The organism is Acinetobacter sp. YH12058 (assembly GCF_013419805.1).
Lineage (GTDB): Bacteria > Pseudomonadota > Gammaproteobacteria > Pseudomonadales > Moraxellaceae > Acinetobacter > Acinetobacter towneri.
Genome location: NZ_VOZL01000011.1, coordinates 1 through 87120, shown reverse-complemented (window position 1 = coordinate 87120; position 87120 = coordinate 1). Strand labels below are relative to the sequence as shown.

The window sequence follows — 87120 nt, the reverse complement described above, 5'->3', positions numbered from 1 at the left end:
TAAACATCGTTCGATTGCTGGTTTTTTAGCAGGCGTATTTTCTTCACTATGTGCGTATCAACTTTGCCAAAAGAATAAGCCTAAAATTCATGTGATTAAATCTTTGGCTTATCCGTAACTGGGGTTACTTAAACAACGCATGTCATGCTTCAAGTTTATTTAAACTGAATCGTTCCATTTGCATTGACTGTAATTTTAGATTCACCTGCTGCCATATCTTGATCAGCTACAGCCGTTTCTGCGACAGCAAATTTAGCCATACTCGCGCGCATAACAGGTTGCGGAAAATAAGAATTGGTGTTTAGGTTCAAATTAACCAAGTTATAGCCCGATTTATTCCAAGCCTGACTTAACATTTGCGCACGTTGTTGAAAGTTTTTAGACGCTTCGACCATCAACTCGTTTTCAACTTTTTTGCGTTGTGCATCCGACACGCTAAAATTAATTGATTGGGTCTGAAAGTTTTGTTGTAGCTCACTCACCAACTGGCTTGCGGCTTTAAAATCGGTGCTTTGCACACGTACTTCTGCACGACCACGCCATTCTTTTAACTTACGACTGTCATTGTCGTAAATTGGATAGGTGGTTTGTGAGCCCGTTTCAACTTTCACTTGTGGATACTTACGTGCAGTTGCAATGGCTTGGCTCATTAACTGGTTAATTTGTGATGCAAGTTCAGCAGGCTGTTTGTGACTTTTTTCAATATATAACACAGCGTGCATTTGATCATTTGAAACTTCGCGTGTAGCTTCGGCTTGAACATTGACGATATTGTAATTTAAAGATTCATTTTGTTGGGCAAAAGCAGTGCTTGCAGCACCAACAGCCAACAGGGTAGCAGCGAGAGAAAGTAAGCGCATATTTTGACCTATTATTCAGGGGATCAGGATTTATGAAAAGCGTTTGAATTGATTTAAATAGTAACTTTGCTTTGTGAGGATTTTTAGTTGAATTTGTGGTGGCTTTGTAAAATATGCGTTAAAAATTGCAGCAAAAAAGCATTTATAAAATTCAATAAAAATAATGATCTATACTATTTTGAAAATAAATGCTGCATGACTTGAGAGATTGTGCAAAAAAACGTATAAAGGAAGTGGAAAGAGTTAAATTTTCTTTCCTTTGTCACAATGTAAGATGATAATTCAATCGAATCATCTGCAAGATATGTTTTTTCGATGAAATTAGGCAATATTTGGGTTAAACCTGTTTATTTTCTAGAAAAATTAGGTATTATCCCGCTTCCTAGTCTTGAAGAACAAAACTCTATCTCGCTAGATCAAAAAAGCACCGAGTCAAAGGACCGCAAGTCACCAGACTTATTTCTTTCAACCCATATCAGAGATGGTAATTCGATATGAGCGTTACTTCTGTAAACCCTGCCAACCATTCCACAAACGAATACTACTTGACTCGCCAAAGTCAGATGGAATCGAATGTGCGTAGTTATCCTCGTAAATTACCGTTAGCGATAGCGAAAGCACTGGGTTGTTGGGTTACCGATGTTGAAGGTACTGAGTACCTAGATTGTTTGGCTGGGGCAGGAACCTTGGCATTGGGCCATAACCATCCTGCGGTGGTTCAAAGCATCCAAGACACTTTAGCGAGTGGTTTGCCATTACATACCCTAGATTTAACGACACCTTTGAAAGATGCTTTTACTGAAGCGTTACTTTCACACATGCCTGGTGGTCAAGAAGAATACTGCTTGCAGTTCTGTGGTCCTACAGGTGCAGATGGCACAGAAGCGGCAATCAAACTTGCAAAAACCTATACAGGTCGTAGCTCAGTCATCAGCTTCTCAGGTGGCTATCATGGTATGACTCATGGTTCATTGGCGATGACAGGTAACCTGTCTGCAAAAAATGCAGTAAATGGTTTAATGCCTGGTGTTCAATTTATGCCGTATCCGCATGAATACCGTTGCCCACTTGGCATTGGTGGCGAAGCGGGTGTAGATGCTTTAACGTATTATTTTGAAAACTTCATTGAAGATGTAGAAAGCGGTGTAACTAAGCCTGCAGCTGTGATTCTTGAAGCAATTCAAGGTGAAGGCGGTGTAGTGACTGCACCAATTAAATGGTTGAAAAAAATCCGCGAAGTGACTGAAAAGCACAACATCGTTTTAATTTTAGACGAAGTTCAAGCGGGCTTTGCACGTTCAGGCAAAATGTTTGCATTTGAACATGCAGGTATTGAGCCAGACGTGATTGTAATGTCTAAAGCTGTTGGTGGTGGTTTGCCATTGGCTGTACTTGCAATTAAACGTAAGTTTGACGCATGGCAGCCTGCAGGTCACACGGGTACTTTCCGTGGTAACCAATTGGCAATGGGTACTGGTCTTGTGGTGCTTAAAACCATTAAAGAACAAAACCTTGCACAAAATGCGCAAGAGCGTGGTGAGTTCTTACAAGCTGAATTGAAAAAATTAGCTGTTGAATTCCCATGTATTGGTAACGTGCGTGGTCGCGGTTTAATGATTGGTATCGAAATTGTAGATGAACGCCAAGAAAAAGACCGTTTAGGTGCTTATCCAGCAGACTCTCAATTGGCTGCTGCTGTTCAAGCTGCATGTTTTGACAACAAATTGTTGCTCGAGAAAGGTGGTCGTGGTGGTACGGTAATCCGTTTACTTTGTCCACTCATCATTACTCAAGAAGAGTGTGTAGAAGTCATCGCTCGCTTCAAGAAAGCAGTTGCTGAAGCGTTAGTCGCAGTTCGAGGCGCATAAGTTTATGGTAGATTTTGCAGAACATCGTAAAGCGTTACTCTGCAATGATGCTCAATCCATTGCTGACTACAGTGCAGCAATGGAACAAGCGACTCAAGCAGTCGCGGCATGGTTGCAAAATGACAAAATGTACACAGGCGGCAGCATTAAAGAATTGCGTGAAGCGATTTCTTTCCAGCCTGCAAAACAAGGTTTGGGTGTACAAAAGTCATTGGAACGCATGGTTGAGCTTTTCTTAAACAAAAGTTTAAAAGTTCATCATCCACATTCTTTGGCACATTTGCATTGTCCAACTATGGTGGCAAGCCAAATTGCAGAAGTTCTCATTAACGCAACCAACCAATCTATGGACTCTTGGGATCAAAGCCCTGCAGGTTCATTGATGGAAGTACAACTAATTGACTGGTTACGTCAAAAAGTTGGCTATGGTGCAGGTCAAGCGGGCGTGTTCACTTCAGGTGGTACGCAGTCTAACTTGATGGGTGTGTTATTGGCGCGTGATGCGTGTATTGCAAAGAACTGGAAAGATGAAAACGGTAATCCGTGGTCTGTTCAGCGCGATGGTATTCCAAGCGATGCAATGCGTAATGTGAAAGTCATTTGTTCTGAAAATGCACACTTCTCTGTGCAAAAGAACATGGCGATGATGGGTATGGGCTTCCAATCGGTTGTTACTGTACCTGTTAATGAAAATGCACAAATGGACGTGGTTGCACTTGAGCAAACCATGGCGCATTTAAAATCTGAAGGTAAGATCGTTGCGTGTGTGGTTGCGACTGCAGGTACAACCGATGCAGGCGCGATTGATCCGCTTAAAAAGATTCGTGACATCACTAATCAATATGGCGCGTGGATGCACATTGACGCAGCTTGGGGTGGTGCATTAATTCTTTCTAACAGTCATCGTGACATGCTTGATGGTATTGAGTTATCAGACTCTGTAACACTGGATTTCCATAAGCATTATTTCCAAACAATCTCGTGTGGTGCGTTTTTGCTAAAAGATGAAGCGAACTATCGTTTCATGCACTATGAAGCAGAATATTTGAACTCTGCTTATGATGAAGAACATGGCGTACCAAACTTGGTGTCTAAGTCATTGCAAACAACGCGTCGTTTTGATGCGTTGAAACTTTGGATGACGATTGAAGCATTAGGTGAAGAGCTTTACGGTTCTATGATTGATCATGGTGTGAAGCTAACCCGTGACGTTGCTGATTATATTAAAGCGACTCCAGGTTTAGAATTGTTGGTTGAACCACAATTTGCTTCAGTGTTGTTCCGTGTTGTGCCTGAAGGTTATCCTGCAGAGTTCTTGGATAGCTTGAACCAAAACGTGGCAGATGAATTATTTGCACGTGGTGAGGCCAATATTGGTGTAACTAAAGTCGGTAATGTTCAATCATTGAAGATGACGACTTTAAGTCCAGTGGCAACACTTGAAAACGTGAAAAACTTGTTAGGCCTAGTATTGGCAGAAGCAGATCGCATTAAAGATGCGATTGTCGCGGGTACTTATACGCCACCAATCGACTAATGCTTTCATTATTCAGATTGTTATGAAATACAACAAAAGAAGTCACTACGGTGGCTTTTTTTGTGTCTGATTAAAAATATTGCAGTGAAGTGTTGTACCGTTCTTGCTTGAATTTTGTGATGGATTGGGTGTTTTGGGCTCAAATAATGCACTGCGGATGTCATAAAAATTACGCAATTGGCGAATAAACCATCAATTTTGGTAGAAAAAACCATAAATAATTGATGACATTGGCATGAATTATTACAATTTGAAATTTAAATACTGAAAAAAAATAAGCACTCTAGTGTTTTATTAGTTATTGATTTTAAATCATTTAAAAATTATTTCAGATACGAAAAGCAAATATAACCAAAGCGTAACAAAGCTGTAACATGGTTGTCATATTATAAAACCACAATGCAGTTATCGAAATAAGTACAAAACTTAATAACAAGTGACGTACTCCGAACTTGCATACTATGAGAGAGAACAGAATGCGCTTTACTAACATCGCCATTGCTTTAGCCGTATCTGCAGCAGCTGTAACAACTGCTAACGCAGCTCGTGACACCATCCAAATCGCGGGTTCTTCAACCGTTCTACCATACGCAAGTATTGTAGCAGAAGAATTTGGTAATACTTTCCCACAATTCAAAACTCCAGTTGTTGGTTCAGGCGGTTCTTCAGGTGGTTTGAAGCAGTTCTGTACAGGTGTGGGTGATAACACAATCGACATCGCGAACTCATCTCGTAAAATTAAAGATTCAGAATTAGCTGCTTGTAAAAAAGCAGGCGTAAACCAAGTTTTAGAAATTAAAATTGGTTACGACGGTATCGTATTTGCTTCTAACGCAAACAAAGCGGCTTACAAATTAAAGCCTTACCATGTATATGCAGCAATTGCAGCTCAATTACCATCTAAAGGTAAAATGGTTGCTAACCCATATACACGTTGGAACCAAATTGACAAAACACTTCCAAACGAGCCTATTACACTTGTAATTCCAGCGTCTAACCACGGTACACGTGAAGTGTTCCAAGAGAAAATGGTTGATGCAGGCTGTGAAGCTTATGCTGCAATCAAAGCATTAGACAAAGATGCGCAAAAGAAAGCGTGTACTACTTTCCGTAAGGATGGTCGTGTAATCGAAATCGCGGGTGACTACACAGAAACACTGGCACGTTTGAAAACTTCTCCAAGCGCAGTAGGTGTATTCGGCTTAGGTTTCTATGACCAAAACCGTGACCGTTTACGTGTTGCAACTGTAAACAACGTAGCGCCATCTGAAAACACAATTTTAAATGGTTCTTACCCTGTATCACGTCCATTGTTCTTCTACGTGAAAGGTGAGCACCTTAAATCAATCAAAGGCTTACCAGAGTTTACTGAATACTTCTTGAGCAAGAAAGTATCTGGTAAAGGTTCTAAATTAGACAAAGCAGGTTTGATCTCTATGTCTGACAAAGAGCGTGCACAAGTTCTTGCTAACTTCAAAGCTGGTAAAGCGGTTAAGTAATTTGAGTTAAAGCAGCTGATGGCAGGGAACAACCTGCCATCGGCTTTTTGCTAAGAAATGTTTTTTCAAAAACACAAATTGAAAAAACAGTGGAGAATACATGAATCTGCTACTCATAGGTGTGTTATTGGCGATTATCGCCGTAGCCTATCAAATCGGGTTAAGCAAGAGCCGTAACCTAGCAGGTAAGGGAAATAACTCTGCAATGTTACATTCACGCCCAGGATATTATGGCGCGTTGGTAGCATTATGGTGTGGTATTCCTGCTTTTTTAATTTTGATTGTTTGGAACTTGGTTGAACCAAGTATTCTAGAGCAAGTGGTAATTAATAATGTGCCAGCGCACATTGCTGCAAGCCTAGACCCTGCAAGTACAAGTGTTTTGGTTGATCGCGTACAAGCCATTGCATCTGGTTTTGGTGTAAGTGATACACCTGCTGCATACGAAGTTGTAGCGGCAGAGCAATTAGCGAAAATTGAAACCATTGGTTCTTATGCCAAACTTGCGGTGGTGATCTGTGCGGCCTTATTTGGTTTGCTGTGGGCAAAGAAACGTGTTTCACAACAATTCCGCGCACGTAACCAAGTTGAAAAAATCATCAACATTTCTTTGGCATTATGTTCTGGTGTTGCGATTCTAACTACGGTTGGTATTGTGATGTCCATGTTCAGTGAAGCGATGCGATTCTTTAGTTTCGTTAGCCCACTGGATTTCTTCTTTGGTACAGTCTGGAACCCAGGTTTTAGTACATCGGGTAGTGCAGACGGCAGTTATGGTTTACTTCCATTACTGTGGGGTACATTGATGGTGAGTGGTATTGCTTTATTAGTTGCAGTACCTATTGGTTTAATGATCGCCATTTACCTTGCAGAATATGCATCGCCTAAATTCCGTGCTTGGGCAAAACCAACCATTGAAGTTTTAGCGGGTATTCCAACGATTGTATATGGTGTATTTGCCATGATGATCATTGGTCCGTTCTTAAAAACTGCAGGTGCCTTAATTGGACTCGATATTAATGCCACTAGTGCATTAACCGCTGGTTTAGTGATGGGCATCATGATTATTCCTTTTGTATCTTCATTGTCTGATGACATTATTACGCAAGTGCCGCGTGCGCTACGTGATGGTTCTTTAGGCTTGGGTGCAACCAAATCTGAAACCATTCGCCGTGTGGTTATGCCAGCTGCATTACCAGGGGTGATTGGTGCGTTCTTACTTGCTGCGTCACGTGCGATTGGTGAAACCATGATTGTGGTGTTAGCTGCAGGTAATAGTCCTTTACTACACGCAAACCCATTAGAGGCGGTATCTACGGTTACGATTACGATTGTCAACCAATTAACAGGTGATACAGATTTCGCAAGTCCGCAAGCATTGGTTGCTTTCGCACTTGGCTTGACCCTGTTCGTGATTACCTTAGGTTTGAACATTGTTGCACTATACATCGTGCGTAAATATCGTGAGCAATACGACTAATGAGTACTTCAAATACATCGTCTTTGGATCAGTTAGATCCACAAGCTGCTGCCGAATTACGTGAACAACGTAAAAAGACTATCGCCAGTTCATTGGGTAAGCGCCATCGTAAGGAAAAAACTTTCCGTATTATGGGGCTGTCGGCAGTTATCGCAGGTTTATTCTTTGTCGTGTTGCTTTTTGGCAGTATTTTGGCCAAAGGCTTGCCAGCATTTTGGCAAAGCAGCATGAGCCTTCCAATTTATTTCGATCCAGCAGTTGTGAATGTAGGTCCAAAACCGAAAGCAATTGCAGGCGAGTCACCAGCACAATACGAAGACCGTATGATTGCGTGGCAAACCGAAATGGGTATGGTCGATTGGGATGCTTTAATCGTGAATGGTATTGTGGCGAAAGACAAAGCGCTTGAAGCTAAGCGTGATGATCTTGGTTACTTATATACCAGTTCTGAAGCATACCGTATTCGTGACATGGTCTTGGCTGATCCTTCTTTAATTGGTCAAACCAAAGAAGTGAAAGTGCTTGCAGATGCGAACGTTGATGTATGGTTAGAAGGCAAGATTGACCGCAGCTTACCAGATGAGCAGCAACAATTAAGCCCTGAAGTACGTCAATTGGCAGATCAGCTCGAATCACAAGGTATTATTGAAAGTACTTTCAATACCAATATTTTTGTTAGCCCAGACTCACGTAGTTCTCCAGCGACTTCTGGTTTGGCAGGTGCATTCATGGGTTCATTATTCATGATGCTGATTGTGATCTTTATTTCGATTCCAATTGGTGTTGCATCAGCAATTTACTTAGAAGAATTTGCGCCAAAAAATGCGATTACTGATATTATTGAAGTGAACATCAATAACTTGGCCGCTGTACCTTCTATTGTATTTGGTTTGTTGGGTGCTGCGATCTTTATTGGTTGGATGCATTTACCATTGTCTGCACCATTGGTCGGTGGTTTGGTACTGAGTTTAATGACTTTACCAACCGTGATTATTACCACGCGTGCATCATTAAAAGCAGTGCCACCGTCTATTCGTCAAGCTGCTTTAGGTTTGGGTGCTTCTCGTTTACAAACAGTGTTCCACCACGTACTCCCACTTGCATTGCCGGGTATTTTAACGGGTGCAATTATTGGTGTCGCACAAGCTTTAGGTGAAACCGCACCATTGTTATTAATTGGTATGAGTGCTTTCGTTGCCAGTGTACCAGCAACTCCACTTGATCAATCTACTGCGTTACCTGTGCAAATTTTCTTATGGCAGGGTAATGAATTGCGTAACTTCTTCGAGGGACGTACCGCTGCAGCCATTATCGTACTACTTGCGCTAATGATTGGCTTAAACAGCCTTGCAATTTGGTTACGTAAGAAGTTTGAAGTACGCTGGTAATTGAGGGCAGAGAATATGAATGCTGTAGCAAGCACAGAAAAACAGAATTCCTTAGAACAGGATAAGCAAGTGAATCCACAACAAAGCCAATTTACATCTACCGATGTAGAACAGAAGCAATCATCGACTTCGTTTGTTTCACAATTTGATACGCAAACTTCAAGCAAAAAAGAAGCGAAATCTTCAAATGTAAAGTTAAGCACCAATGACGTGCATGTGTATTATGGTGAGTCTGAAGCCATCAAAGGTATTGATTTAAATATCTATGAAAATGAAGTGATTGCATTTATTGGTCCATCGGGTTGTGGTAAATCGACTTTCTTGCGTACTTTAAACCGTATGAACGACACGATTGATAGCTGTCGTGTGACGGGTAAAGTAATGTTGGATAACCAAGATATTTACGATCCGAACTTAGACGTGGTGTTATTGCGTGCACAAGTGGGCATGGTGTTCCAGAAACCAAACCCATTCCCAAAATCAATTTTTGAAAACGTAGCCTATGGCCCTAAACTGCATGGTTTAGCACGTGATAAGTACGATTTAGAAGAAATTGTAGAAAACAGCTTGCGTAAAGCAGGTTTGTGGGATGAAGTGAAAGATCGTTTGAATCAACCAGGCACAGGTCTTTCTGGTGGTCAGCAACAACGTCTTTGTATTGCGCGTACCATTGCGGTAAGTCCAGAAGTAATTTTGATGGATGAACCATGTTCGGCACTTGACCCAATTGCAACGGCAAAAGTAGAAGAGCTAATTTCTGAACTTTCTACTCAATATACGATTGCGATTGTAACGCACTCAATGCAACAGGCAGCGCGTGTATCTGACCGTACCGCATACTTCCATTTAGGTGATTTGATTGAAGTGAATGCAACTGAAAAAGTATTTACTCAGCCAGACCATCAATTAACAGAAGCATATATTACAGGTCGTTTTGGTTAATCTGCTTAAGTCCTGAAAGCTATTAAAACAGAATCTTAGGATTCTGTTTTTTTGTTATAGTATTGATTGTTTTGTACGCGCAGCGAAAATAAAAAATGCAGGTTCCTTCACAAGAAGAACGACAACAGGCAAAACCAGCACGCCAAGCCACGAAAAAAATAATCGATGCCTTGTTTGGATTTCAACATAGTGCAGAGACGATAGCAGCACTTTTGGTTTTGCTGAGTATTTTATTGGCAACGTTTTTTAACCATGATGGGTGGTTTCCAACTTCTCAAAGCCCCAATATGAGCAATTATCATCGTTGGTTGTATGATCAATTTGTGATAGTTTCAGGTGTGATAGTGCTTGTTGTTTATTTTAGGGTACAGCAGCAAGCAAGTGATCCCCATTTTCGGCAGGCTTGGCGAGACTATATTGATGCCAATGCTAAATTTAAGTTTTATCGCTATGTAAAAGCACAACAAAAAAATAAGTTACCGTTCTTGCACAGTGCAGTAGGTGAATTTCTTTGCGTAATGTGTTTCTGCGTAGGTTTAGTGTGTTTCTATTCAATGCTTACACCTTCAGATCATGAGCGTAGAGGTAGTTTTCTACTGTTTGGTTGGTGGCCGATCAACGCACTTATTATTGGGATTTGCTATCAGGGGCAAATTTGGTTTGCTGTACGTTTAATGGCTGTTCGGCAGATTTCTAAACGATATTTACGATTGATTCAAAAAGAAGCTGCTTTAAGATAGAAAAAGTATTGAAAAAGTCGAAATTGACCTAATGTAGTCCTAATAAACCGAATTAAATTGAGAACTCATTTTTATGTTATTTCATTTACCTAAACTACCTGCCGAAATTCGGATTAGTCATTTGAATGCGCGAATTAATGAACAACGAAAAAAAATTGCGCAAACCACGGCATCTAAACTCGAGCTATTACAACTTTCACAACAAATGGCACGTGAAGCGCGCGCCCGTAAAAAGAACAATCAAAAAATTTATGTGTTGGATTTTAAAGGTGATACTGCTGCGTCTGCTGTAGAGCAATTGCGTGAAGAAATCACCCTAATTTTGGCAACGGCCAAAGCTGGACGTGACCGTGTTGTGGTACGTTTGGAAAGTCCAGGCGGTATGGTGCATGGTTATGGGCTTGCAGCTGCACAATTGGTACGTTTGCGTGATGCAGGTTTCCATCTCACGATTTGCGTCGATAAAGTCGCAGCAAGTGGTGGCTATATGATGGCATGTATTGGTTCAGAAATTGTGTCAGCGCCATTTGCGATTTTGGGTTCTATTGGCGTAGTGGCACAAGTGCCTAACTTTAATCGCTTGCTCAAAGAAAAAAATATAGATTTTGAGATGTACACAGCAGGTCAATACAAACGCACTGTGACCATGTTTGGTGAAAATACCGAAGAAGGCAAGGCTAAGTTTGAAGAAGAATTGCAACAAACTCATGTACTATTTAAACACTTTGTCGAAAAATACCGTCCACAACTGAATGTTGAAAAAGTGGCAACAGGTGAGCATTGGTATGGTCAGGATGCACTGGATTTAAACTTGGTAGATAAGTTACAAACCTCAGATGAATACTTACTAAGTTTGTTGCCACAGCATGATATTTATGTGATTCAAACCCGTAAAAAGCCAACTTTGGGTGAAAAACTGGGTTTGCAAGCTGCACAAATGGCAGACAGTTTGATTCCTGCAGTGATGAATAAACTGGTTGATAGCCTAAGCAAAGCCAACAGCAGTTTGTTGCAAATCCGTGATCCTAAACTGTAATAGTGATGATCTAACTTCTAAAATTTATCTAAAAATTGCGCTCAATTGAGCGCAATTTTTTTATTCACTTTTATTCAAAAATATAGGGTCTTTGATTTAAGCATCTTAATTTTCAATTCAGCTTGATGTTATATCTTTGTGATAAGAACAAAACCACCTTGATAGATTGAATATGCAAACAAATAGTGTGCCCGCGAAGCAATCAACATCTACAGATTTAATGATTCGCTTTTTGCATGTGGTGATGCTGCTAAGTTTTACAGGGGCTTACTTAACAGGTGATGCGGAAGAATGGCATCAGTTACATATGGCTTTTGGCTATACGTTGGGGATTAGTTTAGCTTTACGAATCGTATGGCAGGTGTTGAGTATGTTGAACAGCACACAGCCGACAGGAATTTCTAAACGTTTAGGCATGATTCAACAATTTGTAAAACGCGATTGGAAACAGCCACAGCAGTTTTTTTCATTACCGTTTTTAAAGTCAGGCAGTTCCAGTGCGTTTCAATTCAGTATTTTGTTGATTTGGTTGGCATTGCCTTTAACTGTGTTGGTTGGATTTTTCACCGATTATACCCAAAGTCATACTTTAAAAGAGCTACATGAATTTGCAGCAAATTTATTCTTAGCTGCGGTATTGGTGCATTTAGCGAGCTTAACTTTAAGCAGCGTATTGTTTAAAAAATGGCTTGCCAAAACCATGTTTTGGGGGTCGGGTAAACCTGCAGTATTAACGGTGTTGATCTGGATGATTTCAGTCGCAAGTTTAGCTGGCTTCTGGTGGTGGTATTGGCAATAAATTTGGATTTAGTACGAAAGAGGCATCCTGTTAGGGTTTCTTGATCAAGTAGAAGCATCCCATCAGCATTGCTCCTATCGTTGCTAAAAGCATATCCATGTGTGCATCCCAAATATCACCTTGCTGACCATTATAATTTTCAGCATCTTCTGGCGATAAGCCAAGCGCAATGAGCCATTCCACCCATTCATAAATTAAACTGCTTGCCATGATAAATTGAATGACCAAAAGATATAAAACGATAGGTTTGTTTTTTGGAAACCAGACTTCAAACAAGCGCAATAAAACAGGATAGAGCAAAATACCATAAGCCAAATGCACAAAACGGTCATACATATTGCGTGACCAACCCATGCTCTGATCTAAATTGAAGCCAAAGCTGTGCAAAATCCAATCATTATAGGGCACATAAGAATACAGATAATGTGCTCCGACAATATGAATCAGTAAAAATATTAAATACAGCACAAAGCTAGAAAAACTCAGTCCTACTTTTTTAAACGCAATCAATAAAGCCGCGAGCATAAAAACTGTGCCTGCCTGATGCAGTAGATACGATTCAAATTCCAGTGGTTGAATACTGGCAGCAAGCATGGCGAGTATAACCAAGCCTAAAGCACAGTAATGTTGAATGCGGAATTGATTTTGCATGTGATGTTTAAGTTGGAAGATTTGTTTTATTCTAATAAAAATGCGAAGCCGAAGCTTCGCATTTTTGTATTGTGATGAATGCTTTTACAAATTAGATTTTAGCAATTAAATCTTGAATTTGTTTTGCTTGTTCAGCTGCATTACCTGTGTAAGTTGCAGGCGTCATTGTCGCTAAACGTGCGCGATCTGCTGCAGGAACGCCTTCCAACTCATTACCATTCACGAAATCTACCATCATGTCACGTGTCATAGCTTGACCACGTGTAAGAGCTTTTAATTTTTCGTATGGTTTTTCGATGTTATAACGACGCATCACAGTTTGAATTGGCTCAGCCAATACTTCTTGAGCATTGTCTAAATCTTCAAGAATACGTTGTGCGTTCAATTCAAGTTTGCCAATACCTTTAGAGCAAGCTTCAAATGCGATCAAGCTTTGTGCAAAACCAACACCCATATTACGCAATACAGTCGAGTCAGTTAAGTCACGTTGCCAGCGAGAAATTGGTAATTTTTCGCCTAAGTGAGCCAAGACTGCATTGGCGATACCCAAGTTACCTTCAGAGTTTTCAAAGTCAATTGGGTTTACTTTGTGCGGCATGGTTGAAGAACCAACTTCACCTTCTTTCAGTTTTTGCTTGAAGAAACCAAGTGAGATGTAGCCCCAAACGTCACGGTTGAAGTCGATTAGAATGGTGTTGAAACGACGTAGCGCATCAAACAATTCTGCCATATAGTCGTGTGGCTCAATTTGAGTCGTGTATGGGTTAAAGCTTAAACCTAAAGATTCTACAAATGCTTGAGAATGTGCAGGCCAGTTGATTTCTGGGTATGCAGAAAGGTGAGCGTTGTAGTTACCTACTGCACCATTGATTTTGCCCAAAAGCTCAACTTGCTTGAACTGTTTGATTTGACGTGCAAGACGATATGCCACGTTTGCCATTTCTTTACCCAAAGTTGTTGGGCTTGCAGTTTGACCGTGAGTACGTGACAACATTGGTTGATCTGCGTGTTTTTCTGCCAATGCAACAATCGAATCAATGATTTGCTGCATCGCTGCAACCAATACTTCACGACCATTTTTAAGCATTAAAGCATGTGACAAGTTGTTGATGTCTTCTGAAGTACAAGCAAAGTGAATGAACTCACCTGCATTTTTTAACTCATCAATGTTGGCAATTTTTTCTTTTAAGAAATATTCAACTGCTTTTACGTCATGGTTGGTGGTGCGTTCAATTTCTTTAATGCGGTTGGCATCATCTTCAGAGAAATCTGCAACAATTGCATCTAATGCAGCATTCGTTGCAGCACTGAAAGCAGGTACTTCGGTAATTTCAGGACGATTGGCAAGCGCTTGTAACCAACGCACTTCAACAGTCACACGAGCATGGATTAAACCAAACTCAGAGAGGAAAGGGCGGAGAGCATCACATTTGCTTGCATAGCGCCCATCTAATGGAGAAAGTGCGGTTAAAGCGTTCATATCGATTCCTTAAACTTTGGAATTAAACCTAAAACAAAAGCGTGTTCAGCATGGTTTAAACCACCTGATACTGTAAACGCGCCAGATCTTGAATATCACGTAATAATTTACGTTTGCTAAATACCATGCCCCATGAACTGCCACCAAGTTGACGCCAAAGGTGTGCCATTTGTAAGCCTGTAAAAAGCGAAGCTCGAATTCGGTTGGTATGTGCAGAATCCTTAAATGCTTCTGCATTGCCACGTACCATAATGCGCGGGTTAATTTGTCCCGCAGTATCGACATAGGTTTGGGCTAAATTGGCAATAATACTGGGATGCAAATAGTTATGATCAAAAAATGAAAGTTGTTTTAAGATTTTTTGCTGTGACTGCTCAATAATTTCGACGTATTTAGGATTGCTATACACTTTCTTTTCTAATTGTAAGAGTGCCATCGCATACGACATGGGTAGTTTGGTATTGGATAATTTAGGTAAACGCGATTTAGGGGCAGTATTAAAAGGTTGGTTGATGCTGCTTTCTAGTGTTTTTAAACCTAAAGATATATCGGCCAAATGATTAAAAAAATCTAAAGTTTGCGAACTGTGGTTGCTACTTGGACGGATATTTAAACTGGCTTTAATCAATTGCTCAAAATAAAAGTTACCGCTTTCACCAATACTTTGTCGACCTGTGAGTGCAGTCATGTGCGTGAGCTGGGTGGCTTGAAACACACCCGCTAACGCCAAGGCACGATTTTGGCGAACATTCAGAGTTGGTGACTGTTGAAACGGTAACTCTGTCATCCGAAACAATCCTTAAATAAAATCGGGTTTAGGTGCATTGGTATGGTGAATCACACCACCACCTAAACACACTTCGCCTGAATAGAATACGACACTTTGACCAGGAGTGACTGCACGTTGTGGCTCATCAAATTCCACACGTACACCGCCAGGCATGCTGTCATCATTGAAAATTACACAGTCCTGATCATCTTGGCGATAGCGAGTGCGACAAGTACAACGGAAGCCTGACGCTGGAATTTCTTGTTCACCTGCCACCCAATCAATTGCTTCGCTCCATAAAATAGTGCTTTGCATGAGTGGATGTTCATGACCTTGACCAATCACTAAACGATTGTTTTCAATATCTTTATGCAGGACAAACCATGCACCTTCAGCAACACCTTTTAAGCCGCCAATACCAATCCCGCCACGCTGACCGAGCGTATAGTACATTAAGCCGTGATGTTCACCAACCTCTTTGCCATCGTCTAAAACAATTTTTCCAGCTTGAGCAGGCAAATATTGTTTTAAGAAATCATTAAAGCGACGTTCACCAATAAAGCAAATCCCTGTCGAGTCTTTTTTCTTGGCAGTGACTAAATCTAGTTCTTCGGCAATTTTTCGGACTTGCGGCTTTTCAATTTCGCCCACAGGGAACAAGGTTTTATTGATTTCACGACCATGCACTGCATGTAAGAAATAGGTCTGATCTTTATTTTTATCTAAACCACGTAACAGTGGAGCGTAGGCTTCACCTTTGGAGTTGTACTGCGTTTCACCACGACGAGCGTAGTGGCCTGTAGCAATAAAATCTGCACCTAAATTCATGGCGTGATCTAAAAAAGCACGGAACTTAATTTCTTTATTACATAAAATATCTGGGTTTGGCGTGCGTCCTGCGGCATATTCGGCAAGAAAATGCTCAAAAACCCGATCCCAATATTCCATCGCAAAGTTGGCTGTATGCAACTTAATGCCTAGCTTGTCGCACACCGCTTGCGCATCGGCAAGATCTTCCATCGCGGTGCAATATTCAGTGCCGTCATCTTCTTCCCAGTTTTTCATGAAAAGCCCTTCAACCTGATAACCTTGTTGAAGTAGAAGTGCAGCAGAAACAGATGAATCTACACCACCTGACATACCGACGATGACACGTTGTTGCATAGGATTAGGCATCCAAACTAGAAATAAGGGGAGAATTTTGGTGCTCGTAAATGAGCGATAAAGGATAAGATTGACCACTGAGCGCATCTTGAACCGCTTTCAGTACCAACGGACTTCGGGCACGTGCTGATTCAGCCAGTTCGTCTGCAGACATCCATACTGTACCAATAATATCGGGATCGAGCTGGGCTTGCGCATCATGTTGCAGCGATTCGGCTAGAAAGCAGAAGCGATAATAGGTGCGGTCAGGAAACATAGGCGGAGTATAGCTATAAATACCGAGTAAGGCATTAATTTTCACCCGATGCCCAGTTTCTTCCATGGTTTCACGTATTGCTGCTTCAATTAAGCTTTCGCCAGCTTCAACATGCCCTGCAGGCTGATTAAACACGCTATGCGTCACACCTTCTGTATGTTCTTCAACAAACAGGAATTTTCCGTTTTTTTCGATAACGGTGGCGACAGTAACGTGAGCAGTCCAAGCGGTCATTGAAAAGCACCATGGGGTAAAACGCATATTCTACAAAATTTAGGGGGATGTGGCTATGTTGAAAGGGGATTTCTTTAAAACTGTAAATGTAGGTTTGTGTAGTTGTGGGAAGATGTGAGGGGTACTTTGTTCTTTGATTCATTTGGTGATGCTGGATGTGATCTCATTTGCGCTAGGTGTTGTTGCCAAAGTCAAAGCTATTGCACAAATAGAAAAAGAGGCAGATATTGACCGTAAAGCTTTGTATAAAACTCTAAGTCAAGATTCAGCCTCTCGATTTGATAAGATTAATCATGTCATTCATACACTGAGTTTAAAATTAACGGTGCAGAACGTGTAATCCCTCAAATTACAACAATCAAAAAGAACTTTGAGGGGTGGATTATTGATAATTCCCCGCCACTTTTACATAGTGCCGTGCAGAATAAGGCAAAAACTCTTTTTCCTTGTCGGTTAAAGGACGAACTTTTTGCACAGGGCTACCCACGTACAAATAGCCACTTTCCAAACGCTTACGCGGTGGCACTAAAGACCCTGCGCCAATCATTACATCATCTTCAATAATGACATCATCCAAAACAATTGTGTTGATGCCCAATAACACCCGATTGCCAATGGTGCAGCCGTGTAAGGTCACACCATGTCCAACTGTGACATCTTCGCCAATAATCAGCGGTGAACCTTCAGGTTTGTCGGCTTTTTTATGGCTAACATGCAGCATGGCATGATCTTGCACATTGGAATTTTGACCAATCCGAATATGGTTAACATCACCACGAATCACGGCAAATGGCCAAACCGATACATTTGCGGCCAAATGCACATCACCAATCACCACCGACAATTCATCTACATAACAGCTTGCGTCAATTTTTGGGGTTTGCTCTAAATAAGCACGCACATTTTTTTTCATGATGGACAAATCTTTAGCTTATAAATTTAGGATTGAGGACAGTATAAAATAAAAAAGCACACATGCGGGCATGTGTGCTTTGCGCTTTAGTCTAAGCTTATGAATCTTAGAATAAGTTGCTAAAGAATTGTTTGATATGGTCTAGCATACGTGCAAAGAAACCCGCTTCTTCCACTTCCTGCAACGCCACCAATGGTTTTTCAGCAATCACTTTACCATCTAAGGTTGCGACATATTTACCAATCACTTGACCTTTTTTCAAAGGAGCAGTCAATTTAGGTTGAACCACCAATTGAGTTTTAATTTGGTTGGCTTTGCCTTTTGGCATGGTCACGTTAAAGTTTTCTGGCAAACCAATTTGTGCTTCTTTGCTTTTACCGTACCATACTTTTGCTTTAGCTAAGACTTGGTTGGCAGGCTGTACACGTACAGTTTCGTAGTTTGCATAACCCCAAGCTAACAATTCACGAGTTTGAGTTGCACGAGCTTGCATGGTTGGCGCACCAAAAATCACCGAAATTAAACGCATTGGGCCACGTTTAGATGAAGTGGTTAAGCAGTAACCCGCTTCGTTGGTATGACCTGTTTTTAAACCATCCACGCTTGGGTCGGTATATAACAGGGCATTACGGTTGCCTTGTTTAATTCCATTAAAAGAAAACTCTTTTTCAGAATAAATTGGGTAGTATTTTGAGCTGTCATGGATGATGTGCTGCGCTAAAGTCGCCATATCTTTTGCGGTAGAAAAGTGACCTTCAGCAGGCATACCCGTAGAGTTCATAAACTGGGTATTGCTCATGCCAATACGTTTGGCTTCTTCATTCATCATGTGAACGAATGTGCCTTCATTACCTGCAATGTGCTCTGCCATGGCTTTAGATGCATCGTTGCCCGATTGCACGATAATTCCGCGTAGCATTTCAAGTACGGTTGCTGTGCCATTTAAAGGAACATACATACATGATTCTGTGCTGCTGCCACGACACCATGCAGACTCATTCATGCGGACTTGTTCATCTTCCGTGAGTTCGCCTTTTAATAACTTTTGTTCAATGATGAAACTAGTCATCATTTTGGTCATTGAGGCAGGGGCGAGTTTTTCGTTTTCATTTTTTGAAGCTAAAATTTGTCCCGTCTCATAATCCATCAAAACGTATGATTTGTTATTGAGTTCTGGTGGTGTAGCTAAGACAGTTGCTGCATAAGAAAAGCTTGGTAATAGTAATAATGCAGCAAGGGCGCTTTTTGGGGTCATTCTAAGAGGTTCCAATACTTGAGGTATGCACAAAAGAGCTAGCATTTTAGGGCAAAGCTCAGCCGACTTCTATGGGAGAAATCGGCTTATTGATAAAAGTATTGTAACCAAATTGTATTATCTGCTATATGCTGTCAATTCTTGGCAAATTGCTTGGTTTTTGGCTGTTCCAGCAGCTTTGGCATCGGCACGGGCTTCTTTTAAAATTGGCTGGAAGCTTTTTTGTTTGCTGAGTTTACTTAAGGCAGTAACAGCGTCTTTTTCTTTAGGCATATATTCTTGGGCAAGTTTTGTATAACCCTGATGAAATTGATCTTGTTCTTTGACTAGTGAAGGGCAAACTTCAGATAACACATAAATAGCGGCTAATTCTTGCTGAGTCACTTGTTGTAATGGCGTCACTTCAATATTTTCTTCTTGCGCAATTGCGGCTTGACTTAAACCCAAACTGAGCGCAACTGCGCCAAAAAAATGAACTGCACGTGAATTTTTTAAGCCAGAAAATTGCATATCAAGTACCTTAAATATTGTTTGAACTGAATCTACCGATTCATTTAAGTGCTTATAAGATGAATCATTTATTTGCGAATTGAAAGAGTGAAAATGTATTAAAGCTGTGTGATCTGAGCGCAAATCATGTATAAAAAGTGAAGATTAAAGTCTGAAATTTGAAAATCAGTGGCTTGATATAAAGCGTAAAATAATAGTGGAAAAATACCAGATATAAAAACTAAGCATAAAATTTAAGGCAAACTTTGAAAGTTTGCCTTAAAGGGTGAGTATGCAAAATTATTTACAGGCTCAAAATAGTATTTAAATCATGTGATTTAAAGTGCTAATTCTAAAGCTTCCTGACACACTACTTTTTGCTCTTCTTTGGCTGTATCTTTTGCTGCTTCACGCGCTTCAGCTAAAACGGATTGATATTCTGCGTCGGCTTGTAGTTTGGCAAGCGTCATGTTCGATTCTGAATAATCTTGTAGATAAGTTTGAATCAGTGCTTGAATATTGGCATCTAATTTTGCATTTTTTCCAATCAGTGCAGGGCACATTTCAGTCATGACTTGTGCCGCTGCAACATCTTCTTTCACAATCGTATTGGCTTCTGCTGCAGTCAAATCTTCTGCAATTACAGACTGCGTTAATACAGCAGCAAAACCTAGACCCAATAAACGACGAAATGACAAAGCTAAAATCATGAGAATCACATATATTTTTGGATGGATGTTAAGCGCTAAATATATATAATCTTTTGTATATTTCAATGAAATGTGCTGATCAGTCATTTTGTTGTCGTGTGCTTATTAAATGTGCTTAGGCATGAATCAGGCACAAACAAGTTTAAGATTGAACCGACGTTGCTATATTTTAGTATATAACCTTTATATTTGTTTTATCTGAGATTTTTCTGTGAATATTTTGATAGCCAATGATGATGGCGTGTTTGCACCTGGTATCCAAGCTTTGGCGAAAGCCTTAAAACCTTTGGGTCGCGTGGTGATTGTTGCACCCGAAAGTGAACGCAGTGGTTTTTCGAGTGCGCTGACTTTAGACCGACCATTACGTCCTGTGCAAATTGCTGAAGATGTCTGGGCAGTGAATGGTACACCTGCAGACTGTGTCTATTTGTCGATGAATGGATTGTTCGATTTCGAATTTGATTTGGTGGTCAGCGGCATTAACAGCGGTGCAAATCTAGGGGATGATGTACTGTACTCAGGCACAGTCGGTGCGGCATTTGAAGGACGTTTGATGAAACAGCCTGCGATTGCGGTATCACTTGCAGGGCATAATGTACGTGCTTATCAGCATCCGCAAGATTATATGCAGGCAGCGCAGTGGGTACATGACTTTATTGCTCAAGGTTTACCAAGTTTACCTGCACGACATATTTTTAATGTGAATATTCCAGATGTGCCAGTGTTGCAGGGCACAAAAATTACCTATCAAGGACAGCGTACCCAATCTAAGCCAATTACTAGTCAGGTCGATCCACGAGGGCGTCAAGTGTATTGGATTGGTTTGTCGGGCGAGGCAGTGGCTGCACCGAAAAAAGGCTTAACTGAAATTGAGTCTGATTTTTTTGCGGTAGCAAATGGCTATGTCAGCGTGACACCAATTCAGATGGATGCCACCAATTATGACGTTTTGCAATCATTGCACAGTCAATTTTCCCAAATTGGCTAACTAATGTTATAACTTTGTGAAAAAGTAGCTTGTAAGCCTCATTACAAGGACTTTTTTGCTACTCTTAGCGCAATAGAAAATATTTAGAATTTGTAGAGAGGAAAGAATGCCTGTGGTGTTTCAGTATCGTTTATTTAGCACACCAACAGCATTGTTGAAAACCTTAGTGTTATCAAGTGCTGTTGTGGCTACCGTCGTGTTGAGTGGTTGTGCCTCTAAACCTCAAGTGAATAATTCTGCACGTTATGCAACAGCGCCGAATTTTTATACTGTACGTTCAGGTGATACTTTAAGTGGTATCGCTGCACGTTATGGTTTGAGCTATCTCAGCATTGCAGAAATGAATGATATTGCACCGCCGTATCGTATTTATGTCGGGCAGTCGATTCGTTTGAAAGCGGGCAATGCACCACGTACAACAAGCACTCGCCCTGTAACGCAGGCTGCACCAATTCAACGTCAAACAGTCACTTTACCAACGACACCTGCACCGGTAACATCGACTACAACCACGACCACTAGCTCAACAACACCAAGTACACCGGTGCGTAGCAGCACATTGCGCTGGGTGAAACCATCTCAAGGTGCTGTGATTGCACAGTTTAATTTGGCAAGTAATATCAAAGGAATTCGTTACGGTGGCAATGTAGGTGACCCAATTTATGCCGCAGCAGATGGGCAGGTGGTTTATGCTGCAGATGGCTTAAAAGAATATGGAAACTTGATTTTAATCAAGCACATTGATGGTTATATCACCGCCTATGCACATAACAGTAAGATGAATGTGAGCAGTGGTCAAAACGTAACAGCGGGTCAAAAAATTGCAGAAATGGGCTCTTCGGGTGCTACACGTACCATGTTGGAGTTTCAGGTACGCCTAGATGGTAAGCCAATCAATCCGACTAATGTTTTACCAATAAATTAAATTTTGCAAATACAAAACATAAATTTCACCGTATAATACAATAGGTTGCTTTTATCGAAAGATAAGAGCACCTGTATAATTTCAGAGGGAATTTATGTTAGATCAACTTCGAGCAATGGGTGTATTTGCTTGTGTTGTTGAAAAAAGCTCGTTTAGCGGTGCAGCGCGTGATCTAGGGATCACCACAAGTGCCGTCAGTCAACAAATCCGTTCATTAGAACAAGAAATGGAAGTCACACTTCTGCATCGTTCTACTAGAAAACTGAGTTTGACTGAAGCAGGACAAGCTTTTTTCCACAGCTGTCAAGAAATGCTCGCCGCTGCTGAGCGCGGAAAAATCCGCATTAATGAATTAAGAGATGATTTGGTCGGTGATTTAAGAATTGCCACCACTCCAGAATTAGCCACGAACCATGTGATTCCCGCACTTTCTCATTGGCTGTCTGCCCATCGTGGCTTGTCTGTACATCTAGAAACCGACAATCAATACATTGACCTGATTGATGGTCGTATTGATATTGCGCTGCGTATGAGTCCAATAATTGAAGATCAAAACCAGCATGTGATTCCTATTGCACTTATTGACCAAGTTTTAGTCGCATCACCTAGTTATTTAAATCAAACCGCGCCCATTTCACGTCCTGAAGATTTAAAACATCACGAGTTAATTCCATTAACCATTATGAAGAATTTTCAGCAACTCAATTTTAAGCATATCAGCACTGCTGAAAATGTGGATGTAGAGTTGGGCTCGCGTCTATCGACCAATAATGTGTTGGTGTCTAAATCTTTGTGTATGCAAGGGCATGGGCTTGCGCGAATTTTGCATTTGGATATTCAAAAAGATTTGCTTAATGGCAGTTTGGTTGAAATTTTGCCTGAGTGGAAATTACCCGCATTTACCTTGTATGCAATCATTTCCAAACATGAGCAACAACCGATGAAAGTACATCGTTGTTTGGAAGCCTTAAAACAATATTTTTCTCAATTGCCGGGTGGGCGAGTGTTTCAAGAAGCATCTTAATTGAATGTTGATAATATACTGATCGACCATTTAGTTAGCAAAAAGCCGCAGTTCAAACTGCGGCTTTTTGTTAGGGATTTATTTAAGCCAAGAATTTTTTAATCATTGCTACAAGGCGTTCAATCAATTGATCTGCCTGGGCTTGAGTAATATTTAATGTTGGCAATAAACGCACTACAGAACCTGCAGTTACGTTAATAATCATTTTGTATTCATCGCGGGCAATATCGACCAACTCTGCACATGGTTTTGGTAATTCAATACCAATCATCAAGCCAAAACCACGCACGCTTACATTTTGGTCTGCGAGTTGTTGACGCAATTGTTCCACAATGTAGCCACCCATTTTTGCTGCATTTTCTACCAAGTTTTCTTTCTGGATGGTGTCAATAACAGTGTAAACCACGCGTGAACCTAACGCAGTACCACTGTAGGTTGAGCCATGATTACCAGCAGTAAGAACGCCCACACCACGACCTTGAGTCATGACTGCACCAATTGGGAAGCCATTGCCCAAACCTTTCGCTGTAGTCAATACATCAGGCACAATATTGGTGTGCTGATAAGCAAAGAATTTACCTGTACGACCATTTCCTGTTTGTACTTCATCCAGCATCATCAGCCAGTTGTGTTGATTACAAATACGGCGGATGTCTTCTAGGTAGCTAAAGCCTTGTGGTGCAGTATTCACACCGCCTTCACCCTGAATCGGCTCGACTAAAATAGCCACAATATCAGGATGCTGAATCGCAGCTTCTTCAATGGCTTCGACATCACCAAAAGGCACACGAATAAAGCCTTCAACCAAAGGTGCAAAACCTTCCTGAACTTTTTTATTGCCAGTTGCAGACAGGGTAGCCAAAGTACGACCGTGGAAAGAGTGATCTGCAACAATAATTTTAGGATTGGCTACGCCTTGCATATGACCGAATTTACGTGCAATTTTAATTGCACCTTCGTTAGACTCTGCGCCACTGTTTGAAAAAAACACTTCTTCCATGCCAGCAACTTGCGCCAATTTTTGTGCAGCAGCAGTCTGCCACGGCACTTCAAACAAGTTACTGGTGTGAATTAAGGTAGCCGCCTGATCTGCAATGGCTTCGGTAATTGCAGGGTGTGCGTGACCTAAACCACATACGGCAATGCCTGTAAGTGCATCTAAATATTCTGTGCCATCTTCAGTATAAAGATAAGAACCTCGACCGCGGACAAAGCTGATCGGCTGACGGCCAAATACAGGCATCAAATGTGATGGTTGATCAGTTTGCACAGGAGCAAGGGTAATGTTATTCATGACTAACTCTTATCTGTTAGGTTGGAGGGAAAAACTTATATAAGCAAAATCTACTGCAGATGAAAAGCCTAATTGTAAATAAAATTGGATTTATTGCTTTAGACGTACTGTTTTGCTCGGTTTTGGGTATAATGCCACACAGATGAGTTGAGGATTTACCAATGACTGAACAAGTACGCGATACCGAAGCGTTAATTCGTGAACAAATTGCTAAACATGCTGTTCTTCTTTACATGAAAGGCACACCACAATTTCCACAATGCGGTTTTTCTGCGCGCGCAGTAGAAGCACTCAGTCAAATTGGTCGTCCTTTTGCTTATGTGAATATTTTAGAAAATCAGGATATTCGTACCACTTTGCCAAAAATTGCCAACTGGCCAACTTTCCCACAATTGTGGATTAACGGTGAGTTGATTGGTGGTAGCGATATTATGTTGGATATGTTCCAGAAAGGTGAGTTAAAGCCTTTAGTTGAGCAATACAGCCCAGCACCTGAAGCTTAAAGTATTGGACTTGGGTCACACTAGACCAAAGTCATCCATACAAAAAAGTTGATATAAAAAAAGCGCCTTGGCGCTTTTTTTATATCTGGAATTCACTTGAATAGCTGATTTGAATCACTGCACTTAGTTTACCGCAGTACTTTCAGTTGCAAGTTCAGCAGTTTCAGCCGACTCAGCAGTGACTTCATCAGAAGTTGCCGCATCAGATGGTTCAGCCGATTTCTGTTTTTTCTTGGCTTTTTGCGCTTTTTCCTTTTTCTCTGGGTCTTTTTTGTCCTTTTCTTTCTTGGACTTTTTCTTTTTCTTTGGCTCTTCTTCAATTTCAGCACCATCTTCAATGGCTTGCCAATACTCAAGTTGTTCCATCACTGCAGCGTAAATTGAACCTTTACTGTAACGTCCTTTTTTAGTGAGTTTACCCACAGGACGCGCCATTAAAATTTCTAAGGCTTGGTCAATGGTATCAATGGCGTGAATGTGGAACTGACCTTGTTCTACCGCTTCAATCACATCTTTACGCAACATAAGGTGCTGCATATTTTGACGTGGAATAATCACGCCTTGCTTGCCAGTTAAACCTTGCAGTTTGCAGGCATCAAAGAAACCTTCAATTTTTGCATTCACGCCACCAATTGGCTGTACTTGACCAAGTTGGTTCATGGAGCCTGTAATGGCCCAAGATTGGTCAATAGGTAGTTGGCTGATTGCAGAAATCAAAGCAGAAAGCTCTGCCACTGTTGCACTGTCACCATCAACCTGACCATAACTTTGCTCAAAGGCAAGGGCAGCAGAAAAATGTAAAATTTGCTCACGGCCAAAATGTGCTTTGAGGAAACTGGCCATCAACAACACGCCTTTGGCATGTAAAGAACCGCCAAGTTCAACACTGCGTTCAATATCTAAAATATCGCCGCCGCCTTGATAGACTGAGGCGGTTAAGCGCGAAGGTAAGCCAAACTCGACATCGGCATAGTGAATGACCGACAGGGCATTAATTTGCCCCAAACGATGTCCGCGAGTTTCTATTAACTGCGTACCGCGTGATAAATCTTGCCAGTACAGTTCTCTTAAATAGCCTAAGCGATATTTGCGATGATCCAGTGCGGTATTGATATGCTGTTCGGAAACCGTTTTATCGCCCGCCTGTGCCGCATGGTGATGCGATTCACGAATTAAATCCCCCAAGGTGAGGGCATGTAAGGAGAGTGAGCTTTGATCTTCAGCTTGACGGCTTGAGTCAGTAAGTAAAGCTGCCAAAGCAGAACGGTCAAATGGTAATAATTTGTCAGATTGCACATAGTCGGCAATCAGCTGCATATATGCCTGCTCGTTTTCGTCATTACGTTGTAATGTATCGGTAAAGTCGGCACGGATTTTAAACACGCTGCCAAGTTCGGGTTCTAGCTCTAAAATTTCATAATAAATTTCAGGCTCTGCCAGTAAAATCACTTTAATATTTAGTGGAATGGCTTGTGGTTCAATTGAAATGCTGCCTGTTAAAGTTAGCATGTGTTCCAAAGATGAAAGTTTCAATTGCCCCGATTTTAAAGCGCGTTTCAGTCCTTGCCATGCATAAGGCTGTTCCAGTAACTGCTCTGCTTCGAGCATCAAAAAGCCGCCATTGGCTTTATGTAAGCTACCTGCACGAATTAAGGTGAAGTCAGTGGTAATGGTGCCGTTTTGCGTGAGTTGTTCTACATGCCCCAATAAATTGTAATGGGTTGGAAAATCTTCAAAAATAACAGGTACACCGCTGTTGGGTTTGTGCGTCACAATAATATTGGCTTGGTAGCGCGCAGGAATACGGCTAAAGGTGCCAGGACGGAAATCATCTTCTTCCTGTTCTAAAACAAACTCGACATTATTAATAATATCTTCGGCATAGTATTGTAAATATTCAGTCAAACCTTCGACACTAGGATATTTATTTTGAATAATATCAATGCGTGGCATTACCACTTGTTTGGCAATATCACGGTTCAGGTCTTGTACTTTGTCACGTGCGTCATCTTCTAAATCGCCTAAATGCAAACCCAAACGCTCCAGTTTTTTATTCATATAACGAATATTGGACGCAATTTCTGCACGGGTTTTGCTGTCCAAGGCGTTAATATCTTCCTTAGACATTTCCTGCATTTTGTCATTTTTCAGATGCACGGGTACAAAGCAATGTTCATCTTCCTGCGCAATCAGTTTTAAATCGAGTTCTTCACCTTCACTGGTCAGCTCAATTAAGGCTTGTTGCTGTTCATCACCCGCTTGCTGACGAATCATTTCAATGCGGTTGTGATAGGTTTCTGCGGTAAAGCGACGTTCGAGTTGCTTTAAAATAGTTTGCCAAGTTTGATGTAACAAACTTTGAAATTTAGGCGCTTGACCTGCAGGCAGTTGCAAGGCAATCGGTTGGCGCGGGTGTTTGAAATTATTGACATAAACCCAGTCATTCGGTGTGGGCATGCTCTTGGCATGTTGCTGCAGCAAACGCTTGACCATGGTACGTTTGCCCAATCCCGCCGTACCCACTGCAAAAATATTGTAGCCAGAATATGGCAGGGAAATACCTGCTTCCACCGAAGCGCGTGCCCGATCTTGTCCTAAAAAATTATTCAGCGGTTTAATGCGTCGGGTCGAAGCGGGAATGTTATCGTAATTTGGAATATGGGTTAGTTGTGTTGCTTTGAGTCGTGTATTTTCTAAAGTCGTTTGTATTTCGCTTTGTTCAAAGGCAGAGCTGAGAAGCGGTTGTTGTTCATCTTGCGCTGCTGTTGTTGTGTTGGTTGTCATTGATGGGGTGATTTGATCAAGTCTTTGGGTCACTGTAGAAATCCAAAACGAAATATTGCAGTTAGAAGTTTAAAGGTATACAGGTTTAAGCGGAAAATTCAAGCTAAGCCGTAATTTTTACTACAAAATGACAAGGCTGTTGTGGATAATTTCATAAATACTGTTGAAACAGAAGCTATTCCGCGATTGAATAACAACAATTTGACTTGATAGAAAATAATAATCGAATGACCACACAACAGACTGGGCAAACTTCAGCACAAAATACAGGGTGGAAAGCAGCATTTACGGCATTTTTAGACCGTCGTGCGCTGATTATGCTGTTTTTGGGCTTCTCTGCAGGTATTCCAATTTTACTGATTTTTTCCAGTCTATCTTTGTGGTTGGGCGAAGCAGGCATTGACAAAAGTGCGGTCACTTTCTTTAGTTGGGCTGCCTTGGGTTATTCCTTTAAATTTGTCTGGGCACCATTAATTGATGAATTACCCGTACCCTATTTAACCAAAAAACTAGGGCGACGTCGGGCATGGCTGCTCATTGCTCAATGTTTAATAGTCTATGCAATTGCAGTCATGGCATTTTCTGACCCAGCTTTGGGGCAGGCACATTTATATCAAATGGCATTGGGTGCAGTATTACTAGGCTTTTCTGCAGCCACGCAAGACATTGTGATTGATGCTTACCGTATCGAATTGGCTGAAACTCAAATGCAAACCGTGTTGGCATCGACTTATAACGCGGGCTATCGCATTGGGATGATTGTTGCAGGGGCAGGTGCTTTATTTTTGGCTGCATCTTTAGGTACTGCTAAAGGCAACTATATTTATAGTGCATGGAAAATTACTTATTTGGCGATGGCTGCGGTGATGCTGATTGGCATTATCACGACTTTGGTGATTCGTGAACCGCAAGTGAATCGGGTCAGCAAACATTATCAACGACGCGACTATTTTCGTCTGGTTACGGTGTTTTTTGTTGCGGTATTCAGTTTTGTATTGTGCTACGTCTTTTCGGGTAATTTTACCGAAGCCTTAAAACAACAATTCCAACTCAAAGATGCATTTTTATTATTTTCTATAGAAGCTTTACGTTTTATTGCATCGGGTGCGGCTGCTGTAGGCATGGGCACAATTTTGGTCAAATTGGGCGCAGTCAATAAACAGATGGCATTTGAAACATGGGTGCATCCTGTTGCAGATTTCTTTAAACGCTACGGCATGAAACTGGCACTGGTGTTATTACTCTTGATTGGTTTTTATCGAGTTTCAGACATTATTGCAGGTGTAATTTCCAATGTGTTCTATCAGGATTTGAACTTTAGCAAAGAACAAATTGCCGAAGCGGTTAAGGTTTATGGGGTCATTTTCAGTTTAGTGGGTGGCTTCTTGGGCGGTTTACTGGCACAGCGTATGAACATTATGAAATTAATGTTTGTTGGCGCGGTGTTGGCATCATCCACCAATCTTATTTTTATTGGTCTGGTGAAGTCAGGACAGCAACTGAGCGATGTGCAAGTTTCTGTGGGGCAGCAACAATATCAAACCCAGGCCGATGAAGTTGGATATTGGAAAGTGGCTGTGCCTAGTCAGGTTTTAGCAACACAGGATGAAATTCAGGTACGTGCGCAATACCAAACGGGCGATACGCCGTCACGTTTAGTGTCGATGCCGTATTTGCACCAAACTGAGATTGAAACTGCACAACTCCAGTTTTTACCACTGACTTCGGATAATCGTATTAGCGAAAATGAAGCCAGCAACAGTATTGTCGTACGTGGGCAATATGCAGGGCCTGCCTTAACCGAACAGCAAAAAATTGTACTGCAGCTAGATGGTCAAAATTTTGATGCAAAACTAGATGCACAAGGAATTTTTACGGCAGCGATTGCAGGGCAGCTTTTGGCAGACTCACCAAGTAAACAACTGCAAGCCGTATTATTGAATAGACAGCAAACAGTACAACAACACAGCCAAACCTATCAGGTCGATTTAAACACACATGAAGGCAATGCTTTGGATGTAGATATACAACCTTTGCCGATCGTTCAATCATCTTCAAACAATATGGTTGAAATTCAGGGCAAGGTGATTAAGCCATATAGCACAGCATGGTTATATTTTGCGATTATTGTCGATAACTTGGCTTCAGGTTTAGCGGGCGCGGCTTTTATCGCATTTTTATCCAGTTTAACCAGTGTGTCATTTACTGCTGTGCAATATGCAATTTTTAGCTCACTCATGACCTTGACTCCTAAGATTTTAGGTGGTTATTCAGGTACTATAGTGACCAATATTGGTTATCCAAACTTTTTCCTCATGACCACATTAATTGGAATCCCTATTTTAATTTTAGTGGTGTGGGTGGCGAAATTGTTACGTGACCATCAACACATACAAGCAAAACCGATTGAACAAAAGGATGAATGACATGCGCATGCTGCATACCATGTTACGTGTAGGTAATTTAGAGCAATCATTAAAATTTTATACAGAAGTTTTAGGCATGACTTTGCTGCGTAAGCGTGATTATGAAGAAGGTCGTTTTACCCTTGCTTTTGTAGGCTATGGCGATGAAGAAAATCACACCGTTTTGGAGTTGACGCATAACTGGGATACAGACAGCTATGATTTGGGCAATGGTTATGGTCATATTGCAATTGCGGTAGACGATGCCTACAAAGCATGTGAAGAAATTAAAGCGCGCGGCGGCAATGTGGTACGTGAAGCAGGGCCAATGAAAGGTGGTGTAACTGTCATTGCTTTTGTTGAAGACCCAGATGGTTATAAAGTTGAATTGATTCAGCAAGATCAGAACGCACGTAATAACTAAGTCTTCATCAGTGAAGCAGTAAAAACCAAACCTTTATGGCGCAATAAACTGAATGTTGTTCAGTATTCATTTTGAAAATATTGAACATCGCCTGAAAATGCTCGCTTTTTGAATATTGCTCGGTAATATACCTTTATCGAAAGGTAAAAATTGCTGGGCTTTTTTGCAACAGTAAAAGAATATACAGGATGTGTTTATGTTGAAGTTATTGGCATTGGATCGCTTTACCATTCTTTTGTTTGTGATGGTCATCCTCGCCAGTGTCGTGCCTGTGTCAGGGCAAGCAGCCGAAGTTTTTAGTGTGATTACGACAGTTGCCATTGCAATCTTATTCTTTTTGCATGGGGCGAAATTATCACGTGAAGCTGTCATTCAGGGCATGATGCATTGGAAATTGCATGCGTTGGTATTTACTTTTACCTTTGCGTTATTCCCAATTTTAGGTTTGCTGGCAAAGCCAATTCTAGTGCCAATGCTCGGGCAGGAGCTGTATTGGGGCTTTTTGTTCATGTGCTTTTTGCCTTCAACCGTGCAATCTTCAATTGCCTTTACGTCAGTGGCAAAAGGCAATGTTGCCAGCGCAGTCTGCAGTGCGTCATTCTCTAATTTAATTGGGATGTTTATTACCCCAGTTTTAGTAGGCATCTTTATTTTAGGGCAGTCTGAACACGGTTTTGACCCGACAAATTCGATTATTCAAATTACTTTATTGTTATTGGTGCCATTTATTTTGGGGCAGTTATTACGTCCTTATGTTTTTCCTCAGATGTTGAAATTACCAAAGCTGGTCAAGGTATTTGATCAGGGTTCGATTTTGATGGTGGTTTATGGTGCATTTAGTGGGGCAGTGGTAGCAGGATTGTGGCATCAAGTTAGTGGTATGACTTTATTGCTGTTGATTATTGCTTGTTCCGTGTTATTGACCCTTGTGATGTGGTTGGCGTGGGTTGTGCCGCAATGGTTGGGTTTTGCACGTGAAGACCAAATTGCCGCATTTTTTTGTAGCTCCAAAAAAACCTTAGCCAGTGGTGTACCGATGGCGCAAATTTTATTTATTGGGCAGCCGTTGGGGATGATTGTTTTACCGATCATGATTTTCCATCAAATTCAGTTGATGGTGTGCGGTGTGATAGCCAATTATCTCGAAAAGCAGCCCGATTCGACTGAACCTCAGGAATTAAATTCCTAAGAATAATTAGCTTTAAAATATTTTATTCCGTATAATATTGCCCAACTTGTTGTGCTTAGCTCTGACGGTATCCGTCTCGGTGGGCCAAAAGAATGGTCTGTTGTGGTGTTGGTCTGCTTTTAAAGCATGTCCTCATTTTTTTAATGAGAGTGACCAATTGCGATGACAGCTTAAGCCTTCTTAAATCTTAGGAGTAATCGACGATGCGCGCCGATATTCACCCAAAATATGAAAAATTAGTTGCAACTTGTTCTTGCGGTAACGTAATCGAAACTCGTTCAGCAGTTGGTAAAGAAACTCTTTATCTTGACGTATGTTCTGCATGCCACCCGTTCTACACTGGTAAGCAAAAGAACGTTGACACTGGCGGTCGTATCGACAAGTTCAAACAACGTTTTGCTGGTATGTCACGTTCTATCAAACGTTAATATCCAGTACGAAAAAAACGGGCAATTGCCCGTTTTTTTGTGCCTTAAATTTTAGGGTCTACAAATAGACCCTAATGCACAAGACCTTATTGGTCTTGCACATCAATTAAATGATCGAGTTTTTTCTGGAAATAATCACCCTGAATAAAGCGCGCATCGACATTCCACGCATTCGCAAACAGGTTCATATCATTTAAGTCACGCAATAACACTTCTACAGGTTTAATTTCACTATAAATGCTCAATTGTTCCTGTAATTCTTGCGTCGAGTCATCAGCAGCCAGTTTTTCAGTCAGTGCACTGTGCAAGGTCAAGTAGTGAATATCGACTTGTTTCAAGATAGATTCACTATAAATCGAATGACCAAAATCACGCAGAGAAATTTCAGCGCCGTGCTGACGTAATAAACTGATTTGTTTCTGCGCATCACCTAAGTTTTGGCTGATGTCTTCTTCAGAGAATTGCAAAATTAATGGATGGCTGAGGCGGCTACCAATAATCGTTATCAGTTTAGACACAAACTCAGGGAAGCTGCGGTCTTGTAATAAAACAAATTTGTTTAAATTGATAATCAGCTTCGCTTCAGGATATTGGGTGATGAAGTTGTGCAATTGTTTACAAGCTTCGACCAAAATCCAACGATCCAGTTTAATGGATAATTCTGGGTCTTCAGCCAAATCTATTAAGCCTGTCAGTGATTTCCATTCACTATTGAAAATAAAGCCACTAGTTACTTCATAGGTATATAAATTGGTGTCTTGCTTATCATAAAGTTGTTGATACTTCAGATGAATTTCACCACGATCAAGACTTTGACGTATCGCTGCAATAATCGCAGATTCACTATACGATTGTGGTACAGCTGCAGCAGATTCAATTACATTTAAGTTAGATTCACCAAAGGACAAGTCTAAGGTTAAACCTGAGTTATGTTGTTCTTGCTGTTGTGGTAATGCGTTGGCAAAACCTTGGCTAATCAGTTGCTCAAAACTGCTTTCATTTTGAATGTCTGGAGTGAATGGCACATAACCAATACGCAAATTAAGTGGGTAAGTATGTTGATCTACCGTAAGTAATTGCGGTTTCGTGAGTGAATTTAAGCCAATCAGTTTCGATTCTAAAATTGCAGGCGATTCTGCTTGGAACAAACCAACCACTAAACCATTACTCACATTAAATAATGGTACATTGGTCTGTTCTTTTAAAAAATTTTGAATGTTGGTAAAGTAATTTTTTGTGGTTTGCCAGTCGGCTTGGAAAATTGATTCAGGACAGTTCGCCAAAGAAAATACCACCAAAGCATTGGCACTAGAAGGCTGTTTGGCTAAAGTGCGATTTACCAATTGGTATGTGCTTGGTTTTGTCGCTGCTTTGTCTGCTGTCGTTTGAGCAGGGACAGTATTTTGCGCCGTATTTTCAATATCTATGGTGATTTGTATGGCGTCGTCAGCTGCTCCAACAAATTCAATTTTGAGCGGGTTTTGTTTTGCCAGAAGCGGGTTTTGGCTATGAATATCAAAACGGCCGTGTTCAAATTGTCCTTGACTGACTTTCTTAAAGCGGAATTTAAAATCTGTAATATCTTGCGGTTGCAATAAATCCAATAATGGCAAGCCAATAAGGTCATCTTCACTTTTTAAACCAAATAGCTGTAAATATTCAGCATTGGCTTGTGCATGAATTCCTTCCTGAATAATGGCTACTGCTTTGCTACTGTCTTCGACCAACGCCTGAGCTTGTGATTGTGCATTTTCCAGTTCAGTCATAAGTTGTTCTTGTGACTGCTGTAAGCGACTAAAAGACAGTGCGCGAATTAAGCCAAAATAGAAGCGTTCGGGGTAATCTAAATTGATAATGTCATAGATGCCTTTGCGCACATAACTGGTGTATTGCGTGGCATCGTAATCGTCTGGTTTGAGCAAAAGTAGCGGTAAATTTGGTTGCTGTGATGCACGAATTAAAGTGAGTGCCTGATCGACTTTTAGGTCATAAGCACGACCAAAGATCACCAAATCCCAAGTTAAATGTAATTGTTTTTCAAAGTTTTTAATGTCATCTAATAGATAAGCCTGAACACGGTGCTCATTTGCAGTGAGTTGTTCACAAATTTGATTAAAACGTATTTGGTTGTCATCGATTATGAGTAAACGTGTTTCGGTACGTTTGAGCTTTTTAGACAATAATGGATTTCTCACTTTAATGCTTCCCATAAATCGTGATTTTTAACTTCATTCACTTGTTTCTGAATAAAACCATCAAGTAAAGGCTGTTGTTGGTCATTCAACAACTCAAAATCAAAGCGCATAAAGCTTTGGGTAATCAATAACGGCTTAATTAAGAACACTTTTAGTTCTTCTTCACCTAAACGTAGCTGTACGGTTTGTTTGTCACGTAATAATTGCAGACTTGGCAAAATCAATGAGGTATTGACTTCATTGACCTGCGTACTTTGTACCAATAATGCTGGATGATAATGTCCTGTATGCCGATCTGTTTTAACAAAAACAGCACAAGGGTAAATATCTTGGGTTAAAATTTCCAAGCCAAGTTCTAAGCTTTTTTCAGCAGATTGTTTAATCCAGCGAATGACACCACCACGCCACGGACTTTGGCTATTTTCCTGAACCAGAATAAATTCACCTGTTTTAAGGTTTTTCGGTGTTTCACCCGTCCATTTAATACGATAGCCATTGACACTAATATCTAAAACATCGGCATTGTAAATTTGTTTGGCTTCACGGTCTAAGGTTTTAACAGCGCTAATATCTACCGTAGAGTTGGTATGCATGGCATTGATAAACTGGCTTTCATTCTGGAATTGGTAGTTATCGCCCAAAGCCAGCGTTTCATTGAAGTTTTTACCATTAGACAGATAAAAATGTGCCACAGTCAAACCAAAGCAAATTTTAATCCGTGCCGAATATTCATAACGCTCATGCACACGTTCTGCTGTATTGGTCAAAATATTGTGCAAATGGAAATGCAAAGCAGGGGTTAAGAATAGCTTTTCATTGCGTGATAAATGTTCACCTTTACGACCTTGAACTTCATTTAAATGATCGAGTAGGGGTTGAGTTGCAATAAAAATATTGGCATGAAAACCTTGGCTTTGGTGCGTATTGTAAATAGGTGGATGATCTTTGCTTGCATCGACCACATAACGTGAAAGCGTCGTTTCTTTGGGTAAAACTTGAATCAGTTTTGCCCAATCAAAGCTACAGAGATATAAGCCTTGAATTTCTGCAGGTCGAATTTGATGGGTATTGAAAATTTCCAATAAAATCAGCTGTGCATAGGCTTGAGCAATATTAATCAGTTGATGTTGTGTGCCTTGTAACTGATTAATATTATTTAAATAATAATGTTGTTGAATGGCTGTATCTAAAAGTTGGTGTGCAATTAACCACTGATTTGGCAAGGCGTGGCTATAAAGCATGTGTTGTTGATAGCGCAGTAGAGCTAATTGTTGTAAAGCATAATAGCTAGATAGAACTCGTGCAGTTTGTAAGTTCTTTTTTAAATTAAAGGCAAATAAAGAAAATTTTTGTTGGGTGAGTTGTTGGTGGCTACGTCGGGAAATATTAATATAGACTTTGGCGAAATGACTGCGTAATAACAGCGCGAGTTCAATAATATGATCGTTGCGGTCATTACTAATCAAAGCTTGGTTGAAAAAATGCTTTTCCAGACTGGTAAGCACATTTTCAAGTGTCGGATGAATAGCTTGAATTAAGTCAAAACGTAATGTTTCCTGACATTTCAGTTCTGAAATTTCTAAAAGTGCATTAAATAGAGCTTGGGAAGAATCACCCAATTGTAAAATGGATAAATCCGCTGCCCATGCCTGAATGCTTTTAACCGTATTTTGACAAAAACTCAATTGCTCCAGCTTTAGTTCGCTGGGAACTAGAAAAAGATCTGAAGTATTCATATTCATGATTGTTATTTAACTCAATAAGTTGAAACCCCAAAAAGCGGTGTCTTGTTTTTTTCGCCCGCAATTTCCCTAACGAGTTTAGGAACTAAATAGCCGGGTAAGTTCGCTAAAAGCTCTTTATAGATGTGATCAATGTCTTGCGGCATTAAATCAAAATGATGCGCTCCTTTTACTTTATCTAACACGTGTAAATAGTAAGGCATCACCCCCGCATCAAAAAGACGATAGCTTAAATCGACCAAGACCTGAGCAGAATTATTGACCCCATTTAATAAGACTGCTTGATTCAGAACGGTGATGTTTTGTTCGACTAACTTGGCAAGTTGCGAACAGGTAAAGTCATCTAATTCTGATGCGTGGTTCGAGTGTACCACTAGAATAATACGCAGCCTACTATTTTTTAGTAAGGAAATCAGCGATTCATCGACACGGTTGGGAATAACAATCGGAACTCGTGAATGAATTCTCAAAAATTTTATTTGCGGAATAGACGCCAATCGCTCAATCCAGATATTTAATTTACGATTTGACAAAGTGAGCGGGTCGCCACCACTTAAAATCACTTCATTAATATCGGGCTGACTTTCAATGTAATTACGGATATTGTCCCAGTCTTCAGTTTTTGGCAGATTTTCCTGATAAGGAAAGTGCCTGCGGAAACAATAACGACAATGTACTGCGCAAGCACCAGTCAAGGTCAGCAAAAAGCGTGATTTATATTTGTGTAAGACTCCAGATTGTTGATTGGCTTGTTCCTCACCCAAAGGGTCGGTCACAAATCCAGGATGATCTTCCAGTTCTAAATGATGCGGCAGAACCTGTAACAGTAAAGGATCGAGTGGATTGCCTTTTTGCATTTTGGCCACAAATGCACGCGGGATACGCAATTTAAACTGATTGGATGCCAGTAAAGCACCTGACAGCAACTGCTGTTCAGACAGCTCTAAAATATTTAACAATTCGCGTGGGTCGGTGATCAAGTCACTGAGTTGAGATTGCCAGTTTTGTTCTTGGTACAGGTAGTTGATCATGCCAGAAAAGATTTAAATATGAGGTGAAAGGAACCAAGTACAGATCTATTTAGCGTAGATGAATTCTTTGTTCATTGAGCGTGAATGCCGCGAATGATTAATCGCTTTGAATCAGAATCATTACAAAACAGCTGATTTTACCGATATCTTGAGGTGATCGGTAGTGGATTTTCATTGCTTCGTTATGGCTTGCTCATTTACAATACGTCCGATGAAAAAAGATGTTGCAAGATGGCGAGCATCGCAAAGCTGCGTTGGTCATTTGCTTTGTAACATAAATAGTTAAGTTAGTCAGTTTGGAGTGTGCCAGTCATGGCCTATTATTCTACGAATGATTTCAAGTCAGGCCTTAAGGTTATGCTTGATGGTAACCCATGTTCAATCATGGAAAATGAATATGTAAAGCCAGGTAAAGGTCAAGCGTTTAACCGCGTAAAACTTCGTAACCTTCGTTCTGGTAAAGTTTTAGAAAAAACATTTAAGTCTGGTGATTCACTAGAAGCAGCTGACATTGTAGAAGTAGAAATGGAATACCTCTACAACGATGGCGAAATGTGGAACTTCATGGATCCTGTATCTTTTGAGCAAATTGCTGCTGACAAAACCGCAATGGGCGATGCTGCAAAATGGTTAAAAGATGATTCAAACGAAAAATGTACCATTATGTTGTTTAACGGTGTGCCTTTAACTGTAAACGCACCAAACTTCGTGGTATTAAAAATTGTCGAAACTGATCCGGGTGTACGTGGCGATACTTCTGGTGGTGGCGGTAAACCAGCGAAATTAGAAACAGGTGCAGTGGTACGTGTTCCTTTATTCGTACAGCAAGAAGAAAGCGTTCGTGTAGATACACGTACAGGTGAATACCTAGAACGCGCATAATGATTTATTGATAAATCATAAGTAAAAGAGGGGGATGATTCGCGTCATCCCCCTTTTTTGTTGATTTGATTATGTGGTAAAAGAATAGGTGAAAAGTATAGGAAACTGTTGGTGCTCCATTTAAGTGTACGGTAGCGCACACTATGGATGTAAGGGCAGCAGACATCAAAATAAAAGGAGCAGGATCAACCAAGGATTTAGGAAATAAAGCTACATCTCGACAATAAAAGTAACGCTTAAAAAATGTAACAAGAAGAGAGATTGACATGGAAACAGTTCAACCGAAGTCAGGTCTGACTTCAAAAATTATATGGCTTTTGGTCGCTATATTGGGTGCAGTATCTTTTGGGATATTGGCAGTCAGTAGAGGCGAACACGTCAATGCAGTCTGGTTAGTTTTAGCTGCGGTCTGTGTCTATAGCATTGCATACCGCTTCTACAGTTTATTTATTGCCACCAAAGTATTTGAGTTAAATGAGCGACGCTTAACGCCCGCACATCGTTTGGCTGACGGTTTAGATTATGTGCCCACCAATAAAAGTGTGTTATTTGGTCACCACTTTGCCGCGATTGCAGGTGCAGGCCCTTTAGTTGGGCCTATTCTTGCAGCACAAATGGGTTATTTACCCGGCACGATCTGGCTTTTAGTCGGGGTGGTGTTGGCAGGTGCAGTCCAAGACTTTTTGGTTTTGTTTATTTCTACACGTCGTGATGGGCGTTCTTTGGGAGAAATGGCAAAACAAGAGTTGGGTTCATTTGCTGGTGTGATTGTCATGCTGGGTGCGCTGGGCGTGATGGTGATTATTCTTGCCGTACTCGCTTTGGTTGTCGTGAAAGCTTTAACCAATAGTCCGTGGGGCGTATTTAGTATTGCAGCCACCATCCCAATTGCGATTTTCATGGGCATTTATATGCGTTTTATTCGTCCGGGGAAAATTGCTGAGGTTTCCATTATTGGTTTTGTCCTGATGATGATGGGTATTATTTATGGTGAAAATGTTGCACAGCATCCATTCTGGGGGCCTTTATTTACTTTAAGTGGCACAGAATTAACGTGGTGTTTAATTGCCTACGGTTTTATTGCTTCAGTTTTGCCAGTGTGGTTGTTATTGGCGCCACGTGATTATTTATCGACGTTCTTAAAAATTGGTGTTATAGCGGGTTTGGCTGTCGGGATTGTGTTTGCAATGCCTGAAATGAAGATGCCTGCGGTGACCCATTTTATTGATGGTACAGGGCCAGTATTTGCGGGTTCATTGTTCCCATTCTTATTTATTACCATTGCCTGCGGTGCGATTTCAGGTTTCCACGCCTTAGTGTCTTCAGGTACGACGCCAAAACTGGTCAATAACGAAAAAGACATTCGGATGATTGGTTATGGCGGCATGTTGATGGAGTCTTTCGTGGCAATCATGGCAATGATTTGTGCCACGGTGCTAGACCCAGGCGTGTACTTTGCCATTAATGCACCCACTGCAGTTTTAGGTACAACGGTGGAAAGTGCAGCAGAAGCGGTACGAAATTTAGGCTTTGTAGTGACTCCTGAGGCTTTAACCATTTTGGCAAAAGAAGTCGGTGAAAGCTCGATTCTGTCACGTACGGGTGGTGCGCCAACGTTTGCAATTGGTATGGCACATATCATCACCGAGATTTTTAATAACCGCTCAATGATGGCATTCTGGTATCACTTTGCCATTTTATTTGAAGCCTTATTTATTTTAACTGCAGTAGATGCAGGCACACGTGCTTGCCGTTTTATGGTGCAAGATACTGTAGGTATTGTTATTCCTGCAGTGAAAAACTCACATAACTTCTTTGGTAACTTGCTTGGCACAGCAGTTGCGGTGGCTGGTTGGGGCTTCTTCGTCTATCAAGGCGTGGTCGATCCTTTAGGCGGTATTAATAGCTTATGGCCTCTATTTGGTATTGGTAACCAAATTTTGGCAGCGATGGCGCTCATTTTAGGTACAGTGATTCTGTTTAAAATGAAAAAAGAAAAATATGTTTGGGTGACGATTATCCCTACAGTTTTCTTGTTCATTACTTCAATGACTGCAGGTTGGCAAAAGATTTTCCACGACAATCCCAAAATTGGTTTCTTGGCGCAAGCAGATCGTTTCAATGCTGCAATTCAACGCAATGAAATTTTAGCACCTGCAAAAACAGTGACTGAAATGCAAACCATTGTCATGTCCAATCAAATTAATGCCGTGTTATGTGGTTTCTTTATGATTGTGGCATTTGTGATGTTGTTCGCTGCCATTGGGGTGATTCGTCGTGCCTTGGCAAGTCCAACACCAACTGTACATGAAGCTGAAGCGATTTATCGTGATCCTGAAACGATTCAGCCGAATAGTGGTCATTAGGAGTGAGCACATGATTAAGCTTAAATTTGCCCAACAGAGTAAAACGGTGATTTACAACATCATTAAAATGACCATCATGTCGCAAAAGGATTTGATTCTGAATCCGAAAAACTGGTCGCGTATCGCTACTTTATGGCAGCGTTTGCAACAAAGTTTTCGTTTAATGGTCGGTGTACCCGATTATCAGAATTATTTGGAACACATGCGTAAGCATCATCCAGATTTAGAAGCCATGGATCCGAAGACTTTTTATCGCTACTGTGTCGATGCGCGTTATCCATCGGCAAAAGGTGGTTTGAAAAAGTGTCCGTGTTAATCCCGTATCACGATGGAAACGTATAGAGATACGAGCTGTTTAAAACTTACTTTTTTAGGCAGTTTAGAATATCTCGAGGATTTCTTTGGAAATTTAGCAAAACGGTGTATGTTTAAACATGCGCCGTTTTTTATTGGGGATAAGGGGATTTACTGTGATTTGGGGTACAGAAAAAGTTCAAAAACAACAACTGACGCAAGCGCAGCAACAGCTCAATGCACAGATTGAATCTTATGCTGGAAAAATTCAGGCTTTTTTGACTGAAATTAATACCATTATTTTAGATAAAGAACAGCAGACCAAATTGGCGTTAAGTTGTTTGTTGGCGGGCGGGCATGTGCTTTTTGAAGATTTACCCGGATTAGGTAAAACGACTTTATCGAGTGCCTTATCGCACTTGGCGGGTCTGCAATTTCAGCGTATTCAGTTTACCAATGACATGCTGGCCAGTGATGTGATTGGCGTGAATATGTTTAATCAAAAAGAACATCAATTTGAGTTTAAGCAAGGCCCTATTTTTACCCAAATTTTATTGGCAGATGAAATTAACCGTTGTTCGCCTAAAACCCAAAGTGCCTTGTTGGAAGCGATGGAAGAAGGCGCGGTTACGGTGGATGGTGTGCGTTATAGCTTGCCGCAACCTTTTTGGGTGATTGCCACACAAAATCCACTGTTTCAAAGTGGTACTTATGCGCTGCCAGAATCACAGCTTGATCGTTTTTTAATGCGTCTGTCTTTGGGTTATCCATCGCGTTTTGCTGAAAAAATGTTGCTGCAACAAAACTCCAGACATGCGCTGATTGCCAGTTTGGCCCATATTTTTACTGAAACAGAAATTTTAAATTTACAGCAATTGGTCACGGAAATTTATGTGTCAGATACCGCGCTAGATTACTTACTCGACTTAGCCACAGAAACCCGTAAAGCGCGTCACGGATTATCTACCCGTGGTGTTTTGGCATTGAAAAAAGCAGCACAAGCACATGCTCTAATTGAGCAACGTAGTTTTGTCACTGCCGATGATATTCAAGCGGTATTTGTGGCAGTTGCTGCACATCGTATTGGATTGAGTGAGGCAGAAACTTTGTATGTGATGCAACAGGTTAAAGTGAGTTAGTACACGCATGTTTAAGCAGGCATGGCAAAACTGGATCAAGACACGTTTTAAATTTGATCGACACAAGGCCTTAAAACAAAAAGATATTTTGGTTTTTATTTACCAACAGGGCTATCTGTATTTAGTGCTGATTTTGATCACGTTTATTGCAGGCGTGAATTATGGCAATAACCTGATTTTAGGCTTTTGCTTTTTGATCAGTGCCATTTTATGTATCAGCTTTTATTTGACCTTTAAGCAGTTGCATGAATTAGAGATAGAAATTGTGACTACTGAAGTTGGGCAAGTGGGCGAAGTATTGCAATTACAATTGCATTTCAAACAAGAGGTCGCGCAGGCACGCTATTTATGGATTAAAGCCAATCATCAATTAGAAAAGGTTCTTATTCAAGACACCCAGCAGCAGTATGTATTGACATTTTTTGCGGAGCAACGTGGGCAGTTTAATTTCCCTCATTTACACATTTATTCGGTTTATCCTTTTGGCTTGGTACGTGCGTGGACTTATTTGAATTTGACACGTACCGCGTGGGTTGCGCCCAAAGCCGCCATGTATAGCGCAGAGAATAAACAGCATCAACACAGCTTTCAACCTGATTTAGACGAGTTTCGTGAGCTGCGTGATTTTCAATTGGGCGATTCTTTGCAAGCTGTGTCGTGGAAGCAAGCGGCACGAGGGCAAGGCTTATATGTCAAAGTTTTTGAACAATATCAGGATCAACAGAGTATCGACATTCACTATGAACACATGCCTGCACCGACCCACGAAGAAAAATTAAGTTTGATGATGGGTTTGGCCGAGCAATGTGAACAACAACAGTTGAATTATGCGATGTTTTTGCCACATGCGACCCTTGAAAAAGGCGTAGGTGAGCGGCAGTTGAAACAGGCAAAAATTCTTTTGGCACAGGCTTGATGATCATGCACAATTCGATTCAGCAATCTATTCTGCTTAGCCTGATCTTAATTTTGGCTGCTCACATGCTGTTTAGCCCTGTGGCATTGAGTGTCATTTTCGGACTCATGTTGTTGCTGTTGTATCTTCACTATAAAAACAAGACAGTGCGTATTTCTAAAGTTTGGACTTATGGATTGACCTGTTGTGCCTTAGCCAGCATTTATTTGAGTTATAAAAGCCTGATTGGTGTAGAGGCAGGGGTTGCCTTATTAAGCACCTTTTTGTTTGCCAAAGCTTTAGAAAGTCATACTCAGCGCGACCTGATTATTTTATTTAATTTTGCGCTTTTTGTGAGCGCCAGTTCATTTTTATACAGCCAAAGCATGTGGATGACCGTGTTGGTCATTCTATGTTTAATCAGTTGTTTAATTGGGTTATATCGGATTCAAAAAAGTGCATTTTCAGATTATGCGTCGCGTCATTCGAGCAGCCAAGATGCAAAGCATGACCTTAAAAATGTCGCCAAGTTTATCGCATACGCTTTGCCATTCTTTTTATTATTGTTTTTATTCTTTCCACGTTTACCGCCATTGTGGCATGTACCTATTCCTGATGCCAAAGGCGTGACAGGTATTAGTGACACGATGTCACCAGGCGATATTGCCGAATTATCACAATCTTCTGCTTTGGCATTTCGTATTGTGGGGAATATGCAGCAACTGCCGCCACGTTCAAAACTATATTGGCGGGCGATGGTACTGGATCAATATGATGGTCGCACATGGACAAGCAATTTCAGCAATCAACAACCCGTTCAGGCAGCACAATTACAGCCAGAGCAAGTCGATTTTCAGTATCAATATATTGCAGCAGATCCACGTGTACAGTGGATTATGGCGCTGGAAAAATCTGTACCGAATCAACACGGCTATGTGTTACGCCGTGATTGGAGTATGGTGCCACAGCGTCAAAATGGTCGGATTCAACCGATTGCTTTGCAGTGGGTTGGGGAATCTGCACGTATTCAAGGGGATGATGCACAGAACGAGCGTTATCGACGCTTTAGCCAGCGTTTAAATGTTCAGGTACAGACGCAATCTGACCCAAAAGCTCAGCAATTTGCCCTGCAGATGTTTGCTCAAAGTCAGCAACAACCTGAACGCTACGTGCAGAATGTATTGCAGTGGTATCGCAATAATGGCTTTAGTTATACCTTAAAACCTGGAATGCTCGGACAAAACCGAGTCGATGAATTCTTGTTTCAGAGTAAGCAAGGTTTTTGTGAACATTATGCCTCAAGTTTTGCCTTATTGATGCGTTATGTCGGGATTCCAGCGCGTGTAGTCGTGGGCTATCAGGGTGGGGAACTTGCACCCGATGGACAAAGCTGGGAAGTACGACAGCAAGATGCACATGCTTGGACAGAAGTGTTGCTCAATCAACAATGGGTACGCATAGACCCGACAGCCATCATTGCACCTCAACGTATAGATGATGGTATGCAAAACCTAATGGCAGATGATCGGGCCGTTTTGGGTGCTGACACACAAATGTGGCAATACCAACATTCTAATTTTATTCGTTCTTTACGGGTGTGGAGTGATTATGCAAGTTATCAATGGCAAAGCAAGGTCGTGGGTTATGATGCCGAGTCACAGCGTCACTGGTTTGGACGCTTAGGGCTGCACTCAAACTATGCTTTGGCAGCGGTGTTGGTTTCAAGTATTCTCATGATCTTAGCAGGGTATTTTGGCTGGATTTTTTGGAAAAAACGTCAGCAAGGTTCTCGCATAAATCGTGCCTTAGACAAATTTTCTAAAAGATTGCCCGCTCAGTTGCAAAAACAGGATGCAGAAACAGTGAGTGTGTGGATGCAGCGTTTAGCAGCGCAGGTAGATGCAAATGAACAAGAGGCATTTAAGCGTTTAGGCGTGTGCTATCAACAATATTCTTATGCGCCTGAACATGACCGTGTTTCAGAGCAGGTGTTTTTTGATTTGCTTAAAACTTGCTCGGATGTGTTGAAAAAACACAGAAAGGACTTGTCTTAAAAATCAAAACTGAATATGATGCGAAGCACTTTAGGCGTATAGCTCAGTTGGTTAGAGCGCTACGTTGACATCGTAGAGGTCTCCAGTTCGAGTCTGGATATGCCTACCAATACATTAAAATTATATGTTGTTACATAACTTCATATAAGTAATAAAGCTCTGAATTATAACGATTTAGGGCTTTTTTATTGCTTTTCTTAAAGATACATAAATTCGCTTATAGTTTAAAAATATGTACACAGTGGTGTACACATGTAAGTTTTCGGCTTATTTTGCACTAATTGGTTTTTATTTTGCACTAGAGCTTTGAAGCCTCTTTCCACATTTCATTTGTGCACTGATTCGTGAGCGAGAACATGGCACCATTAAGCATTTAACGGTTATGCTAGTCACGGTTTTTGAAATTATGCTGGCAAAGGTTTTATCGATGAGCCTTGTGGTGCTTTTAGCAGCTTTTTTAGGCTTAAAAGTAGTGGTGCAGGGGGCATTACAGGTACCCATAGAAGGAAGTTTGCTGTTATTTTTCTTTGGAGCCTTGCTGACCTTATTTGCAACAACCTCAATGGGTATATATATGGCAACCGTGTCTAAATCGATGCCGCAATTCGGTTTGCTGATGATGCTTATTCTGATTCCCTTGCAAATGTTGTCTGGGGCAAGTACACCACGAGAAAGCATGCCAGAAATTATTCAAAATATCATGTTGATTGCAACGACAATGCATTTTGTAACATTGGCGCAAGCAATTTTATACCGAAATGCAGGATTGGATGTGGTCTGGCCTTCCTTTCTATGGTTAATCGCAATTGCAACAACATTTTTCTATGTATCTTGGAAACGTTTTAAAAATACCATTCATACAATGGCTTAATGTAATAGATTGAGTTTGATCGCTGAAGCACAAATTTTGACTGGGGCGTATTAAGAGTTACACCGCGCATAATTTTTGCTAATATGTATGAAAATTGTTCAATAAAAGTAAATGACATGAAACACATTCTTGTGCCAGTTTTGGTGGTGTTGGTCGTTTTATTAGGTTATCTCGTTTACTTGGAAGAGGAAACGCGAAAGCAGGCAGAACTGAACCGAGTTTTGACTGAATCTGCAAATTTATCGCTAGAAAAAACAGAAGCGGCTACACCACAGATTTTGCAAGTCACAGAATAAGCGTAGAAATTTCTAACATAATGTGTGGTAATTGCTTTATTCATCACACTTTTGTGTGCTTCACTTTATCGTAAAATTTTATCTTTAATTCAAAAAACTAGAATTTTTAAAAAATCCCTATGGTATAATTTGCCAATTGAAACTGCTTCATCACAACTCAAAGGCATTACTTTTGAGAGTGACTGAAGTAAAAAAAAGATGAACAAAGCTGCATAAAATTTATGCGGCTTTTTTATTTAGCATTCCGAATTTTTGATTTTGATAAAATCAAATGCTTGATTGTGAATTAAGTTTATCTTTTTCATGTAATTTTACATGCTCATTGGGCAAATCCATTGCCGCAACTGACACAGGCTTTTAAGTGCTGACTTAAAATTGCGTCATGCTGCAAATTCAGTTTATTTACAGGGGCTAGGTCATGACGACTCCTAATCCATCCTCAGCGGGAATGCTTGAGCGCTTATTCAAATTAAGCGAAAACAAGACCACATTCCGTACCGAGATTTTGGCGGGTGTAACCACATTCTTAACCATGTGTTACATCATTATTGTCAATCCGATGATTTTATCTGAAACAGGAATGGATCATGGAGCTGTCTTTGTCGCCACCTGTTTAGCCGCAGCTATTGGCTGCTTGGTGATGGGAATTGTTGCCAATTACCCAATCGCACTCGCACCAGGCATGGGGCTAAACGCCTATTTCACTTACTCGGTTTGTTTAGGCATGGGTGTGCCTTGGCAAACGGCTTTGGCTGCAGTTTTTGTATCAGGGATTATTTTCATTGCCATTAGCATGTTTAAAATCCGTGAAGCCATTGTTAATGCCATTCCCATGTCATTAAAACTAGCCATTGGCGGTGGTATTGGTTTATTCCTAGCTTTAATCGCCCTAAAAAATGCAGGTGTTATTGTTGATAATCCTGCGACTTTGGTGGGCTTGGGTGACTTAAAACAACCATCAGTACTGTTAGCGCTACTTGGCTTTTTAATGGTTGTAGTAATGCATCACTTTAAAGTACGTGGTGCAATTATCATCAGTATTTTGGTGCTGACTGCTATTTCAACAGCTTTAGGTTTAAGCGAATTTAAAGGTGTGGTTGGTGAAATTCCATCTATTGCACCTACTTTTATGCAAATGGACTTTGAAGGTCTATTTACAGCAAGTTTAATTGGCGTAATTTTCGTATTTTTCTTAGTCGATTTATTCGACTCTACAGGTACTTTAGTGGGTGTTTCACACCGTGCAGGCTTGTTGCAAGATGGTAAATTACCCCGTTTGAAAAAAGCACTTTTTGCCGATTCTTCTGCAATTGTTGCAGGTGCGGCATTGGGTACATCTTCAACAACGCCGTATATTGAATCATCTGCAGGTGTTGCAGCGGGTGGTCGTACAGGCTTAACCGCAGTGATTGTTGGCTTGTTGTTTATTGCCTGTTTGTTCTTGGCACCACTTGCGCAATCGGTACCAGGTTTTGCGACTGCACCTGCCTTGTTATTTGTGGGTGTGTTGATGATTCAAGGCATTGTGCATATTGATTGGGATGACATCACCGAAGCCGTGCCTGCATTCTTAACAGTCGTGTTCATGCCATTTACTTATTCTATTGCCGATGGCATCGCTATGGGCTTTATTAGCTATGCGCTGATTAAACTACTCACTGGCAAAGCCAAGTCTGTACCTTATATGGTGTGGATTATTGCTGCACTTTGGGCATTAAAATTTGCCATGTTTGGCGGTTAATATTCTTAAACTGAAAAGGGGTGTAAACTCAGTTTGCACCCTTTTTTATTTTGATCAATTTTTTAATATTCTCCCATAAAATAGCAAAAAGGACAGAACATGAATCAACTTGAGCTAATCTGTGCATTACCTAAAGCAGAATTGCATGTGCATATTGAAGGTACTTTTGAACCTGAATTGATGTTTGCCATTGCGCAGCGCAACCAAATAGACATCCCTTATCAGTCCGTAGAAGAAGTCAAACAAGCATATAACTTTCATAACTTGCAGTCTTTTTTAGATATTTATTATGCAGGCGCACAAGTGTTGGTGCATGAGCAAGATTTTTACGATTTGGCTTGGGCATATTTTGAAAAATGTGTTGAAGACCGTGTGGTACATACCGAAATGTTTTTTGATCCGCAAACCCATACCGAGCGTGGTGTGGCATTTGCAACCGTGATTAATGGCTTACAACGTGCTTGTGATGATGCGCAAACAAAATTAGGCATCAGTTCAAATTTAATTATGTGTTTCTTGCGTCATTTAAGCGAAGATGCAGCATTTGCCACACTTGAACAGGCTTTGCCTTATAAAGATCAAATTATCGCAGTGGGTTTGGACTCAAGCGAAGTTGGACATCCACCTTCAAAGTTTGAACGTGTCTTTGCCAAAGCACGTGAAGCAGGCTTTTTAGTCGTGGCACATGCAGGCGAAGAAGGGCCAGCCGAATATGTTTGGGAAGCATTAGATTTACTGAAAGTAAACCGTATTGATCATGGTGTGCGTTCTGAAGAAGATCCTGTATTAATGCAACGTCTAATTGCAGAGAAAATGCCGCTCACGGTCTGTCCATTGAGTAATTTAAAGCTATGCGTAGTGGATGATATGGCACAGCACAACATCCGCCGTTTATTGCAGCAGGGTGTTAAAGTGACAGTTAATTCAGATGATCCATCTTATTTTGGTGGTTATATGAATGATAACTTTGTTGCTATTAGCCAAGCTTTAGATTTAAGCAATGCTGAATTAAAACAATTGGCGGTTAATTCTTTTGAAGCTTCATTTATTTCGGCTGAAGAAAAGCAAAAATGGATTGAGCAAATTCAAGCATTGGGATGAGTTAAACTGAATTTAGATTAGCTTAGACTACAAAAAAGCAGCTTAATTTAAGCTGCTTTTTTGTGGGAGAACGATTTGAATCGCTTTAAACTCAAGCTTTAAAAATTATTTACCTTGTTGCGTCATACTACGCAATACATCGTCTTTATCTATAAAGTGATGTTTAAGTGCTGCAAGCATATGCCCAACCACCATTGCCCCTGCAAACCATGACAAATAAGTATGCACAGGTTTAACAATTGCTAATAGTTCGGGGTTCTTATCCACCAAGGCTGGAATTTCAAATAAATACAACACAGGCACAGGTTTACCCACGCTCCAGCTAAACAAACAGTCCGTGATTGGAATCGCAATCAGCATAAAATACAGACCTAGATGTCCTAAATGCGCTAGTGTTTTCATCAACGGTGACATGCTGTCAGGCAGTTGTGGCGTAGGGTGGGTGTAACGCCAAAATAAGCGAATCACCAATAAAAATAATCGCCATGAGCCAATGTAAAACTTGTGCGGTACGGGTGTAATATGAATGAGAACTGTTCATGTTGTGTTTCAGGCGAATAGTGTGCTTGCATGCTAAACAACAGCATGTAGCGAAAAAAGTATCCACCTGCAACGGAGTGTTGAAAATCTGCAACGCTGCAAAAAAAATAGCGTTCTTGAGGGGGCTGTTGATATTTCATAAATAGTTTGCGCTGTAGGCTAAAACTGAGCAGATCAGGCATGAAACGCAGGGAATAGCGAGACTATTGCCAAGTTTCATAACGCAATCTGAGAAAGTTTTAGCCACAGCCTTTCAGGACAAGCATATTTTTTGCTGCTATTGCGTTATGAGTCAGTCATTTAGAATGACTAAATTTCCTACCTCATGCCTTATATCAGCTAAAAAATATGCGTTGTCGCAAACATAGAAAAATTGTCAACAGCCCCTAGCCTTAAGCCTAAGCACATGAATGTAGAAATTGCAAAAAGCTATTCCTTCGTCAAACAAGTTTAGGCACAATAGCGGCATTGTTTCACTCAAATGACTTGAATATTAAATACAGGAAATATCCATGAAAAAACTACTCGCTGTATTGGCACCTATCGCTTTGGTTTTATCTGCATGTACCACCACTACAGGTACTACTACAGGAACGACAACTGCACCGACAGCAACTCAACAATTGGGTATGGCGGCGATTAAAATTGCAATTAATGCCAAGTGTGTGACTGAATTAAACAACATTCCTGCATGGCACACTGCGACACGTGTTATGACACCAACGCAAAAGCAAAATGTTCAAGCGGAAATTTGTGGTTGTGTTAGTGAAAAAGCACCACAAAATGTGACTGCAGTAGATTTAGCCACTGCAGCAATTGACCCTGCTGCACGTGCAACCATTGTGAGCAATGCAGTATCTCGAACCATTAATGCATGTGTGGCAGAAGCAGTAAGATAAGTTTTACCGATTCTGTAAAATTAAAAATGGTGCGTTGTGACTCGCATCGTAAGATAGGCTGAAGATTTCAGCCTATTTTTTCTGGAAAAAGATGATGAAAATTGCAGGTGTAGATGAAGCAGGGCGTGGGCCTTTAGTGGGTTCTGTTGTCGCTGCGGCAGTTATTTTAGATCCGAATAACCCGATTGAAGGTTTAAATGATTCTAAAAAACTGACAGAAAAAAAGCGTGAAAAGTTATTTGTTGAAATTCAGGAAAAGGCTTTGGCTTGGGCAATTGCAGAAGCATCTGCAGCCGAAATTGATGAACTGAATATTTTGCAAGCGTCGTTATTGGCGATGCGTCGTGCGGTGGAAGCCTTATCTATTCAACCTGAGCATGTCTTAGTCGATGGCAATAAAATTCCGCAGGGTTTAGCGATGTCTTGTGATGCCGTTGTTGGGGGAGATGCATTACATGCAGAGATTTCGGCAGCCAGTATTTTAGCTAAAGTGGCGCGTGACCGTGAAATGGTATTGCTTGATCAAGCATTTCCACAATTTGGTTTTGCCAAACATAAAGGTTATCCAACCAAAGCACATTTTGAAGCCATTGCACAGCATGGCGTGATTGCGGCACATCGACGTAGTTTTGCACCTGTGCGTAAAGCTTTAGAATTAATGGAAAACTCACAGTAATTTTCATGCAAAACTTGTGCTGAGTTGCCTGTAAAATAGTCTTTACATGCTTCGAATCAGCGAGCAACTCTGAAATGATGCGAGTTTTTAAAAAGCATTCAGCAGAAAAATTTAAAGCGGCAAATGAGCCGCTTTATATTCAATTACCTTAATCGTTTAACGATTAAAGTCATTTTGCGAGTAGTTATCTTCTTCAAATGAAGGTTGATAATCTTGATCTAAATGTTGCAAATGCTCATGCATGGCACGCTCGTGTTGAATACGTTGATAGATTTCTTCACGATGAACCGATACTTCTTTCGGGGCATTTACACCAATACGAACTTGGTTACCTTTGACACCAAGCACAGTCACGCTGACTTGGTCCCCAATCATTAATGTTTCTCCGACACGTCGGGTCAGAATCAGCATGTTTATCTCCTTGCAAAATGCTAAACCTGCATTGATTTTTAAAGCAATTTAAAAGTCACAACCAAATAAAAACCAGTAAATTTTAACGGAACGTATCATTATTTATTTTATAAGATACAGCGCTGCCAAAATTTATGAAAGCATATTGCTCAATATAACAGAGCCACTATAAAAAAAACTATAGTGGCTCTATTTTTTTGTACTTTTTCGCAAAATTTGTCAGACAATTACATTTTCTGACAGGGGCGTATTAAGCGCGTGCGCTAGACTCACCGCTTTCACGATCTAGACCAAATACAGTGTGTAAAGTACGTACTGCAAGCTCTAAATAGTTTTCTTCAATAATGACTGAAATTTTAATTTCAGAAGTAGAAATCATGAGAATGTTAATGCCTTCATCTGCAAGGGCAGTAAACATTTTGCTTGCAACACCTGCATGTGAACGCATACCTACACCAACGATAGATACTTTCACGATGTCACCACGTGTAGCGACTTCACGTGCACCAATTTCTTTGGCAGTTGCTTCAAGAATTGATTTTGCTTTGGCAAGTTCGCCACGGTTTACAGTAAAAGTAAAGTCGGTAGTACCATCTTCTTCTACGTTTTGGATGATCATGTCAACTTCAACATTGGCAGCGCCAATAGGTGACAAGATTTTAGATGCAATACCTGGCTCATCAGGCACACCTAAAATAGTTAATTTTGCTTCGTCACGGTTAAACGCGATACCTGAGATGATAGGTTGTTCCATGTTGTCTTCCAATTCAGTAGTAATGAGTGTGCCGACATTTTGTTTAAAATCTTCGTCGAATGCGCCATCATTGTCATTATCAAAACTTGATAATACACGTAAAGGTACTTGGTATTTACCTGCAAATTCAACCGCACGAATTTGCAATACTTTAGAACCTAAAGAAGCCATTTCTAGCATTTCTTCAAAAGAAATACGATCTACTTTTTTGGCTTTTGGTGCAACGCGTGGGTCTGTGGTGTAAACGCCATCTACGTCAGTATAAATTTGGCATTCATCGGCTTTCAATGCAGCAGCAAGCGCAACGCCAGAAGTATCAGAACCACCACGACCTAAAGTAGTGGTGTTACCTTCAGCATCAAAACCTTGGAAACCAGCAACCACAATCACACGGCCTGCGTCTAGGTTTTCAGTTAACACGTCAGTATTAATCGCTTCAATACGTGCTTTGGTAAATGCGCTGTCAGTTTGAATACCAACTTGGCGACCAGTTAGTGATTTTGCCGCAACGCCAATAGAATTCAGCGCCATCGCTAACATCGAAATCGTCACCTGTTCGCCTGTAGACACCATTTGGTCTAATTCACGCGGATCAGGGGTTTCGGTAATGGCTTTCGCGAGAGCGAGTAGGCGATTGGTTTCGCCACTCATGGCAGAAACGACAACCACTACTTTGTGGCCATGATCATGCCAGCGCTTCACACGACGAGCAACATTTAAAATGCGCTCGGGAGTACCCATTGAGGTACCGCCATATTTTTGAACGATTAGTGCCATAGTTGTTCCATATAAGCCATGACCCTGAATTTACCTGCTCAGGGTCAGTTACACAAAAAGTGAGATTATTTTGCCGCAAGCCAAGCAGTTAAACCTGCCATCACCGTTGCAAAGTTCTCGTTAAGTGGCGCGCCACCTTGTGCCAAATCAGGTTTACCACCACCTTTACCACCTAGTTCTGTAGCCAAGTGTTTGATGATGTCTCCTGCTTTAATCGTAGCAGTAAAGTCTGGTGCAACAGAAGCGATTAAGCTGACTTTATCGCCTTCTACACCTGCAAGTACAATCACTGCTTGGTCGAGTTTGGATTTTACACCGTCGTGCAAATTACGCAGTGATTTTGCATCCATATTTTGTACAGTGGTAATGAGCGTGGTACGTCCAGCAAGTTCTTGTACTTGACTTAAAAGTTCAGCTGCTTGGAAGTGCGCTAATTTTTGATTGAGCTGTTCAATCTGCTTTTGAAGGCTAGATGCTGTATCGACCAATGTATTCACTTTTTCTAAAGTTTGGTCTTTTTGTGCTTTCAACAAAGCATTGATGCTGTTGATATCGCGTTCAGTTTTTTGAACGGCTTCAACGGCTTTGCTGCCTGTAATTGCTTCAATACGACGTACACCAGCTGCAACACCACCTTCAGAGATGATTTTGAACAGACCAATATCACCTGTACGTTTCACGTGAATACCGCCACAAAGTTCAATGGAGAAGTTTTTATCTTCAATGATTGAACCCATAGAAAGTACGCGAACTTCATCGCCATACTTTTCACCAAATAGCATCATTGCGCCTTTGGCTTTGGCTGCTTCAATATCCAGTAATTCAGTAGAAACTGCGGTATTGGCAATGACTTCTGCATTTACCAAACGCTCAATTTCTTGCAATTGTTCAAATGACACAGGTTGGTCATTGGCAAAGTCAAAACGTAAAATATCAGAAGCAACCAACGAACCTTTTTGCTGTACGTGTGCACCTAAAACTTGACGTAGGGCAGCGTGCAATAAGTGTGTTGCAGAGTGGTTGCGTGCAGTAGCTTCGCGGATGTCTGCTTTTACAATCGCTTCCACCGCTTGCGCAGCTTTTAAACTGCCCATGGTGACAATACCTTGATGAACAAAGGCACCGCCAGATTTTTTGGTGTCTTGAACTTCAAAAATACCTGTTTCGTTTTTGAATAGACCTGTATCGCCAATTTGACCACCGCTTTCTGCATAGAATGGGGTTTGGTTAAGTACGATTAAAGCTTCATCGCCTTCAACCACTTCATCGACTTGTTCGCCATCTTTATAAATAGCCACAATTTGACCCTGACCAGTTGTTGAGTCATAGCCATCAAATTGAGTTTCACCTTCAACTTTTACAATTGAGTTGTAGTCAACTGCAAATTTACCTGCATCGCGTGCACGTTGACGTTGCGCTGCCATTTCAACTTCAAAGCCTGCTTCGTCAATGGTCAAGTCGCGCTCACGTGCAATGTCTGCTGTTAAATCTGTTGGGAAGCCATAAGTGTCATATAGTTTAAATACTACTTCACCAGGAATGACTGAGCCTTTAAGCTGTGCCAATTCACCCTCAAGCAATTTCAAACCTTGCTCAAGCGTTTTGGCAAATTGTTCTTCTTCTTTTAGAAGTTGCGCTTCAATACGCGCTTGTTGTGCTGCAAGTTCAGGATAGGCCTGACCCATCACCTCAATTAAAGGCTGAAGCATTTTGTGGAAGAATGAACCTGTTGCGCCAAGCTTGTTGCCGTGACGTACTGCACGACGAATAATACGACGCAATACATAACCACGACCTTCATTCGATGGATTCACGCCATCGGCAATTAGGAAGCAGCAAGAACGAGCGTGGTCAGCAACTACTTTGAGTGAAGCAGGGTAGTCTACAGGCTTGCCAGTTTGCTGTGCAGTTACTTCAAGAGCAGTCGTGTCTAAACCAATGATTTCAGCAGCAGCTTTTAACAGGTTCTGGAACAGGTCGATTTCATAGTTTGAGTTCACGTGTTGCAGAACGGCAGAAATACGCTCAAGGCCCATACCTGTATCTACAGAAGGTGCTGGAAGAGGGTGTAATACGCCATCTGCAGTGCGGTTGAACTGCATGAATACGTTGTTCCAAATTTCAATGAAACGGTCGCCATCTTCTTCAGGCGTACCTGGTAAGCCACCCCAGATATGATCGCCATGATCATAGAAAATTTCAGAACAAGGGCCGCAAGGACCTGTATCACCCATTGCCCAGAAGTTGTCTGAAGCATATTGGCCACCTTTGTTATCGCCAATACGGATAATACGAGAAGCATCTAAACCAATTTCTTTGTTCCAGATGTCAAATGCTTCATCATCGGTGTGGTAAACCGTGGCATATAAACGGTCTTTTGGTAGAGCTAACCATTGTTCACTGGTTAAAAATTCCCAAGCAAATTTAATTGCATCACGTTTGAAATAATCACCAAACGAGAAGTTACCCAACATTTCAAAGAAAGTATGGTGACGTGCGGTATAACCCACATTGTCTAAATCGTTATGTTTACCGCCTGCACGCACACATTTTTGTGACGATACAGCACGTACATAATCACGTTTTTCTAACCCAAGGAAACAGTCTTTAAACTGGTTCATACCTGCATTGGTAAATAACAGGGTTGGGTCATTGGCGGGTACTAGAGAACTCGATGCGACACGTGTATGCCCTTGCGATTCAAAGTAACGCAAAAATGCTTCACGAATTTCAGCTGATGTCATAAAACGAGTACTCACAACCAAGTCACTCCATAATTTCCGATTGGGCTAAACGCAAGACAGTCTGACAAAAATAATTCTTTTGCTGTCATGCAGGCTTAAAATTTTAAAAACGCCAAATTATAACGGAAAAAGCCACTATCACCAATCATTTTAGTGTGAATAGATGACAATTCTGACGCAAACTTGGTTGCGATTACGCAGAATAAATCTTTGCAATAGAAGATGATGAACATTTACATTCAAAATAAGCGTTTACTGTAGGTCACGGAGTAGGCCGAACTGCCATAAAGTAGAATACAAAATTTAAGAAAACGTAAATGTAAGCTAGAAAGTCAAAGCTGATATTTTTGATTTGCCGAATTAAACAGCAAATTGCGTGAAAATTCGCAGAATTGATCTGATTTTTTTCAGTAAGGCCTCAAAATCTATTAACATAGTCTGTGCTTAAATTTTGATTTCATTATGAAAGGATCGGTCATGCAACGAGTGGCAATCAATGGCTTTGGTAGAATCGGGCGCAATGTGCTGCGGGCTTGGTTTGAAAATCCCAAAGACTTTCATTTTGAAATCGTCGCCATAAATGACATTGCCGATGTAGAAACCTTGGTTCATTTATTTAAATATGACAGTACCCATGGTCGTTTTAAAGGACAGGTGGAAATTAGCCTCGAAAATGAACAGATTTTTTTGAATATTTCTGCAGGTTTGGCGCAATTAAAAGTTCAGGTGTTGAATCAGGCTCAACCTGCGCAATTACCGTGGCAAGCCTTAAATGTTGATGTGGTATTGGAATGTACAGGGTTGTTCCGTTCCCGCGAGGCGGCAACGCAGCATATTACTGCGGGCGCCAAACGTGTAATTATTGGTGCTGCACCATTCGATACTGTAGATGCTGCGATTGTTTATGGTGTGAATCATCATGAAGTCAAAAGTACCGACCAAATTATTTCCAGCGTATCTTGTACCACGCAGGCTTTAGTACCATTAGTTAAAATCATTGATGATGCTTTCGGAATTGATACCGCATTAATGACTGAAATTCATGCAGTCACAGCCGATCAAACTGTATTGGATCAAGCACACCGTGATTTACGTCGTGCGCGTGCATCAGGGCAAAATATTATTCCTACAACTTCATCTGCCTTGGGTGCATTAAAACAAGTCATGCCAAAAATGGCAGATCGGATTGATGGTTACTCGATTCGTGTACCGACCATTAATGTTGCAGCTATTGATTTAACTTTTATTTCTCAGTCACCAATTACGGTGCACAAATTGAATCAGGTGTTGTGTGCTTCGGCAGCGCATGATTATGCCGAAATTATGCAAGTGACCGATGAGCCTTTGGTATCGAGCGACTTTAACCATTCACCTTATTCTTTAATTGTCGATTTAAGTCAAACCATGGTCGTGGGTCATCAAGCCAAAGTTTTTGCGTGGTATGACAACGAGTGGGGTTATGCCAACCGTTTACTAGATTTGTGTGAATCTTTTAGTCAGCGGGCGGTGTAAGCGGCTACTTTTTAAGACATATACAAAGTGTGAAAAGCGTGTAATAGTGATGACAGATTTTACACTTCGTATTCACGGTTAATTCACTGATTGATATAACAAAGTTTGCATAGAAAATTTGAATAGAGTAGTGGCATGATGATTATTTTATTGTGGGGATTTATTTTTTTGCTGGCACTTGCTGTCATTTTTCTGATTTGGTTGCAATTTAAAAATCAGGCAGACAGCAGCAGCGACGTGCAGCATCAACAGCAAGTCGAGCAAAAAGTATTACATTTAGAAGAGCATCTAAAAAAGACGTTGGAGATTATGCAAGATTTGGCTAAAAAGATGCAGGTTCAGCAAGATGCGCTAGATAAAACCGTGCAAAAAACCGCACAGCTTGAAATGCAAAATGCTGAGTTGGTCAGTTTATTGGCAAAGGCGGTGAAATCAAATCAGGACTTTTAAATGATGGCTTTGAAAGATGTGGTGTATTCATATTTTTTACCGCATATTTCAGAAAAAGTCAGGTGCATGAGCAAAAGTATCATGCTAAACTAGGAGAAATCGGGTGTGCTCCCGATTTTTTTATGCGGATTCGTTCCGCGCAAACAAGAATTTAGGTTTACAACATGCCCATTTCAGAGACATGGTTATTACCTGATGGTGTAGCTGATGTATTACCAGAACAAGCGCAAGTGATTGAAAGCTTGCGTCGTAAGTCACTGGATTTCCTCGCATCTCGAGGTTATCAGTTGGTGTACACGCCATTCATAGAATACATTGAATCTCTATCTTCTCTTTCAGAATCGAATCAAGATTTAGACCTTGCCACATTTAAAGTGATCGACCAACTTTCAGGTCGTTTGCTGGGTGTTCGTGCCGATATGACACCACAAGTGGCACGTATTGATGCGCATGTACATCCTGTAGATGGCATTGCACGTTACTGCTATGCAGGTACGGTTTTACATACCAAACCACAAGGTTTTAATACCACACGTGCACCATTGCAATTGGGTGCAGAGTTATTTGGTTCAGACAGCATTGATGCCGATGTAGAAATGGTTGATCTGATGCTCAGCTTGCTAAAAGAAGCAGGTTTGGCAGAAGGTGTGCATTTAGACTTGGGTCATGTCGGGTTGTTCCGTAGCTTGGTTAAACAAGCAGAATTAAGCAAAGCCACTGAACGTCAATTGTCAGATTTATATCAGCGTAAAGCATTGCCTGAATTGGCAGAATTTACCCAAGATTTAAATTTCGGTTCAGATTTTTATGCTTTAGGTCGCTATGCCAGTGATTTAACTGCTTTGCAGGCTCATTTAAGTGCTGATGTGTTGGAAAATACCGAATTTAAGCAAGCGTTTGAAGCCGTGAAAGCAACACAAGCTGAAATTCAGGCACGTTGGCCAAACTTGCATATTGGTATTGATGTGGTTGAGCTGCGTTCTTATCACTATCACACAGGTTTAATGTATGCAGTGTATGCGCCAAATCGTGCTGCACCATTGGCACAAGGCGGTCGTTATGATGGCATTGGTCAGCATTTCGGACGTGCGCGCCCTGCAACAGGTTTCTCTTGTGACTTGTTTGTATTAAGTGCAGGTCGTTTTGAATCATCGTCTGTTGTTGTTGCGCCTAAAGGCTCACAACCTGATTTAATTGCTGCTATTCAAAACACACGTGCGCAAGGCTTTAGTGTAATTCAATTGTTGGGTAATGATGATTTAAACTCGGTTCCATACGCAACGCACCAATTGGTTCTTGCAAATGGTGAGTGGACAGTCGAAAAAATTTAATCGCCAAGGCATGTTTCATGTTACAGGTCTTGGTTTTCAATTTTAACAGCATGATGTAATGAGGCTATTATGGGCAAGAATGTTGTGGTACTTGGTACCCAATGGGGCGACGAAGGTAAAGGTAAGATCGTCGACCTGCTCACAGATCAGGCGGCGGCAGTCGTTCGTTATCAAGGCGGACACAACGCAGGCCATACTCTCGTGGTTGGTGGTAAGAAAACTGTATTACACCTCATTCCATCAGGTATTTTACGTGAAAACGTACTGTGCTTAATTGGTAATGGTGTAGTACTTTCTCCTGAAGCACTCATTAAAGAAATGGGTATTTTGGAACAAGAAGGCGTGCCAGTGAAAGAGCGTTTACGTATTTCACCAAACTGTCCGCTTATTTTGCCGAACCACATTGCACTTGACCAAGCACGTGAGAAAAAACGTGGTAATGCCAAAATTGGTACAACAGGTCGTGGTATTGGCCCAGCTTATGAAGACAAGGTTGCACGTCGTGCGATTCGTGTTGCTGACTTGGTTCGTGGCGGTGAAGCACTACGCGCTCAATTGACTGAATTATTGGACTATCACAACTTCCAATTGATACAATACTACGGTGTTGAAGCAGTTCAGTTAGATGAAGTTTTAGCGCTATGTGACCAATGGCGTGAAGTGATTGCACCATTAGTGGTTGATGTAACGACTGAAATTCATAATTACCGTAAAAACGGTGACAACATTATGTTTGAAGGTGCGCAAGGTTCATTACTTGATGTTGACCACGGTACTTATCCGTATGTGACTTCATCGAATACAACTGCGGGCGGTGTAAGCTCTGGTTCAGGCTTAGGTCCATTACATTTAGACTACGTTTTAGGGATTACCAAAGCTTATACCACACGTGTAGGTGCAGGCCCATTCCCAACTGAGTTGGTGTATGACGCAGCAAATGACGTAGGTGATGCGATTGGTAAACACTTAGGTACTGTGGGTCACGAGTTCGGTGCTTCTACAGGTCGTCAACGTCGTTGTGGTTGGTTTGATGCCGAAATTTTACGTCGTTCAGTCGATGTAAACTCACTGTCTGGTATCTGCTTGACCAAGTTAGACGTATTGGACGGTTTAGAAGAAATCAAAATCTGCGTAGGTTATGAAAATACCGATTCAGGTTGTGTAGGTTCTTCTGATGCGCTTGCATACGAAAACTTAAAGCCAATTTATGAAACAATGCCAGGTTGGTCTGAATCAACTGTGGGCGCGACCAGTGTAGAACAATTGCCTGAAAATGCAGTGAACTACATCAAACGTCTTGAGCAGTTAATTGAATGTCCAATCGACATTATTTCTACAGGTCCAGACCGCGCAGAAACTATCGTATTACGTCATCCATTTGATGCTTAAGTCGTTGTGCTTTAGCATAGCATTTAAGCTCTGATGATGTATTCAGCCCTGTCTAAATGATGGGGCTTTTTATTGCTGTTGTTTCAGTTTCAATAGCGACTCATTTTTGGAAACATTATAGATGATGCTGAGTGAGTTGTTTTTTCAAGACTAAAGTTGCAGATGATTGGCGCTGTGCAGAGCAGGGTGGCTTGTTACAATGGCTTTAGAAAATTAAATTTAATTAAGGTTATGCAGGATGCATAAAAATATTACCAGTACGATTTTTTATTCTTTATTGTTTGCGATGGGCGGCGCACCGACCATTGCCATGATGCTGATTTTATCGCAAAAGCATGATCCGAATATTATGTATCAGGCATTTATTGGTTTAAGCGTTATTTTTGCCTGTATTTTGGTGCCACTGATTCTGATTCAAAATGCTTACCTACTCTACAAACGCAAAAATCCAGAAATGGAAGAAAAAGTAGAAGTAGTGTCTAAAATTTACTTGGGTTTAAATGTTTTCTGTTTAGTATTTTGGTTGTGTTATCAATTTCTTTACTAGGGTAGTGATTGATCGCTCAGACATACAATCTGTACACAGCTTAGGCGTTGTTTACATAAATGATATGTTTATGAAGTGATTATAGATTTAAAGCCTTGAATTGATTTCATATAATTGATTGGTATGAAGATAGCTCGCAAGGCGGAGATTATTATAATGAACAAAAAACTGATGTTAAGTTTATGTGCCGCAGGCGCAATCACAGTTTCAGGGTGTACGACTGTTGCAGACATGGCGGGTGCAGATACTGCGACCTTAAATGCAACTGCTACCAAAAGCTATAATGAAATGGTGCAAGACGCACGCAATAAAAATCAGTTAGACACAAGCTCCACCACGTATAAACGTATCAATACTGTGTTTCAGCGTTTGATTCCACATGCCAATCAAATGAACCAAACAGGTCAGCCTTTCCAGTGGCAATTGGCGGTACTTAAGTCTGATCAAGTCAATGCTTTTGTCGCACCTGGTGGTAAAGTGGTGTTCTACACTGGTATTGTGAATAAACTGAATTTAACTGATGCTGAAATTGCCGCAATTATGGGGCATGAAATGGTGCATGCTTTAGAAGAACACGCGAAAAGTAAAATTGGTGCACAGGCTTTAACCAATATTGCCTTGAACGTAGGTTTAAGTGCGGCAGGCAATAACGTTGGTCAATTGGGTGCAGCAGCAGCGCAATTGGGTACCCAAATTGGGATTGGCTTGCCATATTCACGTAATTTGGAAAGTCGTGCCGATCAGGGTGGTTTAATGCTGATGGCGCGTGCAGGTTATAACCCACAAGCTGCAATTACCCTTTGGGAAAAAATGAACAAGCTTGAAGGTGGCGGCGGTGCGTCCTTCTTATCGACTCACCCATCGAACAGTCAGCGTATTGAAGCAATGCGTAAAAACTTGCCAGCAGCACAAGCGCTATATAACCAAAGTCGTCGTTAAGATGACCTCAGCCAGTTCAACTGGTTAAGATAAAACACAAAAAAGATGCGCATGGTTTTATGCGCATCTTTTTTTTGAAGACTTTTTGACTTTAAACAGCATAAAAATGATGAGTTATTGCTGAGTTCATATTTTTAATTTCATTTTAAAGCAGTGCTTAAAATAAAATTAGGGCGCTGGATTGGGTTGTTGACGATGAATGGCTTCAATGCCTTGTAAAATTTCATCTGATAAGGTGATGTCAAAGGCATCAATATTTTCTTTGAGTTGCGCCATATTCGTCGCGCCAATAATGGTACTTGTCACAAAAAATTGCTGCTTGATAAATGCCAGCGCCAGTTGCGTCAAACTCAAGCCGTGTTGTTCTGCAAGTTGGGCGTATTGCTCGGTTGCCCATTCGCTTTGTGGATTACTGTAACGGCTAAAACGTGAATATAGCGTGACACGTGCATTGGCAGGGCGTGCGCCATGACGGAATTTACCAGTTAAATAACCAAAAGCCAAAGGTGAGTAGGCGAGTAGTCCAACACCTTCATAATGGGCAATTTCAGACATACCAATTTCATAAGTACGATTCAGCAGGTTATACGGATTTTGTACGCTAACAAATTTGCTTAATCCTAACTGTTCTGCCAAGTGTAAAAACTTCATGGTGCCCCACGGGGTTTCATTCGACAGCCCAATATAGCGAATCCGTCCTTTTTGAATTTCTTGTTGCAATGCGGTTAAGGTTTCAGCAAGATCGGTTATTTCTTGCGTATTTTGTGCTTCTTGGTTGCCATAACCGAGTTTGCCAAAAAAGTTGGTTGGACGCTGCGGCCAGTGCAGTTGGTATAAGTCGATATAGTCGGTTTGCAGACGTTTTAAATTACCATCTAGCGCAGAATGAATATCCTGTGCGTTAAAGCGGGTTTTGCCATCTCGAATATGACTGCCGCCTTGCGAAGGGCCTGCAATTTTAGAGGCGAGAAATATTTTGTCACGTCCGCCACGTTGGTGCAGCCAGTGACCAATCATGGTTTCAGTTGCCCCTTGGGTTTCTACTTTAGGTGGAACAGGGTACATCTCTGCGGTATCCCAAAAATATAAGCCTCGTTCTAGTGCATAATCGAGTTGTTGAAAGGCTTCTTGCTGGGTATTTTGTTCACCAAATGTCATGGTGCCTAAACAGATTTCTGGAACTAGAATGCCTGTTTTTGCCAAAGGTCTAAATTGCATCTTAGCATCTCGCTTAACATTGTCTTTATGAAGTCATGTCCTAAGAGGCTAAACCATTTTGAGCCGCTTGTGGCAGTTAAAATTGCTGATGCTTTGTAATGGTCGTAAGAATTATATTTTTATAGTTGAAAATGGCTATAAGTTATATACAGGCAATAAAAAAGCAAATCCGAAGATTTGCTTTTTTAATGAGCATATAGATGGTTTACTCGTCATCAAAGTCGCCATCAGTGGATTCATTTTGCTCCAAAGAAGCATCAAAAATCAGAATGGCTTTACCATCAGTTTCAATCATGCCTTGTTCTTCAAGTGTTTTTAGAACACGCCCGACCATTTCACGTGAACAGCCGACAATACGACCAATTTCTTGGCGTGTAATACGAATCTGACGACCATTTGGTAAAATCATAGCTTCTGGCTGTGCAGAAAGGTCAATCAAACAACGTGCAATACGACCAGACACATCTATAAAGGCAAGGTCAGTTACCTTACGTGTAGTATTTTTTAAACGACGTACCAGCTGTGCAAAAACGGCATAGCTTAAGTCAGGATATTGTTTGCTGAGTTCGTGGAAGTTTTCATAAGTAATTTCTGCAATTTCACAGACATCACGAGTACGAACTTCTGCAGTACGTTGTGGATTCGATTCAAACAGACCCATTTCCCCAAAAAAGTCGCCTGGATTCAAATATGCCACAACAATTTCGCGATCATCATCTTCGCGAAGAATAATTGATACTGAACCTTTTAAAATCAAATATAACGATTTAGATTCAGTCCCCGCATCAACAATAGTTGTCCGTTTTGGATAACGGTTGATGTATGCACGTTTTAATAATGCTTTGACTGAGTCAGGCAGTTGTCCAGGGGACAATGCATCAGTGCTCAGCTGTGAAAAGTTTGAAGTCATGCTAACGGTTCCGAAAATGGATAAATAATAGATCGCACAAGACCTAGTCTGAACTTGTCACACAGTAGAGATGAAATTCCTTATCAACTCAAGTTATGTTAGTGTACAAATACCCGTGTCAATTTATAGTTTTTTTTAGGTAGTTGCAATGCAAACAAGTGTTCAGTGGTTAGAGAACGTTGCTTTTGAAGCCAAATCGGAAAGTGGTCATTCTGTGGTGATGGATGGATCTGCAGAATATGGCGGTGAAAACCGTGGTCCACGTCCTATGGAGTTAATCTTAATGGGACTTGGTGGTTGTGCTTCATTCGATATTGTGACTATTTTAAAGAAATCACGCCAAGAAGTGACGCATGTTGAATGTCAGTTAAAAGCAGAACGTGCCGATAGCATCCCTGCCGTGTTCACCAAAATTCATTTGCATTTTGTGGTCAAAGGCAAGGCTGTCAAGGAAAAGCAGGTTGCGAAGGCGGTTGAACTTTCAGCAGAAAAGTACTGTTCTGCCAGTAAAATGCTATCTGATGGTGGCGTCGAAATTAGCCATGATTTTGAAATTATTGAACAAGATTAAGCTTTGACTGATAGGTCATACAATGGTTGGTATATTTTGCCAATCATTGTAACTAAATATTTCAAATGGCATAAATAACAATCAAAAGCCTTTAATTGATTGATATGCAAGTGTATGTCAATGACTCAACTAAAATAAAAAATTACCAGACTAAACTTGAAATTTACTTTAATCAGTCCAATATTATTACTGAAATCTATCTGTTAATTTTAATTAAGATTTTGAAAAATATATAAAAAATTTAATTGAAATTTACGCCTGCGTTCCCATATATCCATCAAGTACACAATTTGTTGTGAGGAATAACAAGAATGCGTTTTGAAAAGTTTACCAACCGCCTACAGCAAGCTTTATCCGATGCCCAATCTCTCGCGATAGGGAAAGATCATACTGCCATTGAAGGCATTCACTTATTGGCGACTTTGCTCGAAGAAGCCTCCAATGTCAGTTTATTACAACAAGCAGGCGCAAACCTACGTGATTTGCAAAGCAAATTACAGCAAGCGATTGCTGATGCACCGACTTTGACCAATCCAACAGGCGATATCAACTTAAGTCCAGATGCGGTTAAAGCCTTGAATTTGGCTGACAGTTTTACCCAAAAAGCAGGTGATGAGTTCTTGTCAACCGATTGGTTGATGCTGGGTTTGACCGAAGTGGGCGCGACCAAAACACTACTGAACAGTGTAGGCGTGACCTCAGATAGTTTGCGTAGCGTGATTGACAAAATTAGAGGGGATGAAAAAGTCATGAGCAATAATCACGAAGATCAACGTGACTCACTCAATAAATATACCATCGATTTAACCGAACGTGCGTTGGCGGGCAAGCTAGACCCTGTAATTGGTCGTGATGATGAAATTCGCCGTACCGTTCAGGTGTTGTCACGCCGTACCAAAAACAACCCAGTACTCATTGGTGAACCTGGTGTGGGTAAAACTGCGATTGTTGAAGGTTTGGCTCAGCGTATTGTGAATGGTGAAGTGCCAGAAAGCTTAAAAGGTAAACGTGTTTTATCTTTAGATTTGGGCTCATTGTTGGCAGGTGCGAAATATCGCGGTGAGTTTGAAGAACGCCTAAAAGCGGTCTTAAAAGACTTGGCGAAACAAGAAGGTGAAGTCATCTTATTTATTGATGAATTACACACACTTGTGGGTGCAGGTAAAGGCGATGGTGCCATGGATGCAGGCAATATGTTGAAACCTGCATTGGCGCGTGGCGAATTGCGCTGTGTGGGTGCAACCACTTTAGATGAGTATCGTCAATATATTGAAAAAGATGCAGCTTTAGAGCGTCGTTTCCAAAAAGTATTGGTCGATGAGCCAAGTGTAGAAGACACCATTGCAATTTTACGAGGTCTGAAAGAACGCTACGAAGTGCACCACGGGGTTAAAATTTTAGATTCGGCGATTATTGCCGCCGCTAAAATGTCGCACCGTTATATCACTGACCGTCAACTTCCCGACAAGGCAATTGATTTGGTGGATGAGGCAGCGTCACGGATTAAAATGGAGCTAGATTCTAAGCCTGAAGCCTTAGATAAATTAGAGCGCCGTTTAATTCAATTAAAACTGCAACTTGAAGCCGTGAAGAAAGATGAAGATGCAGGCAGCCGTGCTGAAGTTGCACATCTGGAAAAACAAATTATTGAAGTTCAAAATGAATACAATGATTTGGAAGAAGTTTGGAAAGCGGAAAAAACCTTGGTTGAAGGCACTAAGCAAATTCAGACTCAGCTTGATCAGGCACGTATGGCATTGCAAAAAGCGCAGCGTGAAAATGACTTGGCGGAAATGTCACGTTTACAATACGGTGTGATTCCTGAGTTGGAAAAACAACTGGCACAAGATGAGTTGGTTGAAGAGAAAGAAGAACCAAAATTATTGCGTAACAAAGTTACGGACAATGAAATTGCTGAAGTCGTGAGTGCTGCAACGGGCATTCCTGTATCGAAAATGCTGCAGGGTGAACGTGAAAAATTGCTACACATGGAAGATTTCTTGCATAACCGTGTGGTGGGGCAAGATGAAGCTGTGGTGGCGGTGTCGAATGCGGTACGTCGTTCACGCGCAGGTTTGTCTGATCCTAACCGTCCAAGTGGTTCGTTCCTGTTCCTTGGCCCAACAGGGGTAGGTAAAACAGAATTGACCAAAGCGTTAGCGAACTTCTTGTTTGACAGCGATGACGCCATGATTCGGATTGATATGTCTGAATTTATGGAAAAACACTCGGTCAGCCGTTTGGTCGGTGCGCCTCCAGGCTATGTCGGTTATGAAGAAGGTGGTGTATTAACCGAAGCAGTACGTCGTAAACCGTACAGTGTGGTGCTGTTTGATGAGGTGGAAAAAGCCCATCCAGACGTATTTAACATCTTGTTGCAGGTGTTGGATGACGGACGCCTAACCGACTCGCAAGGTCGCGTGGTGGACTTTAAGAACACTGTAATTGTGATGACTTCTAACTTGGGTTCACACGAAGTACGTGAATTGGGTGACAATCCAACACGTGAAGAAGTGCGTACCGTGGTCATGGCCGCAGTTTCACAACATTTCCGCCCTGAGTTTATTAACCGTATTGATGAGTTGGTGGTGTTCCATTCACTGGAAAAAGCACAAATTCGTGGCATTGCCGATATTCAATTGGATCGTTTACGTGCGCGTTTAAGCGAACGCGACTTGAGCTTGTCGATAGACGATACTGCATTTGATCAATTGATTGAAGCAGGTTTTGACCCAGTCTACGGTGCGCGTCCATTGAAACGTGCAATTCAGCAACAAGTGGAAAACACATTGGCGCAAAAAATCCTCGCAGGTGACTTTGTTGCAGGCGATACGATTTTAATTAAAGCTGAAAATGGTCATTTGTTGTTTGAAAAAATGAAACTCAGCTAATTGACTATGTGTGAGCAACTTTTAAGAAACCCAGCTTCCGCTGGGTTTTTTATGACTGACAATTTAGGTCACATAAGTAAAATTTTTGGTAAAAAATGACAGCTATTTTTAATATTTTGTGATGAATATTATATTTAAGTGATTTATTTGCAAAACAATTATCTTTTTTAAAGAAGATTAATTATAATTTATTGTTCAATAAGAATAGATAAATTCTGAGCAGAATCTATGTCAAAAATAGTATGGGGTGGAATGGGGGTTGCAGTGTTGGCAGGAGCTGTCACTGCAGGAAATTTATATGCAGATAAGAGCCTGCGTGAGCATTATCAACAAAATTTAAATCCTGTACCCAATGTGAGCGTCCAATATACGGACTACGACATGGGGACTTTAACAGGTACTGCCAAATGGAAAATGACCATTATTGCAGACCCATGTAATGCTAAAGAAAAACTGGTGTTTCACGGACAAGATCAAATTCAGCGGACATGGAAAGGTTACCAAATTGATTCTAAAATGAATCTGGAACAAGGGCAGGGACAATTTTCCGAGTTCTTTCAGCAGCCTCTAAATGTGACAACGCAAGTGAATTGGTTGGGTGTATCGACCACGAAATTGAGCATACCTGCTATAGAGAAAAAAGAAGCAGGACTTGAAGCTAAATTTTCTCCTATGCAGATTGAGTTTCAGGCGAAACAAAGTCAGGGGCAGCAGAAAATTGTAAATATGAGTTTTGATGTGCCTCAATTGATGGTGCTGGATCAATTTGGACATCTTCAAGTAAAAGGCATGCAGTTTAAAACCAATCAGGCTTTGAATGTGCAGTCTTTAGAGCCGGGCTATTTCCAATTCAGTATTGCAGAAATGCAGCGTCAAGACCCAAAAGCAGTGGGTTCAGGCAAAATGAAAGACTTCAGTTGGCGTATGGATACTCAACTGCATGAGCGCACGGTAGATATTCAATCGAAATTTAAAATTGCCGAGTTAGGTTTAAATAATGTGCCTGCCATGCAAGACCTGCAAGTGAATTGGGATGTTAAAAACTTGCAGCGCAGTAAAATGCAGACGTTTCTTGATATTGTGCAAAAACAAAACAACTCATGCCTAGAAGCGGAAAACTTTGAGAAAGAAGTTCAACAAGCCTTGTTGGCTGTGATTAATGAGGGCTTTCAGTTCGAATCCAAGAAGAATCAGTTGAAATTAGGCACAGGCAGTATTCGGGCAGATTTGGTTGGTAAAGTGATGCCAGGGCATCAAACCACTGTAGAAGGCTTAGCGAAAATGTTCCCAAGTTTATTGGAAATGCAAACCGATGTGAGTTTTAACAAGCAAGTGGTCAAAACCATTATGAATAATTATATGAATGCTGCAGGTAAAAGCATGTCTGATCAAGAGTTGGAACAGATACTCAGTGCGATGCAAAGCAATCAGCAAATTCAACGTGATGGTGATGAATTTAAACTGTCGATGCATTATCAATATGGTGAAAAGAAGTTTTTAACTGGTCAATAATCTAGATACTGATCTACGATAAAACAAAGCCTGTTCAAATGAACAGGCTTTGTTGTATTGCCATATCGTTTATTTAAACAGGCGGGTGTTGAATTTTCCAAGCACGGTGGATTTTGGTGTTGCGTTTGAAATCTTGCCCAATGGTTTCATGGCTAATTTCCTGCACATCAAACATGGCTTCAATTTCTTCATCCATTTCAAAACCACGGTAGTTGTTGGAGAAGTACAGCGTTCCGCCTGTGGTTAAGCGGTTCATGGCACGCTTAATTAAAGAAACGTGGTCGCGTTGTACGTCAAATGTTCCGTAGAACTTTTTAGAGTTTGAGAAAGTTGGTGGGTCAATAAAGATCAGATCATATTGTTCATGACCTTCTTTGAGCCATTCAAAACAATCACTGGCAAAGAATTGATGTTGTTCATCGGCATGGTCTACCGTTAAACCATTCAATACAAAGTTTTCTTTAGACCAATTCAAATAAGTATTGGATAAATCGACGCTGGTGGTACTTGCTGCACCGCCAAGCGCGGCATGTAAACTTGCAGTTGAGGTATAACTGTATAAATTCAGGAAGTGCTTGCCACGTGCTTCTTTGGCAATACGTAAACGCATTTGACGATGGTCAAGGAACAAGCCTGTATCTAGGTAGTCGGTGAGGTTAACCAAAATTTTAGCCTGACCTTCTTGCACAATAAAACGCTTCGAGGCGGTACTTTGTTTGGTGTACTGGTTTTTACCTTCCTGACGGGCACGGGTTTTAATAAATACCGCATCGCGCCCTAAACCTGTGACAGCGCGAATGGCTTGTAAGGCAAGGTTAAAACGCTTTTTGGCTTTTTCAGGATCAATTTTTTTCGGCGGCGCATATTCCTGCACGTGCAAACGGTCGCCGTATAAATCGACTGCGACATTAAAGTCAGGTAAGTCTGCATCGTATAAACGCAGGCAATGCACATTTTCTTTCACCGCCCATTTTTTCAGGCTCTGCATGTTTTTTTGCAAACGGTTGGTGAAATCTTCTGCGCCTTCAATGGGTTCAAACTGTTGCGGTTGCCAATCTGCTAAGAATGGACGCGCGACTGTTGCAGGTTTGATCGTACCAAAACGGACATAAATTGGCAGTTTACCGTTCATCAAACGTAAAATTTGTGGGTCATTGAAAGCCAGCACATCGGCTTGTTCAACTTGGGCTGCAATGACGGCTGCTTTTTGATTTGGGAAATGCTTTTGCAAAAGGGCAGACAGACCCAAATATAAGGCACGGTTTGAGGCTTTATCGCCCAAACGTTCACCATAAGGTGGGTTGGTTACAATAAAGGCCTTTTTACCTTCGGCTTGAAAGTCGGGCCAGTCAGCCAAAGTACGTTCTTCAATTTGAATCTGATCGAGCAGACTTTCAAAACCTGCCGCAATAATATTTTGCTTGGTGGCTTTGACTGCTTCCCAGTCGGCATCGAAAGCATAGAATTTTGGCAAGGGCTGTTGTAATGCAGTTTGATGGCGTTCTGCCGCTTCTGCTTTAATGCTCATCCATAATTCATGGTCGTGACCTTGCCAACCGTTAAAACCAAAACGACGTACCAAACCCGGTGCACGGTCAGTCAGCATCATCAATGCTTCAATAATAAACGTGCCCGAACCACACATTGGGTCTAAAATAATGTCGGGTTGAATTTGTTGTAATTGACCTTTTTGCAGAATCGCTGCGGCAAGGTTTTCTTTAATTGGGGCATCGGTCATAAAACGACGATAGCCGCGTTTATGCAGTGAATCGCCAGATAAATCTAGGCAGTATGTATGTTCTTTTTTACCTGCCAACACGTATAAGGTAATTTCAGGCTGTTTGATGTCAATGCTTGGACGTTTGCCCACTGCATCCATAAATGAATCGACCACACCATCTTTAACGCGCAAGGTCGCAAATTGGCTGTTCACTTTAATGTCACGCTCTATATGCAAACGCACTGCAAAAGTACTTTGTGGTGCAAAAATCAGTGACCAGTCAAAGCTCAGCGCACCTTCATAAAGCTCTTCGGCTACATCGCGCGCGTCGTGACTAAATTCAATTTCGTGTGTGTGAATTGGTGTAAGGACACGTGAGGCTAAACGTGACCACATGCAGACACGATAGGCATTTTCGAGTGTGCCTTTGAAAATTAAACGACCCGGTAAACGTTCGATATTTTGAATACCTAAACCTTGCATTTCTTCTTGCAATAAGGTTTCAAGTCCATCTGCACAGGTGACCCAATATGTAGAAAGACGGGGTTTCGAATTCATGAAAATTTCCAAAAGCAATTCAGCAATCGGCTATTTTACCGTATTTTGTGCTAGAAAACTTAGTGATTTAGCGTGAATCGTGCAGAATTTTAAAGGTCTAGGTTTGAAGAGCTTCAGGGCATTTTTACTGTTTTTTTCTAAAAAGGCAATGAGGATGTAATGACATCTCTAAAAAATTTTGAGTGATTGTATTGCGGAAAAATAAAAACCTGAATATTCACATGATTGGTATGTATTTTGCTCATACATTGTTGTGATGGTGAACATTTTGCAGATGAGCATCAAACACTGCAAAACAACAATGAAGCGATAAGGGGAATATTTAAATGACCACGGCTACTTTAAACACGGCACAGGCTTTAACAGCAAATAACGAGATTTTTTCAGTTGCCACTTTAATTTATACGCGATTAAGACGGGTCAGTGGACGTGTGATTGATGTCATGTATCTGGTTGAAAATTCAGACTATGCACGTGCTGTGCTGCAATTGGCGCTCGCTACACACGATGAGGAATTGTGCCGTTATGCGCTGCGCTTAAACAGTATATTGGCTAACTTAATGGATGCTGATGCAGAAATAACGTCGCCACAGACTGAAGCGCAGCAATTAGATGCAGTAGAAAATATAGAAAATATAGATGACTTGACTGAACCTACAGCTGAAGAAATTTATCGGGCGCAGGTGTCCCATCATTATATAGGGGCACTGCGTTAAACGGTGAATTGTACAGACTATGCCTACATAGCCTGAAGGTTGCGTAGGCAGTTGTAGGCGAAGATTGACCCACCAGATGTTCATCAAGCTCATATCAAGATGATTGGCTAGCAGAGCAGTTAAATATAAATGCCATCCTTTCACATCGCTTTGTAGAGTATTAAGCATGAAAGAAAGTGTAGATGAGTCTGCATGACTTAATTTTTAAAATCATAAGTTTCTTTTGACTAAATCATGCCAAGTTACACTGCTTTGCCAAATCAATTTCTGTATAATGCGTTAACTTAACGTATAAGGAATCTCTCATGCATTTGGCGGCATTGCATACTCCGAGCCAGATTCAATTGAATAAAGATGGGCATTTAAAACACTTTTTAACCATCGAAGGTCTTTCCAAAGAAACCCTCACCCAAATTCTGGACACAGCACAGTCCTTTTTCAATGAACAAAACCAACTGATCACCAATAATTTGCTGGAAGGGCGTACGGTGATGAACTTGTTCTTCGAAAACTCTACCCGTACCCGCACCACATTTGAAGCCGCAGCCAAGCGTCTTTCTGCCAATGTACTCAATATTGATATTGCCCGTTCAAGTACCTCTAAAGGTGAAACTTTGCGTGACACTTTGTGGAACTTAGAGGCGATGGCTGCTGACATTTTTGTGGTGCGTCATTCATCTTCAGGTGCAGCACATTTTATTGCTAAAACGGTTTGCCCAAAGGTTGCCATTATTAATGCGGGTGATGGCCGTCATGCACATCCAACGCAAGCGATGTTGGATATGCTGACCATTCGCCGTGAAACCCAACGACCTTATGAAGAATTAAGTGTTGCGATTATTGGTGATATCAAACATTCACGCGTGGCGCGTTCCGATGTGGCTGCCTTGCAAACACTGGGCTGTAAAGACATTCGCGTGATTGCACCGAACACCTTGTTGCCCTACGGTTTTGATAAATATGGCGCAGGCGTGCGTTTATTTAACAAAATGGAAGAAGGCATTAAAGATTGCGACGTGATTATCACCCTGCGTATTCAAAATGAACGTATTGATTCGCCAGCACTTGCCTCACAAGCCGAATTCTACAAAATGTACGGTTTAAACAAAGAGCGTTTGGCGCTTGCAAAACCAAACTGTATTGTGATGCATCCTGGTCCAATGAACCGTGGTGTCGAAATTGATTCAAGCATTGCCGATGGGCCTCAATCGGTGATTTTAAATCAAGTAACCAACGGTATTGCGGTACGTATGGCGGTATTGGCCTTGGCGATGCAAGGTCAATTGCAAGAACAAGGTTTGATTGACGCGATTGCGGTATAAGGAAAAAGTCATGGCGATTGTAAAAATTGAAAATGTACGTGTGCTTGACCCAATCCAGCAAATTGACCGCGTACAAACGGTATATCTTGAAAATGGCAAGTTGGTTGCAGAAAGTGCAGATATTAGCGAAAGCATAGATGCCCAAGGTCAATGGCTCATGCCAACTATGGTCGATTTATGCGCACGTTTACGTGAACCTGGTCAGCAACAACATGGCACGCTCAAATCTGAAGGCAAGGCCGCACGTGAAAACGGAATTCTGCACTTATTTACGCCACCCGATTCTAAACCAATCGTGCAAGACAACGGTGCACTCATTCATGGTTTGGTCGAAAAAGCCATGTTGGATGGTGGCATTTATTTAGAAGTGATTGGTGCACAAACTCAAGGTTTAAACGGCAAGCAGCCTGCCAATATGGCGGGACTGAAAAAAGGCGGCTGTAGTGCAGTGTCCAATGCCAATGCACCTTTTGAAGATGATGATGTCGTGATTCGCACACTGGAATATGCTGCAGGTTTGGACATGACCGTGGTGTTCTATGCCGAAGAACCGCAAATTGCTAAAGATGGCTGTGTGCATGAAGGTTTTATTGCATCGCGTCAGGGCTTGCCTATGATTCCAACTTTGGCAGAAACCGTAGCGATTGCCAAATATTTGCTGATGATTGAAGCCACAGGTGTACGTGCGCATTTTGGCTTATTGTCTTGTGGTGCATCAGTTGAATTGATTCAACAAGCTAAAGCCAAAGGTTTACCTGTCACTTGTGATGTTGCGATGCATCAACTGCATTTAACCGATCAAATTATTGATGGTTTTAACTCGTTAGCGCATGTACGTCCGCCACTGCGCTCAGAGCAAGACAAAGCATTACTGCGTCAAGGTGTAAAAGATGGTGTGATTGATGCGATTTGTACTCATCATGAGCCGTTAAATAGCTCTGCAAAAATGGCACCATTTGCAGATACTTTGTCAGGTTTTACTGCATTTGATACTTATATTCCATTTGGGATTCAACTGATTCAGGAAGGTCTGTTCAGTCCATTGGAATGGGTAGAAAAAGTGACACTTGCACCTGCGCGTGTGGCAAAAATGCAAAGTCGTTGGGAACAGGAAGCGGGTTGGGTCTTGGTTGATCCAGAAGTGGAATGGACACTGAACAAAGAAACGATTGTGTCACAAGGCAAAAATACGCCTTTGATTAATCAAGTTGTAAAAGGCAAAGCAGTACGCGTCTTTACTGCTTAATATGCTTTGATTGATATTTGATTTTCAAGTTTAAATAAAAGTCAGCTTCGGCTGGCTTTTTTATTGAATTTTAACAATCCCCAAATAGAAAATCGAAGAAGAGACTCTACATTCCGTTGACTCAAATTTCACAACAAAATCAAAACACCACAATTTATTACATTTGTTTAAATTTTAAGCATATACACTAAAAAACAACTTGAAAACAAAGACAAAAAAGAGGGCATATATATGCAAACAGATTTTATAGACTTGCTCAAACAAAGTGTGTCATCCATTGTATTGGAAGGGGAAACCCAGCATTTGCTTGAAAAAAATCAGGCATTAAATAGTTTTTATCCCATTTTATTGTCTATTTTAAATTCACGACCTGAACTGATTGACAATCTGCTGCGACAACTGAATCCACGTGTGGGCGATGTATTTGGTTCAAATCTATCTTTAAAACAGCAGTTTTTAGATTTGGTCAGCGGCACAGCACCGCAAACCGAAATTGAAAACACCCTGAATCGTTCAATTGCACCAAGTTTAAACTTTTTGGAAAATCAGGCAGGTTCATCTGACCCAGTTGCAATTCAGCATTTACTGCAAAACAATTTAGATTCAATTCAGGCGGCTTTACCGCAGTGGGCAACAGCATTATTGGCTGCTTTGGGGGTAAATAATGCTGCGGGCCAAACCGTACATCAAGCACCTGAAGTCATTGTGACTGAGCCAGTAGAAGAACGCCGTTCGTGGTTATTGCCAATTTTAGCTTTAATTATTTTAATTGGTTTATTGGCATTTTTATTCCGTGCATGTAGTGACCGCAACCAAGCGCCTGCAACCACACAGACCCAAGTGGCAGCAAATCAGGCTGCAATGTTGCAAGTCAGTACAGGCAGTGATGGTAATTTGGTGACCTGTCAAATTTTGCTGAATAATCCAAGCTATATGGAAATTCTGCAGAATGAAGTGAAGCAAATTTTCAATCATCCAACAGGTTGTGGTGCAGAAAATTTTGCCAACTATCATTCGGAATTTATTGATCAGGACGTGATTCCAAGCGTTTTAAAAATGCTGAAAGGTGTACCGAATGTCAATTTAAACTGGGTGGGTAATCAACTGTCTATTCAAGCCGCGAACCCTGCCGATGCAGAGCGTTTAGCCAGTCAAATTCGTCCATTGGCTAAAAACATGACTGTAGTGACTCAGCAACCTGCAGAAACTACAGTAACCGATGTTAATCAGGCTGTAACCAGCAGTATTAGCAATGCCGAGCAGGCTTTGGCTGCAATTAATCCTGACAATATTCAAGCTTTGGATATTGCGACGGCACTCAATATGCAAATCATTAATTTTGATTCTGCATCGACTGAAATTCCAGCAGCCAATAAGTCTATTTTAGATCAGGCTGCGGTATTGATGCAGCGCGCGCCACAAGTGCAATTAACCGTGAAAGGGCATACCGATGCCGTAGGTGATGCCAATGCCAACAAAACTTTGTCACAACAACGTGCGCAAGCAGTGGTCGATTATTTAGTATCACGTGGTGTAAATCCGGGTCAGTTGCAAGCCATTGGTTTTGGTTCAGAACAGCCGATTGCGGCAAATGCAACCCCAGAGGGTCAGTTTAAAAACCGCCGGATTGAGTTTGAAGTCTTGAATGTAGATACAGGCACAGTGCGTAGTGTGGAAGATGCAGGCGTGGTAGAGCAAAAGACGCCTTAATCTTAAACAGGTTTATTTTCTTGTAAGATTAAACTTTTATAGAGCCCTCACTTTACACAGTGATGGCTTTTTTATTGCAGATCAACCCCGAACCATCGTGCAAATATCGAAATTGAAAGTGAATTTTGTATGATCTTTGGTTTAGCGGAATGGTTTTATAAATTAGTGATTTATTGATTTTGCAGAGTAGGGAAGTATGAAAGTCAAAATAAACCCTCTCCCTTGTATTAAGTTTTAAAGCAGTGCATCAAAACTTGCAAAGGAGAGGGTTATTCACTCGAGATAAATTCATCAAGCTGCGACTTTTTGTAAGGCAACACCTGTAACTTTTTGAATTTCATCAAAACTGACATCGGGTGCAAGTTCAATCAACTTTACGCCTTGTGGAGTAATATCAAGCACGCCTAAGTCGGTAATGATACGATGCACCACCGCTTTACCTGTGAGTGGCAAACTGCACTGCGATACAATTTTAGGCGTACCATCTTTGGCACAATGTTCCATCAGCACTACAACTTTTTGTACGCCTGCAACCAAATCCATTGCACCGCCCATACCTTTAACTTTCTTGCCGGGAATCATCCAGTTGGCAAGATCGCCTTGTTCAGAAACTTCCATTGCCCCTAAAATAGCGATATTGACATGCCCGCCACGAATCATGGCAAAGGAATCTGCGCTAGAGAAAAAAGCCGCACCTTTACGCGCTGTCACAGTTTGTTTACCTGCATTGATCAGGTCGGCATCTACAGTTTCGGCAGTTGGGAACTCACCAATGCCAAGCAAGCCATTTTCGGACTGTAACCAGACATTGATATGTTCAGGAATATAATTGGCGACCAGTGTGGGTAAGCCAATGCCTAAATTGACATAAAAACCATCTTCTAATTCTTGTGCAGCGCGCTGCGCCATTTGATTACGCGTCCAAGCCATGTCTTAAGCCTCCGCCTTTAAAGTCATTTGTTCAATCCGTTTTTCTGGGCTTGCATTGAGGACAATGCGGTTCACATAAATACCAGCTAAGTGGATTTCGTCGGGGTCTAAATCGCCAATTTCAACGATTTGTTCAACTTCGGCAATGGTGATTTTGCCTGCCATAGCACAAACAGGATTAAAGTTTTGTGCTGTTTTACGGAAAATAAGATTACCCGCTTTATCTGCTTTGTAGGCTTTGACCAAAGCGACATCTGCAGTCAAAGATTCTTCTAAAATATAATCTTTGCCGTTAAATTCACGGACTTCTTTGCCTTCTGCAATGACAGTGCCTACACCTGTTGGGGTGAAAAATGCAGGAATACCTGCACCGCCTGCGCGTAGTTTTTCTGCCAGTGTGCCTTGCGGGGTGAGTTCAACTTCCAATTCACCGCTTAAAAACTGGCGTTCAAATTCTTTATTTTCGCCGACATAAGATGAAATCATTTTTTTAATTTGTTTGGTTTCAAGCAATAAGCCTAAACCAAAACCATCGACGCCAGCGTTATTAGAAATACAAGTCAGTTGTTTGACGCCTGTATCTTTTAACGCAGCAATCAAGGCTTCAGGAATACCGCATAAACCAAAACCGCCCACCGCCAAGGTATGCCCATCTTGAACCACGCCATTTAATGCAGCTTGTGCGCTGTCATATACTTTATTGGACATTTGTCACCTCTATTTATTCTCTGCACGGCATTCACTTGCCATGTTGTGTTGTTGTCATCCTTGTCGCTTATGTTCCAAAGTTATTGAGGATGAAATGGGTTTTAAGCACAAACCTTTTGCCAGTAGGCATTGGCATAGTGAGATGGATTATCACGCTGTAAGATATTGCTGATGTTGCGACTGGCTTGCATCAGCGGCTCTAACCGCACACCTGTTTCAAAACCCATCTTGGACAGTAAATAGTACAAGTCTTCGGTAGACACATTGCCCGATGCACCTTTGGCATACGGACAGCCACCCAAACCAGCAATGGATGAATCAAATACACGAATGCCTTGTAAGAGCGATTGATAAATATTGGCAATCGCCATGCCGTAAGTATTGTGAAAATGACCTGCTAAAACTTTGGCATCGACCTCTGCCAAACATGCATCCCAGACTTTTTGCACACGGTCAGGGGTTGCTGTACCAATGGTTTCACCCAAAGACACTTCATAGCAGCCCATGTCCAATAATTGCTGTGTGACTTTTGCGACTTGTTTCGGGTCAATTGCGCCTTCATAAGGACAGTCCACCATACAAGATACATAACCACGCACGCGAATGTTGTGCGCTTTGGCTTGACGCATGACATCGCTAAATTTTTCCAAACTTTCTTCAATTGAACAGTTGATATTTTTTCGGGTAAAGCTTTCAGAAGCGGCGGTAAACACGGCAACTTCTTTGCAACCCACCGCCAAAGCCGACTCAAAACCTTTTGAGTTTGGGGTCAGTAAACTGAATTGAATGTTTGGGTTTTGTGGCAGGCTGGCAAACAGCACATCGCTGTCTGCCATTTGCGGTACCCATTTGGCCGATACGCAAGAACCGACCTCAATGCTGCTTAAACCTGTTTGCATTAAATCCAAAATCAGGTTTTTACGGTCTGCCAAAGTGAGTGGTGTTTTCTCATTTTGCAGACCATCTCGTGGGCCAACCTCTACAATTTTGACAAATTCAGTCATGCAACTTCCTCCGTCAAGGCTTCAAATTCAACCAGTTCATCGCCTGCTTTGACCTGATCGCCCGCTTGGAAGTACGAACTTGCCACAATGCCATCGAAAGGCGCACGAATTGAATATTCAATTTTCATGGCTTCCAGTGTCATCAGTACATCATCTTTTTTCACACGGGCATTGGCTGCCACCAAAACTTGGGTGATTACACCCGGCATTGGTGCAGTCAGATTGTTGGCATTGTCTTGTTGATCATCGCTGTTAAAGTTTGCTTGTACATAGCTAAACACATGACGCTGACCGTTTTGGAACAGGGTGATGCCTTGCGCATGTTGGTTAAATGCTATTTTTTGTTGCTGACCATTGATACAAACCTGTAGACGATGTGCATCCAAAAGCTCGCCTTGAACGCTCAGCGTTTGCCCATTGTAGTGAGCCTCAAAACCAGAAGTGCATGGTTTTAACTGGATTTTGAGTGTTTGGTCATTGCACTGTAATTGCACTGTGTGGGCGCTTTGCTGATTTAAGCGCCAGAAGTGGTCTTTTTGCCAAACCGCGTTGTTTGCCGCTTTGTTGTTTTGAATACGAGAAAGTACATCAATTAACGCAGCTGCAACGACAGTTTCTGTAGCGACTTCAGGTTTTGCGTTAAGTAAAAATGCTTCCTCACGTTGAATAAGCCCTGTATCCAAATTGGCATGTTTAAAGGAATCACACAGCACCAAACGATCCAAGAATGCAATGTTGTTGCCTAAACCATCGACGTGGAACTGACCTAAAGCATGGTGCATTTGCGTTAATGCTGCTTCACGGTTTTTACCCCAAACAATCAGTTTGGCAATCATTGGGTCGTAGTAGGTGCTGATTTCATCACCTTCGACAATCCCGCTATCGACACGTACGGCATCATTTTGCTCTGGATAATGCAGATAGCTGATTTGACCAATGGCAGGAATAAAGCCTTTTTCTGGTTCTTCGGCATACACACGCGCTTCAAGGGCATGACCATGAATTTGCAATTCATGTTGCTGTTTTGGCAATGGCTCACCAAAAGCAACTCGCAATTGCCACTCAACCAAGTCTTGCCCTGTAATCATTTCTGTGACGGGGTGTTCGACCTGCAAGCGGGTATTCATTTCCATGAAATAAGCAGTACCGTCTTGCTCGACAATAAACTCTACCGTACCTGCGCCCACGTAATTTACAGCACGTGCGGCATCAATTGCGGCTTGGCGCATAGTTTCGAGTTTATCTTCTGGCATTTTTGGTGCAGGTGCTTCTTCAAGCACTTTTTGGTGGCGACGTTGTACCGAGCAATCACGTTCAAACAAATGCACGTAGTTGCCGTGAGTATCGCCAAAAACCTGTACTTCAATATGACGTGGTTGAATCACATAGCGTTCAATCAGCACATCTTCATTACCAAAGCTAGAACGTGCTTCACTTTTACATGAAGCGAGTGAGCTGAGAAAGTCTTCACTGCGTTCTACTAAACGCATGCCTTTACCGCCACCGCCTGCACTGGCTTTAATGAGCACAGGATAACCAATGCTGTCGGCTTGTTGCTTTAAAAATGCCGCATCTTGATTGCTGCCGTGGTAGCCCGGAGTTAGTGGCACACCTGCTTTTTCCATCAAGGCTTTAGAGGTTGCTTTTAGACCCATCGCCAAAATGGCTTCAACTGGCGGGCCAATAAAAACAATATTGTTGTCTTTACAGGCAAGTGCGAATTGGTCATTTTCAGATAAGAAACCATAACCCGGGTGAATCGCTTGTGCACCTGTGCTTTTGGCTGCCTGAATAATACGTTCAACTTGCAAATAACTTTGTGCCGCAGGCGATTCACCAATATAAATGGCTTCGTCTGCCAGTTTAACGTGTTGTGATTGCGCATCGGCATCTGAATACACCGCGACAGTCGCAATCCCAAGTTTTTTTGCGGTACGAATTACACGGCAGGCAATTTCACCACGGTTGGCAATTAAAATCTTTTCAAACATCGTGCGATCCTTCTTTTATTCTGCCGTGGTCTTGATCCAAGCCGGGCTTTGTTTATTTAAAAAAGCATTTAAGCCATTTTTCGCCTCAGTTCCTTGGCGAACATGTGCAATATGCTGTGCAGTTTGTTGGAGTAAATCTTCGGTCAAAACTTGATGATTAACCATCTGAATCAGTTGTTTAGAAGCATGTTGCGCTTCTGGGCCACCAAGCAATAAGGCTTGCACAATTTCATCAATTTTGCTGTCTAAGTCTTCGGCTGAAGTGACTTCATGCGCTAAACCAATTTGCTGTGCCTGTTCTGCAGAAATACGCTCTGCCGTTAAAAAGTAACGTGATGCCTGACGTGCGCCAATCGCACGAATGACGTAAGGGCTAATGGTAGATGGTGCTAAACCTAAACGTACTTCAGAGGTCGCAAACTTGGCATCGGTGCTGGCAACGCAAATATCACAGGCAGCTGCCAAACCCATACCACCACCAAAGGCAATACCATGCACACGGGCAATAGTCGGTTGTTTTAACGTCGCTAAACTTTGCAGCATTTTTGCCAGTTTTAGGGCATCGGCTTGATTTTCTGCTGTAGAAGCTTGACCTGCCTGTTTCATCCAGTTCAAATCTGCACCTGCAGAAAAGCTTTTGCCGCGTCCTGCCAAAATCACCACTCGAATATCATCACGGCTATTCAGTGCCTGAAAGCAGGCGTGTAATTCTTCAATTACCTCTGTATTGAAAGCGTTATGCAATTCCGCACGATTAATCCAAACCGTAGCCACTTGGTTGTTCTGTTCGAGCTGTAAAAACTGATAATCCATTTTGTCACCTCTTACATGCGGAACACGCCAAATTTGGTCGGTTGGATGGGTGCATTGAGGGCAGCGGCTAAACTTAATGCCAAAACTTCACGCGACTGTGCTGGATCAATCACACCATCATCCCATAAGCGTGCAGACGCATAATATGGATGACCCTGACGTTCGTATTGTTCACGAATTGGCTGTTTGAACTGATCTTCTTCTTCTGCAGACCAGCTACCACCTTTGGCTTCAATCTGATCACGCTTTAAGGTAGACAATACGCTCGATGCTTGTTCGCCACCCATCACTGAAATACGTGAGTTTGGCCATGTCCACATAAAACGTGGTGAATAAGCACGACCACACATCCCGTAGTTACCTGCACCAAAAGAACCGCCAATCACCAAAGTCAGTTTAGGCACATTGGCTGTGGCAACCGCCATCACCAGTTTGGCACCATTTTTGGCAATGCCTTCATTTTCATATTGGCGTCCAACCATGAAGCCTGTGATATTTTGAATAAATAACAGGGGAATGTTGCGTTGGGTGCATAGTTCAATAAAGTGTGCGCCTTTTTGTGCCGACTCGGAAAATAAAATACCGTTGTTGGCAATAATCCCGACAGGCATACCATATAGTTTGGCAAAACCTGTAATTAATGTGGTGCCAAAGCGCGCTTTAAATTCATCAAAACGTGAACCATCGACAATACGGGCAATCACTTCACGTACATCAAACGGTTTACGCGCGTCAGTCGGAACAATGCCATACAGTTCAGAGGCATCGAATAATGGTGCTTCTATATGCTCAGGCTGCGGGTTTGGCTTTTTATTTAAATTGGCAACGATGTTGCGGGCAATTGCCAAGGCATGTTCATCATTTTCTGCCAAATGATCGGCTACACCTGAAAGGCGAGTGTGTACATCGCCACCACCCAAGTCTTCGCTGCTAACCACTTCACCTGTTGCGGCTTTAACCAGCGGTGGGCCGCCCAAGAAAATTGTCCCCTGATTACGCACAATGATGGTTTCATCTGACATGGCAGGGACATACGCACCGCCTGCGGTACAACTTCCCATCACAACGGCAATTTGGGCAATGCCCATGCTCGACATACGCGCTTGGTTATAGAAAATGCGTCCGAAATGATCACGGTCTGGAAAGACTTCATCTTGTAGCGGCAAATATGCACCGCCAGAATCGACCAAATAAATACAAGTCAGGTGATTCTGTTCGGCAATTTCCTGTGCGCGTAAATGCTTTTTCACAGTCAGTGGATAGTACGTTCCACCTTTTACTGTGGCATCGTTGGCAATGATCATGCAGGTCACGCCATTCACTTGACCGACACCCGCCACTACACCCGCAGCAGGGACATCATCCTGATAGACCTGATAAGCGGCCAACTGACCAATTTCAATAAATGCAGTACCCGGATCGATCAGGTGGTCAATCCGTTCACGTGGCAGTAATTTGCCACGGTCTAAATGTTTTTGGCGTGCAGTTTCGCCACCACCCAAAGCAATTTTTTGGACTTTTTCTCTGAGGTCATCGACTAGGCTTTGCATCGCAGCTTGGTTGTTTTTAAACTCGTCGCTGCGAATATTAATTTTGCTCTGTAATTGATTCATGCCAACATCCTTGTCTATTCTTGTGATTTATTTTTAGGCAGTTTCGTTAAACAATTCACGGCCAATCAACATACGGCGAATTTCTGAAGTACCCGCACCAATTTCATAGAGTTTGGCATCACGCCATAAACGTCCTGCAGAGAACTCATTGATATAGCCATTACCGCCCAAGGTTTGAATGGTTTCACCTGCCATCCATGTGGCTTTTTCGGCAGCGTATAAAATGGCACTGGCTGCATCTTTACGTAAACTACGGCTGTGTTCAGCTTTGTCACATTCTGCGCCAACGGCATAGACCAGTGCTTTACATGCCAACCAAGTCGAATACATATCGGCAATTTTGCCTTGCATAAGCTGGAATTCACCCAATGCCTGACCAAACTGTTTACGCTCATGAATATAAGGAATCACGGTATCCATGCAGGCATCCATAATGCCTAGCGGCCCTGCACTTAAAACTGCACGTTCATAGTCCAGTCCACTCATTAGTACTTTTGTACCATTGCCCACACCGCCCAAGACGTTTTCTTTTGGTACTTCAACATTGTCAAAGAACAATGGATAGGTATTTGAGCCGCGCATCCCGAGTTTGTCTAAATGGCTGCCGTGGCTAAAACCTGACATGGTTTTTTCAATTAAGAAAGCAGTCATACCTTTGGCGCCTGCCTGTAAGTCAGTTTTGGCATACACCACCAAAACATCGGCATCACCGCCATTGGTAATCCACATTTTTGAGCCGTTGAGCAAGTAATGATCGCCTTTATCTTCAGCTTTCAGTTTCATGCTAACCACGTCTGAGCCTGCATTTGGTTCAGACATTGCCAAAGCGCCGACGTAATCGCCTGAAATCAGTTTTGGTAAATAGCGTTGCTTCTGTTCTTCTGTCCCATTTCGCTTAATTTGGTTCACACATAGGTTAGAATGAGCACCGTAAGACAAACCAATGGATGCTGATGCACGAGAAATTTCTTGCATGGCAATGATGTGAGCTAAATAGCCTAAGTTAGTGCCGCCGTATTCTTCACTCACGGTTAAGCCAAGTAAGCCCATATCGCCAAATTTTTTCCAAAGCTGGGCAGGGAATTCGTTATCACGATCAACCTGTTGAGCAATGGGTGCAATTTCCTTTGCACAAAAAGCAGCGATTGAATCGCGCAGGGCGATTAAGGTTTCATCTAAGCCGAAGTCTAAGCTTTGTAAAATCATGTGTTCATCCATCCTGTGGTTATATTTGTTGTCCCTAAAACAAGCATTGTTGTTGTGCTTAGGTTCTAACATACATCGAAAATTTAAAAAAGTGAACTAAAATTCACAAAATGATTTACAATTCATTTTATCTGGTTGAGAATAAGATATGAGTTATAAAAGATCATCATTGATGCAGGAACGTATGGAACAAAATCGCATGGCGATTTTAGATTCTGCTCGTGAACTTATTGCTCATGGGGGCTTTAAAGAAGCGTCTATCCAAGCCATTGCAGAACGCGCAGGCGTATCTACAGGTTTGGTGTATCGCTACTTTGAAAATAAAAGTCAGATTTTGATTGAAGTTTTATCGGATGCGATTCGTCGTGAGGTCGAAATTTTGGACCACATTGCGAAGTCAGATTTAAGTGCAAAACAAAAATTGCAAAAATCTGTCACCACTTTTGTGAAGCGTGCGATGAACAGCCCTCAATTGGCGTATTCGTTAATGTTCGAGCCTGTAGACCCAGAAATGGAACATGAGCGTTTTCGCAGTAAACAACTGATCAAACAGAGCATCAAGGAAATTTTGGCTGAAGGAAAAGTCAATGGTGAGTTTGATTTTGAAGATTTGAACACTGCTGCTTTAGGTGTGGTTGGCTCCATGACCTTTGTAGTGATTGAACCTTTAAACCCGTCTCGCAATGTGATGTTTGATCAAAATTATAAAGATTACTTTGTCAAACAAATTGCCGACTTTTGTGTAAATGCAGTGCGAAAACAGCAGGGAGGGTAGTAAAAACAACGCACAAAACAGGCAAAAAGTGATCGTCGTCATAATGGAAAACAGAATTACAAAGAATCAAGGAGATCGATTCAATGACACAAGTACGGTTAAGTTATGCCTATGGCACCAGTAATCAGCCTTTGTTAGGCATGACCATTGGTGAAAAGTTTGATCAGGCTTGCCAGCAATATGCAGATCAGGATGCTTTGGTAAGCGTGCATCAAAATGTGCGTCTGACCTATAAGCAACTACAGCAACAGGTCAATGCCTTTGCCTGTAGTTTGTTAAAACTCGGTTTTAAAAAAGGTGACCGCCTTGCCATTTGGTCTCCGAATTGTGTGGAATGGACGATCACTCAATTCGCAGCCTTTAAGGCAGGGGTGATTTTGGTGAATTTAAACCCAGCCTATAAAAGCAATGAACTGGAATTTGTGCTCAACAAAGTTTCCTGTAAAGGTTTGGTAATTGCATCGCAGTTTAAAAGTACCAACTATCAGGACATCTTAACGAAAATTGCCCCAGAGCTGTGTCAGGCAGACAATAAAGTCCTCAACGCCAAGCGTTTACCGCATTTAAAGCATGTGATTAAAATTGATGATCAAGCACATACAGGAATGCATCGTTTTCAGGATTTATTGACAGCTCCAACCACACACATGCTGAAAAAACTGCAACACATTGCTAGTGAGTTGCAGTTCGATGAAACCATTAATATTCAATTTACCTCAGGCACGACGGGCAATCCGAAAGGCACTATGCTGACCCACAACAACATTTTAAATAATGGTTACTTTGTAGGAGAAGCAATTCATTTAAGTCCACAAGACCGTGTTTGTATTTCCGTGCCGCTGTTTCACTGCTTTGGTATGGTGATGGGTAATTTAGCTTGTATCACACATGGTTCAACCATGGTCTATCCATCGGCAGTGTTTAACCCGCTCGATACCTTAAAAGCCATTCAGCAAGAAAAATGTACAGCTGCTTACGGCGTACCGACCATGTTTATTGCCATTTTAGAGCATGAACAGTTTGATGAATTTGATTTATCTAGCTTGCGTACAGGCATCATGGCAGGCAGTCCGTGTCCGCAAGAAATTATGCAACGCGTCATCGACCGTATGCACATGGCGCAAATCACCATTTGTTATGGCATGACCGAAACAGCGCCTGTGAGCGCACAAAGTTCGACTGAAGATTCGGTGGAACGTCGAGTCAGTACGGTGGGGCGTGTACATCCACATCTGGAAGTAAAAATTGTCGATGAAGAAGGCAAAGTCGTGCCGCGCGGACAGTTAGGAGAATTGTGTGTGCGTGGTTATTCAGTCATGCTGGGTTACTGGGATGAACATGACAAAACCCAAGAAGTCATTGATGTTGCACGTTGGATGCACACAGGCGACATTGCAGAAATGGATGATGAAGGCTTTGTAAAAATCAAAGGTCGCATTAAAGATGTGGTGATTCGTGGCGGTGAAAACCTGTTCCCGAAAGAAATTGAAGATTTCTTATATACTCACGATGCGGTCTGCGATGTGCAAGTAATTGGCGTGCCAGATCATCGTTATGGTGAAGAACTATGTGCCTGTATTATTTTGCATGAACACCATGAATGTACCGAAGAGGCAATTCGCCAATACTGTGCAGAACACATTTCACACAATAAAGTCCCACGTTATGTGCGCTTCTTTAGTGAATTTCCAATGACCGCTTCAGGCAAGGCACAGAAATTTAAATTACGTGAATTTATGCGTGAAGAATTAAATTTAAAGGAAATTGCTTAAGACATTATTTCAGCTATTTACTGCTGCAAGATCGACCTTTTAATTTTGTCAGCACACACCCTTTATTTCTCACGCAGAGATAAAGGGATACTCTATACAGGAATAATCACACTAAAAATATATCGCATGCTCGGCTTAATAAAAGATGGCACAAGTTTAAGCATGATGCGTGATAATCAAGGATGAAAATAATGACCGTACGCAATGATTGGACTCGAGAAGAAATTCAGCAGTTATATGAACAACCTTTTCTGGATTTAGTCTTTGAAGCACAGCGTGTGCATCGCCAACATTTTGCTGCCAATACCGTACAAGTCAGTACCT

Annotated in this window: 72 protein-coding genes, 1 tRNA gene and 4 pseudogenes; 48 read left to right on the top strand and 29 right to left on the bottom strand. The window is 41.5% G+C overall.

The window, feature by feature from the left end:
• Positions 1-118, top strand: a pseudogene (locus FTU09_RS08435) (IS982 family transposase); the annotation flags it as partial.
• Between the two features lie 37 nt (positions 119-155).
• On the opposite strand, the gene FTU09_RS08430 reads toward FTU09_RS08435, so the two are convergent.
• On the bottom strand, positions 156-860 hold the full coding sequence (locus tag FTU09_RS08430; protein WP_096901090.1) for an SIMPL domain-containing protein: 705 nt from the start codon (positions 858-860) through the stop codon (positions 156-158).
• A 494-nt stretch (positions 861-1354) separates the two neighbouring features.
• Here FTU09_RS08430 and FTU09_RS08425 point away from each other — a divergent pair, with 494 nt between their 5' ends.
• The 9 genes from FTU09_RS08425 (at position 1355) to FTU09_RS08385 (ending at position 12149) form a co-directional block, all read left to right on the top strand.
• Positions 1355-2728, top strand: coding sequence for a diaminobutyrate--2-oxoglutarate transaminase (locus FTU09_RS08425; RefSeq protein ID WP_004971681.1), 1374 nt, complete (start codon positions 1355-1357; stop codon positions 2726-2728).
• Positions 2729-2732: 4 nt separating this feature from the next.
• Positions 2733-4265, top strand: coding sequence for an aspartate aminotransferase family protein (locus FTU09_RS08420; RefSeq protein WP_167845913.1), 1533 nt, complete (start codon positions 2733-2735; stop codon positions 4263-4265).
• 476 nt (positions 4266-4741) lie between these two features.
• Positions 4742-5764, top strand: a complete 1023-nt coding sequence (locus FTU09_RS08415; RefSeq protein ID WP_180079980.1) for a substrate-binding domain-containing protein — start codon at positions 4742-4744, stop codon at positions 5762-5764.
• A 100-nt stretch (positions 5765-5864) separates the two neighbouring features.
• Entirely contained in the window at positions 5865-7244 is a 1380-nt protein-coding gene (gene pstC, locus FTU09_RS08410) for a phosphate ABC transporter permease subunit PstC (protein WP_180079979.1), read from the top strand.
• The gene (gene pstA, locus FTU09_RS08405) at positions 7244-8632 is read left to right on the top strand and encodes a phosphate ABC transporter permease PstA (protein WP_180079977.1); all 1389 of its coding nucleotides are present in this window, start codon (positions 7244-7246) and stop codon (positions 8630-8632) included. The genes pstC and pstA overlap by 1 nt, the downstream gene beginning before the upstream one ends.
• Positions 8633-8647: 15 nt before the next feature.
• Positions 8648-9574, top strand: a complete 927-nt coding sequence (pstB, locus tag FTU09_RS08400; RefSeq protein ID WP_004971671.1) for a phosphate ABC transporter ATP-binding protein PstB — start codon at positions 8648-8650, stop codon at positions 9572-9574.
• A gap of 95 nt (positions 9575-9669) precedes the next feature.
• Positions 9670-10314 (top strand): hypothetical protein, encoded by a 645-nt coding sequence (locus tag FTU09_RS08395; RefSeq protein WP_180079975.1) that lies wholly within the window; start codon positions 9670-9672, stop codon positions 10312-10314.
• Positions 10315-10387: 73 nt separating this feature from the next.
• Complete coding sequence (sohB, locus tag FTU09_RS08390) at positions 10388-11350, top strand: protease SohB (RefSeq protein ID WP_004971667.1); 963 nt, start codon at positions 10388-10390, stop codon at positions 11348-11350.
• A 172-nt stretch (positions 11351-11522) separates the two neighbouring features.
• Positions 11523-12149, top strand: coding sequence for a cytochrome b/b6 domain-containing protein (locus tag FTU09_RS08385; RefSeq protein ID WP_004971665.1), 627 nt, complete (start codon positions 11523-11525; stop codon positions 12147-12149).
• A 30-nt stretch (positions 12150-12179) separates the two neighbouring features.
• Here FTU09_RS08385 and FTU09_RS08380 read toward each other — a convergent pair whose 3' ends face one another.
• The 5 genes from FTU09_RS08380 to FTU09_RS08360 form a co-directional block, all read right to left on the bottom strand.
• Positions 12180-12800: a DUF2238 domain-containing protein gene (locus tag FTU09_RS08380; RefSeq protein WP_004971662.1), complete on the bottom strand. Its 621-nt coding sequence runs from the start codon at positions 12798-12800 to the stop codon at positions 12180-12182.
• A 91-nt stretch (positions 12801-12891) separates the two neighbouring features.
• Positions 12892-14280, bottom strand: a complete 1389-nt coding sequence (gene purB, locus FTU09_RS08375) for an adenylosuccinate lyase (protein WP_019837658.1) — start codon at positions 14278-14280, stop codon at positions 12892-12894.
• Positions 14281-14335: 55 nt separating this feature from the next.
• Entirely contained in the window at positions 14336-15067 is a 732-nt protein-coding gene (hflD, locus tag FTU09_RS08370; RefSeq protein WP_004971659.1) for a high frequency lysogenization protein HflD, read from the bottom strand.
• Positions 15068-15079: 12 nt separating this feature from the next.
• Positions 15080-16213, bottom strand: a complete 1134-nt coding sequence (gene mnmA, locus FTU09_RS08365) for a tRNA 2-thiouridine(34) synthase MnmA (protein WP_180072261.1) — start codon at positions 16211-16213, stop codon at positions 15080-15082.
• A gap of 4 nt (positions 16214-16217) precedes the next feature.
• Complete coding sequence (locus FTU09_RS08360) at positions 16218-16703, bottom strand: NUDIX hydrolase (protein WP_096901080.1); 486 nt, start codon at positions 16701-16703, stop codon at positions 16218-16220.
• Positions 16704-16836: 133 nt separating this feature from the next.
• On the opposite strand from FTU09_RS08360, the gene FTU09_RS08355 reads away from it, so the two are divergent.
• The gene (locus tag FTU09_RS08355) at positions 16837-17043 is read left to right on the top strand and encodes a DNA-binding protein (RefSeq protein ID WP_104851773.1); all 207 of its coding nucleotides are present in this window, start codon (positions 16837-16839) and stop codon (positions 17041-17043) included.
• A 42-nt stretch (positions 17044-17085) separates the two neighbouring features.
• Here the strand turns inward: FTU09_RS08355 and FTU09_RS08350 are convergent, their stop codons facing one another.
• The 4 genes from FTU09_RS08350 to FTU09_RS08335 all read right to left on the bottom strand — a co-directional run bounded on the left by FTU09_RS08350 (position 17086) and on the right by FTU09_RS08335 (position 20070).
• A complete protein-coding gene (locus FTU09_RS08350; protein ID WP_004971648.1) occupies positions 17086-17616 on the bottom strand; it encodes a gamma carbonic anhydrase family protein in 531 nt (176 codons plus the stop codon).
• Between the two features lie 106 nt (positions 17617-17722).
• Positions 17723-18871, bottom strand: a complete 1149-nt coding sequence (gene dacC / locus FTU09_RS08345; protein WP_004971646.1) for a D-alanyl-D-alanine carboxypeptidase PBP5/6 — start codon at positions 18869-18871, stop codon at positions 17723-17725.
• A 117-nt stretch (positions 18872-18988) separates the two neighbouring features.
• On the bottom strand, positions 18989-19381 hold the full coding sequence (locus FTU09_RS08340; RefSeq protein ID WP_004971644.1) for an MCR_0457 family protein: 393 nt from the start codon (positions 19379-19381) through the stop codon (positions 18989-18991).
• 317 nt (positions 19382-19698) lie between these two features.
• On the bottom strand, positions 19699-20070 hold the full coding sequence (locus tag FTU09_RS08335) for an MCR_0457 family protein (RefSeq protein WP_026438310.1): 372 nt from the start codon (positions 20068-20070) through the stop codon (positions 19699-19701).
• A 211-nt stretch (positions 20071-20281) separates the two neighbouring features.
• Between FTU09_RS08335 and surE the strand changes: the two genes are divergently transcribed.
• The 3 genes from surE to FTU09_RS08320 all read left to right on the top strand — a co-directional run bounded on the left by surE (position 20282) and on the right by FTU09_RS08320 (position 23007).
• The gene (surE, locus tag FTU09_RS08330) at positions 20282-21058 is read left to right on the top strand and encodes a 5'/3'-nucleotidase SurE (RefSeq protein WP_096901077.1); all 777 of its coding nucleotides are present in this window, start codon (positions 20282-20284) and stop codon (positions 21056-21058) included.
• A 106-nt stretch (positions 21059-21164) separates the two neighbouring features.
• Positions 21165-21983 carry a peptidoglycan DD-metalloendopeptidase family protein gene (locus FTU09_RS08325; RefSeq protein ID WP_104851774.1) on the top strand — a complete coding sequence of 273 codons (819 nt, stop codon included), beginning with the start codon at positions 21165-21167 and terminating at the stop codon, positions 21981-21983.
• Between the two features lie 94 nt (positions 21984-22077).
• Positions 22078-23007, top strand: coding sequence for a LysR family transcriptional regulator (locus FTU09_RS08320; RefSeq protein ID WP_180079973.1), 930 nt, complete (start codon positions 22078-22080; stop codon positions 23005-23007).
• An 82-nt stretch (positions 23008-23089) separates the two neighbouring features.
• On the opposite strand, the gene FTU09_RS08315 is transcribed toward FTU09_RS08320, so the two are convergent.
• Entirely contained in the window at positions 23090-24301 is a 1212-nt protein-coding gene (locus FTU09_RS08315; RefSeq protein ID WP_131261143.1) for an aspartate aminotransferase family protein, read from the bottom strand.
• A gap of 161 nt (positions 24302-24462) precedes the next feature.
• Between FTU09_RS08315 and grxD the strand changes: the two genes are divergently transcribed.
• Positions 24463-24804, top strand: coding sequence for a Grx4 family monothiol glutaredoxin (gene grxD / locus FTU09_RS08310; protein WP_019837647.1), 342 nt, complete (start codon positions 24463-24465; stop codon positions 24802-24804).
• A gap of 123 nt (positions 24805-24927) precedes the next feature.
• On the opposite strand, the gene FTU09_RS08305 is transcribed toward grxD, so the two are convergent.
• The gene (locus FTU09_RS08305; RefSeq protein ID WP_167845918.1) at positions 24928-27621 is read right to left on the bottom strand and encodes a Lon protease family protein; all 2694 of its coding nucleotides are present in this window, start codon (positions 27619-27621) and stop codon (positions 24928-24930) included.
• 194 nt (positions 27622-27815) lie between these two features.
• Between FTU09_RS08305 and FTU09_RS08300 the strand changes: the two genes are divergently transcribed.
• From FTU09_RS08300 to rpmE, 4 genes are all read left to right on the top strand, one after another.
• Positions 27816-30014, top strand: coding sequence for an MFS transporter (locus FTU09_RS08300; protein WP_180079971.1), 2199 nt, complete (start codon positions 27816-27818; stop codon positions 30012-30014).
• 1 nt (position 30015) lies between these two features.
• A complete protein-coding gene (gene gloA, locus FTU09_RS08295; RefSeq protein WP_004971627.1) occupies positions 30016-30417 on the top strand; it encodes a lactoylglutathione lyase in 402 nt (133 codons plus the stop codon).
• A 190-nt stretch (positions 30418-30607) separates the two neighbouring features.
• Complete coding sequence (locus tag FTU09_RS08290) at positions 30608-31606, top strand: bile acid:sodium symporter family protein (RefSeq protein WP_171062555.1); 999 nt, start codon at positions 30608-30610, stop codon at positions 31604-31606.
• Between the two features lie 203 nt (positions 31607-31809).
• On the top strand, positions 31810-32034 hold the full coding sequence (gene rpmE / locus FTU09_RS08285) for a 50S ribosomal protein L31 (RefSeq protein ID WP_004971624.1): 225 nt from the start codon (positions 31810-31812) through the stop codon (positions 32032-32034).
• Between the two features lie 86 nt (positions 32035-32120).
• Here rpmE and FTU09_RS08280 read toward each other — a convergent pair whose 3' ends face one another.
• From FTU09_RS08280 to epmB, 3 genes are read right to left on the bottom strand one after another with little or no spacing between them, the layout of a single operon-like run.
• Positions 32121-34244: an EAL domain-containing protein gene (locus FTU09_RS08280; protein ID WP_180059831.1), complete on the bottom strand. Its 2124-nt coding sequence runs from the start codon at positions 34242-34244 to the stop codon at positions 32121-32123.
• Positions 34226-35971 (bottom strand): hypothetical protein, encoded by a 1746-nt coding sequence (locus tag FTU09_RS08275; protein WP_004971620.1) that lies wholly within the window; start codon positions 35969-35971, stop codon positions 34226-34228. The genes FTU09_RS08280 and FTU09_RS08275 overlap by 19 nt, the downstream gene beginning before the upstream one ends.
• Positions 35972-35985: 14 nt before the next feature.
• Positions 35986-37002 carry an EF-P beta-lysylation protein EpmB gene (gene epmB / locus FTU09_RS08270; RefSeq protein ID WP_131261140.1) on the bottom strand — a complete coding sequence of 339 codons (1017 nt, stop codon included), beginning with the start codon at positions 37000-37002 and terminating at the stop codon, positions 35986-35988.
• 312 nt (positions 37003-37314) lie between these two features.
• Between epmB and efp the strand changes: the two genes are divergently transcribed.
• From efp to FTU09_RS08215, 11 genes and pseudogenes are all read left to right on the top strand, one after another.
• Positions 37315-37884, top strand: coding sequence for an elongation factor P (efp, locus tag FTU09_RS08265; protein ID WP_004971615.1), 570 nt, complete (start codon positions 37315-37317; stop codon positions 37882-37884).
• Between the two features lie 266 nt (positions 37885-38150).
• Positions 38151-40250, top strand: coding sequence for a carbon starvation CstA family protein (locus FTU09_RS08260; RefSeq protein WP_004971612.1), 2100 nt, complete (start codon positions 38151-38153; stop codon positions 40248-40250).
• A 10-nt stretch (positions 40251-40260) separates the two neighbouring features.
• Entirely contained in the window at positions 40261-40566 is a 306-nt protein-coding gene (locus FTU09_RS08255) for a YbdD/YjiX family protein (RefSeq protein WP_004971610.1), read from the top strand.
• Positions 40567-40723: 157 nt separating this feature from the next.
• Entirely contained in the window at positions 40724-41683 is a 960-nt protein-coding gene (locus tag FTU09_RS08250; RefSeq protein ID WP_096901148.1) for a MoxR family ATPase, read from the top strand.
• 7 nt (positions 41684-41690) lie between these two features.
• On the top strand, positions 41691-42599 hold the full coding sequence (locus FTU09_RS08245; RefSeq protein ID WP_167845921.1) for a DUF58 domain-containing protein: 909 nt from the start codon (positions 41691-41693) through the stop codon (positions 42597-42599).
• Positions 42600-42604: 5 nt separating this feature from the next.
• Positions 42605-44632, top strand: coding sequence for a DUF3488 and transglutaminase-like domain-containing protein (locus FTU09_RS08240; protein WP_136143497.1), 2028 nt, complete (start codon positions 42605-42607; stop codon positions 44630-44632).
• 32 nt (positions 44633-44664) lie between these two features.
• A tRNA-Val gene (locus tag FTU09_RS08235) sits at positions 44665-44741 on the top strand.
• Between the two features lie 225 nt (positions 44742-44966).
• Positions 44967-45503 (top strand): annotated as a pseudogene (locus FTU09_RS08230) (ABC transporter permease); the annotation flags it as partial.
• A gap of 116 nt (positions 45504-45619) precedes the next feature.
• Positions 45620-45799 carry a hypothetical protein gene (locus FTU09_RS08225; RefSeq protein ID WP_004971601.1) on the top strand — a complete coding sequence of 60 codons (180 nt, stop codon included), beginning with the start codon at positions 45620-45622 and terminating at the stop codon, positions 45797-45799.
• Between the two features lie 418 nt (positions 45800-46217).
• Positions 46218-47540 carry an NCS2 family permease gene (locus FTU09_RS08220; RefSeq protein WP_096901065.1) on the top strand — a complete coding sequence of 441 codons (1323 nt, stop codon included), beginning with the start codon at positions 46218-46220 and terminating at the stop codon, positions 47538-47540.
• Between the two features lie 99 nt (positions 47541-47639).
• On the top strand, positions 47640-48641 hold the full coding sequence (locus tag FTU09_RS08215) for an adenosine deaminase (protein WP_096901064.1): 1002 nt from the start codon (positions 47640-47642) through the stop codon (positions 48639-48641).
• Positions 48642-48746: 105 nt separating this feature from the next.
• Here FTU09_RS08215 and FTU09_RS08210 read toward each other — a convergent pair.
• Positions 48747-49182, bottom strand: a pseudogene (locus FTU09_RS08210) (cytochrome b).
• 511 nt (positions 49183-49693) lie between these two features.
• On the opposite strand from FTU09_RS08210, the gene FTU09_RS08205 reads away from it, so the two are divergent.
• Both FTU09_RS08205 and rnhB read left to right on the top strand, forming a co-directional pair.
• On the top strand, positions 49694-50080 hold the full coding sequence (locus tag FTU09_RS08205; protein WP_004971594.1) for a hypothetical protein: 387 nt from the start codon (positions 49694-49696) through the stop codon (positions 50078-50080).
• Positions 50081-50174: 94 nt separating this feature from the next.
• Complete coding sequence (gene rnhB, locus FTU09_RS08200) at positions 50175-50756, top strand: ribonuclease HII (RefSeq protein WP_004971591.1); 582 nt, start codon at positions 50175-50177, stop codon at positions 50754-50756.
• Positions 50757-50912: 156 nt separating this feature from the next.
• Here the strand turns inward: rnhB and csrA are convergent, their stop codons facing one another.
• The 3 genes from csrA to alaS all read right to left on the bottom strand — a co-directional run bounded on the left by csrA (position 50913) and on the right by alaS (position 55457).
• The gene (gene csrA / locus FTU09_RS08195; RefSeq protein WP_004971589.1) at positions 50913-51167 is read right to left on the bottom strand and encodes a carbon storage regulator CsrA; all 255 of its coding nucleotides are present in this window, start codon (positions 51165-51167) and stop codon (positions 50913-50915) included.
• 250 nt (positions 51168-51417) lie between these two features.
• Positions 51418-52698 (bottom strand): aspartate kinase, encoded by a 1281-nt coding sequence (locus tag FTU09_RS08190; protein ID WP_004971586.1) that lies wholly within the window; start codon positions 52696-52698, stop codon positions 51418-51420.
• Positions 52699-52763: 65 nt separating this feature from the next.
• Complete coding sequence (gene alaS / locus FTU09_RS08185; protein ID WP_179996937.1) at positions 52764-55457, bottom strand: alanine--tRNA ligase; 2694 nt, start codon at positions 55455-55457, stop codon at positions 52764-52766.
• A 462-nt stretch (positions 55458-55919) separates the two neighbouring features.
• Between alaS and FTU09_RS08180 the strand changes: the two genes are divergently transcribed.
• From FTU09_RS08180 to FTU09_RS08155, 6 genes are all read left to right on the top strand, one after another.
• Positions 55920-56954, top strand: a complete 1035-nt coding sequence (locus tag FTU09_RS08180) for a type I glyceraldehyde-3-phosphate dehydrogenase (RefSeq protein ID WP_096901062.1) — start codon at positions 55920-55922, stop codon at positions 56952-56954.
• 135 nt (positions 56955-57089) lie between these two features.
• Entirely contained in the window at positions 57090-57404 is a 315-nt protein-coding gene (locus tag FTU09_RS08175) for a hypothetical protein (RefSeq protein ID WP_004971580.1), read from the top strand.
• Positions 57405-57568: 164 nt separating this feature from the next.
• Positions 57569-58735, top strand: coding sequence for an ATP phosphoribosyltransferase regulatory subunit (locus tag FTU09_RS08170; RefSeq protein ID WP_096901061.1), 1167 nt, complete (start codon positions 57569-57571; stop codon positions 58733-58735).
• Positions 58736-58804: 69 nt separating this feature from the next.
• Positions 58805-60124, top strand: a complete 1320-nt coding sequence (locus FTU09_RS08165; RefSeq protein WP_180079969.1) for an adenylosuccinate synthase — start codon at positions 58805-58807, stop codon at positions 60122-60124.
• A 238-nt stretch (positions 60125-60362) separates the two neighbouring features.
• Entirely contained in the window at positions 60363-60671 is a 309-nt protein-coding gene (locus FTU09_RS08160; RefSeq protein ID WP_004971573.1) for a hypothetical protein, read from the top strand.
• A gap of 156 nt (positions 60672-60827) precedes the next feature.
• Positions 60828-61610, top strand: a complete 783-nt coding sequence (locus FTU09_RS08155; protein WP_004971571.1) for a M48 family metallopeptidase — start codon at positions 60828-60830, stop codon at positions 61608-61610.
• 168 nt (positions 61611-61778) lie between these two features.
• Here FTU09_RS08155 and FTU09_RS08150 read toward each other — a convergent pair whose 3' ends face one another.
• Both FTU09_RS08150 and crp read right to left on the bottom strand, forming a co-directional pair.
• Complete coding sequence (locus FTU09_RS08150) at positions 61779-62828, bottom strand: NADP(H)-dependent aldo-keto reductase (protein ID WP_096901060.1); 1050 nt, start codon at positions 62826-62828, stop codon at positions 61779-61781.
• 205 nt (positions 62829-63033) lie between these two features.
• Positions 63034-63738, bottom strand: a complete 705-nt coding sequence (crp, locus tag FTU09_RS08145) for a cAMP-activated global transcriptional regulator CRP (protein WP_180079968.1) — start codon at positions 63736-63738, stop codon at positions 63034-63036.
• A gap of 148 nt (positions 63739-63886) precedes the next feature.
• On the opposite strand from crp, the gene FTU09_RS08140 reads away from it, so the two are divergent.
• From FTU09_RS08140 to FTU09_RS08130, 3 genes are all read left to right on the top strand, one after another.
• Positions 63887-64309: an OsmC family protein gene (locus FTU09_RS08140; protein ID WP_004971563.1), complete on the top strand. Its 423-nt coding sequence runs from the start codon at positions 63887-63889 to the stop codon at positions 64307-64309.
• A 311-nt stretch (positions 64310-64620) separates the two neighbouring features.
• The gene (gene clpB / locus FTU09_RS08135; protein WP_180079966.1) at positions 64621-67200 is read left to right on the top strand and encodes an ATP-dependent chaperone ClpB; all 2580 of its coding nucleotides are present in this window, start codon (positions 64621-64623) and stop codon (positions 67198-67200) included.
• Positions 67201-67428: 228 nt separating this feature from the next.
• Complete coding sequence (locus FTU09_RS08130; protein ID WP_180079964.1) at positions 67429-68712, top strand: DUF945 family protein; 1284 nt, start codon at positions 67429-67431, stop codon at positions 68710-68712.
• A 73-nt stretch (positions 68713-68785) separates the two neighbouring features.
• Here FTU09_RS08130 and rlmKL read toward each other — a convergent pair whose 3' ends face one another.
• Positions 68786-70990: a bifunctional 23S rRNA (guanine(2069)-N(7))-methyltransferase RlmK/23S rRNA (guanine(2445)-N(2))-methyltransferase RlmL gene (gene rlmKL, locus FTU09_RS08125; protein WP_167845927.1), complete on the bottom strand. Its 2205-nt coding sequence runs from the start codon at positions 70988-70990 to the stop codon at positions 68786-68788.
• A 326-nt stretch (positions 70991-71316) separates the two neighbouring features.
• Between rlmKL and FTU09_RS08120 the strand changes: the two genes are divergently transcribed.
• The 4 genes from FTU09_RS08120 to FTU09_RS08105 all read left to right on the top strand — a co-directional run bounded on the left by FTU09_RS08120 (position 71317) and on the right by FTU09_RS08105 (position 75984).
• Positions 71317-71706: a hypothetical protein gene (locus FTU09_RS08120; RefSeq protein ID WP_104851793.1), complete on the top strand. Its 390-nt coding sequence runs from the start codon at positions 71317-71319 to the stop codon at positions 71704-71706.
• A 305-nt stretch (positions 71707-72011) separates the two neighbouring features.
• Entirely contained in the window at positions 72012-73028 is a 1017-nt protein-coding gene (locus FTU09_RS08115; RefSeq protein ID WP_180079963.1) for an aspartate carbamoyltransferase catalytic subunit, read from the top strand.
• Between the two features lie 10 nt (positions 73029-73038).
• Positions 73039-74274, top strand: a complete 1236-nt coding sequence (locus FTU09_RS08110) for a dihydroorotase (RefSeq protein WP_004971548.1) — start codon at positions 73039-73041, stop codon at positions 74272-74274.
• A gap of 231 nt (positions 74275-74505) precedes the next feature.
• Positions 74506-75984, top strand: a complete 1479-nt coding sequence (locus FTU09_RS08105) for an OmpA family protein (RefSeq protein ID WP_167845929.1) — start codon at positions 74506-74508, stop codon at positions 75982-75984.
• Between the two features lie 291 nt (positions 75985-76275).
• Here the strand turns inward: FTU09_RS08105 and FTU09_RS08100 are convergent, their stop codons facing one another.
• The 7 genes from FTU09_RS08100 to FTU09_RS08070 form a co-directional block, all read right to left on the bottom strand.
• Positions 76276-76914 carry a CoA transferase subunit B gene (locus FTU09_RS08100; RefSeq protein ID WP_004971544.1) on the bottom strand — a complete coding sequence of 213 codons (639 nt, stop codon included), beginning with the start codon at positions 76912-76914 and terminating at the stop codon, positions 76276-76278.
• Positions 76915-76917: 3 nt separating this feature from the next.
• Positions 76918-77622 carry a CoA transferase subunit A gene (locus tag FTU09_RS08095; protein WP_004971542.1) on the bottom strand — a complete coding sequence of 235 codons (705 nt, stop codon included), beginning with the start codon at positions 77620-77622 and terminating at the stop codon, positions 76918-76920.
• A gap of 101 nt (positions 77623-77723) precedes the next feature.
• Entirely contained in the window at positions 77724-78626 is a 903-nt protein-coding gene (locus FTU09_RS08090; RefSeq protein WP_096901054.1) for a hydroxymethylglutaryl-CoA lyase, read from the bottom strand.
• Positions 78623-80617 (bottom strand): acetyl/propionyl/methylcrotonyl-CoA carboxylase subunit alpha, encoded by a 1995-nt coding sequence (locus FTU09_RS08085; RefSeq protein WP_167845930.1) that lies wholly within the window; start codon positions 80615-80617, stop codon positions 78623-78625. Before FTU09_RS08085 ends, FTU09_RS08090 begins: the two co-directional genes overlap by 4 nt.
• Before the next feature lie 15 nt (positions 80618-80632).
• Positions 80633-81430: an enoyl-CoA hydratase/isomerase family protein gene (locus FTU09_RS08080; protein ID WP_004971533.1), complete on the bottom strand. Its 798-nt coding sequence runs from the start codon at positions 81428-81430 to the stop codon at positions 80633-80635.
• Between the two features lie 11 nt (positions 81431-81441).
• Positions 81442-83043, bottom strand: a complete 1602-nt coding sequence (locus FTU09_RS08075) for a carboxyl transferase domain-containing protein (protein ID WP_131261348.1) — start codon at positions 83041-83043, stop codon at positions 81442-81444.
• 33 nt (positions 83044-83076) lie between these two features.
• Entirely contained in the window at positions 83077-84249 is a 1173-nt protein-coding gene (locus FTU09_RS08070) for an isovaleryl-CoA dehydrogenase (RefSeq protein WP_004971528.1), read from the bottom strand.
• Positions 84250-84397: 148 nt separating this feature from the next.
• On the opposite strand from FTU09_RS08070, the gene FTU09_RS08065 reads away from it, so the two are divergent.
• The 3 genes and pseudogenes from FTU09_RS08065 to FTU09_RS08055 form a co-directional block, all read left to right on the top strand.
• On the top strand, positions 84398-85024 hold the full coding sequence (locus FTU09_RS08065; protein WP_004971526.1) for a TetR/AcrR family transcriptional regulator: 627 nt from the start codon (positions 84398-84400) through the stop codon (positions 85022-85024).
• 83 nt (positions 85025-85107) lie between these two features.
• Positions 85108-86796: an AMP-binding protein gene (locus FTU09_RS08060; protein ID WP_096901051.1), complete on the top strand. Its 1689-nt coding sequence runs from the start codon at positions 85108-85110 to the stop codon at positions 86794-86796.
• 191 nt (positions 86797-86987) lie between these two features.
• A pseudogene (locus FTU09_RS08055) lies at positions 86988-87120 on the top strand (biotin synthase); the annotation flags it as partial.

Bases quoted from the DNA above. Each gene is read 5' to 3' on its own strand.
- FTU09_RS08430 (WP_096901090.1), bottom strand. From the start codon at position 860: ATGCGCTTACTTTCTCTCGCTGCTACCCTGTTGGCTGTTGGTGCTGCA.
- FTU09_RS08425 (WP_004971681.1), top strand. From the start codon at position 1,355: ATGAGCGTTACTTCTGTAAACCCTGCCAACCATTCCACAAACGAATAC.
- FTU09_RS08420 (WP_167845913.1), top strand. From the start codon at position 2,733: ATGGTAGATTTTGCAGAACATCGTAAAGCGTTACTCTGCAATGATGCT.
- FTU09_RS08415 (WP_180079980.1), top strand. From the start codon at position 4,742: ATGCGCTTTACTAACATCGCCATTGCTTTAGCCGTATCTGCAGCAGCT.
- pstC (WP_180079979.1), top strand. From the start codon at position 5,865: ATGAATCTGCTACTCATAGGTGTGTTATTGGCGATTATCGCCGTAGCC.
- pstA (WP_180079977.1), top strand. From the start codon at position 7,244: ATGAGTACTTCAAATACATCGTCTTTGGATCAGTTAGATCCACAAGCT.
- pstB (WP_004971671.1), top strand. From the start codon at position 8,648: ATGAATGCTGTAGCAAGCACAGAAAAACAGAATTCCTTAGAACAGGAT.
- FTU09_RS08395 (WP_180079975.1), top strand. From the start codon at position 9,670: ATGCAGGTTCCTTCACAAGAAGAACGACAACAGGCAAAACCAGCACGC.
- sohB (WP_004971667.1), top strand. From the start codon at position 10,388: ATGTTATTTCATTTACCTAAACTACCTGCCGAAATTCGGATTAGTCAT.
- FTU09_RS08385 (WP_004971665.1), top strand. From the start codon at position 11,523: ATGCAAACAAATAGTGTGCCCGCGAAGCAATCAACATCTACAGATTTA.
- FTU09_RS08380 (WP_004971662.1), bottom strand. From the start codon at position 12,800: ATGCAAAATCAATTCCGCATTCAACATTACTGTGCTTTAGGCTTGGTT.
- purB (WP_019837658.1), bottom strand. From the start codon at position 14,280: ATGAACGCTTTAACCGCACTTTCTCCATTAGATGGGCGCTATGCAAGC.
- hflD (WP_004971659.1), bottom strand. From the start codon at position 15,067: ATGACAGAGTTACCGTTTCAACAGTCACCAACTCTGAATGTTCGCCAA.
- mnmA (WP_180072261.1), bottom strand. From the start codon at position 16,213: ATGCAACAACGTGTCATCGTCGGTATGTCAGGTGGTGTAGATTCATCT.
- FTU09_RS08360 (WP_096901080.1), bottom strand. From the start codon at position 16,703: ATGACCGCTTGGACTGCTCACGTTACTGTCGCCACCGTTATCGAAAAA.
- FTU09_RS08350 (WP_004971648.1), bottom strand. From the start codon at position 17,616: ATGAAAAAAAATGTGCGTGCTTATTTAGAGCAAACCCCAAAAATTGAC.
- dacC (WP_004971646.1), bottom strand. From the start codon at position 18,871: ATGACCCCAAAAAGCGCCCTTGCTGCATTATTACTATTACCAAGCTTT.
- FTU09_RS08340 (WP_004971644.1), bottom strand. From the start codon at position 19,381: ATGCAATTTTCTGGCTTAAAAAATTCACGTGCAGTTCATTTTTTTGGC.
- FTU09_RS08335 (WP_026438310.1), bottom strand. From the start codon at position 20,070: ATGATTTTAGCTTTGTCATTTCGTCGTTTATTGGGTCTAGGTTTTGCT.
- FTU09_RS08325 (WP_104851774.1), top strand. From the start codon at position 21,165: ATGCCTGTGGTGTTTCAGTATCGTTTATTTAGCACACCAACAGCATTG.
- FTU09_RS08320 (WP_180079973.1), top strand. From the start codon at position 22,078: ATGTTAGATCAACTTCGAGCAATGGGTGTATTTGCTTGTGTTGTTGAA.
- FTU09_RS08315 (WP_131261143.1), bottom strand. From the start codon at position 24,301: ATGAATAACATTACCCTTGCTCCTGTGCAAACTGATCAACCATCACAT.
- grxD (WP_019837647.1), top strand. From the start codon at position 24,463: ATGACTGAACAAGTACGCGATACCGAAGCGTTAATTCGTGAACAAATT.
- FTU09_RS08300 (WP_180079971.1), top strand. From the start codon at position 27,816: ATGACCACACAACAGACTGGGCAAACTTCAGCACAAAATACAGGGTGG.
- gloA (WP_004971627.1), top strand. From the start codon at position 30,016: ATGCGCATGCTGCATACCATGTTACGTGTAGGTAATTTAGAGCAATCA.
- rpmE (WP_004971624.1), top strand. From the start codon at position 31,810: ATGCGCGCCGATATTCACCCAAAATATGAAAAATTAGTTGCAACTTGT.
- FTU09_RS08280 (WP_180059831.1), bottom strand. From the start codon at position 34,244: ATGGGAAGCATTAAAGTGAGAAATCCATTATTGTCTAAAAAGCTCAAA.
- FTU09_RS08275 (WP_004971620.1), bottom strand. From the start codon at position 35,971: ATGAATATGAATACTTCAGATCTTTTTCTAGTTCCCAGCGAACTAAAG.
- epmB (WP_131261140.1), bottom strand. From the start codon at position 37,002: ATGATCAACTACCTGTACCAAGAACAAAACTGGCAATCTCAACTCAGT.
- efp (WP_004971615.1), top strand. From the start codon at position 37,315: ATGGCCTATTATTCTACGAATGATTTCAAGTCAGGCCTTAAGGTTATG.
- FTU09_RS08260 (WP_004971612.1), top strand. From the start codon at position 38,151: ATGGAAACAGTTCAACCGAAGTCAGGTCTGACTTCAAAAATTATATGG.
- FTU09_RS08255 (WP_004971610.1), top strand. From the start codon at position 40,261: ATGATTAAGCTTAAATTTGCCCAACAGAGTAAAACGGTGATTTACAAC.
- FTU09_RS08245 (WP_167845921.1), top strand. From the start codon at position 41,691: ATGTTTAAGCAGGCATGGCAAAACTGGATCAAGACACGTTTTAAATTT.
- FTU09_RS08240 (WP_136143497.1), top strand. From the start codon at position 42,605: ATGCACAATTCGATTCAGCAATCTATTCTGCTTAGCCTGATCTTAATT.
- FTU09_RS08225 (WP_004971601.1), top strand. From the start codon at position 45,620: ATGAAACACATTCTTGTGCCAGTTTTGGTGGTGTTGGTCGTTTTATTA.
- FTU09_RS08220 (WP_096901065.1), top strand. From the start codon at position 46,218: ATGACGACTCCTAATCCATCCTCAGCGGGAATGCTTGAGCGCTTATTC.
- FTU09_RS08215 (WP_096901064.1), top strand. From the start codon at position 47,640: ATGAATCAACTTGAGCTAATCTGTGCATTACCTAAAGCAGAATTGCAT.
- FTU09_RS08205 (WP_004971594.1), top strand. From the start codon at position 49,694: ATGAAAAAACTACTCGCTGTATTGGCACCTATCGCTTTGGTTTTATCT.
- rnhB (WP_004971591.1), top strand. From the start codon at position 50,175: ATGAAAATTGCAGGTGTAGATGAAGCAGGGCGTGGGCCTTTAGTGGGT.
- csrA (WP_004971589.1), bottom strand. From the start codon at position 51,167: ATGCTGATTCTGACCCGACGTGTCGGAGAAACATTAATGATTGGGGAC.
- FTU09_RS08190 (WP_004971586.1), bottom strand. From the start codon at position 52,698: ATGGCACTAATCGTTCAAAAATATGGCGGTACCTCAATGGGTACTCCC.
- FTU09_RS08180 (WP_096901062.1), top strand. From the start codon at position 55,920: ATGCAACGAGTGGCAATCAATGGCTTTGGTAGAATCGGGCGCAATGTG.
- FTU09_RS08175 (WP_004971580.1), top strand. From the start codon at position 57,090: ATGATGATTATTTTATTGTGGGGATTTATTTTTTTGCTGGCACTTGCT.
- FTU09_RS08170 (WP_096901061.1), top strand. From the start codon at position 57,569: ATGCCCATTTCAGAGACATGGTTATTACCTGATGGTGTAGCTGATGTA.
- FTU09_RS08165 (WP_180079969.1), top strand. From the start codon at position 58,805: ATGGGCAAGAATGTTGTGGTACTTGGTACCCAATGGGGCGACGAAGGT.
- FTU09_RS08160 (WP_004971573.1), top strand. From the start codon at position 60,363: ATGCATAAAAATATTACCAGTACGATTTTTTATTCTTTATTGTTTGCG.
- FTU09_RS08155 (WP_004971571.1), top strand. From the start codon at position 60,828: ATGAACAAAAAACTGATGTTAAGTTTATGTGCCGCAGGCGCAATCACA.
- FTU09_RS08150 (WP_096901060.1), bottom strand. From the start codon at position 62,828: ATGCAATTTAGACCTTTGGCAAAAACAGGCATTCTAGTTCCAGAAATC.
- crp (WP_180079968.1), bottom strand. From the start codon at position 63,738: ATGACTTCAAACTTTTCACAGCTGAGCACTGATGCATTGTCCCCTGGA.
- FTU09_RS08140 (WP_004971563.1), top strand. From the start codon at position 63,887: ATGCAAACAAGTGTTCAGTGGTTAGAGAACGTTGCTTTTGAAGCCAAA.
- clpB (WP_180079966.1), top strand. From the start codon at position 64,621: ATGCGTTTTGAAAAGTTTACCAACCGCCTACAGCAAGCTTTATCCGAT.
- FTU09_RS08130 (WP_180079964.1), top strand. From the start codon at position 67,429: ATGTCAAAAATAGTATGGGGTGGAATGGGGGTTGCAGTGTTGGCAGGA.
- rlmKL (WP_167845927.1), bottom strand. From the start codon at position 70,990: ATGAATTCGAAACCCCGTCTTTCTACATATTGGGTCACCTGTGCAGAT.
- FTU09_RS08120 (WP_104851793.1), top strand. From the start codon at position 71,317: ATGACCACGGCTACTTTAAACACGGCACAGGCTTTAACAGCAAATAAC.
- FTU09_RS08115 (WP_180079963.1), top strand. From the start codon at position 72,012: ATGCATTTGGCGGCATTGCATACTCCGAGCCAGATTCAATTGAATAAA.
- FTU09_RS08110 (WP_004971548.1), top strand. From the start codon at position 73,039: ATGGCGATTGTAAAAATTGAAAATGTACGTGTGCTTGACCCAATCCAG.
- FTU09_RS08105 (WP_167845929.1), top strand. From the start codon at position 74,506: ATGCAAACAGATTTTATAGACTTGCTCAAACAAAGTGTGTCATCCATT.
- FTU09_RS08100 (WP_004971544.1), bottom strand. From the start codon at position 76,914: ATGGCTTGGACGCGTAATCAAATGGCGCAGCGCGCTGCACAAGAATTA.
- FTU09_RS08095 (WP_004971542.1), bottom strand. From the start codon at position 77,622: ATGTCCAATAAAGTATATGACAGCGCACAAGCTGCATTAAATGGCGTG.
- FTU09_RS08090 (WP_096901054.1), bottom strand. From the start codon at position 78,626: ATGACTGAATTTGTCAAAATTGTAGAGGTTGGCCCACGAGATGGTCTG.
- FTU09_RS08085 (WP_167845930.1), bottom strand. From the start codon at position 80,617: ATGTTTGAAAAGATTTTAATTGCCAACCGTGGTGAAATTGCCTGCCGT.
- FTU09_RS08080 (WP_004971533.1), bottom strand. From the start codon at position 81,430: ATGGATTATCAGTTTTTACAGCTCGAACAGAACAACCAAGTGGCTACG.
- FTU09_RS08075 (WP_131261348.1), bottom strand. From the start codon at position 83,043: ATGAATCAATTACAGAGCAAAATTAATATTCGCAGCGACGAGTTTAAA.
- FTU09_RS08070 (WP_004971528.1), bottom strand. From the start codon at position 84,249: ATGATTTTACAAAGCTTAGACTTCGGCTTAGATGAAACCTTAATCGCC.
- FTU09_RS08065 (WP_004971526.1), top strand. From the start codon at position 84,398: ATGAGTTATAAAAGATCATCATTGATGCAGGAACGTATGGAACAAAAT.
- FTU09_RS08060 (WP_096901051.1), top strand. From the start codon at position 85,108: ATGACACAAGTACGGTTAAGTTATGCCTATGGCACCAGTAATCAGCCT.